The following is a 105,758-nucleotide window of genomic DNA, read 5'->3' on the forward strand; positions in this document are numbered from 1 at the left end:
TGCTCAAAAGACTAGCTGCTAGCTAGCTAAAAAAGATATCAAATGGGTTCTATAGTGAAGCAAGCTACGCATAGCGTCTTTGCCGGAGAAGGAGTTGAATTTAGTTGTTAGTCTAGCAAAGCAGCCCAATACTCACTAAAACTGCCGCAGTTTCCTCTTAAGCTAAGGAGAACGGCAGGCTTTTTTGTTATTTGGTCTGCTACATACAAAATCTGTGCTTAAACGTGATAGCTAGTCCACAAATGGAAAGCAGTAAGAGCAAATATTTACCAGATACATTTGGTAGCAATATCCTTAGAAACCTTACGCCTTTATACCAAAATTAGGCTTTCGAGAATTACATAGTTCAAGTTAAGATATTTAATAAAAAGTTATATTAAAAATTATATTCTATAATACAAATTAAACAAAAAAAGCCTATTTTATGATACGGATAGTCTTTGCACGGGAATACTAAGCCATAGAAACAAGAATGATGAGCATAGTCCACAATGTTAGCACTATTAGATACATTATATGCGTTTCCTGGCTATCGGATTACTGAGCAAATCTATTCAGGCAGTAAAACCCTAGTTTATCGGGGCATTAGAGAACAAGACCAAAAATCAGTCGTTCTCAAATTGATGCGGAATGAATATCCTACCTTCGCGGAAATCGCCCAGTTCCGAAATCAATATATCATCAGCAAAAACCTTAATCTTCCTGGCATAGTCAAAACCTATAGCTTAGAAAACTACCGTAACAGCTATGTCTTAGTTATGGAAGATTTTGGTGGCATTTCCCTCCAAGACTGGCGACTGGAGAACAAGGGGAAGAGGGAAAACTGGCTTTCCCTGAATGAGTTTTTCCCCATTGCGATTAAAATTGCTTCTACCCTTGAAGGACTGCATCGCGATCGCATCATTCACAAAGACATCAAGCCTGCCAACATCCTCATAAACCCTACCACAGATGAAATAAAACTCATCGACTTTAGTATTGCTACTCTCCTGCCAAGAGAAATTCAATTTCTCACCAATCCCAACATCTTAGAAGGCACTCTGGCTTACATTTCCCCAGAACAAACCGGCAGAATGAACCGAGGTATCGACTACCGCACTGATTTTTATTCTCTCGGTGTCACCTTCTTTCAACTCCTCACCGGACAGTTACCCTTCACCACTAAAGATCCGATGGAGTTAGTTTACTCTCACATTGCCAAACAACCGCTAAGAGCAAGTCGAATTAACTCCCATATTCCGCTAATTTTGTCTGACATTATCAGCAAGCTGATGGCAAAAAATGCCGAAGACCGCTATCAGAGTGCTTTGGGATTAAAGTATGACTTGGAGGTGTGCCAAGGTCAGTGGCAAGAAAAAGGAAATATTGTACTCTTTGAACTAGGCGTGAGGGACATCTCAGACCGTTTCGTAATCCCTGAAAAACTCTATGGTCGCCAAAGTGAAGTTGAAATCCTACTCGCTGCTTTTGGGCGCGTGGCAGACGGGGCAACAGAAATGATATTGGTTGCAGGTTTCTCTGGCATTGGCAAAACTGCTGTGGTCAACGAAGTCCACAAACCTATTGTGCGGCAGCGTAGTTACTTCATCAAAGGAAAATTTGACCAGTTTAAACGTGACATTCCCTTGTCAGGATTAGTGCAAGCTTTTCGGGACTTAATCGGACAACTGCTCTCGGAAACTGATACCCAAATTCAACAGTGGAAAGTCAAAATTCTGCGGGAATTGGGTACACAAACTCAGGTGATTATTGATGTTATTCCTGAACTCGAACAGATTGTTGGCAAGCAACCTCCGGTTACAGAACTCTCTGGCAGTGCTGCCCAAAATCGGTTTAATTTACTGTTTCAAAAATTTATCCAAATCTTTACCACGAAAGAACATCCCTTGGTTATATTTCTCGATGACTTGCAATGGGCAGATCTGGCATCTTTGAAATTAATTCAGCTATTAATGTGTGAAAGCACATTGTCTTCTGTTTCAGAAGAGACAGAACAGATGTATGAAATTCAGGGGAGTTTATTGTTAATTGGTTCCTATCGAGATAACGAAGTTTCCAAGGCACATCCGCTTTATTTTACACTCCAGGAGATTGAGCAAGCAGGAGCAATTATTAATACAATCGCTTTAGCACCCTTAAATCAAGGTGATTTGAATCATCTCATTGCTGATACTCTTCATTGCCCTGAAGTAGTTGCAGTTTCTCTCACGCAGATGGTGTTTGCTAAAACCAAAGGCAACCCCTTCTTTTCCGTTCAATTTCTTAAATCTTTATATGATGACGGGCTAATTGTATTAAATTTTGATGTTGGTTATTGGCAGTATGATATTTCAAAAATCAAAGAATTAGTTCTTACAGATGATGTAGTAGAGTTTATCGGACTGCAAATAGAAAAGTTACCAATATATACCCAAAAAGTTCTCAAACTGGCTGCCTGTATTGGTAATCAGTTTGACTTAAAAACTCTAGCGATCGTCAATGAAAAATCTGTAGTAGATACAGCATCAGACTTGTGGCAAGCATTACTTGATGGGCTAGTTTTACCACAGACAGAGAACTATAACATCTTTTCAAAAGATAAAACTAATCAAGAATTCATTGTTCATGGAATAGAATCTACACAATTTTCAAATTCTATACAGCTACCTAAATATAAATTCGTACATGACAGAGTGCAGCAAGCCGCTTATTCTTTGATTCCCGAAGAACAAAAAAAGCCAATTCACTTAAAAATTGGGCTACTGTTATTGAACAATATTCCAGTTGCAGAACAGGAAGAAAAGATTTTTGAGCTTGTCAATCAGTTTAATATCGCAGTGGAATTCATCTCCCCTCAAGCTAAACGAGATGAACTGGCTCAGATGAATCTAATTGCTGGACGTAAAGCTTTAGCATCAATAGCTTATCCCGCTGCTGTGAAGTATTTAACTACTGGTATCCAACTGCTGGCAATTGATAGTTGGGAGACGAAACATCATCTTACCTTGGCTTTATATGAGACTGGGACAGAAGCAGCATACCTAGCTGGCAACTTTGAACAGATGGAGAAATTAGCAGAGGTAGTGTTGCTGCGTAAACCACTGCTAGAAAAAGTAAAAGTTTATGAAGTCAAAATTCAGGCTTATGGGGCGCAGAACCAAGCACTAAACGCTGTAAATACTGCCCTAACCTTTTTGAAACTTTTGGGAGTGGAGTTTCCTGAACATCCAAGTCAGTCTGATATTCAGCTAGCAATGGCAGAATTAACATCAAATCTCAATGGTAGACCTATTGATGACTTAATGAACCTACCAGAGATGACAGAATCCCAGCAGATAGCAGCTATGCGTATCCTATCGGCTGTAACTGCTGTTACCTATTCAGTCACTCCTGAACTGTTTCCGCTGATTGTTATTAAACAAATCAACTTATCACTCAAATATGGTAATGCTTCCTCGTCTGCTTATGCCTATGTTGCTTACGGGGTAATTCTCTGCGGGATAGTGGGAGATATTGAATCTGGCTATCAATTTGGCAAATTAGCTTTGAGCCTTTTAGTTAAATCTAATGTTAAAGAAGTTAAAACTAAGATCATGATGGTATTCTATACATCTATCTGGCATTGGAAGGAGCATAGTAGGGAAATATTAAAACCTTTGCTTGAGGCTTATTCTGTCGGGCTGGAAACTGGAGATTTAGAATATGCAGCCTACTGTCTTAACAATTATTGCTACTCTACATATTTCATCGGTAAAGAATTGACAGAGCTGGAACGGGAGATAGCAACTTACAGCAATGCTATCAGACAAATCAAGCAAGAAACAGTATTTAACTGGAATAGCATATATCAGCAGAGTACTTTAAACTGGCTAGGAAATGTTGTAAATCCCTGTTATTTGATCGGTAAAGCATATAATGAGGAAATAATACAACCGCTTCACCTTCAAACGAAGGATGCTATAGGACTTTTATATTTATATTACAATAAATTGCAATTATGCTACTCATTTCATGAGTTTCCTCAAGCGGTTGAAAATGCTACTTTGGCAGAAAAGTATTTAGATGGTGGTATAGGACAGCTAGTTTTTCCTCTTTTCCATTTTTACGATTCATTGGCTAGACTTGCGGTGTATTCTGAGGCATCTGCTTCTGAGCAAAAGCTTATTCTTGATAAAGTACAAGCCAATCAAGATAAGATGCAAAAATGGGCGCATCATGCCCCGATGAATTATTTACACAAATATTATCTTGTAGAAGCTGAACGGCATCGAATTGGAGATCAATATATTGAAGCAATGGAATCGTATGAACGTGCTATCTCCCTCGCGAAAAAACATGAGTATATCAACGAAGAAGCTCTGGCTAATGAACTTGCGGCTAAATTTTATCTAGAGTGGGACAAAGATAAGATTGCCCAAACTTACCTAACTGATGCCTACTATAGCTACGTTTGCTGGGGAGCGTTAGCCAAGGTTGACGATTTGGCAAAACGCTATCCCCAATTACTGGCTTCCATATTTAAGCAAGAAAAACTGAGTATCCATTCCAGCGAGGAAAGCACTTCTTTCAATAACACATCTATATCATCTTTATCTACCCTGAGTAATCAACAAACTGTTATTGGCTCGAAGACAAGTATTTCTGACTCTCTGGATTTAGCCGCATTCATCAAAGCATCTCAAGCACTCTCTGGGGAAATAGAGCTTGAGCGACTACTTTCTACTTTGATGGAAGTTGTTATGGAAAATGCAGGAGCCTCTAAATGCGCTTTAATTTTGAGCGAAGGTGATAACTTAGCATTAACTGTCACAGCGGTTTGTTCAAGTTCAAATTTTGAGCATACCTACACTGAGTTTCCATCAACTTGCCTTGAGTCAAGCTACGATGTTCCCATTACTTTGATTAACTATGTTAAACGCTCCAAAGAAATCTTGGTTATTGATGATGCAACTGCTGTTTCTTTTATAGCAGGTGATAGCTACATTATTAGTGAAGAACCTAAGAGTTTATTGTCTATACCTCTTCTAAATCAAGGTAAATTGATTGGGATTCTTTACCTAGAAAATCATCTGACGACAGGAGCATTTACACGCGATCGCGTGGAAGTCCTCAAACTCCTCACTACTCAAGCAGCAATATCCCTAGAGAATGCTATCCTCTACAAAAATTTGGCAGAAGCTAAAGAAAGCTTGGAAGAATACAACCATACGCTAGAGGAAAAAGTCCAGGAAAGGACGCAGGAAATCAACGACAAAAATCACTCTTTACAAGAAGCTCTACAAGAATTGCAACGTACCCAAATCCAATTGATTCAAAGTGAAAAGATGTCTTCTTTGGGACAAATGGTGGCGGGAATTGCTCATGAAATAAATAACCCTATTAACTTTATTCATGGCAATATTAATCATGCTAGTGAGTATGTCCAAGACTTGCTGGATTTGCTAGTTCTTTACCAGCAAGAATATTCCCGTCCTTCGCCTTTAGTTGAGGAGAAAGCTGAGGAGATTGATATAAATTTCCTAGCAGAAGACTTGCCAAAGATTCTAGATTCAATGAAAGTGGGGAGTTCACGGATTCGGAATATTGTTTTAGGCTTACGCAACTTTTCTCGCCTAGATGAATCTGAGATGAAGCCTGTAGATATTCATGAGGGAATAGACAACACCTTAATGATTTTGCAGCATCGACTTAAAGAAAAGAGCAATTTTGCAGAAATTGAAGTTATTAAAAAATACGGTAAATTACCGGAAGTTAATTGTTACCCTGGTCAACTAAATCAGGTTTTTATGAATATCCTGAGTAATGCGATTGATGCTTTAGAAGAATCATTCGTCATTGATCATCCATCATTGATAAATGACAAAGAACAAATAAGAAATGACATAGACGCGTCATTAGCATCTCGTAAGGTAGGACAAATTCACATCTTTACTAAACTAACAGATTCTAATACGGCGATAATTCGGATTGCCGATAATGGTTCTGGTATGACAAAAGCAGTGCAGCAGAAAATCTTTGACCCATTTTTTACCACCAAGTCGGTAGGAAGTGGCACGGGGTTGGGGTTGTCGATTAGCTATCAGATTGTTGTGGACAAACACAAGGGTAGTTTAACCTGTGATTCCTCATTAGGAAGAGGGACTGAGTTCGTGATTGAGATCCCAATGCAACAGTCAGATATTTAGACTAGTAATGCTTCTTTGAAAATACAAAGTTGGGTTAAGTAAAGCGAAACCTAACATTTGGAAGTTTGTCAAATTTTGCTCCGCTCTACCCAAGCTACAATTCTAAAAACCCAGTTTTTGTGACAAACTAGGTAATTTCTAAGACTTATCAAAATAACTCTGGCAAGCTACTAGGGTATGGGTGTAGTTGTCATATTAACTAAAGACTCTTGACGCGCACGTCGGCCTGTAATTACCATCTTGACTCCACTGGAAGGCGCAAGGGTAAACCCTCGACGCTGAGGGCGCTCTGGACGCTGATCAACTAGCGCCAAGTGATAGCGTGACAAAACGGTTGCCAATACTAGCTTCATTTCAAATAGAGCCAAAGCCTCGCCAATACAACGACGGGCACCACCGCCAAAAGGCAGGAATTCATAGGGAGAAAATTGACGTTCAACAAAGCGCTCTGGTTGAAACTCCTTTGGCTGGGGATATAAATCCTCTCGCTGATGAGTAAGATAAATACTGGGAAGCAGCACAGTTCCAGGCTCTAAAGGATGTCCCAATAATTCAACGGGTTCTCGCACTACTCTGGGAAACGAAAACATTGTAACGGGGTAAATTCGCAAGGTTTCATTACAGACAGCTGTGAGATATGGCAGTCGGTAAATGCTCATAGGGTCTGGAGAATCACCGAGAGTGTCCAGTTCTTGGAGCAGTTTTTCATAGACTAAAGGCTTTTGGTGAATCCAGTACAATCCCCAAGCCATTGCCGATGCTGTAGTTTCATAACCGGCAAGTATTAAGGTTATTAACTGATCGCGCAACTCCTGAACCGTCATCGGTTGGCCCGCTTCATCCCGACATGATATCAGCAAAGAGAGAATATCGATGCGTTCTGGATCGGGTTGTTGCTGACACTCGGCAATTTCACTGTAGAGAAATTGATTAATTTGCTCTCGATTGCGTAGGAACTTTCCCCAAGGACTCCAAGCTCCTAAATCCTGTTGTAAAAATGAGAAAAAGAATAAGCTAGAAGTGAAAGGTGACTGGAAAAGCTCTAACAGCAACGGCAATAGTTGCCTAAGTTTTTGAATTTTTTCTCCCTCATACAAGCCAAAGATAGCCTGTAAAATGACTTGCTGGGATATATCCTGTGTTAGATTACGTGCTAAAAAGGGCTTATTTAGTGGTAAATGACTAAAGATTTTTTCAGACACATTACAGATTAACTGACCATAGGCTTGCATCCGCTCTCCATGAAAAGAGGGTGTCACCAGTTGTCGTTGGCGTTTGTGGCGATCGCCTTCCAGCATTACCACTGAATAATTTCCCAAAAGCGGCTGCAAAATCCCGTTGAGTTCCCCAACAGCAGCAAACTTCTTTCTATCATTAGTTAAAATTTCCTGGATTGCCTTGGGATGGTTCACAAAAACTACTGTGTCACCAAAACCGATTATTTTACCAGTAAAAATATCGGGATACTGTTGAGCTGCATTTTCCATATAGCTAACAGGGTCAGTAACCCACTGAAGCTTTTGTAGCAAAGAAGGAGTTTTGAGAGGATTAGGTAGTTGCATTTAATGTTTAATTCTGAAAATGTGCTAATTTTGCGCCCTTATTTTTAGAGTAATAAGTGGCCATTGAATTTTGATGTTCAAATGTTCAAATCTCAGAACTACAAGCAGCAAAAAGTATAAGTAAAATGGAACATGTTCCTACTTTGCTTAAAAATTTGCAATTCTTTTAACATTTAATTACCTCTAGCTTTTCAGCAGTCTGATAGCGAGTAGATTGGGCACACCAAGCAAGGTTGGCACTTATCCAGCTATGCAATCCTGATATATATTTTGCGAGTTCAGCATCTTCCTCTTCTCCAAAATTTGGAATAGATGCTTCTAATTTCATCATAGTTAGCATATCTTGATCGTGGATTTCAGCAGCACGCTGGATTGCTTGTACTAAAGGCAAGTTCTGTTGATAATACAGTACCAATACTAAATTATGAACGTCGCCATCTTCCATTTCCCTGAGTGCCGAGAAAATATCGTTACCCCAGCAAAGAACCTTAATTGCCATCAGTTTTAGTTCTTTCACGATGTCGTGTTCTCGGACAAAATCAGGAATTATTAAATGGTCGCAAAATTCAATCAACTCGATAACAGGCTCCACCCCTCCGGCTAACATACGTATCGCCATATAAGTGTCAAGATCAGGTATAACTCCCTGTATACGGTTAGTTGCTTCCTCGACACATCCTTGGAAGTAGCCTTTAAAGCAACGAAGGAAGTGAGAAAACCATTTCGTATTTCCTCTTTCGAGTATTCGATATCTTAAGTTACTTAAGGCATGAGCAAGGGGTACATCTTGATTTGTAAGTTCTTCCCCATTTAATATTTCCAAAAATCTATTATGAAAACCCTTTAGTAGTTCAGGTTGTTTTCCTAAATCTGACAAATCGCATTGGTCATCCCAAATAAATAACCAGCTCAATAAGTCATTTGCAATCTTCAGTTCTTCAAGCTGGCAGGAAGGGTAAGTAGCTGCGGCTAGTAAAAAGAATTTTGCCTTGCAGAAACGCTGATAAGACAATTCATTTGCCAGGAGATTGAAGCGTAGTACCCATTCCAAAGCATACTCTTCCAAAACATCAACATACTTATTAATATGGGATGAAAATGGACAATACAAATCACAGGAAAGTAGTTCCTTCATAGAAATATATTAGTTAGAAGTGACGAACATGAACTACAGGCGAACAAAATCAGTAGACCCATAGAGAGCCTATGAGAATTTTTTTAAAAAACATCCTCTAACACCACATGTTATATAGGGTGTAAATCTATATGAATATTTCTAAACTTAACCAGGATTATTCAATGTTTTTCAAAAAAACATAACTGTAATTATACTGTATCTATCTGGAGTTATATTTAATGTAAAAAAAAGTTACATTTAGTAATACTCATGATAAATACTGTTGACTAACTGAAAAAATTAACTTATAGAATCAACAATATTATTCTAGGCTAGGGCTACTTTTATAAAAAGACAAAGGTAATAATGACTAATTTTAGAGCGATCGCCTTCATGAAAGAGGATGTTCAACTCTTGTGAAAGCACAGATTGGTGGTTAATTTCCATGCTGTAGCGATCGCTCCCATGGTCGCATAGGGCAATTTAGTCTGAAAATGTTGGTGTTATGAGAGTTTTTGGGAACTATAGAATTGTCAGACGATAAAGAAAGTCAGTTAGCCCACCAAGAAAATAGAGGTGACTTAGCTGCGATCGCAGAGCAATAGTGAATAAGTAATAAGGAGTAAAACTAATTTAAATATATGAATTACAAGCCAGATATGAAAATGCTTTCTTTACCAGAAGATAGTTTAATTTTAGTGGTAGATGATACTACTACCAATTTAGAAATTGTCTTTAATATATTAACTAATGTAGGCTTTAAGGTTATTACAGAAAATGATGGCGAAAGGGCACTTCAACAGGTTGAGTCTAGAGTACCTGATTTGATTCTATTAGATGTTATGATGCCGGGAATAGATGGATTTGAAACCTGTAAAAGGCTAAAAGAAAATTCAGTAACTTATGATATTCCCGTAATTTTCATGACGGCTAATTCTGATACTGATAGTAAAGTGAAGGGTCTAAATATCGGAGCAGTTGATTACATTACTAAACCTTTTCATGAAGAAGAGTTATTAGCTAGAATTAAAACCCATCTACAATTACGTAATCTCACAAAAACTTTAGAAAAACGAGTTGCAGAAAGGACAGCAGCTTTGTCTAGGGCATTAAAAGACTTACAAGAATCTCAACTCCAGCTTGTACAGACAGAAAAAATGTCTGCCCTTGGTCAATTAGTAGCAGGAGTTGCTCATGAAATTAATAATCCAGTTGGTTTTATTCATGGCAATCTTGGACACGCTTCAGTATATTTTCAAGACATGGTTAACATTATTAACCTCTATCAGCAGCACTATCCTAATCCGGTTCCAGAAATTCAAGAGGAAATTGCAGCGATAGATTTGAAGTATATGCTTTCCGATCTACCTAATTTGATTTCCTCAATGAAAGAGGGAGTTCAGCGCATTCGCAACATTAGTACCAGTTTAAGAACCTTTTCTCGAGCAGATAGCGATCGCAAAGTTTATTGCAACATTCATGATGGCATCGACAGTACAATCATGATTCTCAAACACCGCTTAAAAGCATCCGAAGATCGACCCGATATTCAAGTAATTAGATATTACGATAAATTGCCAGAGTTAGAATGCTTTATCGGCCAACTAAATCAGGTATTTATGAATTTGTTAGCTAATGCTATTGATGCTTTAGAGGAGTCTAATGTAGGACGCACCTATATTGAAATTGAAGCAAATCCCAATCAAGTTTTCATTCAGACCACTCTTACTGAAGATAAAAATCATATCTTAATTCGGATTAAAGATAATGGCGTAGGAATGTCGGCTGATGTTCAGCAAAAAATCTTTGACTATTTATTCACCACCAAGTCTGTGGGTCAAGGTACAGGATTAGGATTATCAATTGCCCGTCAAATTATTGTCGAAAAACATGGAGGTTCTCTGGAAATAAATTCAGTACTAGGACAAGGTTCAGAGTTTATTATTAAGCTTCCCATTTAATAATTATAGTAAGTCGCGTTTTTAAACATAATAGATAAATTTATGTTCAAAGCAGTAGTAGGTCATAGTAACGATCCAGATTCTCTATCAGCAGTTGAAAAAGTTTTTCAGCAATGTGTTAGTTCTCTTACAGAAGATGTACCACAAGCTGGAATTATTTGGCAATTGACTTTGAAAATTCCCTCCTTTTTAAGGAGGATTAGGAGGGTCAAGCCTTAACCAAAGCGGATTGGTTGATAATGGGGACGGAAGCTAGAAGAGACTTTGCAAAATCAGGAATTTTTGTAACGACAAGGTTTTAAATTTGTGATCACCATTACATTACTATTCATTAGAAACAAAAATAAGCATTAAATTCTCTGAAGAAAGAGATTAAGCAGTTACTTTAGATACATTTTGGGGAACTCTAAAACTGTAGTTCCAAGATTGTGTCCTCAAAATTTATGACCAATGCACTTAACCACTCAATAGCTACACTGAATCTTTCTTTAGAACGTGATATATTTTTACGTACATTAATCAGAGAATTATCTGGCACTTTGCAGGACGTAGTTGGCTTAGAAGAAGCTTCTGGATTTATTAGCGTAGTTGGTGAAAGGATGGGGAGGCAGATTAACCAAGATTATAAATCTGCCTTGGAAGTCTCCAACCTTTCTCGTAAGCAAGTCGCTCATGTCTTGATTGATTTAAAAAAACGAATCCAGGGCGATTTTTATGTCATTCAGCAGGATGATGAAAAAATTGTCTTTGGTAACCGTGTCTGCCCATTTGGCGAAAAAGTACTTAATCGCCCTGCCATGTGCATGATGACTTCAAACGTCTTTGGAACAATCGCAGCTAATAATCTGGGATATGCGAAAGTAGAATTGCAACAGACCATCGCACAGGGCGATCCTGGATGTAGAGTTGTTGTTTACTTAAAACTTACAGAAGATGCAGAAGATGCAGAAGGTCGAGAATACTTTAGGGGACTAGAATCTGTCTAAACCCTTCAGCACTAAACCAACTCCAGGATACAAGTTTGAGTGCAGATATGTAAGTAGGTCTAACCCTGAAATTACAAGCCCCATGACTCCTGAACAATTTATTGAATTTGCCAGAGTTTTACCAGAACCTTTACTCCTGGTCAGTGGAGAGGGTCAGTTGTTAGCTACCAATCAACCAGTAGCAGATATATTGGGGTTACGCCGTCAGGAATTGCCAGGGAGAATGCTCTTTGAACTTGTAACTGAGTCTACCAACGATATTGTAAAGTACCTGCAAGCTTGTTCAAGTAGCAGGGCAATGGTTATTGGCTCTTTGACTTTACGAAAGAATGATGGACAAACGTTAATATGTCGTAGTCAAGGAGCCGTTATTCAACCTTGGTCTCCTGAATCTTCAGCTTTAATTCTCTTACGCTTGGAAAATAGAACTTTAGCCACCAATAATTTCGTTCTCTTGAACGAAAAAATCGATGAGTTAGCAAAAGAAGTTCAGAGACGTAAACAGGCGGAGGAAGCGCTCTGGAAAGCTAATCAAGAGCTAGAAATCCGGGTTGAGGAACGTACAACTGCTTTGCAAGAAACACTAAACGAACTACAACTTACCCAGACTCAGCTTATCCAAGCCGAAAAAATGTCTAGTTTAGGTCAGATGGTCGCTGGTATCGCCCATGAAATTAATAACCCAGTAAGTTTTATTCATGGTAACCTTCACCACGCCCATCAATACACTCAAGATTTACTGAGATTGGTGCAAATTTATCAACAAGTTTCTCCAAATCCACCTCCAAAAATCCAAGAGCAAATAGAAGAAATAGACTTAGATTTTCTGATTGAAGATATAACTAAACTTTTCCAGTCCATGAAAGTGGGAACAGAACGCATTCAGGAAATTGTTAAATCACTACGTAACTTTTCCAGGCTGGATGAAGCAGAACTTAAGCAAGTTAATATCCATGAAGGAATTGATAGTACTTTAATGATTTTGGAGCATCGCCTGCAAGCTAAACATGAATACCCAGAAATCAAAGTCATCAAGCAATATAGTCAACTGCCGAATGTAACTTGCTATCCTGGTCAACTCAACCAAGTGTTTATGAATATTCTTGCTAATGCAATCGATGCACTGGAAGCGGCGGCGAACAATGGTCAGTGGCCAGCAGTCAATTCACAAACTACTGACAATCAAAACCTGACAAAGAATAATCCCCAAATTCAAATTAAAACTGAGGTAATTGATGAAAACTGGATAGCAGTTAGTATTGCTGATAATGGTTTGGGGATAAATGAAGAAGTTCGCTCAAAGCTATTTGATCCGTTTTTCACCACTAAAGTTGTGGGCAAAGGTACTGGACTAGGGCTATATATAAGCTATCAGACTATAGTTGAAAAACATAACGGACAACTTAGCTGTTTTTCTGTTCCAGGAAAAGGTGCAGAATTTGTAATTAAGATACCTGTTATTTCAGGTTCATGAAATTTAATTAATGCTTTGATATTTTTGCTAAAAATAAAGATAACGATCATCTATTGTTAATAGTTTTATTTATACCAATAAACTTAGTAATATTTGGTTCACCCCAGAGTATCCCCCAACCCTCCTTTTTTAAGAGGTTGAGGGAGGATTAAGCCTTAATCCAAGTATATTGAAATATAAATTGTAAATTTTATTTTAAGTTAAAAGATATGACAAACGCCTGTTTGCTAATGAGCAGACAGGCGTGTCTTTGAATACAAAGTTTAGTTGTGATTCGAGTTATTAACTCTTAGCAGTAGAATCAACTGAGAGTTGAGACTGACTAACCGAATCTAACTTTGGTAAAAGCAGTAGATTTTGTGCTTTTACACTACTGTTGATTGTTGCTTGCAAAATTGGGGTATTGGAGATGGAATTGTTAGCCAATGTAAACAGTGGATTTGACAAAATCCCTGCTATGGTAGTGGCAATTAATGTTACCACCAACCCGACCTGCAAAGGTCTTAGCCCAGGTAAATCCCAACGCACTTGTGGATAATTCTTCACGGCGTCGGACATTTCATGGGGTTCTTTGACTACCATCATCTTAACTACGCGAATGTAGTAGTAGATGGAGACGACGCTGGTAACTAAGCCCAGCAAGACTAACCAATAAAGTCCTGCTTGCCAACCAGCCCAGAATAAGTAAATCTTGCCGAAAAACCCAGCCAATGGTGGAATACCACCCAAGGAAAGCAGGGAGATACTCAACGCTAGTGTTAGGAGTGGGTCTTTTTGATATAAGCCAGAGTATTCGGCAATCTGGTCGGTTCCTGTCCGTAGTGAGAACAGAATGATACAGGTAAAGCCGCACAGGTTCATGAATAGGTAAACCAGTAGGTAAAATATCATACTGGCATACCCTGCCTGTGTACTAGCAATCAAACCAATCATCACAAACCCAGCTTGGGCAATGGATGAATAAGCTAGCATCCGTTTCATGCTGGTTTGGGCTAGGGCGACTACGTTACCCAAAATCATGCTGAGAACGGCTAGAGCTGTGAAGACAAACCTCCACTCGTCAGCAACAAGAGGGAAGGCTGTTGTCAGCAAGCGGATGGCTAGGGCAAATCCAGCTGCTTTGGAACCGACAGATAAAAAGGCGATGACTGGGGTGGGAGCGCCTTCGTAAACGTCTGGTGTCCACTGGTGGAAGGGTGCAGCGGAGATTTTAAAGCCAATACCGGCAATCGCAAAAACCAGGGCAATCACTAAACCTAAAGATTGACCAACTTTAGCTGTGGCAATACCATTAGCGATCGCACTAAGTTCGGTTTGTCCTCCCGATAGTCCATACAGCAGGGATACACCGTACAAAAATATTGCTGTACTGGAAGCTCCAATTAACAAGTATTTCAGCGCCGCTTCGTTGGAGCGGGGGTCACGCTTGGTATAACCTGTCAACAAGTAAGAGGAGATACTCAGGGTTTCTAGGGAGATGAAAATCATCACCAACTCACTAGCCCCGGATAAAAACATCCCTCCCAATGTAGCACTCAGCAAAATAGCGATGAATTCGGCTAAAGCAGTGCCGCTCTGCTCAACGTAGCGAATTGACATCAGTATAGTAGCGATCGCAGACAAGGCAATAATCCCGCGAAAGACGATACTCAGGTCATCACCGTTAAAGCTACCGGTAAAACCGATGGGATTAGGAGAGTCCCATTGAAAATATAGGGCGACAATCGAAGCAAATAAACCTGCGATCGCTAGATATCCAATCCAGCGTGCGGATGTACGCCCCAAAATCAAATCAACAATCAAAACCCCCAAGAGGGTGAGAATAACAATCCCCTCTGGCAAAATCGTTCCAGCGTTTAGCTGGGATGCAATATTAGCAAAATCCATGAGATGTATAGGTTTTGGCGATTAGACATTAAGGCTAACTCTGTTCACTCTAGCAAGTTTTCTAATCCCCGGACTAGCTCTTTTAACAAGAGCTTAACAGCTTGGATGCAGATGGCGAACGCACCAATTTTAATGGCTTACCAGCAGCTTTCTCAGTATTTAGGGATTCACCTAAATACTTTCATACTTGTTTTTTACAGCCATTTTTAGGTAATTAGACCATGCGGTAGGGGCAATTCATGAATTGTCCCTACTTAATCGAATATCTTGATTACATAAATAATGATGCCGCAGGTGCGATCACTATCTACAAAAAGCTCATTAATAATTAATAAGGGCACAACATTGCTGTGCCCCTACAATATCCATAACTTCTAACTTTATTAAAAATCGACTGATGGCAGCTTGCCTTGTAGCGACTGAAATTTAGACTGAACACAGTTCGCACAATTGCAACCAACTCGATCAATTATCGGATGAGATGTTTGAATAAAGCTTGGTGTTGCCAGATCGGGAATTTGTTGTGTAGATACTACCGTCATAATTTGGGTAGCATATAAAGATTTCAGGCTGGATGCGTTTGCTGGATTGACTATCAGCAGCATGGATACCAGAAATGCGGGACAGGCAAATAAAATCAGTTTGACTATGTTCATAATTCACACAAAGATAGCTTTGCTGATACAGCATAGCTAATAAATTGCCCAGCTTCAATTTTAATTACCAAGTATTGCTTAACTACGCCCGAATCCTTGACCCCGCAAAACCTTTGACCAAATCACTAATTCGCCCTGTTCACCGCCTGCGGCCAATAACTTACCTTCGGGATGCCAAGCTAGGGAAGAAAATCCTGCTGAGACACCTGTGATAATTTGGGATACTTCCTTAGCTTTGTTCCACAAACATAACCAGCCGTCAGCAGCAGCAGAAGCGAGAAGGAAGCTTTTGGGTGCAAAGGCGATCGCATTAATCACGCCCACATGATTTGTTAATACTCGCGCTTCCCAACCTAAAGTATCATCCTCTAACTTCTCCCACACTACAATCCCTTCAACGCTAGAAGATGCCAATATTGGCGCACCTACTTTGGTCATAGCTTCTGACCATGCCAATTGACGAATTTTACCAGGGAAGCCGCGCATCACCCAAGGATCGGGGTTGTTCCATTCCAAAACGGTGACACTGCGATCCATGTTGCCAGAAGCTAGGAATTTGCCATCGGGCGACCAAGCCATAGCTAAACTGACAGTAGTCATATCTAAGCTGTATGGTTCTTCATCCCAGTTTTGACTGTGCCAAATCTTCACTCCTTTGTAACCACTAATGGCTAAATATTGTCCATCAATGCGCCAATCTATACCCAATACTGAAGAGTTGTCGAAATTCAGCGTCACGACAATTTCACAAGTATCTGCATCCCAGACTTGCACGTAACGCCCCAAACTAAAAGCGAGTTGGTTACTGGTGTAATTCCAAGCTAGCTTGTCAACCCATGCAGGGGAATTTTCCAAGGTGGCGATTAATTCAGTGTCGCGCCAAATTTTTACTTGTCCATCTTGTCCACCAACAGCTAAAAATTTGCCGTCGGGCGAAAAGGCGAGACAGTCTACTGATTTACCGTTAGCAGTTTGTAAGGTTGTGAGTTCGCCATCATTCCACAAAATTACTTCACCAGCGGCGGAAATTGCTGCTAAAGTTTTACCTTGTGGCGACCAAGCGATCGCAGTTACGTAATCAGAAAGTGTCCCCGAATAGTGTTGTTCAAATTCCTTAGATTTGGTTGTGGTGTTCATAGTTATTGGGTACTGGGTACTGGGTACTGGGGACTGGGGACTGGGAACTAAGGACTAAATTCTTCCCAATACCCAATACCCAATCCCCTTTTAAGCTAAACAGGCGAGAAAATCTTGCTTGAGTTGGGCTGCATCAAGGTTGCGGCCAATGAAGACTAGTTCGTTTTTGGGGGTTTCGCTGGGTTTCCAAGGGCGATCGGGTTTGCCATCAAAGATCATGTGTACTCCTTGGAATACAAATCGATTATCTTCTCCTGCAATATTTAAAATACCTTTCATCCGAAAAATATCTGGCCCTTGGGTACGCAGTAACTCCGAAAGCCAAGTGTTTAATTTTTCTCCATCGACAGCACCCGCTTCTACTAAAGCCACAGAATAGACAGTTTCATCATGTACATGAGCATCTTCGCCTAAGAAATCTGGATCTATTTCTAATGCGCGTTCTAAATCAAAGGCTTTTACACCCAACAAAGCATCCATTCCTAGTTCAGAATTTTGGGTACGGTAAATTTTTGCGATCGCATTCATCGCCCGAATCCGTTTTTCTAATTCATCCAACTCTTCTGGCGCTACTAAATCTGTTTTATTAAGTAAAATTACATCGGCAAAAGCAATCTGTTCTTGGGCTTCGTCGGCATCCCAGTGCTGCCAAATATGCTTTGCATCTACGACTGTCACCACTGCATCTAGAGACAGTTGGTTTTGCAAATCTTCATCCACAAAAAATGTCTGAATCACTGGTGCAGGATCGGCTAATCCAGTTGTTTCAATTACTAAATGGTCGAATTTATCGCGTCGCTTCATCAAATTGCCAATGATGCGAATTAAATCGCCGCGTACTGTACAACAGATACAGCCATTGTTCATTTCAAATATTTCTTCATCAGCATCGATAATCAATTGATTATCAATACCCACTTCCCCAAATTCATTGACAATCACAGCAACTTTTTTGCCGTGTTCGTAGGTGAGGATGTGATTGAGTAGAGTCGTTTTACCTGCTCCCAAATAGCCAGTCAGAACAGTAACGGGAACTGAATTGTTGATTACGTCAGCCACCATACTCTAAATTCCTCTTGTCTCACCTTGTGGATAATCATTATCGCCCATGATAAATCTTTTTCTATTTTTGTGCGAACTTACTATTATTTTGGGTTTCAGCAAAATCATCACATAATTTAATCAAGAAAGATTTTATTTTTATGTATCTGTAATATGGCTATTCTTATTTGAATGAGTAGGGGCGCACAGCAGTACGCCCCTACGAGGAACTATTTTCATCTCTGGTTAATTATTTGTTAGAGAACAAAAAATCTTCAACTGCTTCTAAAATAACTGCTGGGTATTCTTCATGCAGCCCCAGAGAACCAGGGATGACAACGCTTTTCACTCCTGGTAAAGCTACTAAAGCGTTCATTTCTTCTCGTGATTTGGGAGGGCTAGATTCTCCAATTACTACCATGAGCGGTACGGTTAAAGACTGCACAAGTTCCAAAAAATCAGATTGTTTGTGTACAGCATCAAGATTACCAGTTACAAAGGCAGCAGATGCAAATCGCGCTCCTGGTTGTTGAGTCGTGTGCCACTTTTTCTCAATGAAACTGGGTGTAATTTTAGCCGCGTCAGTAAAGACATGACGGCGGTACATAAAACTTAAGAAAGATTGAGTAGTGTTGAGCTTGTAGATAGCTTGACCAAGTATAGGCGATCGCACCAAGTCTCTCACAATGCCAGCTATCTGTTGACTTGCCCCCATTGTCGGCAAAGGACCACGCCAAGTAGGAGCTAACAATACAATTTTTGAGAAAGCAGCCTGCCTCACAGCTAATTTTAAAACGTAACTAGCAGCATGACCAGCTGCCACTACAGTAACAGGAGTATTAAAAACAGTTTTAACAAAATCTTCCAGAAATTGCTGATATATTTCTGGTCGATAATTCAAACTAGGGCGAGAAGATTCACCAAATCCAGGCCAGTCTAGGGCTACAACTTGAAAATTGGAAGCTAGTAACTTGGCAAGTTCGCCGACTTCCAAACGTGTCGAAACACTGCTGAAAGATGGTAGCAGCAATAGCGGTGAACCATTACCGAGGGTTTCATAAACAACGCGCAATTGCTGATTTTCCCACTTCCAGAGATATTCTTGAACTACTCCACCAAAGCCAATAGCAGCAGAGGTAGATAATACATTGGTTGACATAAGACTAAATTCTGGTAGTTGTACGCTATTTGTCAGTTGTCCTTTGCAAATGACAAATGACAAATGACTAATAACCAAGTTTAGTTAGGTATGTCTAACTTGCATTCCAATGCTTTTTTTTGCATGGTTTTAAAAATATTGTAAAACCCATTAGCACGGGAAGGTGTCAGACTAACGTTTAAACCTGTTTCTTGAATAAAATCTGGAGTAAGTTGGACAATCTCAGTTGGCGTTAGTCCATCCAATCCTTCAACCAAAAGCCCTACTAATCCTTTGGTTAGCTGAGAATCGGAATCGCCCTGAAACACAACTTTACCGTCATCTAAGGCTGCTGTGATAAAAACTTGAGACACGCAGCCAGGAACTTTATTTTCAGGTAATTTATCTGCTTCTGGGAACTCATTGAGCTTCTGAGCATACCAGATTAGCTGTTCGTAGCGTCGCTTCGGTTCGGAAGCGCGTTGAAAGCGCTGGACAATTTTAGCGAGCGCAGGTGGCAAAGAATCTAGAGTTGAAGACATAACAGAAGCTGCAAATGATCGGTATCACCTTGAGTGTAAATTATCTTTCGAGCGATGCCTACGGCGGGCTGCGCCTACGCGCCTCTGGTTCACCTTGTGATATCAGCCAGCCATATAGCCATTATTGACTATAAATTGTCAAATCCAGATAATTACTGCGATCGCATTCACATCGGTCAGGTTTTTTAATCCGTCTAAATCGCAAAAACTTAATTTTTTTATAAACAAGCTCTAACAGTAACTTCCATAGAGTTCCTGTTGTATCAGTATAGACTTACTGCTATTACGTAAGTATGTGATATGTGTGAAATTTATGTGTTGCTTGATTTGACTTTAATCTAAATTTTCTGGAGCTTGGACTGTTTCTACGCTCCTAACTCCTAATTCTAAGTTCCGTCTCAGTGTGACTCCTGGCGATGCAATGCCTAGGTTGGGCTGTACCTACGCACTTACAAAATTAGCTGCAAGTAGTTTTTAACTAAGCAGCTAGATAATAATCAACAATTAAAAATTAAAAATCAAAAAAAAATTCTGATTTTTAATTTTTAATCTCTCTCGCCTTCGGATTAATTCGTAGTTTGTGCAGCTAGCATCTGCTTCAGCTTTTCTAATTCCGAAGCCCAACGAGGATCTGGACGAATAGCGTCCGAATCGGTGGTTGTAGTGCTGCTTTCACGAGAAGCTCCGCCGCCACCGCCGCCACGACGAGGCTTCTTAGAGCTTTTCTCACGACGGCTACCTTCTCTGTTGGGGCTAGGAGTCGGGGTACTACTAGCAGCAAGACTAACTGGTTTAGGAGCTTGCTCGTCGCCCTCTTCACCCTTTGTCCGAGGTAATGCCTTCTCTAGCTTAATGGGAGTGTCTTTAAACATCTGACCATTATATTTTTCAATGATTTCGTCAGCTTGTTCGTCGTTGTTGACTGTAAGAAAACCGAAACCACGGCATTTGCCAGTTTTGCGGTCTTTAATTAATTTAGTAGTTACAGCATCACCTTCTGCTGCAAAAACGGCTTGCAGATCTTGACGATCTATTTCATCTTTAGGCAAATTACCTATATATAGGCGAACGGACATGAACTATACCTCCAGAGTTAAATGAACATGGCAAGGTGCGAAAACAATCACTTGGCTTTGGCTTTTAAAATAGATGCTATTAACCAAGACTGCCATCAACCAATTTTTTTGCTCGAAACTGTCAACCTATACAACAATACAGTTTTTCGTTGGGATCAAGCTTGTTTAATCCAAAGGCTCACACTATGGTGAGCTAATAACACCTTAATTCTAAGAATTGTAAATTTAATAGCCTAGTGCCTGCTAAAGTACACGCTTTCTTCCATGCTCTTTTTCGCAGAATCAAATACCATTCCTTACATTACCACGGTATTTTCTACGTAGCTAGTTTAGCGCATACATTTCCGACGTTAGTATTACTGCATCGTAACATAAAACACATTTTTTTTATCAAGGGAGCATATTTTGAAACAAAAACCAGCCAGTGGCTGGTTAATTTGCTGCTGTGTTGGGAGGATGAAAGGTATGGAGAGGGGGAAAAAGCATCCGAATTGACAACTAAGCGGTAATGCTGAGTTACGTCGGCTGCTCTTGTTTGTGTAAATAAATGTAACACTTGTAAAGAAAACCTGCAACTTTTGTTTACATTCCAATTTGTCCTTTGTCCTTTGCTAATGACCAATAACCAATGACTAATGACCAATAACTAATGACCAAGAATTAACCAGTAAGAAAAACGTATGCGCCCCAAGCCTGTGCTGCAACTGCTAAAAAAGTAGACCAAATGGGATGAGGGCTATGAATGGTTTTACCACTTTGAGTTTCCAGGGTTTGGATATCGATCCAAGGAGTTGCTCCTCGCCGGAACCAACCTGTGACGATAATTTGCCGACCGATTAGATCCTGATGATTGACTGACTGTCCTAGCCAAGAAATGTGGTGTAATTTCACCAAGCCCGCGCTGGATTGGAAGATTAAATCTTGCGCTAGGGAGTTGCTAGTACCTTGACGGCCTAATAGTTTGCCCACAAGACGCACGCTGATGCTGTCAATGGGTAAGGCAGAAGGGTCAGATAACAGGTTGGGTAAGCTGTCGTCAGTTTGCACCGTGGCCGGTTTAATATCGGGGAAGAAAGAATTAATCCGCATCACTGTACCGATGCTAAAGCCAATCAGAAGGCAGCCTGTGATGAAAGACCAATCTTCATATATCCACTTTAGATTTAAAAACTTGAGTGCGAATGCTAGTTGCCAGGTTAGCCAGACTAAAGCTGCAAACAAAACCCCTAGAGGAATTCCCAACCAGGGAGCGATTTGTAATAAGAAAGACTGACGCTTAACCTTTGATGCTTCGCTTGCAAAATGTAATTCGGTGTCTAGATGCCAGTGACGGGCTATTTGGCAGAGCCGTTCGATGCGATCGCCCATTAAAGGATGGCTATTATTAATCGTAAACCATCGGCGATAAGGATTGGCAGTATCCCACTTCAAAAAGGATTCAAAAGATAGATTACTGGCAATAGTGCCCAAAGATAAACTCTGTTGGTGACTAACTGGTGTTAAGAGATTTAAGCTTTCTAGTTGCCAACTGGTGTGTTCTTGTTTTTCGACATCAGCTGCAATGCCAATGGCAATTTTGAGTAAAGCGCGAATTAGGGCATTGGGATTACCAGTAATTTCAGCGGCGACGCGATCGCTATAATAAAGTCGTAACCGCGACAACCACAATGCAGTTCCAGTCAGCAAACACCAAACTCCATAAATTAAACTAGCCAGAATTGTCACTGGCCAGCGCCAAATTTTCGCTGATATTTTGTCTCCCAACTCCGACACTTGCTGATATAGCTGATGAGTTGGTAGTGTCACCAGCAGCAACAAAGACATCACAGCAAAATCCCAGTGAGCAATATGCCCTAGCTGCGTGGCGTAAATAGTGGCGATTTCATCATCTGCTAGTTGCTCTAATAGCCCTTGACTCACAACAATCCTGGCATTACGTGGTAAACTACCATAGGTCAGGATAATTGGTGCAGCCATTGGTAAAATCCGCAGCTTGGGTAATGGCCAGTGCCGCTGTTGGCAACAACGTTGTAGCACCCGAACGGCTTCGCGGCTATGAGTATTCAATACATCTTTGGGAAATTCTCGCTGACCATACAACTTTGCCATTAGCAGATCCAGCAACCAAGGTGATACTCCGATCAAAATCACCAATACTATTAGCAACAACTTAGTAGGGTCGCGGTATAAAAGCTGCAACGGCTCCAGATAAGGTAGTTTGACTAAAGTCTGGTTGATGAATCCCATTGCTAACTTGAGGATTTCTCGCATTACCCAAAACAAGGCGATGAATGTTCCTGCTGACAATAGCCGCAAAGGAATTAATTTCGGTTTACGTAGTGGTTGCCATGCTCTAGCGCGTTGTGCTTGCCGCCAATAAATAACACCAAACAATTTGGCTTGGGTACGAGTAACTGAACCCATGAAGCCACTTAAGGGTGCAGGTGGAGGTGGTGGCGTTGCTACTGTAGCTTTGAGTCTAGTTAGTGGAACCATCGGCGGGATGTCGTCGCTCTTGGTTTCTATTACTTGATCTTTTGGTTTTTCCTCTAATGTAGGAGTTACCGGGGGAGTAACTGCGGGAGAATCTGGAGTTGAATTTTCAAAGGCAACAAATCCAGTTTCGACATTTTTTGATTCTTGATCGGGTTTTTTACGTTTTGTCAGGTGTTCGAGAGCGCGTGTTGCCCACTCTTGAACTTGCGGATTGTTACTCTCAATGAGATTCTGGGAAATAGCGATCGCTTTGGGAACTTCGCCAGTGCGAGCATAAGCCATCACTAAACCAACCTGGGCTTGTAAACTAGCAGTCCCATTATTTTGGCTGCTAGCAATAGGTTCTAGTTGAGCGATCGCTGTTTGGTAATTTCCCTGCTTGAGGGCAACTAAACCAGCCTCCAAAGACGATTTGGCGTGTGAAGGCATACAAATTCTGGCACTCCAATCTCTTCTAAGTGATCCACGTTTGTGCAAAAGCGCGAACCTCCGATGCCGTGGAAGTCAACCGCGCCTGAGTTTTGCTTGTCAAGTGAACGAGCAAGGAAGAATAAAGGCGTCAGTCGTCAGAATTCAGTTGGATCTTTTGTAAGACTAATTCTGAATTCTAGATTCTGAATTCTGTATTCTTCTTCATTCCTCCACTGGTTGTTGACTAGAAAATACTGGAGCGATGCCTACGGCGGGCTTTGCCAACGCGCTTAATTTTAACTCTGGATGGTCACCCAATAACTGTTGGCAATTCCATTCATTGCGGAATAGCAACACTGGGTTTCCCATACTGTCTTTAACTGTAGTGGTATTGAATATCCTTCCCACTTTTTCTAATGCTTCCCAACCACCCTCAACCCAACGGGCGACACTGTAGGGCAATACCTCTAGTAGGGTTTCTACGCCATACTCATTTAGTAAGCGAAATTGTACCACCTCGAATTGCAACTGACCCACCGCCGCCAAAATTGGATCGCGCTTGGCTTCATCAGTTGAATACATAATTTGCACAGCACCTTCTTCTCGCAATTCCGCAACGCCTTTTTGGAATTGTTTAGACTTCGAGGGGTTGGGATTCCTAAGAGATGCAAACAGTTCCGGCGAAAAATACGGAATCCCCTCATATTCGAGCTTTTGTCCTGTGTAAATTGTATCCCCGATCGCAAAAACACCGGGATTATTCAAACCGATCACATCGCCAGGATAAGCCACATCAATCGATTCTCGTTCTTGGGCAAAGAGTTTTTGCGGACGAGACAGACGGATGAGTTTACCCATACGAGCGTGATTCACCATCATATCTTTTTCAAACTTACCAGTGCAGACCCGGATAAATGCGACGCGATCGCGGTGTTTCGGGTCCATGTTCGCTTGCAATTTGAAGACAAACCCCGAAAATTCTGGGTATGTAGGGGCAACTTCGCCAACACTGCTGTAATGAGAACCGGGTTTAAGGGCATAGTCGAGGAAGTATTTGAGGAATAACTCTACCCCAAAGTTAGTCATGGCACTACCAAAGAACACAGGCGTCATTTTGCCTTCGTGTACCAACTGTAAATCTAGCTCTGGCCCAACTCCTTCTAACAGTTCTAAATCATTTTTCAGTTGGTAGTAGAGGTTTTGCTCTAGCTGTTCTTCTATTCTCGGATCACCTAACTCCACTATCGTATCACGGGCTTCTCGGCTCCCGTGGGCGCTGCGTTCAAACAAGTGTATTTGTTGCTTGTGTCGGTCAAAAACACCTTTAAAGCGATCGCCCATACCAATCGGCCAGTTTACCGCATAGGTTTGCAATCCCAGTTCTTGCTCAATTTCATCCAACAGTTCCAGAGGTTCTCTTCCTGGGCGATCGAGCTTGTTGATAAATGTAAAAATTGGGATACCCCGCAACTTACACACTTCAAACAATTTACGGGTTTGGGGTTCCAAACCTTTTGCCGCATCAATCAGCATCACTGCATTATCGGCGGCGGCAAGTGTCCGATAAGTATCTTCACTGAAATCTTGGTGCCCAGGGGTGTCTAATAAATTTATTTGACAGTTGCGGTATTCAAATTGCAACACTGTCGAGGTAATGGAAATACCCCGTTGTTGTTCCATCGCCATCCAGTCAGAGGTAGCCTTACGCTGTGCCCGTCGGGCCTTAACTGCTCCAGCTTCGTGAATTGCACCTCCGTACAGAAGTAGCTTTTCTGTTAGTGTAGTTTTACCCGCATCAGGGTGAGATATAATCGCAAAGTTGCGGCGAAGTTCAACTGCTTGAATAAGTTCAGACTGAAGTTCAGTAGACATAAGTGTATTTGTTTGTCAGCTAGCTTAATTTTTTTTGACTCTGGCAAGTCTTTTAATCTTAAGACAACGATGCTCGTGATAGGGTCGTAATATAACCAACAATATGACTAAATAGGAGAAAGGAATGTACGACACAGACAAGCGAAAGCTTCTATCTGCCTTGTCGCATGGAGCCATTTTTTTTAGCACGACACTGGTATCTGTAAGTATACCTATTGTCATACTGCTCGTATCTGATGATCTTGTTGTTAAAGAAAACGCTAGAGAATCCATCAATTTCCACTTTAATGTCTGGCTTTATGGAGCGATTCTGGGAGCGCTGTTTTTTCTATTCGGTTGGTTAGTGTTACCTCTATTATTACTGGGGCCACTAGCCGGTATCGGGTATTTGTTACACTGGGGATTAACAATTTGGGCACTCATCGGAGTTTTCAGCAATCCTGATATACCCTTCCGCTATCCCTATATTTTCCGAGTTTTCTAGCACCGATTTATGAGGATTGGGTATTGAGCATTGGTAAATGTCAGATTAAGCTGTTGAGCCTTGAATTTGCACACACCCAATCGCCAGGATTTTCTCAACAGACGGTCTTATCATTTGGAATTTTGTTAGCGAGTCCACGTTCACTTTTAGCGTCTCGTAGAGAGCATCATTTGGAATTTTGAATTGCTTACTATGTTGTTTTTTTTCCAGTCCGTCGGATAGGTGCAACCAAGCTGTAGAATACAAAATTGCCCCACAACTTGATTAAGAGTAGGGCAAAGGACAGTTAAGCACTGTTTGTAGTCTGTCTGACGGCAGGAAAATTTTAGCCTGCTTTTGTGACGCTTTATTTTGTGTCCATTTGCGTTGTTTTTCTTCATAAAATTTTATGTTTCCTACACACCGCCCCCGTCGTCTGCGTACCCATCCTCAACTGCGTCGGATGGTTCGTGAAACTGTTTTAACAACAAGCGATTTAATCTATCCATTATTTGCCGTACCAGGTGAGGGAATCGCTAATGAGGTGAAATCCATGCCCGGAGTTTACCAACTTTCGGTAGATAAAATTGTTGAAGAAGCAAAAGAAGTTTATGACTTAGGAATTCCTTCTATTATTTTATTTGGGATTCCGGCTGATAAAGATGTGGATGCTACTGGCGCTTGGCATGATTGCGGAATTGTCCAAAAAGCGGCGACGGCGGTAAAAGCAGCAGTGCCAGATTTGATTGTAATTGCCGATACTTGTTTGTGTGAATACACCAGCCACGGTCATTGTGGTTATCTACAAGTTGGTGATTTAACAGGACGAGTTCTAAATGACCCAACTCTGGAATTGTTGAAGAAAACAGCGGTTTCTCAAGCAAAAGCTGGTGCCGATATCATCGCGCCTTCTGGGATGATGGATGGGTTTGTGCAAGCAATTCGTCAAGGTTTAGATGAAGCCGGATTTCAAGATACACCGATCTTGTCTTATGCTGCTAAATATGCTTCGGGTTATTATGGCCCATTTCGGGATGCAGCAGACTCGACGCCGCAATTTGGGGACAGAAGAACTTACCAAATGGACCCAGGTAACTCCCGCGAAGCAATTAAAGAAATTGAATTGGATATCGCTGAAGGTGCTGATATGCTGATGGTTAAGCCAGCCTTGGCATATATGGATATTATTTGGCGGGTGAAGGAAGCGAGTAACTTACCAGTTGCAGCCTACAATGTTTCTGGTGAGTATGCGATGGTGAAAGCTGCGGCTCTTAATGGTTGGATTGATGAAGAGCGCGTGGTTATGGAAACTTTAACTGGATTTAAACGGGCTGGTGCAGACTTGATTTTGACTTATCATGCCAAAGATGCGGCACGATGGTTAAAGTAGGCTAGGCATATTGAATACTAATTTAGTGGGAAATCTCACGCAGAGGCGCGAAGACGCAGAGTTGTGTTTTGGTGTTTGGGTGTGAGATTTTTGTATTTTGGGTTTGGCTGGTGCGAAATTCAAAAAAAATTAACTAATCCGCGTTATACTTGTCATACGCGTATTGCAAGGACGAGAAAAGTTATGCTCAGTGTCAGGCTGGACGAAGAAACAGAACGGCAGCTAGCTGATATCTTGGCTCACGAGCAAACGGACAAGAGCGAGTTGATCCGACGCTTGATTGCTGAACGCTGGCTAACCTTACAAGCGGGTAAAACTTTGGTAGAGAGGCGGGGTGGACACCCTGAACATCTGCTACAAGATGCACCAACGGATTTATCAGAACGCTCAAACCGTAAGAAAGCGATCGCCAAATATCTTAATAAGCGCCATCCATGACCTACTATCCGCTTATACTCGCGGATAGCGGGTTTTTGTTTGCGTACTACAGCGCTAGAGATAAGTATCACCAACAAGTGCGTAGCTTCTTTGAGAACTGTACTTCTAGATTAGTGACTACGCCCATTTGTATTACAGAAGTGGTGTGGTTGCTGAACTTAGATTGGCGTACACAAAACGAGTTTCTTCTAGATGTTGCTAAACAACTCTATGAGTGTGAGCAACTATTGCCGCAAGATTTTTCGCGTATTGCTGAGTTGAATACTCAGTACAGAGATTTACCAGGGGATTTTGCAGATTTATCTTTGATCGTCATTTCGGAACGCTTAGATATTGCTGCGATCGCTACTTTGGACAGTGATTTTGATATTTATCGGCGTTATCGAAAAAAACCTTTTGAGCGGGTGTTTTAGGGATGGCGATCGCTACTTCATAATAATTTTTTCAGCGTATACCACTAGCTAAGATTCCTAAAATTTTATTGACATCTTTAAGATAATATTCACTTAAGTCTATCTGGATAGATTGCCGTTCTAATTTTAAAAATTGCCAAATACTTCCAGTCGTGACGGTTCCATCGCACTATACAAATTAAGCATAATGTGAATTATGGTATTTAGTCGTTTCAGACGCTTACTATAACCCTGATTGACTCATATTTATGAACAGTTACGCAGCTTGCGGCAGAAACTTGATGCCAGAGCTAAACTTTTGCAAGAGCTACCCAGTAATAGAGAAACTCAAGCCGCCACCCTCAAAAAAGAAATTGAGAGTCTCATCAATCAATACAACCTTGGCGATTTGAATTTTGTAGGACACGCATCTTGCCTGTCCTACGAAAGGGTTGATTTCTAGGAGTTTCTGAAGCACATTTTTCGTATATTGTCAACGTTATAGTACATAAATAGAGGATTCTCTCGTTTGCCAGAGTGAGAGGCGATCGCTCATCAAGCTCATAAAACCGATAACATCTAAATTAAATAGCTTTGATATAGTTATGGCAATTACTCGCTCTATACTTGGGGCGGTTCGTTTAAACAACCCAATCTCTAACTAGTGCGATCGCTCACCGTATTTGCGACAGCAGCACGATAAAATTCTAAAACTATAATCGTACTAAAAGGTCTAAATGGCAGAAACACTATTCTTCAACGCCTTACGGGAAGCCATTGATGAAGAAATGGCGCGTGACTCCAGCGTATTCGTTCTCGGTGAAGATGTCGGACACTACGGCGGTTCCTATAAAGTTACCAAAGACCTGTACCAAAAATATGGCGAACTCCGCATTCTAGACACCCCCATTGCTGAAAATAGCTTTACTGGGATGGCTGTGGGAGCCGCAATGACTGGGTTACGTCCCATCATTGAAGGCATGAACATGGGCTTTTTACTGCTCGCCTTCAATCAAATATCCAACAACGCTGGGATGCTCCGCTATACTTCTGGCGGTAACTTTAAAATTCCGATGGTAATTCGCGGCCCTGGAGGTGTGGGACGGCAGTTAGGGGCAGAACATTCCCAGCGACTAGAAACTTATTTCCAAGCTGTGCCAGGGTTGAAGATTGTTGCCTGTTCCACACCAAGAAACGCCAAAGGACTACTAAAATCCGCAATCCGCGATGATAACCCGGTATTGTTCTTTGAACACGTTTTACTTTACAACTTGAAAGAAGATTTACCAGAAGAAGAATATTTACTACCCTTAGATAAAGCCGAAGTTGTGCGTCAAGGGAAAGATGTCACAATTATCACTTATTCTCGGATGCGGCATCATGTGCTACAAGCGGTAAAAACACTTGAAAAACAAGGTTACGATCCAGAAGTTATCGACCTTATATCCCTCAAACCATTAGATTTTGATACCATTGGTGCATCAATACGTAAAACCCATAAAGTCATTGTTGTGGAAGAATCCATGCGAACAGCGGGGATTGGAGCAGAAGTCATCGCCTCAATAAACGATCGCTTATTCGATGAATTGGATGCGCCAGTACTACGACTTTCTTCTCAAGATATTCCCACACCCTATAACGGCAATCTGGAACGACTGACAATCATTCAACCAGAGCAAATCGTAGAAGCTGTGGAAAAAATGGTAGCTTTGCGAGTCTAGGGATTGGGAACTGGTGACTGGGGACTGGGTACAAGGCGAATAACCAATGCCGAATGCCCAATCCCCGATCCCCAGTCCCCAATACTTGCTCATAACTCCATAAAAGAGCGCTATTATAGCGTTTGTCAGTTGCGAGTTATGGTATGCAAAGACAGCGATCGCTATTAATTTTGATTTTAGTTCTGATAATCGCCGCTATTACGGTGATTGCCACAATTCCGATACCCCTTGGACTGGACTTGCGCGGAGGTTCACAGCTCACAATTCAGGTGAAACCATCAGCGGATATTCCCAAAATCACCGACCGAGAATTGGAAGGTGTGAAGAAAGTTGTCGAAGGCCGGATTAATGGTCTGGGTGTTTCTGAGCCAGTTATCCAAACAGTCGGTGCAGATAAAATATTGGTGCAACTACCAGGAGTTAATGATCCAGAGCAAGCTGAACGGGTGTTAGGGGGTACGGCGCAGTTAGAATTTCGTACCCAAAAAGCGAATACAGAAACCCAACTGCTTGCTTTCCAAGCATCTAGAGCCGAATTGAAAGCCAAGCAAGAAGAGTTAAGAAAGAGTACCGACAAAGCAGCAATTGTCAAAAATCAAGAAGATTTGCAGAAAAGTAATCAAGCGATCGCAGAATTGTATGAAAGCACCAATCCACCGCTAATTGGCAAATACCTCAAGGATGCATACGGTGAACCCACTCAAGGTAACAACTGGCATGTTGGCATTCGCTTCGACCAAAAGGGTGGTGAACTGTTTGCCGATTTAACGAAAAAGCTCGCTGGTACTGGGCGTAGCATTGGTGTTTTTCTAGACAATGAACTGATCAGCGCTCCTAGCGTGGGTATAGAATTTGCCGCAACTGGTATTACTGGTGGCTCTGCCGTGATTACAGGAAGGTTTACCGCACAAGAAGCCAATGACTTAGGCGTGCAGTTACGCGGTGGTGCATTACCTGTACCAGTAGAAATCGCAGAAAGGCGGACAGTCGGAGCAACCTTGGGTAGAGATAGCATTCAAAGTAGTATTTATGCTGGAGTCGGTGGTTTGACTTTAGTATTAATATTCATGGTGGTTTACTATCGACTACCAGGATTGATTGCCGATGTATCACTAGTGATCTATTCCCTTTTAACTTGGTCAACATTCGCTTTATTGGGCGTCACCCTGACTTTGCCGGGAATTGCTGGTTTCATTCTCAGTATTGGGATGGCAGTTGATGCCAACGTGCTAATTTTTGAACGGACGCGGGAAGAATTACGGGCTGGTAAATCCCTGTATCGTTCAGTAGAATCTGGTTTTTACCGAGCATTTTCTAGTATTTTAGATAGCAACGTCACTACATGGATTGCTTGTGCTGCTCTATTTTGGCTAGGGTCTGGTTTAGTTAAAGGCTTTGCTCTTACCTTAGCTTTGGGGGTGGCTGTGAGTATGTTTACCGCAATTACCTGTAGTCGGACATTGCTGTTTTTGGCAATTTCAATTCCCTCCTTGCGGAAGACAGAACTTTTTTGTCCAAACCTGCCAGCATCGAATAAGGCAGAGGTGACTCCATGAAACTGAGTATTAACAAATCGCGATCGCTTTGGTGGAGTATTTCTGCCGCGATCATCCTCGCTGGTATCATCTCAATGGTGATTTCTTGGCAACAACCCAGTATTCGTTCCCCCTTACGTCCCGGTTTAGATTTTATTGGTGGTACGCGGTTGCAGTTTGTCCGAGATTGCACCAAAGCCGGTAACTGCGACAAACCAATTGATATCAACGCTGTCCGGGAAGTAGCAAAAGCACAGGGATTAGGTGACAGTAGCATCCAACTTGTCTCAGAAAATGGTGTAGAAAATGGTGTATTAATTCGGTCAAAAGATTTGAGTGTCGATCAACGTACCAAGTTACAAAACGCTTTGAGCGAAGAAATCGGCGTTTTTGACCCGCAAAAGAACCAGATTGACTCCGTTGGGCCCACCTTAGGAAAAGAACTGTTTACATCTGGGCTATTAGCTCTGATAGTTTCCTTCATCGGTATTACTATCTACATGAGCTTCCGCTTCCAGTTAGATTATGCTGTATTTGCGATCGTTGCCCTACTCCACGATATCTTGATCACAGTAGGGGCTTTTTCATTTTTGGGTTTGGTGGCGGGCATCGAAGTAGATAGCCTTTTTATTGTCGCCTTACTTACTATCACAGGTTTCTCAGTCAACGATACAGTGGTAATTTACGATCGCATTCGGGAAACCATAAAAATCCATCCCGAACAGCCGATTGCCGAAATTGTCGATGATGCGGTTAACCAAACATTGACAAGATCGATCAACACTACCTTAACCGTATTACTGACATTGTCTGCAATCTTTCTATTTGGCGGAGAAACACTGAAAAACTTTTCCCTCGCTTTGATTATTGGCTTCACAATGGGAGCTTATTCGAGTATTTTCATCGCCAGTACTCTTCTAACTTGGTGGCGAGAGCGGAAAGGGGAATCCCAGGTGTTAGACAACGCTGATTCAATTGATACATCTGCGAGTTCCCAGGATAGTTAAACTTGTGTATATTTCACAATTGGGTGAAAGCATTTTGAATTGCTCACCCATGTTTTGCAATTTTATTCCTCTATGGATCAACCGGAAGAACCATTAACTACTGTCCCAGACTCTGAGAAATCCGATCCATCGTTTGCTCAACAAGTACAAAGGCTACATCAGCTGACAGTATATGGCAGGTGGCTATTTGTGGGCTGTCTATGGCTGACTGTTGCGCCTGTCTCCTTGTGGGGTCTACATACAGAAATTTCTCTGTGGCAACAATATTTTACCTGGGTGGCAGTAAGATTTGGACTCTTCTACCATCCATTGTCTACCTTCGGTCTAGCCTTTTGTATTGGGATGACCGCTGCTGTTTTAGTTTGGCAAAGTCGGAATATTCTACTCGGACTACCACAGCAGGAAAAACAACGTTTAGAAAAACAAGTTTATCGGATACGTCAGCAGGGGCGAACTCATCCTCTGTGGAAGTGGATTTGTGATTAAATCGTTGCATATACATATACACGTACTGCAATTTCTAGCAAAATATGACTTAACTATACAAAGATACTGCCAAAAGTGGATGCCATACATGAACAATCTTCAGATTCAATTTAGCGATCGCAAGTCTGAAATTGACCTTTACCAACTCCAAGAACTGTTAAACGTTTCAGCTTTTTGGGCAAAGGGACGGAGTATTGAGGATTTAGGTATAGCCATTGCCAACAGTGAGCCAGTGATTTCCGTCTGGGATAGCGATCGACTCATTGGCTTTGCGAGAGCAACATCTGATGGCATATATCGCGCCACAATTTGGGATGTTGTCATTCATCCCAAATATCAAAGTAGTGGGTTGGGAAGCAATTTAGTAGAAACCGTTTTGAGTCATCCCCGCATGAGGTGGGTTGAGCGTGTTTACCTGATGACTACTCACGAGCAGGGTTTCTACAAAAAGATTGGTTTTCAACCAAACACCACTACTACGATGGTGTTATATAACCAAGCTAACCGTGCTTTGGTTCCTGCTACAGAAGTTCAGCTTCAGGAATCACTAGGGGGATAGAAATTTGTAGTCTAGTAAGGTGCTGAGGTGGATTATGAGCAATGGTCGAGGGCAGGATTTCTAACTTTCCTCCCATAACTTCCACCAAAGTTTGATTGATTAATAGCCTCATTCCTGGGGAAAGAGGAGCGTTTTTTTGGTCAATTTGGGTCGGCTGATCTTCAGATTTGATCAAATCAATCGGCTCGCTCCAGGGTATGGTATGGGTTGGGAAATCCAGCCAAATGGTTACAAAATTATTTGTAGATAGGCTGCTGCTGGAAATATAGATGCTGCCTTCCTCCATCTGAGTAATGGCAGTGTCTATTAAACTTATCAATATTTGGCGGAGCCAGAGGTGATCTGCCAAAACATAAATTTCTGGATCGGCAGGTAACAATTGCAAGGGAAAGTTGCGATTTGCCGCCAGCATATAAGTTAAATTATGAACCTCCTCCAAAATTTGGGCTAAGGGTCTGGGCTGAATATCTAATTTATTGGTACCATGTTCAGTTCTAGCAACGGTGAGAATTTCATCCATCAGCTTCAGCAGTTTCAGCGTTCGCTCGTGAGCTTGGGCAATAAATTCTCGTTCTTCAGCTGGATCTTCACACAAATCGGACAAAATTAACTGATGCAAGCCAATTAGACCATTCAGGGGCGATCGCAATTCATGGGTAGTCCGCGCTAAAAAACCAGCTTTAAACTGGCTCATCTCCCTTGCCATTTGGTATGCCAGCTGCGTTTGCTGTAGCTGTTGCGATATTGGTGGCATATCTTGTTGAGCTAATGGCGCTACTGGGGATGAGCTAGATGAAACATTTGACGAGCGCACAAATAACCGACCAAAAACCATACCTAGTGCTATTCCTGCTCCTAGATATATCCAGTTGCTCCAATTCATAATCTGGCAATTATTAACTTGTTAATTGATCACAACAGCGCAAACTAAAGTTCCAGATTTCTCTGTTGTTAAAATCAGGGAAACAACATTATAGCTATCTATATCTGGTTATCGCTCGAAATCTCTAACTTGATCGCACCTTGCCGCAAAATCTGCCAATTTATCCCTGTCCATTTAGCAACGGTGGAAGGTACACCCATCCCCAGCGTTTCAGCCTGGTATTCTGTCGTTGCTAGAGTCAAAACTTCGGGAAACTGAGTCTCAATTTCTGCCATCTTTTGCAAAGGTGGCTGACCAGAAAAATTAGCGCTAGTGGTAGCAAGAGGGCCTGTTTGCGCCAAAATAGTTTGAGCGATCGCACTCTTAGGGACTCGGATACCAATTGTTGTCGGATCAATGGGATTCATTACTTTTGGCAGGCGTTGACTCGCTGGCAAAACTAATGTCAGCCCTCCTGGCCAATATTTATCTGCTAGTTCTCGCCAAACTTTATACTCATTCTCACTACCTTTGACATACAGCCACAAATCTTCAGCACTAGCAGCCATCAAAATCAAAGGTTTATCTTGACTGCGTTGCTTTGCCGCAAAAATTAATGCTGCTTTTTCAGGTATGGCTGCAAGTGCAGGCACGGTATCCGTGGGAAAGCTCACTAAAAAGCCAGCGCGTGCGCCATCTATTAGATTTGTAAGGGAAACTTGGGTCATTTTTATGGAGTCGGGTATGGGGCATTTTTCCTATTCCCTATGCGCCATGCCCCATGCCCTATTTCCTAACTTTTATAGGCCAGGGCAAAGCGTTCAATTCCAGCTAAATCAGCGTGAATTTGAATTTTACAATAGCTACCTTGATTTTGCAAAAGTTCTCGCACTGCATCAGCCTGTCCTGCCATCATCTCAACCAGCCACACTCCACCCGATCGCAAATAACTGGGGGAGATTTCTATCAAATGGCGAATGCAATCTAAGCCATCAGCGCCACCATCGAGAGCTAGATGCGGTTCATGGTTAACTACTTCCGGTTGCAAAGTAGGTAAGGTGCTGGTGGGGATGTAAGGAGGGTTCGATACCATACCACTGAACTGACCTTTTAACAATGCCAGTGGCTCCCACCAGGAACCTTGATAAAATCGAATGTGGTCAGCAAGACCCAAATTATCGGCGTTGGCTTGAGCGATCGCCAGAGCTTCTAAACTGTAATCAACTGCATGAATTGTTGCTTTTGGCAAGATATCTGCTAATCCCAGTGCGATCGCTCCACTCCCAGTCCCTAAATCCGCCCAGTGTCGTGACACATCACTAGCAGATGCTTCAGCTAAATCAATTAAACACTCTGTCTCTGGTCTAGGAATCAAAACCGCACTCGACACCGCAATTTTAAACTGACGCCAAGTTGTAACTCCCGCAATATACTGCACTGGTAAGCGGTCATTTAATCGCCTCTGCCACAGTTGGTCTAACTCTTCTAGAGGCAATTGCAGTTGAATTTGCGGCCAGTTTTTAAAAGACTCCAAACGCAGTGCCAAGCGGTCTAACCCAGCAACTTCGAGGAGTAGCCAATCTACCTCCCTTGGTGGGACATCAGTGGCGATCGCTGCTTTAAGAGCTGTATTTCGCCACTGCCAAAGTTGTAAACCAGAAACTATCAGATGTTTCTCCCCCATACCTCAACCTTGGAGCGCATAACCGTTATTTTTTGGGAGCGGGGGCAGCAGGCTTGGCAGCTGGTGATTGATTCGGTGCCAGGGAGCGAATAAAATTGATCGACTCGCGTGATGGATACAGAACAATTTTATTGATACTAGGATCGGTGCTGCTATTGAGAGCTTCCATAACACCGTACAAATCCACCACCTGAATTTCAGTGTTGTCTGCTTCCTTTGGCACGGCTTTTTTGAATTCATCTAACAGAGCTACTGCTTGCTCTTTCTCAAAAAAGAAAGGGATGTACCGCTCGTTGCCTTTGGCAACGGGAATAGTCAGATAGCTATTATCTTTCTTAAATTTGGGTACAAATAAGGGAATACCATTGAATTGCTCCCCTTTTTTACCATTTTGATTCAGCATACTTGTTGCTGAAGCTACCTGTTGTTGCGTCGGTACTAAAGTATAAATTACAGAGTCTGGTTTCTTTTTGCTTTCTTGCACTATTTTATAGTAGTCTGCCAGGGACAAAGGTCTAACCTGTAGGGTGCTTGCCAACTGGGGATTTTCTTTTTTGAGCCGATTGTCAAGGAATTTTTGAGCATCTTGCTTGCTAATAAAAAATCCCACTTGCGAGATTGGCTTAGATGCGTTGTTTCTCGAAAGAACTACGAATTCGCCTTTAGGATTGGTAAGTGTGAATACAGGTACTTCTTGGAGCTTTTTCACTACCTGATCTTGTGGCAGAGCGATCGCCTCTAGATTACCTATTCCAGGGAGATTGCCTATTCCTGAAAGCCCCGTTAAAAATACACTGCCAGCTATACCCAATGTTGCGCCTAAGCGAATAAATGATTTCATGATTGCTCCTCGCATCAATAGTCCAATTAAATTAAACAAATGGTTGGATTTGCACAGCACCAACTAGCTTTAGTTATATAGCAATCTATTTCAGTTGTGAAAAATTCATTGTGCGCGTTGAGGTTGAGTGTTAAGCATCAACGGTCAAAATCCAATATTCCCCAACTACTTAGAGTTGCTATAGTATCGTTTTCACAAATTGGCTGTGCTAACGTTGTGTTTTTCTCGATTTCGCTTCGCTATTCACTGCGAAACGCCGTAGATGCATATTATATGTCTTCTCAATCAGTGAAAAGCCTCTCCATCATCTCTAGCCTTGGAGATGATAAATGCCATTCTATCGGCTTTTTCTCATATCGGTGACGGTATTACTTAATTAATCGTTCCATCTGAGATTGGTTTAACATCTTCTCAAATCTATATAAATCTCAGTGTCAGGAGTAAATTTGCCTGTTAGGTTTTAACAGCTAACACCACAGCAGAACAGCCTAATTGATCTTCTCCCTAAAAATATGCAATTAGACTGCACACACTAGCAAAAGAAACCTCTTTAGTCCAGCTTAACTCTTAACTATATTAATTAAATCGGGATGACAGGATTTGAACCTGCGGCATCCTGCTCCCAAAGCAGGCGCGCTACCAAGCTGCGCTACATCCCGTTATCTTTATCGACTTTTTTGGTTTGATTTTAACTCCCCATCAAAGCGATCGCGCTTTTACACAAGCATTAATTTGATTATATCAGATAACACGGCTTATGCCTAATATCTTTTATCTTCTGCAAAGACGAGCTAGATTACATCCTTACACTGATAAAGGTTTTTCTGCCGACTTAGTTTTACAAGAGATATACTTGCTCCTTCGGTCGGCTAAACCTTGCCAAACCAAATTAAAATAATAGATTTGTACTACTATACCTGATTTTATTGTGCGAATCGGGTTTTATTTGGATTTAGCGCTAGTGAGGATACCAGAACATGCCTTTGATGCCTTCTGGATCAGCCATAAACCCCATAGTGCGGTAGAAATCTACAACATGGGGGTCGGCGAACAGAGTGACATTACTAATTTCTTCACTCCTAAGTTTTTTGAGAACGTATTTCATCAGCGCCTTGCCCAATCCTTGACTTTGAAAGTCTGGGTGAACCACCACATCCCAAATAGTGGCATTAAACGCGTGATCTGAGGTAGCACGGGCAAAACCAATGAGCCGCTTTTGGTTTCCTCTCACCTGCCACATTGAGGCAACGAGAAAACTATGCTCAATAGCTTTTTTAACTTTTCTTAGAGGACGACGCGACCAACCAACTGCATCACAGAGTTCTTCTAGCTCATATAGGTCAATGTCTCGTTCCGTGCTGAAGACGATCCGAGCCTCCTTTGAAGAAGCTTCGCCAATGCTACCGGGGCTGGAGTTGCCCGCAGTTTCAGCTGTATGCTCTTCAAAGGGGTTTGTCCTAGTTGTCGCTACAGATTCAGGAGTACTAAACCAAGTTTTCCAAAAACCCATGCCAACGTGGTTCGGGTAGTATAACTGAATTGGTTTCCACTCTTAGGAGTGTTGATTCACGTTTAACATAGCTACCCCCATTTGCTACCCCTTACACTCAAAGTTTTTCGGTTGTTTTCGGGATTTGCAATGCGAAGAGCCAGTTAAAGCGTGTTTCACACCAATCATTTTCAACTTTAGCATTTTGTTGTAAAGGCTAGGAGAAATTCACCAAAAGGGAAGGATAGAAACAATTGAAAATTCAAAATTCAAAATGGAAAAACCGAATCCTGGCAATTGCTCGTATAGAGCTAAAATGCACGTTAGCTTAGGAGTGTATTGTATACAAAGGATTGGGCATTATTATTCTTCTCTTACTGCTCTGCCCTCTGCCTCGCCAATCCCCATTACCCCTTATCCCCAGAGGGGGCCCCACCATCCCCAACAACCCAGTCCCCAGGTGACGAAAGCAAGCGAGTCTTACCCTTAACAATGGCTTCTGGTTTAAAATCTTCGACACTGGAACTCCTAAAGCGCTTTAACCGAGCGTTTCCCCAGTTTTATGAGCAATTCGTCAGCAGTGAAATTCAACTGCAAAATTTGCGGCTAGCCTACCGTCTCTATAAAACTAGACGTGCTGTGATTGAGCTGAAACCGGAAGGTAGCAAAAGTGCCCTGCATTTTGCTTACCGTAACCAGTCTTTTCTCCTCAGTGATATTTTTGGTGTACTAGCAGCTTATGGGTTGACTATCCACGGTCTGAGTCTATACGGTCAGATCCGTCCACCGATGTTAGTTTTTATCAAACTGTTGGTATCTCGTGGTAGTAAAGCCTTGACCGAGAAAACCGCAGAAAATGTCTGTCGCGCCATTCGCGAGGCTTTAGGAGGTCGGTTTGAGGTAGAAGAGATGCTGGCAGTAGAATTCAATCTTGACACTGGCTTAGAGCAGGTACAAACTGAGTTCTATGTCGATCCAGTCTTTCATCTCCCTGCCCTAGTGATTGAAGCCGATAATCAACCAGGATTATTCTACAAAGTAATGTACGCCATCTGGCAGGAAGACCTTCTGGTAGTCAATGCCAATTTACTGGTTTGGCGCGGACGTACACGGTTAATTCTCTACTTGTTGGGGCCGAATGAAAGTTTAATTCCTGAATATCTCGGTCACAAAATTGCTGAAGGAGTGCGACAGAGGTTGCTGGGTAAATGAAAAAAGTGAGGAGTTATGAGTTATGAGTTAAAAATTAACAACTCTTCATTCCTAACTTCTAACTCTTTGCACTCCGTATTTAGTCGCACCCACCCTTAAGGGTACGATATAAGTATGGCAACTATCGAAATCTTGGGCGTTCCACACGCATACGAGCTAACGGCTCCCACTTCCTGCCCCCATGCTTTAGTATTTATCCACGGTTGGCTTAATAGCCGTGGATATTGGCAACCTGTGATTTCCCGCCTATCAGATGATTTGCAGTGCCTTTCCTATGATTTGCGGGGTTTTGGTGAATCGCAATCCCAGGTGAAAACTGATTTTAGTCGAGCACAAACGTCTCTGAGCCTGACGCCCATCTCCAGTAGTATGGTTAGCTCACCTTTCGATTCTCTTTATACTCCTGCTGCCTATGCTCAGGATTTAGCAGTTCTTCTGAAACAGCTGAATATTACCAGTGCTTGGCTAATTGGTCACTCGTTGGGTGGAACGATAGCTCTTTGGGGAGCAGATCAAATACCTGAGTGCGTTAAGGGAGTTATCTGTATCAACGCTGGCGGTGGTATTTACCTCAAAGAAGCCTTTGAGCAGTTTCGCTCGGCGGGTCAGAAATTTTTGCAAGTCCGTCCGCGCTGGCTTTCTCAAGTGCCTTTGATTGATTTACTGTTTACCAGAGCCAGTGTGGCTCGTCCTTTGGAGCGCTACTGGGCACGTCAGCGGGTAATAGATTTTGTCGTGGCTGACCCAGAAGCGGCTCTGGGAACTCTGTTAGACTCCACAACGCAAGAAGAAATCAATCGTTTACCTGAGCTAGTATCCCAACTGAAGCAGCCAGTTTATTTTTTGGCTGGCGCAGAAGACAAGGTTATGGAACCCAAGTATGTACGCCATTTAGCTAGCTTTCACAGACTGTTCCAATACTGTGGTGACAATGTTCTGGAAATTCCTAATTGCGGACATCTGGCTATGTTGGAACAGCCGGATGCTGTGGCTGATCTCATTCGATCGATAGTCATTAGTCATTAGTCATTAGTCATTAGTCACTAGTCATAAGTCATTAGTCATTAGTCATTAGTCATTGGGTATTGGGCAAAACGCCCTGCTATCTATGTAGAGTAATCATTAGTCAATACTCTTGAGGGTCATTGGTCATTGGTGGTTACAAATGACAAATGACTACTCAATAGGTTGATACAACTTCATCACCTGGGTAAGCGCTAACCTAGACTCAACGCCTAGTGTGAGGGGCGATGTATGACCACGGGATAGATGGTCAGCTGCGGCACAGCCAATCATGGCGGCGTTATCGGTACAGAATTTTAGAGGAGGGAATAGGACACGTAGGTTGTGTTTAATGGCTGCGGCTTGGAGGTTTTTTCTCAAGCCGCTATTAGCTGCTACACCGCCACCAATAGCAATTGTGTCTAGACCATAGTCTAGGGCACAGGCGATCGCTCTTTTGGTCAGCGATCGCGCTACGGTATCCTGAAAGCTAGCTGCTACATCTGCCACTGGCACTTGTCCACCATCTTTTTCTAACTGCTGTACTAAACGTAAGACAGCCGTTTTTAACCCACTAAAGCTTGCATCATAACGATGAAATCCCCCACCGGGTAGAGAAACTTTTCCTTCTGGTAAAGCAAAGGCTTGAGGATTTCCCTGTTGTGCCAACTTGTCAATTACTGGCCCACCGGGATAACCTAGCTTTAACAATCGCGCCACTTTATCAAAGGCTTCACCCGCTGCATCATCACGAGTTTGTCCCAGGGTTTCGTAAATACCACAATCTTTGACATAAATCAAGCTTGTATGTCCGCCTGAAACTAATAAACTAAGAAAAGGGGGATTTAAAGTTGATTCGCTCAAGTAAGTTGCGTAAATGTGACCTTCGAGGTGATGAACTCCCAAAAATGGCTTGTTGTGTACCATTGCCAGAGTTTTGGCAGCAGTTAGCCCCACCAATAGCGCTCCTACAAGTCCAGGGGCACAAGTGGCGGCAATTGCGTCAATTTTTCCCCAGTCTAGTTGGGCTTGCTCAAAGGCTTGTGCGATCGCAACATTTATCGTTTCCAAGTGCTGGCGAGACGCGACTTCTGGCACTACCCCGCCATATTGCTGATGGACTGGAATTTGCGAGGCTACGATACTGCTGCAAACTTTACGATTGTTAACAATTGCGACGGCAGTTTCATCACAGCTGGTTTCTATTGCTAAAACGGTTGTCATTGAGAGTAATCAGTGCTGGGTGCTGAGTCTGGAGTCCTGAGTGATAGAGAAAATCTTGCTTCTTTACTACCCTACAACAACAATTCTTATAGTTGGCACTTCTTCCTGGGCAGTCAACACTCTATTTTGGTTGAGAAGCTTTAACTTTTATTTACTTAAACTTTACTCGGTTCCCACCCAAGAGTATGATGACTTCCTAGTTATGCAAATAAACAACTGTACAAGCCGCTTCGTTTTGTACAAAAAACTTCTTGTTTTGTAATAAAAGGAAACAACTCTATGCGACGATTGTTTGCTTTGATGTTAGCGATCTGTCTTTGGTTCAACTTTGCCCCCCCAGCACAGGCTTTAGGGGCTAATTTGACACCGTGCAAAGACAATCCCGCTTTTCAAGAGCTAGCAGCTAATGCCCGTAACACCACCGCTGATCCCCAATCAGGGAAAAAGCGATTTGAGCGTTATTCTCAAGAACTGTGTGGTCCTGAGGGGTATCCCCACTTGATTGTTGATGGTCGTCTAGATCATGCTGGTGACTTCCTAATCCCTAGCATTCTGTTTCTATATATTGCTGGTTGGATTGGTTGGGTAGGTCGTGCCTATTTGCAAGCAATCAAAAAGGAATCTGACACTGAACTAAAAGAAATCCAAATCGATCTTGGTTTGGCACTACCCATCATCGCGTCAGGCTTTGCTTGGCCAGCAGCAGCAGTCCAAGAATTGCTCTCTGGAAAATTAGCAGCTAAGGATTCAGAAATCCCCGTTTCCCCACGCTAAATCAGCTTAACTAATTCATTCGTTTTGGAGACTAATTATGGCAGACAAAGGCGACCAATCATCTTATTTGATTAAATTCATTTCCACAGCGCCCGTAGCCGCTACGATATGGTTGTTCATCACAGCCGGTATCTTGATTGAATTCAACCGCTTTTTCCCCGACTTACTTTTCCACCCACTGCCATAAGTGTCAAATGGTATTGAGGATCGTTGAATCAATGTCTTGTTTTTTGCCTAATATTGTGTAGTTGATATATTCAGCTTAGTTAGGCAGAATTATCACTAAAATAGACAGCAAAAATAGTTTTTTGAAACTCGTGATACTGTTTACAGATCGCGAGTTTCACAGTTTTAAAACTAGCTAAATTAATTTTTCTAAACTTCCTAGCGAAAATACATCTTTAGCTACAATTATTATTAATATAAAAATGCCACCATTTTAATTTAGAGGCTGAACATAAAATATGGCACAAGCAGTAGATGCATCAAAGAATCTTCCTAGCGATCCTAGAAATCGGGAAGTTGTTTTTCCCGCATTTGGCGATCCACAGCTAGGCAACCTAGAAACCCCAGTTAATTCTTCTCCCTTGATCAAGGGGTTCATTAATAATTTACCTGCCTATCGCCCAGGTCTGGCTCCTGCTAGACGCGGTTTGGAAGTTGGTATGGCTCATGGTTACTTTGTATTTGGCCCCTTTGCCAAATTGGGCCCACTGCGGGACACAGCTAACGCTAACTTAGCTGGGTTACTAGGAGCCATCGGCCTGGTTGTTCTTCTTACCGGCGCCCTATCGCTGTATGCCAATAGCAATCCACCCAAAGCACTTCCTAGTGTTACCGTACCCAAGCCTCCAGCAGATGCTTTTAACTCTAAAGAAAGCTGGAACAACTTCGGCAGTTCTTTCTTGATTGGTGGTATTGGTGGTGCAGTAGTTGCTTACTTTTTGACTAGTAACTTGGCACTAATTCAAGGTCTATTTGGTTAATTACTAGGAGTTACGAGTTAGGAGTTAGGAGTTAGAAGTTTAAATTCATAACTTCTAACTCTTAACTCCTAATTTATTTAAACAAAACCGTTTCAATGTCATTTAAAGCAGTTTCAAAATCGTCATTAACGATTTGAATATCAAATTCATCAGCGGCTTGAATTTCTTCTTTGGCGCGGAGTAGACGACGAGCGATCGCTTCTTCAGAGTCTTGGGCACGAGAGCGGATTCGTTTCTCTAATTCATCAAAGGAAGGCGGTAAAATAAAAATGCTGAGGGCACTGGGGAAGGAAGCACGAATTTGTCTTGCCCCTTCTAGTTCAATTTCCAGCACCACCAACTTGCCAGAATGAATTTGGTTAAGTACAGCTTCACGGGGGGTGCCGTAATAGTTACCAGCAAATTCTGCCCATTCTAAAAATTCAGCTTCAGCAACTAATTGTTCAAACTTACTGCGGCTGATGAAGTAATAACTTTTGCCATCGATTTCCCCTGGACGGGGAGAACGAGTCGTCACGGATACGGAATAATAGAGTTCTGGATGACGTTGTAGGAGCGATCGCATTAAAGTGCCTTTACCGACCCCACTGGGGCCAGTTAAAACAATTAACCTGCCTAAATGTAAACATTCTTCGGTAGTAGAACTACTTTGGATGGGTAAAACTGGCATCATCCCTTCAACCTGTGAATCAATCAATACATATTATTCATTAGTCTTGTGTTTTTGGTCTAGTCCACTAGTGACTAAAGAATTTGTAGCAAGAGTGACAGAAGAACTTATCTAATTCACATGGTACTGCCGATATGGTGCAAGTAGAAGTGGGATTTTTAATCTACTGCTAGTCAATTATCTACAGTTTGATGATCGCGGGAAATTACAAAGCGATTCGCTACCGTTTCCGGCTGAATCGCTGACAGAATTACATGGCTGGAATCGGTGATAATTACAGCCCTAGTCCGACGACCGTAAGTTGCATCAATCAGTTGACCTCTGTCCCGTGCATCGGTAATAATCCGCTTAATCGGGGCAGACTCTGGACTGACAATGGCAACTACTCGGTTGGCAGATACGATGTTACCAAAGCCGATGTTGATTAACTGAATGTCCATAAAAAAAACTGACGCTAAAGGCGGTTTGAGAAGCTTGAAATAAACTTATCCTCATGTTATCGCCAAAAAACGGGAGTTACAACGCTTAAATTCAAGCCAGTCTGCGTTTTTAAATAATGTCTGCTTTTTTTAGCTGTTTATCAGCTATTTTTCCTCAAAATCTTCCCAAAGATATAGGTGAAATTCCACTGATACAAGCTAGTTGGGTGATGTCCATTTATTTTGTTTGAAATAAGTATCTGAATCGGAAATTGATAGAGAGCAAAATAGATTGGAACACTCTCGCTCGAACTGTGCTGGCTCAGTACAATGTCAGTGCAGATCAATTAGTATTCTTGGGTCATAGCGAAGATGTGACGTTTCGGGTTGACATTCGGAATCATCAAAATTTTGCTCTATCTGGAGAATATGATGAGCAAGCGTTATTTGTTCTTCGTGTCCATTATCTGATCGCCCAGTTTCGCGATCGCATCTGGCAACTTTACAGCACGCATTCGTCGTACACTTCCAGCTTGGCAATCGCGTAACCAAGCTTTAACCCCTTGGGCAACAGTACCGTTACTACTATCACGTGGCGGGGATAGTGGCTGCTGTTCTAAATGAGAACCAGCTTGAGAAAACATCATTACTAGTTGCCAACCACTTTTAGTTTTAGTCAACAATAGCCAGTGGAATTGTTGCAATTCTACCGCTTTCTTTCCTATGTAGTGCCGCTCCAAGGTAGTAAAGAAAACTTGCTCAACTCCTGATGCATCACTTTTAGGCGCATCTGCACTATATTCTTCAAGATTAAGGGGCAGAGGAGTAAATTCAGGCCTTCCTGCCACTAGAATATAACTGAAAACATCACTGCTTCTACTGAGACGGCGGGCGCGTTGACTAGCGCGATTGGTATAACTAGGCAAATCTTGCAGTAACTGTATAGTTAATGTTTCTAAATTTTGCTCAGAACACAAAGACCTCGCCCCAGTGTTGATATTTTCCTTTTCTGCGATCGCATAAGGTTTAGGGGTGAGGTTTATTGAGAATGCTGGGTAAGCAAGGCTGTTTGATACTACAACCCAGAAGCCACAAGCTAAAAGCCAACTATAATTTTTCTGACTGAGCGAAGAAGCAAGATTGTTCTCCCCTACACCCTGCACTCTGAGTTTCTCACTGACTCTTAGCTTCATGCCACCGTGGTTAACTCCTCAGAAATCCTCTTCCAGGCTAACTCCGGCTCAGTAGCAGTGGTGATGGGACGCCCAATCACTAGATAATCTGCGCCAGCAATAATTGCTTGGGCTGGGGTGAGCGATCGCTTTTGATCGCCAATATCAGCCCAAGTTGGTCTAACTCCCGGACAAACTAACAAAAAGTCATCTCCACAAGTCTCTCGTAGTTGTGCCACTTCTTGGGGTGAACAAACTGCCCCATCCAATCCCACCTCTTGAGCCAGCAGTGCCATTTCTAGGGCGTATTCTGGTAACTCTAGGGGAATCTTTAAATCAAACGCCAACTGCCTAGCAGAAATGCTTGTTAACAAAGTAATAGCAATTAACTTAGGCGGTTTTACACCTGCTTTTGCAGCCCCTTCCTGTGCCGCTTCTGTTGCAGCTTTGAGAGCGTCTCTACCAGATGCAGCATGAATTGTCAATAAATCCACCTCGTAACTAGCTGCACTACGACAAGCGCCAGCGACTGTGTTAGGGATATCGTGAAACTTTAAATCCAGGAAAATGCGCTTTTGCTTGGACTTTAACACTTGCAGAATTTTCGGGCCAGTGCTGGTAAACAACTCTAAGCCTACCTTCCACCAAACCACTTGTGGAAGTTGATCTACAAGAGCGATCGCACTTTGTTCATCCGACACATCCAAAGGCACTATAATTCGTTGTTCTGCGTTCATTTGCAGTTTCCCATTTCCCATTTAAGGCACTAAACGCACAAACTTATTTTTCCCAACTTGTAAAACCTTACCTTGTAACTCAGCAGAATCGGCAAAAGTAGTATCAACATCGGTAACGCGATCGCCATCTAAGCGCACCCCACCCTCTTGAATTTTTCGCTTTCCTTCCCCTGTACTTTTGCACAAGCCACTGACATTGAGAATATACGCTAACTTAGTAGGGAACTGCTGCACGCCAGAAGAAAGAGAAAATTCTGGAACAGCACCTTCCTTGCCGCCGCTTTGGGCTGCAACTTTTGCCTCTTGGGCTGCGGTTTCGCCGTGGTACTGTTTGACAACTTCCCATGCTAGAAGTGTTTGGCGATCGCGGGGATTTTCTGGCAGTTTGTCCAAAGGTAAATCCGTCAACAGTTCAAAATACTCTGACAGTAAATGATCGGGAACTCCTTGCAACTTTTGATACTTTTGTCCTGGGTGTTCTGACAATCCGATATAATTACCTAAAGACTTAGACATTTTTTGAACGCCATCTATGCCAATCAAAATTGGCAACAGCATCCCAAATTGGGGCTTTTGACCAAAATGGCGCTGCAAATCTCTGCCTACAGCAATGTTAAATTTCTGATCAGTCCCACCTAATTCCACATCTGCCTCAACTGCAACCGAATCAAAACCTTGCATTAACGGGTACAGGAACTCATGGATAAAAATCGGATTCTCTTTTTTATAGCGATCGGCAAATCCTTCCTTCGCCAACATCTGCCCTACCGTCATCGTGGAGAGTAACTCCAAAATTTTCTCTAAGTTTAACCCAGAGAGCCATTCGGAGTTATAGCGCACCTCTAATCTTCCTGGTGTGTCAAAATCCAAGATAGGACGTACTTGATCGAGATAAGTCTGAGCATTTTGCGCTACATCTGCTTCTGTAAGCTGACGACGCACTTCAGATTTACCAGTTGGATCGCCAATACGGGCTGTAAAATCGCCAATAATTAAAACTGCTGTATGACCTGCATCTTGAAAACCTCGCAGTTTCCGTACTGGTATGCTATGACCGAGATGAATATCAGTACCTGTAGGGTCAATCCCAAATTTGACCCTCAAAGGTTGGTTTGTAGTTAGTAAGCGCTTTTCTAGACTTTCGCTGTTAACATCAACTGATTGTGGGAAAACTTCTACTACACCACGACGCAGCCAAGCAAAATCTGGTGTCATACTAAAAGACTCATTATTAGCTATGTTTTGCACACTAGAAGTTAAGTTGGTTATAAACACTTGCAATTTATCCACTTTCTCATCTGCCAAACTACTATAATTGCAAAAAATTAACCGCCTTGCTTCACCCAATCAATTACAGTTAAATTTACAAGTGAGGAAGTGAAATAGCCGTGTCGTCGTCTAGGACTTTTGAAGATAAACAGCCACAGCGTCGGGCTTCATCAGGTTTTGAGTTTTTGAAAGGAGTCGGTCAGGTAACTGGCGGTACTCTCCTATCAATCACCATGCTGGCAAGTTCCATTGTAGCCGGAGGACTGGTTGGTTTAGCCATCAGTTTCCGTAATTTGCCAGATGTGAGACAGCTACGTAACTTCTTTCCCTCAGAAACAACTTACATTTATGACGTTAAGGGCAAACTCTTAACAAGTATTCACGGGGAAGCCAACCGAGAAGTCGTACCCCTAGATAGAATTTCTCCGAATCTAAAACGGGCGGTATTGGCAAGTGAAGATAGCCACTTTTACGATCACCACGGTATTAACCCAGTTGGCGTTGGACGGGCTGTAGTAGTTAATGCTGTAGCTGGTGGAGTCAAAGAGGGTGGCTCTACTGTGACTATGCAATTGGTCAAAAATCTGTTTTTGTCTCGCAAGCGTGCTTTTACCCGCAAGTTAGCAGAGGCTGTGCTAGCAATCCGCTTAGAGCAAATTCTCAATAAAGACCAAATATTAGAAATGTACCTCAATCAAGTTTATTGGGGTCATAACAATTATGGTGTACAAACGGCAGCACGCAGTTATTTTAATAAGTCAGCAGAATATTTAAGCTTGGGTGAGTCGGCAATGATGGCGGGTTTAATCCAAGCACCAGAAGAATTCAGCCCTTTTGTGAGCATGAAACTGGCAAAACAGAAACAAAAAGAAGTTCTGGGACGGATGCTGGAATTGAACTGGATCAGCCAGTCAGACTACGACGATGCCCTCAAGCAAGAAATCAAACTTGGGAGAATCAAATCGTTTCAAGGTAGTGCCCTACCCTATGTAACCAATACTGTAGCGCAGGAGTTGGCTAAGAAGTTTGGGCGTGAGACACTACTCAAAGGCGGGATGCGGGTGCAAACTACAGTTGATGCCAACTTCCAAATGATGGCAGAGGAAACGGTTACGAAGTGGCATAAAACACTTTTAGATCAGGGATTATCTAAGAATCAAATGGCCCTGGTAGCTGTTGATCCCCGCACACATTTTATCAAAGCATTGGTCGGCGGTATAGATCCTAAGACCAGTGAGTTCAATCGTGCAACTCAATCTCAGCGCCAGCCAGGATCTTCTTTTAAACCATTTGTATACTATACTGCTTTTGCTAGTGGTAAGTATGGCCCAGATTCAACAGTGGTAGATGCCCCAGTTAGCTATCGAGATGGTAATGGTTGGTACTTTCCCAGAAATTATGATGGCAGTTTTAGCGGAGCTATGCCAATCCGCAGAGCTTTAGCCCAATCGCGGAACATTCCGGTGATCAAGATTGGTAAGGCTGTGGGGATGAATAGAGTCATAGAAACCTGCCGTACCTTGGGAATTATGAGTCCAATGGAACCTGTGTCTTCCTTGCCACTTGGGGCAATTGGTGTCACCCCTCTGGAAATGGCTAGTGCCTACGCTACCTTTGCTAATTATGGCTGGCAATCTCCACCAACCGTAATTGCCCGTGTTACTGATAGTAGTGGTAACGTCTTGTTAGATAACACGCCGAAACCGCAACTAGTTCTCGATCCTTGGGCATCAGCAGCAATTATCGATGTGATGCGATCGGTAATCTCTGAAGGTACAGGTAAAGGTGCTGCTATAGGCCGCCCAGCCGCAGGAAAGACGGGCACAACATCATCAGAAAAAGATATTTGGTTTGTTGGCACTGTACCACAGTTAACAACTGCTGTCTGGGTAGGGAGAGACGACAACAGACAATTAGCTGACCATGCAACAGGTGGTGTTATGGTCGCTCCTATCTGGAAAGATTTTATGCAAAAGGCATTGAAGAATGTACCAGTAGAAAACTTCAAAGCACCTTCGCAGTTTTCTCGCCCCAAGTCACAATAACTTTGAATTTTGGATTTTGGATTGCCAATTAATCCAAAATCTGTCTTGGAAAGTTCGGAACGCCCGAAGTTGCCACAACATGGGAAACCCGCGCCAGGCACTTCTCTTCGGAAGTCGGCGCTCCGACTTTCCGCAAAATCTCAAATTGACTAGGTTTGTTTTTCTAGCTCGGCTTTCATCCGTTCTAAAGTGAGGTGCATTTGATCAAACATTTGTTGCGGGGTGACACCGAACTGACCTAATTGTGTTTTCAGTTGTTCTACTGTCATTTGTGCCATGAAATCTTCTGATAACTCGAAGCGCTTCATAAAGATGCGATACCGATCCATCATGGTTTCCATTTGCTCAATAAACAGCTTTTTGCCCTCGCGGTCAAATTTGCCGTAGCCGTTGCCAAGCTTGATCAGCGCTTGATAATCCTCAAACAGCTGTTTTGCTTCTTGCTGAACTATTTCAGAATCGAAGAATCCCATATTGCTTATATTAAACTGAGTGCCCAGACCCAGTAGCTTAATAGTTTTACTTCTATTTATTATTTTAGTCTAGGGGAGTAATCTAGTCACGAAGCTTCGGTTTTAGTACGGTTTGTTACCGAAATTTCAACACTTGACTTGAGAACTTTTCCCTTGGCTAAATCGACTTAATAAAGCTGCAATACTCACAGCTTTAGCCATTGATTTAGGATTAGTGTTTTCACCCGGTTGAATTTTCAGCCCAGGAGCGTATTTCAAAGCTAGTGAATCTTGCGGGTTCAGTTTTAATGCTTGACGGATGTAAACCCTAGCCATCCCAATAAATTTCTGTTTTAGATGTACCAAACCTAATAAAGCATAATAGTCGCTGTTATTTGGCTCTAACTTGATGGCATCGCGCAGTTCTTGCACAGCTAAGGGCCAGTTGGCTAGCTTGACGTACTCAATCGCTCGCTGGTAGTGACGTTGAGCGTAGTTTGTCAAAACTGGTTTAACATTAGTTTTTTCGGATAATGTCAATTCAACTGGCTTGACTTCTACTTCAGGGATGATGCGAACAGCTTTTTGCAGCAAGAACAAATCAGGTTTATGCAACTGTAAGTAAACTAAATTCAGTATACTAATTTGTTGTGTTACCTGAGAAAATTTATGTAGTGATTTGTATTGAGCTTCTGCATAGCAAGTGATCGCTTCTTCGTAAAACAATTCTGCTTGAGGTGCAGACATTTCCGTAATTTCCTTAGCTATGGCATTTTGAACAGACAAAGCTTCTTGTTGTAACACTCTTGCATCCGATCGCAGCATGGCTATAGCAATCAAGCGCTTGTGTCGATTTTTGAGTTGTTCGTAAGCTGGATTGATTAAATAGCTAAGTATTGCCGTTGCTAATTCTTGATCTGGATTGCTGCTTTTGGTATGGCGATCGGGATGTAGCAGTTTCGCTAAAGTGTGATAGCGTTTAAAAATCTGGCGATCGTCAGCACTCACAGAAATTCCTAGCACAGCGTAAGGATCACAAAGCTGTTTAAACCATTCTGGCGGTAGGAAGGTCTGTGACATCGTAGTAATCTGATCCGTTAAAAACTTAAAATTAGCATCAAAGCTCAATGCATAGTCATGTGAAACTTACTCAAATTTCTTCAAATATTAAATTGGGGGACTTAGCACCCAAAAGTCCGAAGGGCAAGCCGGGGTAGTTGACTAAAATAAATTTAGATGGACACTAGTCATAGAAATTTGGCAAGCTCGTCAGTCAGGATGTTTATTACAATTACTTTTCTTCTCTACGAGACCCTACAAGGACATTTAGAATTTTGAATGAGTGAGTTTTGAATTGTTTCTGTACCTTTTGGCTGTCTTATTGTCGGAACTATAGTATTGGTATATTTGTTAGAAATATGTTGACTAAGCGCAAAAGTCGAAGTGTTGCCGCTGTTTTAGCTTTTTCTGGCACACTGACAATTTCAGGATTACATAAATTCTATCTGGGACAGCCGTTGTGGGGTGTTTTGTATGTGTTACTTTCCTGGACGCCTATCCCCAAGGTAGCTAGTGCGATTGAGGGAGTTTGGTATTTAGCCCAAGACGAAGAAGCTTTTGATCGTAATTTTAATCTCGGCAAGTCAGCAGCAAGAAACTCACAAAAGGTGATTAATCAGGTAGGAGCGATCGCTGATGCAATGCGGGAATTAGATGCTCTGCGCCAGGATGGACTAATTTCAGAGTATGAATTTGAACAAAAGCGCCGCCAATTGCTAGACCAGATTTCTTGAGGTAAGCAACAATCATGAATAACTGGCTACCTTTAAATTCCAGGCTGCAAAAACTCCGCGCCAAGCTGCTCAACGATCCCTACTATCGCCTACAATCTGGGGAAGAAATTCAGATAGCGGCTCAATTAGGTATCCGCATTGATGCTAATCAAGCGACTGTAGATGATTGGTTACGCTTACCAGGTTTGTCAATTCACCAAGCGCGATCGCTTGTGGAACTTTCACATTCGGGTGTGAAATTTTATTGTATTGAAGATATAGCTGCGGCTTTGAGTATGCCAGCGCCGCGCCTAGAGCCATTAAAGCCTCTGCTGAATTTTATTTACTATGACCACGAATCTTTAGAAAATCCGCCGCATTTAGTTAACCCGAACACAGCAACCGTTGAAAAATTAGCACAAATTCCATTTATAGATTTATCTCTGGCGCAAGCAGTGGTGCAAAATCGGCAATCAGCCGGGCCTTACCGTAACCTGCCTGATTTCCAGCGACGGCTGGAGTTGACTGGTGATGCGATCGCCCAGATGATGTATTATTTGAGGTTTTAAGTTAAAAGTTAGAAGTCTTAAAATAACTCCTAACTCTGGCAATTTTGAATTTTGGATTGGAAGAAAAATCCCAAATCTAAAATCCAAAATTGGTTAAATGAACCCAATGCGATCAAGAGGCCAAAAGCGAAACGTTGCCCGGCCGATAACATTTTTTCTGGGTAAAAAGCCCCAATAGCGAGAGTCATTACTATCGTTGCGATTATCTCCCATAACAAAAAATTCGTCTTCTGGGACTTTGACTGGTTGATATGGCTGATTGGGAGGTTCCGCAATGTAGTCTTCTGCTAACGGTTGACCGTTGAGGTAGACTTTGCCAGAAGCAACACTAATTACCTCACCAGACTTGCCAATAACTCGCTTGATGAACGCTTGGTCTTTGGGATATCCTCGACGTTGTAGTTCTGCGGGTGGCTGAAAAACAATAATATCCCCAGTTATGGGAGGGTGAAAATGGTAGGAGATTTTTTCAACTACCAAGCGATCGCCAGTATGTAAGGTAGGCAACATCGAGTCAGAAGGTATATAGCGGGGTTCGGCGACAAAAGTCCTGATCAGGAATGCCAAACACAATGCGATCGCAATTAAAATCAGATTTTCTTGCCAATTACGCCATACTTTTAACGACGCGCGCTCTTCTTTTGCATCACTTTCGTGAGGAATCATAAAAGTTTCTAGCCAGTTTAAGAAGTGAGACAAATACCTTGATTATTTTGACTCAAAAGGTATATTAATAGGAAATCTGGGTTTAACGTCAACCCATACAGATATTAAATAATACAATTATCCCAGCTACCAAAGATAAGCAAAAGTACTATAGATAAACTATGACCTGTCTAAGATAATATAAGCTTATGAATAGGATTACTAAATATATAATAAAAAATCCTAATTTTAATTGCTGTCATTATAAGGCAAGTTATGAGACAGGTTGCAGTTTTGCTTACTCCTGCTAAAAAAGCTAGTGAGCGACTGGTAGAGCAATATAACCAGTCGGTTTTTTCTTTGAACAGACAATTGGTAGTTGAGTGGCAAAGCTTTCTACCCCATGTCTGACGATATATGCTTCACTTTAACGAAAAAAGGTACAAGGCAGTCTTGCTGAAGGCTGAGTTGCAAGAAAATATATTTTGATATTTTTATTAAGTGATATTACATAATACAAGATGTACTAAGAGTGATTTATATTACATAAATATTCTTTTACCAAGTGTTATGAGTAAAAAATATTACATTTTAATTGAGAATTTAATGCTTCAATAGATAGACGCTATACTATTTCAATGCAATTTTAACAACTTGTCTATATATTATGTGATTAACTTCCGTAATTATACGGTGACAGGTAATATTAAATTGTACTATTAATAAGATATAAATATCCTTAATTATCGAGAAAAACATTAACAGACAGAAAGCTACTAGCAATTTAGGCTCAAGTATCAGCATTCAAAAGAGAACTAAACTGTCAATAAAATTGTTTTTGCTGAATGAGTCAAGAGTATCTAGATTAACGAATAAGTGCCCCTTGGCAATAAGAAACTATATTGAATCAATTTTCGTCTGTCTATTTCATAGAAAGTACAAGGGAACATTCTCTCACTTGAAAATTTAACTTTTTCTTAAAAAGGAAGGAATGGCAGTAGGCAGTAGAATATATCTCATCAATAATAGAACTAATAGTTTACTAGACTTTTTTTGGAAGATACTCCACCCCTTGTAAGTAGTTTTGTATGTTAGTCAAATAACTCAGTAAGTTTTATAAGTTACAACTTTCGTATCAGAAAGTCTGGCTATAAAAACTTCAGTCAGCGAAAAGTGCAAATTGTAAGCGCGACAGCTTAGTTCATCTTATTTGCAAAGCCATAAACCTTGAAAAGATAATGCTGCCTTAGCGGTGAAGTGAAAAACAGCAAATAGTTAAGAACTGCTATTAAGAGGATTTTGGGGTGTGCTTAATTATCTGATTGTGCTGCTTCTTAGAGCTAGTGGTAAGAATGTAGAAGTGCAGACCTTGCCTTTGATGAGTAGGTTGACATTAAACAGTACTAAGTATTGTATAAGCATTCGTCCAAACTTAAAGCATATAGATTTCAGTTAAAACCGTATAGTCTGTCTTCTCAATTGTGGATTTCTGTTAGTCCCAATTTAAATTTTCATAATTACCAGGAAGCAACTGGTATCTAAATATCCAAAAAAATGTGCTATAACGTACCGTCATAACTGTGGTGATGGTTCGATCTTTGAAGGAGCTATGAAGTGGAAAACAATAAGTCGTTTCTGTGGCCAGAAGGAATATTAATTGCGCTACTTGCCTTAGGTGGTGTTTTTAGTCTTGCTTTCATGATGCTTCTAAGGCCAAATGCTTCAGAGGCTCAGAGTAGACAAAGTATAAATGTCAAGGATATCGCTGCAAACGTAGGAACTCAGCAGCGCATTGAAAAATTAAAGGCAGCGATGCTTACAAGTTGGCAACAAGAAGCACAAGCCAAGGGTCTAGCCTACCCTATACCATCAAGGTTTCAAGGGACAATAATTGAGGATGCAAAACTCTCTCAAGGTGAGAAAGTGATTGCTCTCACCTTTGATGATGGCCCTTGGCCTCAAACCACAGAGCAAGTACTAGATATCCTCAAATCAAATAATATCAAAGGAACGTTTTTTGTCGTCGGGCAGAACCTAAAAAATTATCCAGAGATAGGAAGACAAATTGTTGCTCAAGGTCACGTCATTGCCAACCATACTTGGCATCACTGGTATCACTTCTTTAATCAGCAGGCCGCTGCGTTTGAAATTGATCGCACAACAGACCTAATTTATCAAGTTACAGGTGCTAAAACAAATCTCTTCCGACCGCCTGGTGGTAACCTGCACAATGGATTAGCTGCTTATGCTAAAGGCCAAAAGTATACTGTGGTGATGTGGTCAGCTGACTCCACGGACTACAAGTTACCAGCCGTACCAAAGTTGATCAATAACGTGATTAAAGATTCAAAACCTGGTGGAATTGTGCTGATGCATGATGGTGGTGGGAACCGTTCTAGAACTGTGCAAGCATTACCAGAAATTATTAGCAACTTTAGAAAGCAAGGCTATCGCTTTGTTACTATTCCAGAACTTTTAGAAATTCAAGATAAAGACCAAAAGTTGCTTGCTAACAAAAAGTAAATAATTATTAATTATGGGTAATTAGTCAATAGTAATTGGCTAAAAACTAAAATTATATTTTTTGGTTAAAATGCATTATTTGTAATTGGAGTTTAGATTAGTTACTGGTGCGAAACTGCTGAAAAAATCAACTTAAAATTTGATGAATAATCATCTATAAATATTCCCCCTAAAAAAGGGGGAATATTTTTCTCTCTACGTTCTTTTTAAGAAGAAAATTCACGCGACTACTTTGCGTATCCAAAGGGGTTTTCGCAGAGTAGCAGTTTGTGCAGCTTCTCCAAGGGGAGAATAGCTTAAGGGAGAGGATGAGAACGGTTACAGTTACTAATGACTGCTTACTAAACTGAACTCAGTTGTTTTTTCAGGATTAGCTTCTGGACTATCAGCTTCAGAAGGCGGAACTAACTGCCAGAATTTCGGCAAAAATTCTTGCCAGTTTTGCAGAATTTTCTTCGCCTTTGGTGAACCAGTGCGTTCTGCATGAGTTTGGATTAATTTTTGCAATTGCTTTGCACCTACTTCTGTAATCACCCGCTGAATTTTGACAATTTCCGGGTTGACTAACTCACGAAATGAGTCGTCTTCATCCAAGAAGTATGCCAGTCCACCAGTCATTCCAGCTGCAACGTTACGTCCTACTTTACCGAGAACGACAATCACACCGCCAGTCATGTATTCACAGCAGTGATCCCCAGCGCCTTCAATCACTGCTATGCCTTTGGAGTTTCTCACTGCAAAGCGTTCTCCTGCTTGACCGTTGGCAAATAACATGCCTCCAGTCGCACCATAGAGGCAGGTATTGCCGACTATGACATTTTGTGATGCGTTATAGGTAGCATCCGTTGGGGGTTTGATGATGATTTCACCACCATGCATCCCTTTACCTACGTAGTCGTTTGCCTCACCTTCCAGGCTCAAAATTATGCCAGGGAGGTTGAAAGCACCAAAGCTTTGTCCAACACTACCTGTGAAGTTGAGATTAATTTGTCCTTCAAAGCCACTGTCACCGTATTGAGAAGCGATCGCACCCGCTAATCTTGTGCCTACTGTTCTGTCAGTATTGATAATTGGGTAAGTCTTGGTGACACTAGACTGATCCCTAATAGCGGCCAGAATGTCGGGATCGGCAAGGAACTTGTCATCTAAAACCACGCCGTTGCTGTGGACTTCTTCATGCACCAACCAGCTCCGATTGTCTCTGCTATTTGGTAGCTGAAGTAAACAGTCGAGATTTAGCGATCGCGTTTTGGTGAGTTTTGCTTCTGGGCGCAGTTTTAACAAATCTGCACGTCCAATGATTTCTGACAAAGAACGGTAGCCAAGTCGGGCTAATAAACTACGCACTTCTTCGGCAATGAAGTAGAAGAAGTTGACAACTTGTTCGGGTATTCCCGTAAACCGCTTACGGAGTTCTTCTTTCTGAGTAGCAACACCTACAGGACAGGTATTCATGTGGCAAACTCGCGCCATGATACAGCCTTCAGCAATCATGGCGATGGAGCCGAAACCAAATTCTTCACCGCCCATCAATGCACCTATTACCACATCCCAGCCACTCTTGAGTCCGCCATCTACGCGCAAAATCACGCGATCGCGCAAGCTATTTTCCATTAAGACGCGATGCACTTCACTTAAACCGAGTTCCCAAGGTGAACCAGCGTGTTTAATAGAACTAAGTGGCGATGCCCCTGTACCACCATCATGACCAGAAATCTGAATGATATCAGCGTTTGCCTTGGCGACACCAGCTGCGATCGTGCCAATGCCAACTTCTGCAACTAGCTTCACCGACACCTTTGCTTTGGGATTTATTTGGTGCAGATCAAAAATCAGTTGCGCTAGGTCTTCAATGGAATAGATATCGTGGTGCGGTGGTGGTGAAATCAGCGTCACACCTGGTTTGGAGCGCCTTAACATCGCAATGTATTGGCTCACCTTGGGCCCTGGCAGTTGTCCACCTTCCCCAGGCTTTGCACCTTGGGCAATTTTGATTTCAATTTGTTTGGCGTTAACTAGGTACTCTGGCGTCACACCAAAGCGTCCCGATGCAACTTGCTTAATGGCACTATAAGCTCGATCGCCATTTCGCAATCCTTTTAAATGAGGTAGGGTTGGCGAGTGACCAGACTCGTCTACATCATCTAGAACTGTGTAGCGCACTGGATCTTCGCCGCCTTCTCCAGAATTTGATTTACCACCAATGCGGTTCATGGCGATCGCTAAAGTTTCGTGGGCTTCTCTTGACAAAGCGCCTAAAGACATGCCGCCTGTGCAGAAGCGTTTGACAATTTCATATACCGATTCCACTTCTTCGAGAGGAACCGAGGGGCGATCGCCTTGAAAGTCCAGCAAGTCCCGCAAAGCTGTTACTGGTCTGCCTTGGAGGTGCTTTTTGTAAACTTCGTAGTGGTCGTAGTTTTTGCCATCGAGAGCCTTATGCAGCGCCTTAACCATTTCTGGGCTATTCATGTGGTATTCGCCGTTAGGACGGTATTGCACAAACCCCAGGTTTTCTAACTTATTAGTCGTCAGTTCTGGGAAAGCCTTCCTGTGGAAGGAAAGCACTTCATCAGCGAGTTCGGTAACACTCAAACCACCGATGCGGGAAGTCGTACCACGGAATCCCAGGTCGATTAAATCTCCACCGATGCCAATAGCTTCAAAGATTTGGGCTGCTTGATAGCTGGAGAGCAGAGAAATTCCCATTTTGGAGAGAATTTTTAGCAAACCTGACTCTACTGCTTTGCGATAGTTTCCTAAAGCTTCTTTTAGGGTGAGTGTGGGAATTTTTTGCACACCCATTAACTTTTGAGTTTTGGGATCAGACCACCAATCACGCACCGTATCTAAAGCCATATACGGGCAAACTGCGCCAGCACCATAGCCAATCAGACAAGCAAAGTGATGGGTACTCCAGCATTGAGCAGTATTCACAATCAGGGATGTTTTCATTCGCAACCCCTCACAAATCAGATGGTGATGCACTGCACCCACTGCTAATAGGGGAGGAATGTAGGTGTATTCTGTGTTGATACTGTCATTAGCTCGATCGCTTAATATTAAAATCTTTGCACCTGCCCGGACTGATTCAGCGGCTTGTGCTTGTAAAGATTGCACAGCGGCTTTCAATCCTTCTGGGCCACTGGCGATCGCAAATAGGGTTGACAACTCAGCCGTGGCAAATCCTGACAGCTTAATTGCCTCTAATTCACCATCCGTTAACACTGGCGATTCGAGTTTCAATCTCCGAGCATATTCTGGCTTGGGTTCTAATAAGTTACCCCGTTCACCCAGTTCGACTTTCAGAGACATTACTAGCTTTTCCCGCAGGGGATCGATTGCTGGGTTCGTCACCTGAGCAAAACGCTGTTTGAAATAGTCATAAAGTAGGTGGGGCTTTTGTGACAGCACTGCTAAAGGAATATCATCCCCCATACAGAAAGTCGGTTCTGAAGCTGCGATCGCCATTGGATGAATCACCATTTCCACATCTTCTGTGGTGTAGCCAAAGGCAGTTTGACGCTGAAGTAAGGTTTGCTTGTCAATTTTGTCAGTTGTACTATGCCCGTTACCATTCTCAGCAGCCAGATGTCCATTTCCATTTCCATCTGACGACTGACTACTGACAATTTTTTTGAGTTCTTGACGATACTCTTGCAGCCATTCCCCGTAAGGGTGCTGTTTGGCGATGCGCCCCTTTATATCCCAATTCTTCAGCACTTCTTGATTTTCTAAATCCACAGCAATCATTTGCCCTGGGCCGAGTCTACCTTTCTCGACAATATCGGCTTCTGGGAAGTCCACTACACCAGCTTCAGAAGCTACAACAATGTAGTCATCTTTGGTGATTGCGTAACGAGCTGGTCTTAAACCATTACGATCTAGAGTTGCACCAACTTTTTTGCCATCGCTGAATACTAAAAGTGCTGGCCCGTCCCAAGCTTCTTGCAAACCACTGTAATATTCGTAGAAATCAACAATTTCTGGATATTCACGTAAAGAAGGCTGATTTTGGTAAGCCTCTGGAACCATAATCATTAAAGCTTCCAAGGGGGTGCGTCCAGAACAAACCAGCAATTCCACTACGTTATCTAGGGTCGCTGAATCGCTGTTATCAATATGAACAAGTGGCTTGAGTTCATTGATGCGAGTCTCCTGCAAAGAGGCTGCGCCAACGCCCCATACAGGATGATTCAGGCTAGCTTCTCGTGCCATCATCCAGTTGATATTACCCAATAAGGTATTGATTTCACCGTTGTGACCCAAAAGCCGCATCGGTTGAGCTAGGGGCCACTTGGGCATTGTATTAGTACTAAAGCGGCGATGATAGACAGCAAAAGCGCTTTTGTAAGCTGGATTTTTTAAATCGTCATAAAAGTTGCCCAAGACAGCAGAACGCACCATGCCTTTGTAGACAATTGTGCGACTTGACAACGAGCAGATATAAAATTCTTCTGAGATGTTGGTTGCAACTTTACTAATTCGGCGGCGGGTAATGTACAATTGCCGCTCCAATTCATCACCGCTTTTGTCAACAGAGGCTAACAAAACTTGTTCAATCTGGGGTTGATTTTCTTTTGCTTGTATCCCCAGTAAATCAGGTTGCACTGGCACTACTCGCCAACCCAGTACAATCAATTTTTCTTCAGCAGCTACTTGCTCAACAGTCGCCCTAGCTTTTTGTGCTGCTTCTTGGTCTTGTGGTAGAAATATCATCCCCACAGCTATATTATTGGTGGATGGAAATTCCTTCCCCCTTTGGGCAAAGTCTTGTTGGAACAACTCCCAAGGTATTGCTGTCAATACTCCAGCACCATCACCAGAGTCGCGATCAGCGCTACAACCTCCCCGATGTTCTAAGCAGGTTAAAGCAGCTAAGGCTTTTTCGACAATTTCGTGGCTGGTATGATTCTGACGATGAGCAATAAAACCTACACCACAGGCATCTCGTTCCTCTACTAACCACTTTTGCCCCTGATAGGTATCTCTTGAGTTGATATCTGTTGTGATTTTCTGGTCTTGGTTCATCGGTTTATTATTCATACCCTGTTCCTGAAGTATTGAGTTACCAATTTTGCCACTACATTGTGGAAAAAATTTCTAAATTCAGCGATGGAAAAATATATAAGCACCGAAATTTTGGGAAAAAAAATTTTAACTTCGGTTTTACTTTATTAGTTCCCCCGTGTTAAAATAGTTGCGTGTTTTTTATGTGTTTATGCGGTGTTAGACAAGTTACCTCCGCCAAGACATTATTTTTGCCCTGACAGTTTCTTTTTTATATTTTGAAGTTAAGTATTTTCTCAATCCCCTTTTTCCAGATGCACGCTAGCTACTCATAGAGCCTATTTCGGCTCACCTGAAACAAAATTAAAACTAAACGCTGTACTATGTTCTAAAGCCAAACTCATCCTGAGTCAGCAATAAAATCAGCGTATTACAATATATACCCATTTGACAATTCCCAAATATTGTTGTTGTCTGGAATTTTGCCACTTACCAGTTGCTGTATGTATTACTACTAACTAGACATTACTGAGGTAAGAACATTAGCAACGTTAGGTGAGGATTTAATATCTTAATCTAGTTTTGATAACCAAAACTACCGTATATGGTGTGGTTAGAATTAATTGGGAGTTAAAACACTTGATTACAGTGGCTTTAGCGTCTAAATAAATTAGTGTAGGTCTAAAAGAGATAACTAGCCACCATATAGATTACCATATTTATTTAAAAATAAAGTCATGTTTTTTATATTTCCAAATAATTAGTTAGTTTATACCTTGGGTGATAGTTTCCAAAAGTACCTAGTAAATTATGGTAAAAATGCCGAATTGTTGCCAATCAGGGATTAGCGAACGCAAGTTTTTCCGGGCTACTGTGTCACCAATACTTTTGACAGTACTGTGCTTAACTAATACCTCTGCTACCAAAGCCCAGGAGTCCCCGAAAACCACCAAATCAATACCCATAATCTCCCAGTCACCTGCACCTCCTTTAACAGGTGTAGCATTCTCTGGTAATCAAATTTCCCTGAATGGGCGTACTTTAGCAGGAACTTGGTTACAGCGACCTGGAAAATCTGGTCAGGTGACAACCCATCTTAGTGACGGGGCATTCAGGCAATTAATTGGAGTAAATTTCTTAAACAGTAGTAATTCAGCGAAGCAACCAATACAGTGGTTTTCGTCAGTGACAACGCCACTAGTATTAGCCACCAGGCTACTAGGAGCATATCGCTATCTGGATATCACTAATTTTGCTCAAACATCTGGATGGCAAATTCAAGCTAATGGCAACACTTTGGTGATTGCTACCCCAAAAACACAAATCACAAATATTGTTCAGAGCCAGGAACCTCCAGAGGCGAGTGCCCCTTTGCAACAGAATCGGATTCTTGTCAATTTAGATCGTCCAACTCCCTGGCAAGTCGCACAAGGGTCAGCGATCGCAAAACTGCAAACTCCATCTTCCGATCCAGACACACCAACCCCAAAACCCACTACACCACCAAACCGACAGTGGACAGTTACTCTGGATGGAATAGCTGATCCTGTTTTGATAGAACGCTATACCCCTCAGCCACCAGCAGCACCAACATTGCTGCCAAACCTGCTCAAACAATTATCACCCGCTACACCAACACAACCAATACTACCAGCCCCTGAACCACTGATTCAAAAAGTGGAGGTGGTGAAAAACCAAACGGTTATTAGTCTGAGCGTTCCCTTTGGTCTATCGCCTCAAGTTAGTACTGTCGCTAACCCAAATCGCTTGATTATCGATATTCGACCCGATCCTTTAGAAGAGAGGGATATTACTTGGGCCCCAGGATTGCGCTGGCGACAGCATTATGTCAACTTAGGCACAGAACGCTTTCCGGTCGTCTGGTTAGAAGTTAATCCCCGCAAATTTGGGATAATGTTGAAACCTATGTGGGCTAGTCCTGATGGACTTGCGGGTACTGCTCCCTTAATTCAAACAGCACAACGTTACTTAGCAGTAGCTGGAATTAATGGTGGTTATTTTAACCGTAATAACAGATTGCCATTGGGTGCGATTCGTCGTGATAGTCAGTGGTTATCAGGCCCGATTCTTAACCGGGGTGTGATCGCTTGGAATGATTCAGGCCAATTTTACTTCGGTCGTCTCACCTTAGAAGAAACTTTAATCGCAGCAAATGACCAGCGTCTACCAATTCTGTTTCTCAACAGCGGTTATGTCCAGAGCGGCATTGCTCGTTACACTTCAGCTTGGGGATCAACTTACACGCCCCTGACGGATAACGAAATCATCCTAGTGGTACAGAAAGACCAAATTACTAATCAGTTACCAGGCGGCAAAGTTGGTGGGACAGCAGTTCCCATTCCCCAGGATGGCTACCTGCTAACTTTACGCGCTAACGCTGCTAGTGCTGCCTCACAACTACCTATTGGAAGTGCAGTAAGTATTTCCAGCGCCACTACTCCAGTTGATTTTAGTCGTTATCCCTACATTATCGGAGCTGGGCCGCTACTAGTCCAAAATCGTCAAATTGTCCTTGATGCCAAAGGCGAAAAATTCAGCAATGCCTTTATTGCAGAAAAAGCTATTCGTAGCGGCATTTGCACAACGGCAACAGGCACACTGATGATTACTGCGACACATAATCGTGTCGGCGGTTATGGGCCTAATTTGGCAGAACATGCCCAATTGATGCAACTCATGGGCTGTGTGAATGCCCTAAATTTAGATGGCGGTAGTTCTACCAGCCTTTATTTAGGAGGGCAACTACTCGATCGCTCGCCCAGTACCGCTGCTCGTGTTCATAACGGAATCGGTATTTTCCTACAACCACGATAATAGGGGATAGGGAAGTTTCTTAATCATCAAATGCCCATCCTTTTTTTTAAAGTTTAGAACAAGCTATCATTTTGCTTGATGAAGACTTCGTGTAGACATCAGAATTTTAGTAGTGATGCTTTACACCATAAGGTTTGATTTTGCTATGTTTATCAAAGTGCGACAAAATTGCTGATTTTCAAGGTTGCAAGATAGCGCCAGATTTTTTATCAATAGTTAAGAGTACCAACGGTTTGTTATGTCTTCAAATGAGGTAACTATGGCTCGATATCAAGAAACTACACAGACTGAAACTCTACACCTACCTCCAACCATAACTTCCAGGGGCGTTGCTGCAACTGAATTACGTCCTTGGGGTGCTTTTACAGTTTTGGAAGAAGGGCGCGGATACAAAATTAAGCGCATCGAAGTTAAGCCTGGACACCGCCTCAGTCTACAAATGCACCATCACCGCAGTGAACATTGGATTGTCGTCTCTGGTACAGCTAGAGTAGTTTGTGGTGAGAAAGAAGTACTACTGAGCAATAATGAGTCAACATACGTACCCCAATGTACATCTCATCGTTTAGAGAATCCTGGCGTGATCCCCTTGGTATTGATTGAAGTCCAAAATGGCGAATACTTGGGAGAAGATGATATTATTCGCTACCAAGATGACTATGCCCGTACCAAAGATTAAAACCAAGGGAACGCTATTAAAGCTCTAATCCCAAAGCTGAATACATTTTTGTGTAACCCGTCTTTGTAAACGAACTACTACACCCCAGAAGTCCCTACCTAGTTAAGGTGGGGACTGAAGCATGATAGTGTTATAAATGTATTGATAGCGATCGCGCTCATGCCTTCGGTGATTTGGAATTTTGCACAAGCAAGGGTCAACCCATCTGTAAAATGGAAGATGGGGTATTCAATTGCAAAAAACGAGTTCCATGATTCATCTGAGTCAAGCAGCCATAAGTGAAATTGGGCGAATCAAGTCCAAGCAGCCAAATGTCTTGTTTCGATTGGCAGTAAAACCAGGTGGTTGTTCTGGATTCTTTTATGATATGTCCTTCGATGAAGCAATAAAAGTTGGCGACCAGGTTTTCGACTTGGATGAGATTCAAGTGGTCATAGATGCCACAAGCTTAAATTACCTCAACGGTTTGAGGGTGGATTATTCAGAAGACTTAATGGGTGGTGGTTTTCGCTTCCACAATCCCCAGGCGATCGCTACCTGTAGCTGTGGCAATTCCTTCTCCTTGAGTCATTAGTGATTGAGCATTAGTTAAAAAACAGATGTTGAATCACTAAGGAAAAATAACAATTGACATAAAACCGTAAAAAGAGATATAATCAGGATTTGTTAAAACTTAGACCATAAGCAGCTTTACGCGCTGTAACTCATGCCAACAATACAGCAGCTAATACGAAATGAACGCGAACAAGCGCGTCAGAAAACCAAGTCCCCTGCTCTGAAACAATGTCCCCAACGTCGGGGAGTTTGTACCAGAGTATATACGACCACACCAAAAAAGCCTAACTCAGCCCTACGCAAAGTAGCAAGAGTCAGACTTACCTCTGGATTTGAAGTCACAGCTTACATTCCAGGTATTGGTCACAACTTACAAGAACACTCAGTTGTGATGATTCGTGGCGGTCGGGTTAAGGATCTACCAGGCGTGAGATACCACATTATCCGTGGCACCCTTGATACAGCCGGAGTCAAAGACCGCAAGCAAGGTCGTTCCAAGTATGGAACTAAGCGGCCCAAAGAAGCGAAAAAATAGGATTGGGCGATTAATCGCATCCAACACGATTAATCGTCTACCTTAAAAGCGACCAAGGGCAAAAAACGATCGGCGTCTGTGTTCTAACAGCAGTTATGAAAGCTGCTCAAGTCGATCGAAAAAAATCAAGCAAGCTATATCTACACTAAGCGAGCAAGTGTAGAAGTTCTGAGGATAATGCTGTAACCGACAGCGAAATTCTCATCTGGACATTAAGGTTTATAATCTTGTCGCCTTGAGTATTTAGTTGCAGGTACCAAGTCAATAAATTTTAGATTTTAGATTTGCGATAGCGTAGCGTTAGCGAGTTATCGAGCGTCTTTTGGATTGGTCGAACCCACGAGGGGATGAGGCTTATAGATTTTAGACTTGTTCAGATATTTGTAGTCGGAACATGTACCGAAAACTTTTAATCCAAAATCCAAAATCCAAAATTGCCAGTCAATAAATCAGCCTTGCTGCAACGGTCGAAAAAAATTGAGGAAGTCTGAGGGTTGGGTTCTACCGCTTTTAGTTTCCGGTGTCTGATAGCATATAATTTCGTTGCCAATTCCGAATTAAAGGTGAAGTATGTCTCGTCGTGGTGTTATTCAAAGGCGCCCAGTTCCGTCTGACTCCGTATATAACAGTCGCCTTGTGAGCATGATTATCAGGCGGATCATGCGTCATGGCAAGAAATCACTTGCCGCACGCATTGTCTATGATGCATTGAAAACTATTGAGGAACGCACTGGTAGCGCTGCCTTAGAAACCTTTGAAAGAGCAGTGCGAAATGCCACGCCTTTAGTAGAAGTAAAAGCTCGGCGAGTTGGCGGAGCAACTTACCAAGTACCAATGGAAGTGCGTTCAGAACGGGGCACTACCCTAGCACTGCGTTGGTTAGTGCAATACTCCCGATCTAGACCAGGCCGAACAATGGCAAGCAAACTGGCGAATGAGTTAATGGATGCTGCCAACGAAACTGGAAATGCCATTCGCAAACGGGAAGAAACGCACCGGATGGCGGAAGCTAATAAAGCATTTGCACATTATCGTTACTAAGTAAAACAAGCGATATATCGCCCTCCCGAAGCGGTATATCGTAAATTTACAAAAAAAAGGCGGTTTTCCGTAAAAGTATAGAATCTTAACAAAGAGTAATATACAAGATATCATGAGGCGAAAACTATAGGAGGTAGCTGTGGCACGCACGATCCCGCTAGATAAAGTACGCAACATTGGTATTGCGGCGCATATAGATGCGGGCAAAACAACAACAACAGAGAGAATATTATTTTACTCTGGGATAATTCATAAAATTGGCGAGGTTCATGAAGGAACTGCCGTTACAGACTGGATGGAGCAAGAGCGGGAGCGGGGAATTACCATTACTGCTGCTGCTATTAGTACCAGTTGGAAAGATCATCAAATTAACATTATCGATACTCCAGGTCACGTAGACTTCACAATAGAAGTTGAGCGTTCCATGCGCGTGTTGGATGGTGTAATCGCAGTATTTTGTTCTGTGGGTGGCGTGCAACCGCAGTCTGAGACAGTGTGGCGACAAGCAGAACGCTACAAAGTTCCTCGGATAGCCTTTATCAACAAGATGGATCGCACCGGAGCGAACTTTTATAAAGTTCACGAGCAAATCCGCGATCGCCTGCGGGCGAATGCGATCGCCATTCAACTACCAATTGGTAGTGAAAACGACTTCCAAGGTATTGTTGACCTAGTACGGCAACGTGCGTATATTTACGCTAATGACCAAGGAACCGATATCCAGGAAACTGATATCCCAGAAGGACTACAAGCGCAGGTAGAGGAATTCCGCACCAAGTTAATAGAAGCTGCGGCAGAAACCGATGATGCTCTGATGGCTAAGTACTTCGAGGGCGAAGAACTTACAGAACAGGAAGTTCGGACTGCCCTGCGTAAAGGCACAATTGCGGGGACGATTGTACCAGTGCTTTGTGGTTCGGCATTCAAAAACAAAGGCGTACAGTTGATGCTGGATGCCGTTGTCGATTACCTGCCAGCGCCAAGTGAAGTACCACCAATTCAAGGCTTACTGCCGAATGGCGATACTGTTGAGCGGCGGGCTGATGACAACGAACCCCTAGCAGCTCTGGCATTCAAGATAATGGCTGACCCTTATGGTCGCCTGACATTTGTTCGTGTTTATTCTGGTGTCCTGAAGAAGGGCAGCTACGTTCTCAACGCTAGTAAGAATAAAAAAGAACGGATTTCCCGCTTAGTTCTCATGAAAGCAGATGATCGCCAAGATGTCGATGAACTGCGAGCGGGTGATTTGGGAGCAGCCCTGGGATTGAAAGATACCTTGACAGGGGACACGCTCTGTGATGATGGATCGCCAGTAATTCTGGAATCCCTATTCATTCCTGAGCCTGTAATCTCGGTGGCGGTTGAACCCAAAACCAAGAACGACATGGACAAGTTGTCCAAGGCTCTGCAATCTCTCTCAGAAGAAGACCCCACCTTCCGTGTCCGCGTCGATCCCGAAACAAACCAAACCGTGATCGCGGGAATGGGAGAGCTACACCTAGAAATTCTAGTAGACCGGATGTTACGAGAATTCAAGGTGGAAGCGAATGTAGGTGCGCCACAAGTAGCTTACCGAGAAACAATTCGGAAAGCTGTAAACAAAGTTGAGGGCAAATTCATCCGCCAAAGTGGTGGTAAAGGTCAATACGGTCACGTTGTGATCAATTTGGAGCCTGGAGAACCTGGTACTGGCTTTGAGTTCGTTTCCAAAATTGCTGGCGGTTCAGTACCTAAAGAGTACGTTGGCCCCGCAGAACAAGGAATGAAAGAAAGCTGCGAATCCGGTGTTCTCGCTGGATATCCGTTAATTGACGTTAAAGCGACGCTAATTGATGGCTCATACCACGATGTAGACTCTTCAGAAATGGCTTTCAAAATCGCTGGCTCAATGGCGATGAAAGAGGCTGTACTGAAAGCTTCACCCGTCCTCTTAGAGCCTATGATGAAAGTTGAGGTTGAGGTTCCCGAAGACTATATCGGGAACGTCATTGGCGACCTCATCTCCCGCCGGGGGCAGATTGAAAGCCAAAGCACCGAACAGGGACTTGCTAAGGTCGCATCCAAAGTTCCACTGGCGACCATGTTTGGCTACGCCACTGATATCCGGTCAAAGACGCAAGGTCGGGGTATCTTCACGATGGAGTTCAGCCACTACGAAGAGGTGCCTCGCAGCGTAGCTGAAACTATCATTGCAAAAAGCAAAGGGAACGCTTAGTTAAAATAAGGAAATGAGCATTCATGGCACGCGCAAAGTTTGAAAGGAATAAACCCCACATCAATATCGGTACCATTGGCCACGTTGACCACGGTAAAACCACGTTAACAGCAGCCATCACCATGACCTTGGCAGCTATGGGTCAAGCTATAGCTAAGGGCTACGATCAAATCGATAACGCGCCAGAAGAAAAGGCACGGGGTATTACCATCAATACCGCTCACGTTGAGTATGAAACCGAAAATCGGCACTATGCTCACGTAGACTGTCCAGGACACGCTGACTATGTGAAAAACATGATCACCGGCGCTGCCCAGATGGATGGTGGTATCCTCGTAGTAGCTGCGACCGATGGCCCTATGCCCCAAACTCGCGAACACATCCTACTGGCAAAACAGGTAGGCGTTCCTAGTCTGGTTGTCTTCTTGAACAAAGAAGACTTGATGGATGACCCAGAACTCTTGGAACTAGTGGAACTGGAACTTAGAGAATTGCTTTCTAGCTACGATTTCCCTGGCGATGATATCCCAATTATCAAAGGCTCTGGTCTGCAAGCTCTCGAAGCAATGATCAAGAATCCTAAGACCAAAAAAGGTGAAAATCCTTGGGTAGACAAAATCTACGAATTGATGGACGCTGTAGATTCTTTTATCCCCACCCCTGAGCGGGATGTTGATAAGCCCTTCCTGATGGCTGTAGAAGACGTATTCTCAATCACAGGTCGTGGTACTGTCGCCACTGGTCGGATTGAACGGGGTATAGTCAAAGTCGGCGATAACGTTGAACTAGTGGGTATCAGAGATACTCGCGCCACTACCGTAACTGGTATTGAAATGTTCAAGAAGAGTCTTGACCAAGGTATGGCTGGGGACAACGCTGGGGTACTACTTCGGGGTATCCAGAAGGCTGATATTGAACGGGGTATGGTAATCGCCAAACCAGGTTCAATTAAACCTCACATTCAATTTGAAGGTGAAGTGTACGTCCTAACGGAAAAAGAAGGTGGTCGTAAGACTCCATTTTTCTCCGGCTATCGCCCCCAGTTCTACGTACGGACAACCGATGTAACTGGTACTATCAAAGCCTTCACCTCTGATGATGGCAGCGAAGCAGAAATGGTGATGCCAGGCGATCGCATCAAGATGACAGTAGAATTGATCAACGCGATCGCAATTGAACAAGGAATGCGCTTCGCTATCCGCGAAGGTGGTCGCACCATCGGTGCTGGTGTCGTCTCCAAAATTCTGAAGTAGCACCTTTTTGCTCATAATGAAGGAGCAGAGATGGTATTTATTGTGCCTCTCTGCTCCTTTCTCTTCCCTCTATAAATAAGGTAATAGGTTACAGGGGACAGGTAATAGTTTTCTGTAACTTATAACTTGTAACCTTTAACCTGTAACTACTCCCCTAATTACGCAGAACCTGGAAAATTAAAGATGGCAACTCTACAGCAGCAGAAAATTAGAATTCGTTTACAGGCCTTTGACAGACGCTTATTAGATACATCTTGCGAGAAGATTGTAGACACCGCTAACCGCACAAACGCTACAGCTATAGGCCCAATTCCTTTACCAACAAAACGCCGCATCTATTGTGTACTGCGATCGCCTCACGTAGATAAAGATTCACGGGAGCACTTTGAAACCCGTACTCATCGCCGGATTATTGACATTTACCAGCCCTCTTCTAAGACTATAGATGCCCTGATGAAATTGGATCTACCATCGGGTGTAGATATTGAAGTCAAACTTTAATTAGTTATTAGTCATTGGTCATTGGTCATTAGCAAAGGACAAATGACAAATAACGTTAGTATGAATATTTACATAGCCCTGAAGAAATATATCTCAGGGCTTTTATTTAGCTAGGAAACAAATGATAGAATATAGACAAAATACGGGAAAAGCAGAGAAAAATAAATTTTAAAGATTAAGTTTATACCAAGGTAACAATGACATCATCTTCTAAAATTGCAGTTCGTGAACTACCTCTGTTCCCGTTACCCGAAGTAGTTCTGTTTCCTACTAGACCATTACCTCTACACATCTTTGAATTTCGCTACCGAATCATGATGAACACGATTTTGGAGAGCGATCGCAGGTTCGGTGTTTTGATGTTCGATCCAGTTAAGGGTACAATTGCAAACACTGGTTGCTGTGCCGAAATTGTTCATCACCAGCGGCTGCCAGATGATCGGATCAAGATGATGACTTTAGGGCAGCAAAGATTTCGTGTATTGGAGTATGTTCGTGAAAAGCCATATCGTGTTGGCTTAGTTGAGTGGATTGAAGACCAACCACCGACTAAAGATTTGCGACCTTTATCAACTGATGTAGAACAACTACTGCGAGATGTTGTGCGTCTGTCAGCCAAATTAACTGAACAAAATATCGAATTGCCAGAAGATTTACCTGACCTCCCAACAGAGTTATCTTATTGGGTAGCCAGTAACCTTTATGGTGTCGCTCCAGAGCAGCAATTGTTGCTAGAAATGCAAGATACTGCAACTCGTTTAGAGCGAGAAGCAGAAATTTTAACCTCTACTCGAAATCACTTGGCAGCTCGCGCTGTTCTCAAAGACACATTTAATGAAAAGTGAGAATTTATGAGTAGAGACGCGATTAATCGCGTCTGTACAGCAGTTAGTAGTTAGGAAGAAAGAACAAAAAATAAAAGATTGACAACTTATAATTTATAGTCGATAACTAATCACTGATAAGTCTTATCTTCTCAAGCAACAACGCTGATCGGCAAAACATTGTAAGCGCCAAGAATTTTTAAAATCTCTGTGTGGATAGTTAATTCGGCTAAAGCAGATTGCATCTGTGCTTCCTTGGCATCCGCTTCTAAATCCATGAAAAACAAGTATTCGCCTAGTGATCGCTTTGTCGGACGAGATTCAATTCGGCTGAGGTTAATTCCTAATTGAGCAAATATTTGCAAAGGTTTGACCAATGCTCCGGGTGTGTTGGCAGGCATACTAAAAGCCAGCGATGTGTGAGTGGCACGTGTTGTTGATGCCTGGTATCCAGCGTCCGCCTCATCCTGACTTACTACCCAAAAACGAGTAAAGTTTTCTGGATTGTCGTTGATGTTACTGGCAAGTATGGGCAGGTTGTAGAGTTGAGCTGCTCTACTAGAAGCGATCGCTGCTGTTGTTGTATCTTGCTCTAATCGCTGTAGTGCTTCGGTTGTGGAATTGCTGGGAATAATTTGTACAGTCGGCAGAAAACGCTCTAACCATCTCTGGCATTGTGCCAAAGCTTGCGGGTGAGAGTAAACAGTTTTAATTCTATCTAAATTAGACGCGCAGGAAATTAATGTATGGGCAATGGGTAATACCAAAGCCAACTGAATTCGCAAACTGTCCAACTGCCAAAGTGTATCCAGTGTCGTGGTAACACTCCCTTCAATAGAATTTTCCACTGGCACAACAGCCAACTGGGCTTGACTGTTAGCAACAGCATGCAGTGATTGGGAGATGGTGGGATAAGGACTTAACATAGCTTCAACTCCCGTACTTTTGCTCAACCAGTTGATATAAAAAACAGCTGCTTGTTCTGTGTAAGTGCCGGGAGGCCCTAAATGTGCAATCGATAAAGTCATGCCTTTAGCCTTGAGTTGCGAGTTTTATGCGTAAACAGAGATTATGATATTTTAGGTTTGGCAAATATATCCAACATCTACTTTTACTAAACACTGTTATCTCTAAAATTTACGCACTAAATGAATAGACAAAAATATATATCCAGGAAAATAAGTTATGGAAATCAGTCTTCCATCAGATAGATTTCCTGGCAGTTTTTTTGCTCAGTTCCTCTGAAATATTCAAAGGAATTATATTGGTTTCTAATCAAATCATCATGCATAATTGTGATTTTGTGTCAAGATTTAAATCCTAATCTATATTTATTTAACTCAAGATAGTAATGAACGTACCAACTTTTTGCTAATGATGTATAGCTGATAAGCAACAATCATTATTTATGGTCAATAAATTTTGTACTTTTCTAATAATCAGAACTAAGTTGTTAAAAAATATTAAAATTAAGAAACAGATATTTTTATCCGCTCATGGCTACCCGGTTTACTGCCTCCCAATCGGTTGAAATCGCTGTTCCAGAGCAGCCTATCCCCATTCAGCACTACTTACGTCAGCCTCAACGTCTGGTTAAGGCTTTGGTTGACAACAGCCGGATTCAGCAGCTGTCTGAGGAAGTATTTCGCTTGAAAATGCGCCCGCTAACTTTTATGTCACTAAGTATTCAACCTACTGTGGATATGAGAGTCTGGGCAGAATCAAATGGAATCATTTATTTGCGATCGCTAGGCTGTGAAATCCTGGGTTTCGAGTATATTAACCAGCGCTTTACTCTCAATTTAAAAGGTTATTTGTCTCCCAAAGACTTTAGCACTGGCACTCGGCTGCAAGGAAAAGCTGATTTAGAAGTGTTGGTGGATTTCCCACCGCCATTTTCCTTCACTCCTAAGCCTATTTTAGAAGCTACTGGCAATGGTTTGCTTAAAAGCGTACTGTTGTCAGTCAAGCAACGGTTATTAAATCAACTTTTGGCGGATTATCGCTACTGGGTGATATCACAAACCAAAGATAGAGGCCTCGACGGTGATAGTACTGAATTACCAATCCTGAATGCTGAGTAATTATTCAATCACTCAACACTCAGACGTTTGATTTGGCAAGGACGAAAAGACTGACGATGCAAAGGTGAGGGCCCATATTGTTGCAAAGCCAGCAAATGCTGCTGGCTACCATAACCCTTGTTACACTCCAAGTTGTACATAGGGTATTTTAATGCTAGACGCATTACCAGATCGTCACGCCAGACCTTAGCGACAATACTAGCAGAAGCAATAGCAAGCGATCGCTCGTCGCCCTTAATTATTGTTTGTTGTGGCAGTAGCAAGTCTTTGATTAGCTGATTGCCGTCAACCAAGCAGATTGCAGGCTGTACTTTTAACTTCAGCACAGCCCGCTTCATTGCTAACAGCGTCGCTTGCAAAATATTTATCTTGTCAATTTCGGCAGTAGAAGCAAACCCAATTTTCCAATCTATAGCTAGCCCACAAATCTGCTGCGCTAGCTGAGTTCTCCGAGAACTAGACAACTTTTTACTGTCTTTGATTTTAGCTGCCATAAGTATTGGCAAAGCGTGATCTGGTAGAATCACTGCTGCCGCTACCACGGGGCCAAATAGAGCCCCTCGCCCTACTTCATCAACACCTGCAACCAATCCTGGAATTCCTGACAAGGTAGAAAACTCCAGCCAAGTGGATTGTTCTAAAGGCGTTGGCGATGTTTCTACCATAAAGCAAACTAATTATCCTCGATCGCTGAGGAACGACGACGGCGGCGACGGCTGGCAGTGGCGCTGCTATTAGCTTCACTTTCATCTGCGATCTCGTTGGCAGCGGCTTTTGCAGACAAGCGTCCCGAAGGATTCACACTCAGTTCCGATGGTTCAGTTGTCTCTTCAATCAAAGATTTTTGTTCTGGTTCAATAACTTTTGGTGTCGGTATCTTGCTTGTGGTTATTTCAGGTGTTGCTTTTTGGGCAATAGCGGTTATTTCAGGTGTTGCTTTTTGGACAATAGCGGTTATTTCAGGTATTGCTTTTTGGACAATAGTTGATTCTGAGGTTGATTCAGTTGGGATTGTTGGCAATTGACCAGGCTGAATCACATTAATAATCACAGACTTGGTATTTTTAACCTCTTGCTCTAACTTCACCAAGGGAGATATTCCCATCAAGGCAAACATATCCTGTTCCTGAAGGCTCATTTCTACAGTTCTAATCTCCGGCGGTTCTACCACTGGTTTAACTGGTTCTGCCTTGATAACTTTAGTGCGCTCTATTCTTTCACTCCAACCTGGTTTACCAAGGGTGGGTGAGGGGATCTCTGGTGCAACTCCTAGTTCTGGTTCTACTACATCCAGGTCTAAGTCTGGCTCATTGACAAAAGCCAGTGGATTGGGAACAGCCCGAGCTTCATCTTTCCCGTTTAACCCATTGACACCAATTCGACTGCGGCGAGTGCGGGTACGACGTTTATCATTAAGTTCTTGATAACTAGGATGATTGATCAGATTTAAGTTACTCAATTCTGAGTCGCCGTCAAATGCTTCCCCAAATCCATCGTATGTTTCTCGTGGTTCTGGGGTGCGGGCAGATGGCTGACGTGGTTCTCGGTGAGGCAAGGATACAAAACGCTCACGTTCTGGTGTCTCTGCCGGTATTGGTAATCGGTTTTCGATTTCTCCAGGGAGACGCACGGTATGTCCTAAACCGCCACAGGTGGGACAAGTTTCACCAAACAATTCGTAAATATTTTGACCCTGACGTTTGCGGGTCAATTCTACTAAACCTAGTTCGGTGAGTTGGGCAATCTGGGGACGAGCTTTGTCTGCTTTGAGTCCTTTATTAAAGTGTTCGAGAACTTGTAGTTGGTCACGTCGCGATTCCATATCGATAAAATCAACGACGATCACTCCGGCGATATTCCGCAGACGCAACTGGCGAGCAATTTCTGTTGCAGCTTCGCAGTTTGTCCACAAAACTGTTTCTCTAGCTGTTGCCGATCGCGTAAAGGAACCTGAGTTAACATCGATTACGGTTAATGCCTCCGTCGGCTCAATGATGATGTAACCGCCAGAAGGTAGGTCTACCCTCGGTTTCAGGGCTTCTCTAATCGCAGCAGTGATGCGAAAGTACTCTAAAATTGGGGAGCGATCGCGATGATGGTCAATCAACAATCCCTGCGGTGTTTGACCGCCACTCCAATTCTGCAAGTACTGTTTGACGCGCTTCAAACCAGTACTAGAATCTACAACAATCCGATTGACATCCGCGCCGTACATATCTCGCAATACGCGCTGGATAAAGTCATCGTCTCGGTTGAGCAGTGCTGGAGCGCGGGTAGAATGAGCTTCCTGCTGAATGGCTTCCCATTGCTTTTGCAGCAACTCCAAATCTTCCATAATCGCTTCTTCTGGTTTGCCTTCGGCTTCTGTACGCACAAGCAAACCCATTCCCGCCGGTTTGACCAAAATCGCCAGTGCTCGTAAGCGGTTGCGCTCACTTTCACTTTTAATCCGTCGGGATAAATTTACGCCCCGACCATAGGGCATCAATACTACGTAGCGTCCGGGTAAGGTGATATTACCGGTGAGCCTGGGCCCTTTTGTCCCCGTTGGCTCTTTCATTACTTGCACCAAAACTTTCTGCTGTGGTGCTAGTAGTTCTGTAATTGCTGCTGCGGTACGCTTCAGCTTCAATGGCCCTAAGTCGGTGACATGAATAAAACCGTTGCGCTCTGGGTCGCCAATATTGACAAAAGCCGCATCTATCCCAGGTAATACGTTTTCTACTACTCCTAAGTAGATATCACCTATTTGATGATGACCTGTAGCAACAACGAGTTCCTGTATTTGATCTTCAGAAAAAACCGCAGCAATTTGGTGCTGCTCCGCGATGATAATTTGTTTTGGCATTCAATTTCCTCAAAAATTGGCAGCACTTATAGGTTTGAGGTTTGTCGTATCAAGTCCGGTTTATTACTTAATAATTCAAAACTCCCCGCGTCTCCGCGTCAGTCATAATTATCAGTGTTTTTCCGGTTTGATATTATACTTTTGCTGCCCTCGCAACCCTCAAAAGGCGCTACTGGATAATAAAAATCGCAAATCTGAGCTTCTATCTAAGTTAAATAGCTATTGGCGCTCTTAAGAGCATTTCCACGGCTGATTATTCCAGAACTGCTGCATTTCGTCTAAGCAATTAAATCAACCGTCCGTGGTTGATTTGTGATGCAATACCCTCAAATCTTGAGAGTTCTGAGTTGAAAGTTCTAAATCCTGAGTGAGCATTTAAACTCAGGACATTTCATTTGAGAGTAACCTACTGAATTCGTTAAGAAAAAGAAACTATTTCTATTTTCCATTCCCCGGATTTATCTTAGGGTTATACTCAGGAGCGCTAGTTGCTACCCTGTCTTGAGCCGCTCTAGCCTAAGACAAGCCGCACTTTGCGCGTCTTTTGAACGTCTACAAGTCGGCATGACCGACAGTAGTTGCTTTAGCTCTAAAAAAGTAATGCACTAGCTCTTGGGCACTACGTGGATTAGACATTCAGCAGTTGTTTTAAAAGCATGGATTTAGAGAAGCTAACCGAGCCTGCTGTTAGTTACTGATTCACAAGGTAGCTATAGAGAGAGTGTGCATTCTTTAATCTGCTTTTTGTTTGTCTAGGATAAAATCCTAGAAGTTGCACTCTAATATCTTTGCTTTCGCCCCCTGAATACCAGGGTAGTGAACCAGCTAATTCAATGCAGCGCCAGAAAATTTCTCTTCACCCTATTCTAACGCAACCTTGCTAAAAATCAATTCCTATGAGCTGCCATGTCAGGACAACTACTAGCAAGTTGCCTTACAGGGATTATACCCCTAAAATTAGCCGATTGCGGTGGATGTGCAGGAGTTGAAATTCTACACTAGCCACTGCCTCTAGCATAAACAGGATTTGTTCGGGACGCAACAGCAAACCGTCCTGGCGATAGCTACCTAGATAACGGATCACAGATGACATAGATTCTGTAACACAATTGTAGTTTTCTACTAATTCCAGTTCAAATAAGCGATCGCGCAGATTTATTAACTGGCTCTTGCCTGATTTAGTTGTTTGCTCGTACCAAAGTTCCTCTTTTGCTTTGATTGTATCAATCCAGTCTTGCCATTGTATGGGTGTTGTTTCTGCAAGTGCTGCTACAGTAATCAAATACTCTGCGGACTCTAGCAGTTGGGTAGCGGCACTAGCTTTTAAATCTATCTGCTCCACATTATATATAGGTATGTCTGTGGGCATTTCACGAGCCAACTTTTCTCGGAAAGTATCAACTTCCACTGGTAGTGTTAACTCAAAATCTGCAATTTCACCGCTGCTAGTAGCCCCTAGAGCCAAAGCAGTTGCTAGAGAAATCCGTGGCATTGGATGAAATCCACCAGTGAACGCGATTGGTAAGCCTGCTCGCCGCACAACTCGGTCAAAAAGACGGATTAAATCCAAGTGGCTCATCAATGCCATATTACCCTGTTTACCAAACCAAAGTCGCAATCTTTGCGCCTTTGTTGTGTTGGGGATAAATTCGCCAGCGAATTTTGGGATAGCAGGTGATTCTATGACAATGTTATGCCCAAAGTCGGTGCCACAGACGCCACAATGAGAACAACCTTCAAAGGAGCAATCAGGTACAATTGCGGCTTCTAAGGCGCGTTGCAAATCTTCTTGGAGCCACTTTTTGTCAATCCCGGTATCAATATGATCCCAAGGTAGGGGAATATCGAGGGAGTGGGGAGTGCTGAGTGGGCTATTCTCCTCTGCTTTTCTGTCCTTTTGCGCTTCTGCGGGAAACAAATTGTATTCGCCATTTTCTACTTGGCGGTATTTCCAATCTAAATCGGCTTGAGCGATCGCAGACCCCCAAGCACTAAAAGCTTGATCTAAATTTTCATACCAAGAATCCATACCTGCACCCAATTCCCAGGCACGGCGGACTACTTTGCCCAAATTGCGATCGCCTCGTCCCACAAAATCTTCCATTGCCGAAATGCGGACATCAGTAAAATTTACCTTCACTGCCTTGATTCGGCGGAATTCTTGCCGCAACAAGTTTTGTTTACGCTTAAATTCAGCGGTAGAAACTGAGTGCCACTGGAATGGTGTATGGGGCTTGGGCGTAAAGTTAGAAATTGTCAGGTTAAAGTTTAAGGGTTTTCTGCCTTTGCCCCGACATTCTCGCTGTAGCCAGCTTACTGTTTCCGCAATGCCCAAAACATCAACATCCTTCTCACCCGGCAAGCCAACCATAAAATACAACTTTATTTTATCCCAGCCTTGCTCCCAAGCCGTTTTCACCCCCCGCAACAATTCTTCATTCGTCAAACCCTTATTTACAATGTCTCGCATCCGCTGAGTACCAGCTTCTGGAGCAAAAGTCAGTCCACCTTGGCGCGTACCTCCAAGGATATTGGCAATATTCTCATCAAATCTGTCTACCCGTTGGCTTGGTAGAGTCAGAGAAATATTTTCATTTTTTAAGCGATTTTTGATTTCCATCCCCACTGCTGGTAGGGACAAATAATCAGAACAACTCAGAGATAGTAGAGAAAACTCATTATAACCAGTTGCCCGCATACCCTGTTCAATTGCTTCTACAACCTTATCGGGTTCTACATCCCGTGCTGGTCGAGTCAGCATTCCTGGTTGACAGAAGCGGCAACCACGAGTGCAACCACGCCGAATCTCAATGGTTAAGCGGTCATGCACCGTTTCTACATAGGGAACTAGCCCAATGGAATATGCTGGTATGGGAGTTGCAACCCGTCGCAAAATTCGTTTTGGTACATCTGGGCGACAAGGATGAACTGAGCCATCCTCTGCCATGTCGTAAAACTGAGGCACATATACGCCTGGTATCTGTGCCAAATCAAGTAACAGATGTTCCCGACTCAATCCTGCTTGTTTGCCTTCTTCCAACACCAAACCAATTTCTGGCAGCAGTTCTTCTCCATCTCCAAGGGCGAAAAAGTCGAAGAAGTCAGCATAAGGCTCAGGATTCGATGTTGCTGTTTGCCCACCTGCAAAAATCAACGGAAAGGATGACTGGGTATCGGTAAATTCTCCCCTGCCTCCCTGCCTTTCTCGCCACGTCAAGGGAATTCCAGCCAAATCCAACATTTCGAGGATATTAGTTGCACCCAGTTCGTAACTGAGGCTAAAGCCTAAAATGTCGAATTCTGTCAGCGATCGCTTTGACTCTACCGCAAACAATGGCGTATTAGTCTCGCGTAGTTTGGCTGCCAGGTCTTGTCCTGGAAGGTAGGCGCGATCGCACAATTGACGCGGTTGGGCATTCAAGATGTTATAAAGGATGATGTGCCCTAAATTAGATGCACCGACTTCATATACTTCTGGGTAGGTTAAAACCCAATGTATTGCTGTCGTATCCCAAGGTTTGTGTACTGCTAACAGCTCGTTACCCAGGTAACGGGCTGGTTTTAAAATACCTGTCGTTATTAATTTTTCAACTGCAACAACCACTGTGCTATCTTCTAGCTACCTTAATTACAGCTACCAATCCCAACATTAGCATTGAATTAGGTCTTCTAACAGAGTTTATCGTTGCAACTTACAACTCCTTTACATAAAGTCCTCTTATTGCCCGAACTTTTGTGCTTTTACATAAAGTTATGTTTGGGCCAACTCAGCCTCACCGTCTAATATTTCAAATACCCTATCGAGTTGCGTAAGTTCAAAAATAATTCTAATTGTTGGAGCAACAGCACAAAGTCGGCAACTCCGTCCTAAAGTCAGAGCCAGCTTGTGTGTAGATAACAATGCCATCAACCCCGCGCTGTCTAACGATTCTACCGCTGCTAGGTCTACTACCAAGATGGAAATACCATTTTGTGCCAACGCTGTAGTCATATCTCGTTCAAATTCCAAGGCGTTTGCAGCATTCAAACACCCTTGGGGGCGAATAACTGCAATCTTGGGATAGTTAAGCACTGCCTGCATAGTTACATCCTAATTAAGAATTTTGAAGCGTCAAGCTAAGGATTATTTGAACATAAACTCTATTTTGTTGCATCGACCATACGTCTTAGCTCTCTTTGCTGAATCTTTATTGCTTTAGTATGTCTCTTTAAAGATTGTTATAATTCCAGGTTAAAATGTGTTTATATATACTTTTTTTTTATCTCAGTTCAAAAACAATCAACTATAGACGGCCATAGAGCAAACAAATTATCAGTAACTATGCTGAGAAACCTTGCTTAGTCTATAAGTAAAGCTAATTTAGCCAAGTCTTAACGGTAGGTTAAATCTCCCACTTTAGCGTTGCTGATGGCATACAGCAAAGTCATAGCGAATTATCTATCTAACTAATTAAATTGTGATATATATCACTAGTAAGTTAGTATTTGCATCACTCTTTATACTTAGACTGATCTGGGAAGATTAGTATCATATTACAGTTGGGTTATTACTTATGAAAACTCAGTACGCTATTCGTAAATTGGTAGAAAAAGCTCTTGATATTAAAAAACTAACTCCTGAGATAGAAAATGAAATCAACTCAGAACTGACAGAACTTGGTTACATTTCTGATGTTGATTACGAAGCCTTAGAATTATTAATGGCAGAGATGGATGCTGGTCGAATCCAGTTGGTTCCTAGCCTGGGATTTTAAAATAATTCGTAATTCGTAATTCCTAATTCGTAATGAAGATTCTGGTATTCGCTACGGTGATAAGGGCATGGGGAATGAGAAATTGGAAGTGGGGAGATGAGGGAGCAGGGGGAGAATGATAAATGCCCCATGCCCAATGTCCAATGCCCAATCCCTATTGATATGCTTGCCAAAGTTGGTGAATAAACTGATTGAGTTGCTGCTTGGCTGCTGAATCAGGTTCAGTTTTTGGTTCTTTTGCTAAAAGTTGGCTCAAGAAGGTAATTACTTCTGTGTCTAAAGCTGGCCGAAATAAATTGGCAGGCCAAAGCAAGTCAGACGCATCTCGCAAATCGGTAATTAGCGGCGATTCTTGAATAAAAGTGACCATTAATAAAGGACGAACCCAGCACAACTGGCGGGGAACTACAAATTGAATGACTTCTGCATACAGATTCTTGTCGCCATGCTCTAAAGACACAATTTGTCCTGGTTGAAGAAAATCTAGGCTTATGTCCATCATTATGCAGTTTGGGCAGGGGCAAGGATTATTTTGCAACTTCCTTAATCTTAAAAGTGAAAATGCGCTACGTTTAAGAAAGCTTCTGTAAAATTAGGGTAACATTATTAGGGCAGTCATGTCATAGACATGTGCCTTAAAAGTGGCTACGCAAACCTAATACGACCAACCCCTGGCAGCAAAGGGTTTTCCTAGCATAGTATCTGAGCAGAAATACTATAGAATAGGTAAAAGACTGTTGAGCGATCGCAAAACAGAGACTTTGTTGTAGTGAATTAACGAGAAAAGAGCAAAGAGCCGTGTCAGTTGAAACCATTGAAAAGCGTTCCACATCCCGCAAGCTCGCGCCCCAGTATCGCGTTTTGCTCCATAACGATGACTACAACTCGATGGAGCATGTTGTGCAGTCACTAATAGCCACTGTGCCAAGCCTTACTCAACCCCAGGCTATTAGCATCATGATGGAAGCACATACTAACGGGCTAGCTTTAGTCATTACTTGCGCTCAGGAACACGCTGAGTTCTATTGCGAAACATTGAAAAGTCATGGTTTAAGTAGCACGATTGAACCTGATGAATAGTCATTAGTCAAAAGTCAAAATTTAGAGTATTGACTGGTGACTTACTTAGTATGAACAAAAACCTTGTCCGTTTATCAGAACGCCCTGCCCCTATCAGGCTGGGTGCTTTCATTTTGACGTTATTGCTGCTATGGTTGCCCTTCGCTGCACCAATATATTTCCTAGTTCATGATTCAAACTTAGAAAGTATATTGACATTGGTATTGTTATATGCAATATTTATTTTTCTCCTGAGACTATGGGGTAAATATGTCTACCAGCAGCCCCAAATTCTGCGGCATTATGGCTTAAAATTCACGCGGCAAAATGGTGTAGATTTACTGCGTGGCTTGGCTATGGGCATAATTAATATTCTGATACTTTTTGGAGCAGAAAGTTTCTTGGGTTGGTTAGTGTGGCAACAACCAAAAGTTTTTTTACTGAAAGTTATTTTAGAGGGTTTACTTGTTGGCTTAGGTATTGGATTTGCTGAGGAATTGTTATTCCGAGGCTGGTTGCTAGATGAATTACAACGAGATTACAGTCCGCGTGTGGCTCTGTGGACAGATGCAACTGCGTTTGCTACATTGCACTTTATTAAACCCTTGGAGGCAATTATTCATACACTGCCGCAATTTCCAGCTTTAGTACTGCTGGGATTAACGCAAGTATGGGGAAAGCGTTGGCGGAGGGGACGCTTGGGTTTACCAATTGGTCTACATGGTGGTTTAGTTTGGGGCTACTACATTATTAATGTTGGGGAATTAGTGAAATATTCTGGTCAAGTTCCTGATTGGGTAACTGGTGTGAATAATAATCCCCTGCAAGGAGTTATGGGAGTGTTGTTAATGAGTGTACTCGCTTTGTGGATACGAGGGCGAACAGTGAAAAATTCAAGATCATAAAGCCTATGTAGCATTTTGAGGAATACTAAAACTATTTCTGGTAAAACTAAACTGGGCAAAACTCAATAAAGGAAATTGGTAAAAAGCTAAAAAATAATTCACGCCTAATGTGAATTAAAAAAAAAGGCGGGAGAAGTAAGAAGATAAAAGTTACCAGCTTTTCAACTCAGACTTCCCCCATGACTAGCATAGACTTTGGAACACTATTAACGACAATCTTTGTAGTGGTAGATGATTGGTATCAAAAGCAAGTAAAAAATACAACACTCCTAAAGCCAGGGTGAAAGCAAGTATGAGCGATAGTGAAATCATGACACTGTTGCTAGTTATGGATTATCTGCCATTTCCAGGAGAAACGCAGTTTCTGGGTTTTATCCGTGGGAATTACAAAGAATGGTTTCCCAATTTACTTGACCAAAGTCAATTTAATCGTCGGTTACGCAAATTGGATGGAATGTTAGAGAAGTTACGCCGCAGTTGGGTGGAGCAATTGGTTGGGGAAAGTGAAAAATATTTCCTTCTCGACACTAAACCCTTACCAATACTGGGACTCAAACGTGACAAGCGATATAGCGATTTTGCGGGCAATGCTACCCCTGGTTGGTGTGCTGCCAGAGAAATGCGTTATTTCGGCTACAAGCTGGTTATGCTGTCAACCTGGAATGGAATTCCTATTGCTTATGATATCGTGCCTGCTAATACAGATGAGAGAATTGCTGCCGAGAGTGTTTTAGAAATGGTTAGTTGTAGTGATATTTACGCAGACAAAGGATTTATCTCTGCTGATTGGCAGGCTGCGATCGCTCATCGCACAGGTAATCGCATCTGGACACTAAAGCGCGATAACCAGCATCTTCAACATTCTCATAGCTTGAAGCGCTTTATTAGTCGTGTTCGCCAGCGTGTAGAAGGTGTTTTTCACGAAATTCAAAACACTGGTCGTAATCCCGATAGCGCAGCGGTAGCCGGTACTCCGGCGTCACGCTTACTCAACAAAACTATTGATGGCTTTTGTGTACACATTGCTGCCAAAATTGCATCTCACACATTACGTTTATTGCTCCGTCGCCGTTTTGGTATTGATGTTCTCACTTTCCAGTCCCAACCTATTTAATTCACATTAGACGTAATTCGTAATTTATCATGATACTGGCTGTCACATTCAAGTATTAAAACCCTCATTTTCCCAAACCCAGGTGATTTTGTAACGCTTGGCGCATTACTTCTACAGGTACTATTTCCTGCTGCAACCAGATTTTTAATGCTGCTACCCCTTGTTGGACTAGCATTTCTAATCCATCGATTACAATTGCGCCTTGTTTTTCAGCCTGCTGGAGAAATTGCGTTGGTTTAGGAATATATATTAAATCGTAAGCGATCGCACCCGTTGGTAAATTTACGATTTCTTCTACACTCAAAGGCGATTCATCGACTTTGGGATACATACCTATGGGGGTTGTATTTACCAGTAGATTTGCTTGGGGAATGAGCTTTGGTAATTCCTCCCATTGATGAACCTGGAATTTATCAGCTAGGGATGAATTGCTCCAACTATTGCGGAATTCTTGTAATCTCTGCATATTGCGCCCAACAACATGAATTTGGGCAAAACCTAACTGAGTACAACCTGCTACAACTGCTCTGGCTGCACCACCATTGCCTAAAATTACCGCTACTTTCGGACTCCAATCTTGTTTATATGTTGTCTGCAAAGGGGCGATAAATCCTTCTACATCTGTATTTGTGCCTACCCATTTGTGATTTTGGCGGCTAACAGTATTCACGGCTCCGATAGTTTGAGCCAGTGGCGTAATTTCTGAGAGTAAAGGGATGATTGCTTGTTTGTGAGGTATTGTCACACTAAAGCCGACAACCCCAACAGCAGCAAAACCTGCGATCGCCACCTCTAAATTCTGTGGTTCAATCGGAAAAGGTAGATAGATGTAATCTAATTCTAATTGTGCGATCACTGCATTATGCATCACTGGCGACAGTGAATGCTCCACCGGATGTCCAATGACTCCTAGTAGTTTAGTTTTACCTGTAATTTCATTTGTCATTTGTCATTTGTCATAGCTCATCCCCCTTGTCTCCAGTCACCACTCCCCCACCTAGCCTACAATTATGAAAAGCTCCTTAACATTTCTTTAAATCATGCAGGCAACTACAGCCTCCCCTACAACTCCAATTCCTGGCAAATATTGGCAGTGGCGCGGGCATAATGTTTACTACGTGCGTGCGGGAGAGAAACAAACGCAACGTCCGCCCTTGCTTTTGGTACATGGATTTGGTGCTTCCACAGACCACTGGCGCAAGAATATCACAGGATTGTGTCAAGATTTTGAAATATTTGCGATCGATCTTTTGGGATTCGGGCGATCGGCGAAACCAAAATTGCAGTATAGTGGCGACTTGTGGCGCGACCAACTCCATGATTTTATCAGCGAAGTCATTGGTCAAAAAGCAGTATTAGCCGGTAATTCCCTTGGTGGTTATGCTTGCTTGTGTGTTGCAGCCCAACGTCCTAACAGTGCAGCTGGTTTAGTTTTGCTCAATAGTGCCGGGCCTTTTAGCGAAAGCCAGACGACATCGGAACCGGAAGCTTTGCAAAGCGAAATTCAGCCACCCAAACAACCCTCTTCTTTAGAGAAACTCCTGGGTGACTCAGTTAAGTGGATTTTTCAACAACCTTTAGCTCAGTTTGTGTTATTTCAATACGTGCGACAACGTTGGGTAATTCGCCAAACTTTAGAAAAGGTATATCTTGATAAAAGTGCAGTTACAGACCAATTGGTAGAAGAAATTTATCGTCCTGCTTTTGATTCGGGTGCATTGGATGTATTTGTTTCAGTTTTTAGCAGTCCTCAAGGGGAAAAAGTTGATGTACTACTAAAGCAATTAACTTGTTCTCTGTTAATGTTATGGGGAGAGGCTGACCCTTGGATGAATGCTAGAGAACGTTCTCTAAAGTTTCGTCAATATTGTCCTGAATTGACAGAACATTTCTTAACAGCAGGTCATTGTCCCCATGATGAAGTACCCGATGGAGTAAATAAACTTTTACGCGATTGGGTTTTGTCTAAGTAATTGAGCATGAATAATTAAAGGTTTGTAGTAAGCGGCTGAAGCCACTTACTACAGATAAGCTTATTTAAAAACGTAGGATTTAATTTCTTGCTCTATTTGGTCACTAATAATTTCAGTTCCCATACCGATTTTATCGAGGTTAACTCTCACAAAATTTGTTCTGTCTTCTTTTGTAAACTTTTTATCATTATCCGAGTCTTTAAGAATTTTTAGAAAAATTGTATTTTGACCTGGAACAACAACCCAACTGATGATTCTAGTATTATTTGGGGTAATTTGCTGGAGGTTCTTACCTGATAAATCAGAAACATAGCCAATAGTAGCATCTTCGCTGTTAAATTTTTTATCTGTATTTGTATCTTGGTCAATGATTTTATATAACCAAACTCTTGTCGTTGGCTTATCTGCCGCTTTTACCTCCAATAAATCGAAGGAGGTGATAATGGCTTTTTTATTTAATAAAAGATGAGCTTCACTACCTTGCTTTTGATAAAAGATGATATTATACAATTGATTATTTCTTTCATTTTCATAAGAACGTGAAAGATTTAAATCAACTCCTTTATCTTCATGCTGCTCTGCAAGACTAACAGGAATCATCAGATAATCTGATTGTTCTTTAATAATTAAATCACCATAGATAAGATTTGGTTGTGGCTTCGGTTTCTCAGTTGCTTTTGCCTGTTCTGCATTTCTACTAACAGAAGACTTACAGGAAAAAGAAAGGGCAGCTACAATCATAGCTGTAGTAATCTTATTTAAAAAGCGATAATTTTTCATCAAATTCTCCCAGCAGGATATCTTGCTGTCCTATTTTATTCCCTGCTGGAAAATTAGCTAGAGTCCAATACGCTTCAATACAGTTCAGTTAAGCCTAAAAATTATACTGATGTAGGTTGGGTTGAGGAACGTAGACCCAAAGGGGCTTCCCGTACGTAAACCAACATTATCGAGACTTTGTTGGGTTGATCTGTCGCTCAACTTAACAAAGCCCCACCGATAATCCCTGCTGTATCGAGAAAATCATATTACAATAAAATACCAAAAACCTGGTCGAGGTTGACCAGGTTTTATCGAGTTTACAGGCTTCAAATTTTAAACTAATTAACTAGCTGAAAGTTAATAACTAGGGTGGACTGAAAAACTAACAAACTCAGCACTCTTGTGTTTTTCCGCTTTAGGATTTGGCTTTGCCTTCTACATTAGGCTTTTTGCCACTTCTATCACATTTGATATGCTGAAATTTGCTTGGGCTGATGACAAGGGGACACTAAGTCATTGACCCTTTTTGTTTGGTTTTATTTTATTTGGTGTCCTACTATCTAAATTATCACTTAATTTGTGAGTTGCAACTCTTGGTTTACGAAAGTTGACGTTTTGTGAGATTTTGCAATCTAGAGTCAGAAATTTGATCCCCAACCCTCTTTTGAAGAAAGTTATAGGGATCTTGGATAGATTAAGCATAGTAACCAAACTGCATTGTCATCAATCCCACATAATCTGATTATCATCCAGATGGTCAGTGACAATCCGGCCAATGGCATCAATTTCTGCCAATTCGGCTGTAGAAAGCTTGATTTGGGCGGCTAATGCGTTGTCTCGTGCTTGTTCGGGATAACGCCCTCCAGCGATCGCATTTGTTTGAGGTTGAGCAATTAACCAGGCTAAAGCTAACTGAGCAAGGGTACAATTATGTAGAAGGGCTATAGGACGCAGTTTTTCTAGCGCTTGTTGGGCACGTTCAAAGTTTTCGCCTTGAAACAGTTTATTTTTAGCACGGTTATCTGTTGGGTCAAATTTATGACCGAGAGCAAATCTTCCTGTTAACAACCCCTGCGCTAAAGGCGAATAAGCAAGGATAGAAATATTGTTTTCGATACAATAGGGCAATGCATCTTGTTCTACCTGTCTCCAGAATAAAGAATAGGGTGGTTGTAAACTATCAATACGTCCATAACTTGCTGCTTCTGCTAACTGGACACCAGAAAAATTGGAAACACCGATCGCTCGAATTTTACCTTGCTCTTTGAGCAGGTTAAGAGCTTTCATAGTTTCTTCGATAGGTACTATTTCACTATTGAAAGCACCGGAGGGCCAATGTATTTGGTAAAGATCGATGTAATCAGTTTTCAGGTTAGTTAAGGAGCGATCGCAAGCTTCAATCACTTGTTCATACTTGAGATGGTTAGCGAAAACTTTCGTGGCATATTCCACATGATCGCGTACATCAGATAAAGCTTCAGCGACAATTTGCTCCGAATGTCCTTCACCATATACTTCAGCAGTGTCAATTGTCGTAATCCCAGCTTCATAAGCGGCTCGAATGGTTTTAATCGAGTCAGCATCCTCAATTCCCACCCACATTCTTTTACCAGCTTGCCAAGTTCCCATGAGGATGGGTGTGATTTTGACTTCACTTGTACCTAGGATTCGCTTTTCCATAACTGCTTCCTAATTCATTACCTTGGACAGGTTCATACTTTATCAGTCTTAGCTTCAAATTAAATCAGATTTACAGTAGATGCCGATGGAATTGACTACAACTTTTCATGCTCTCAAAGAATGGGCAGTTGCCATAAATGCCTTGGAAAGTGGCAAAACAATTATGTTGCTCCGCAAAGGCGGTATCCATGAACGAAATGGACATTTCCAAGTTGCCCACAAGCAAATTCTGCTTTACCCTACTTATGAACATCAACAAGCTTTCATGCTGAAAGCTGAATATGCCAATAGTGTCTATCCAGTAACATCAGGCTGGCATCCTGAAACAGTTCGCATTGGCAGTTGGGCTGAAATTACAGATATTTTGCCCTGTAGTGACGAGTCTATTGTCAACAGTTTACTTCCCTTCCATATTTGGAACGAGCATTTTATTAGCGATCGCCTCAAATGGAAAGCACGTCAGCCCCTTTATATTCTCCTTCTGCGGACATATAAACTACCGCAAGAGCAAGAAATTCCCTATTACGCTAAATACGCTGGCTGCAAGTCATGGATTGATTTAGATCGAGCAATTCACTTGCAAACAGCACAACCAGTTTTATCTAACTTTGCATACACCCAACTAGTAGAGACAATTCGCCAAATTGTCAGCGATAAGTTGTATGCTCCATCCTTCTAATAACCCAACTTGTTGCCCAAATCCTCGACTTCTTTAAAAAGTCGGGGATTTAAATTTAGCTTGTAGATAAATACGAAATTGTTTCTCGTTATCAAACGGATGATTATAAACAACCAACATCAAAATAGATTTGATATTGTTTGCTCATAGTGTTTAATCAACGGAACTTTATAACTAACTTCTAGAATCTCCGCTTATATATGTAAGCAGAAAAACAAATAGTCCGATTGCGAACCTCAGCCAAAATAGTAGTTATTGTTACACACGATCGCAAAAAACGCGGATAACATGAGAAAAATCTCACCCGATAAACAAGGTGAGGTAAAGCTGTTTATCTCTATGTCCTATTAACAGCTGTCTTCCAGGCTATGAGTTGTTAAGCAATTATCTTGCAGTGGATAGAACTTAATTACATTTTGTCTAAAGTATTAGGCAAAAAATTATCCCCAAGGGTGATAATTAGCTTGACAAAAGCCTGCTATTATGCATTATTAGCTGAAACAAAGGAGTTTGCAATGCATCGACAAATGTGCTGGTTATCTAAGTCTGGTGGCGACGGAGAGAAAATTTTGTATTTGCAGTCAGAACCCAATCAACCCTGGCGTCCCTACACAGCTTTTGGACATTTTGCAGTCCCAGATTATCAAATACCAGGTGGTTCTAAAGGTTGGGCAACTTATCAAAAACTTTTGAAAGCAGGTTGGACACTAGTACCTAGCGCACGGGCAAACGAGTTTGGTGGCAGCAGCTACGCAGAGTCAACAATCCAAAATCAATAGTTATTTGTCATTGATTATTCTTAGCGTTCCTGCGTCTCCCTCACAAACCTCTGGGGGAACCTTCACCGCGAGGATCGGCAGCTCCTTCTAAAGTTCCATCAGATGTAATAGCGATCGCGTTACCATTACCCCAAGGCGCAGTTTCCTTAATTTTGTGTCCCCGACGGCGTAAGTCTTGTACAGTTAGAGCATCCAAGCCCCAGGATTCAACGCGCAACTCATCTGGAAGCCATTGATGATGTATGCGTGGAACAGAAACAGCCGCACCAACATCCATGTTGTATTCCAGCACATTCAGGATCACTTGTAAAACCTGGGTGATGATGGTGCTACCACCAGGCGCACCTGCTGCCATCCGAAAATGACCATTTTCTGTGACTATTGTGGGAGTCATACTGGATAGAGGAGTTTTACGGGGCGCAATGCTGTTGGCATCATTACCAACTAAACCAAAGGCATTAGGCACTCCTGGCGCAGCTGCAAAATCATCCATCTCATTGTTGAGGATAATTCCAGTTCCCGGTGTCACCACACCAGCACCAAAACTGAGATTAATCGTGAAAGTCAGACTCACGGCGTTGCGTTCTTCATCCACAACAGTGAGATGACTGGTTTCAGGAGATTCATGCTGAGGACAAGGGGATGAGGGAAGACGCAGACATTTTGAATTCAAATCTACTGGCTTGACTTCGGTGGAGGGTCGAGCCATTTGCATATTGATTTCTTGACGGCGTTTTTTAGCGTAAGCTGGACTGAGCAGTTCTTGTACAGGGACTTTGACAAAATCAGGATCGCCTAAATATTTTGAGCGATCGCTATAAGCAATCTTCATTGCTTCTACCATTAAATGTATCGCGTCTGGATGATGCCATCCTAAAGATTTTAAATCGGTGTCACCAATAATATTTAAAATCTGCAATAGGTGAACGCCTCCTGATGATGGTGGTGGCATTGAGCAAATTTTAGCTTTGCGAAAATTTCCACAAACGGGAGTGCGCCAGATTGGTTTGTAGGCTTTGAGGTCTTCTAGAGTAATTAAACCACCATTTTTTACCATATCAGAAGCGATCGCATTGGCAATACTTCCGGTGTAAAAACTTTGGGGATTTTGGGCAATTGCTGCTAAAGTACGTGCCAAATCACGCTGCACTAGCTTTTCCCCTGGTTTATAAAATTCGCCGTTGTGAGTGAAAATTTCCCGCACTGCTGGATTGTTGAGAAGTGCTTGCTTGCTGGACTGGTTTGTTTGCAGAGAACGCCAAGTCGCCACATCGCCAATAACAAAGCCATCTTTAGCGAGTGCGATCGCAGGTTTCATCACCTCTTGCCAAGAAAGTTTACCATAGCGATGATGCACTTCATAAAGTCCCGCGACTGTTCCTGGTGTCGCCACTGCCAAATAACCATTAATACTTGCATTTGGACGCACCTTTCCTTCTGCGTCAAGATACATATTTCTTGTCGCTTTCAGGGGTGCGCGTTCGCGGAAATCTAACGCTTTGATGTCGCCAGTTTTCTCAGAGTGCATCAGCAAAAATCCACCGCCACCAATTCCCGCCGAAAAAGGCTCAACTACAGAAATTGCAAAGGTTGTGGCTACGGCTGCATCCACTGCATTACCACCTTTGCGTAACATCAAAATTCCCGCCTCACTCGCTAGGGGATGGGCTGAAACCACCATTCCTTTTTTGCTGTGGAGGGGTAAAGTTAAGGCGGCTGAGGCGACTTGGCTGTAAAGTAAGAAGCTGAAAGAAAAGATTGCGTAGGCGTAGCCCACCGCAACTCTCTTAGGTTTGACAACAGTAAGCATTCTTATACCATTTTGTTTAATATTTTTTAGCCTACCGTTAAGGTGTACATTTAATACACATTTTTAGAAAAAGGAATAGCTGAAATCAAGGAAAATGAAGACAGCAAAGGATATATTAACAGAGGTTGGAGTTATTCACTATGTAATTAATTAGTCTCTTTCTGAAAGCAGCTAATCAAACTATCTAGCAAAATGAATTCAGGAGGTAGAAGGCAGAAATAACCCACGCTTAAAAATATGGGATTGAAGCAAGGATGCTTTGGTTCTGGCGCTGCACGTCTCAATACAATTATTTTTTTTAGTAGGTTTTATACCCAGAACTAAAGTTTTGATTCATACTTATTTCCTCCTGCCTTCTGCTTTCTATTAATACTGTTTCACTTTAATAATGATACAAATACGTTGGTAGGGGTGTACATTTGTACGCCCCTATAGCCAATTCATCTGTTGTAAAGATTTTTGTCAATGGTATTACGGGCTGGTGATGGCTTTTGGTTGCAAAGATACAGATTGTCCATTAACTGATAATGCCGTAGCTTCTAAAATCTGTCCGTAACGATTGCGAGTGCCAAATCCTTTGGCTTGAATTGTGTTTCCGATGTTCGCCATACTGGCTAGCTGTTCGCCTACATGGGGCGGGAATTTGACAATTGTGCCATTAGAGATAATAACGCCGTTAATTTCTCCTCGATGTCCCACCAACCAATTCTGAGCAGTTCCTTCCGCAGATAAGGTACTGTAGTTGCTCAAGTTGGGGGGTTGGGGTGCGGTTGTGGGAGGTTGTTCGACTAAAGTCTGTCCAGTTTGAGAATTGGTGATTTTTTTGGCTCTCACTTCCTGTCCGAAGCGAGTGGAAAAGCCAGAATCCCCAAAAATGCTCACTTTCGTGTCTGGGGTAATCATCCCCACTAAACTGTCCCCCATCTGGGGAGGAAATTTCACCTGTAACCCGTTATTGAGTAATAGTCCATCCACCTTACCTTCAGGGTTGAGAAGATACTGTTTTACCTCTCCAGTGAAAGTGGTTCCGGCTGTGGGGGGTAATGCTGGTGGGGGTGCAGGGGGAATCTCTAGACGATTAGCATTGGGTAAATTGGCGCTTGGGAGATTAACTTCTAGCGATCGCCCACTTGGTGTAGCATTACTAGCAAAAGTATTGTATGTCCAAAAACCGAAAAGTGCGATCGCTGCGCCGATGCCGCCACTAGTTAAAATTAACTTTAACCTGCGTTGGCGATCGCGCTCTCGGATTTGCTTGGCTTGAATCTGTTGTATAGCTTGTTGAATCACGTCTGGCGGAATTTGTACTTCCGCTCCAGCTTGCATAATCTCTTCTAAAGAATAATCCTGATTTTCTTGGGCATACAACTGAGCCGCCAAGGCAAAAACATCGGGAGCAATTTCTTGCGGAATACGAACTTTGGAGTTATTCATCTGTTTTAACTGAATTTAATCGCTAACTATAACTGTAAGAGTGCAAAACTCGTGCCATAGATACAAGACACTCACTAGTCAGTAAGGCAGCATGAAAAATGAGCAACTGGAATTTGGCATAGTTTTTGCACTTCTAGAAGTTCTAACTTTTATTCCATGCAACCTATTGTGTTACCTCAACGTTGGACACTGCGGCGACAGCTAACAATCCTCAGCATCCTTTTTTTAGGTTTAAGTGGAGCTGCTTTGTGGTTAGTGGTACAACTATTTCAAAGTCTGGAAGGTGCTGTTGTTGCCAGAAATCAGAGAGAATTAGCTTTTGCCAACACCAGACTAATTAAGCTGTTTTGGGAATCAAATCCTGGGCAAGCACCAAAGCCAAGTGAGCAGTCAAGCAAACCGTTGGCGGAACTTTCAAACGATGCGCTAACTGCTTTTCCAAGGGTAGAAGGGGGATTTTATCTACTTCAACAAGACCAGCTTTTAGGCTATGCCTATCCTACCCACGGAGGCCCTGTCCCCAAAAAAGATATTCCTCCTGCTGAACGAGACACAATTTTGCAATTGACTCGGAGAGCCACAAGCCAAGGTTTACCCCAAGAATTAGTACTGCATCCCGGTCTTGATATCTTGGTACTGCGTGCCGATCCCCTACCTCTGTGGGGAGCCGTGTGGACGATGAAACGTATGCCTCATCTAGAAGATAGCAATCAAAACGTTTTAAGTGTTTTCGTAGTTTTAGGAATTTTAGTCGTGGGAGTTTGGACTTTTTATATTGCCTTACAACTTCAGTGGGGAGTGCAGCGACTCCAGCAAAGTATTAAAGCAATGGAAGAGGATAAAGCTTCGCTAATTCCTCCGCTACCCGCAGAAATGGGACTGTTGGGAACTGCAATTAATAGTATGCAATACCGCCGCCAAGAGTTAGAGCAGCGCTTGCACCGAGTTGAGCGCTTGGCTTCTCTGGGACAACTGGTAGCAGGGGTAGCTCATGAAGTCCGCAATCCCCTAGCTAGTATGCGCCTCAACTTGCAATATACAGAACGGCAATTAAAAAAGCAGGGAATTACAACTTTATCGATCGCTAGCTTACTAGAACAAGTAGACCGTTTAGAGATGCTGGTGCGACGGCTATTGTATTTTGACCAAAATCAGCAGGAAGAAATGGTAATTACTTCCCTAGAAGCGATCGCTTTTGAATCAGTTTCTCTATTACGTCTCAAAGCCGAAGAACAGGGAGTAACGCTTTTTTATCGCTCTGCTGCTGAACCCTTGCCCCAAGTACCACTACGCCACCGAGAGTTAGGACAGGTGATGGTTAACTTAATCTTAAATGCTATCCAAGCCAGTCCACCGGAAAGTGAAGTTGAGGTTGGTGTAAGTCAAGAGCAAGACTACTTAGTGACTTGGGTAAAAGATACTGGCGCAGGTTTAGCACCAGAAGAACGCGATCGCATTTTCGATCCTTTTTATTCCACAAAACCTCAAGGAACAGGTTTAGGTTTAGCAATTAGCCACGAGATTGTCACCCGACACGGAGGGCATATTGATTTCAAATCTCAACCGGGTTGCACCGTTTTTAGCGTTTACTTACCGAAGAATCACAACGATGGCTAAGATTTTGATTATTGATGATGAAAAAGCTTTGCGTCAAGCAATGGCGCAGATTTTAAAAGATGAAGGCCACGACGTAGTAGAGGCGGGAGACGGAGAACAAGGACTGAAGATAATTCAACAAGATACCACATCTCGTCCTGACTTGGTATTTCTAGATTTGAAAATGCCCAAAACTCAGGGTAGTGCTGTTTTAAAAGCTTTAGGTAGTAAGACTCTATTTGAACTGCCAGTCATTGTGATGACAGCTTATGGTACAAGTCGTACAGCCATTGAAGCTATGCAATTGGGAGCCTATGATTACTTAACTAAACCCTTCGATCTCGAAGATTTAGTCAACTTGGCGCAAAAAGCTTTAGCTCATTCTCAAGCATCAGCCGAGCAAATTGGTGAAGCAAATATCCAAACTCTCGGACAGCCAGAAGAACTGTTGGGGCGATCGCCTAAAATGGCAGAAGTTTTTAAACTCATTGGTAGACTTGCCCAAGGAAACACCACAGTTTTGATTGTCGGCGAATCAGGTACGGGCAAAGAGTTAGTCGCCTCCACACTACATAATGCTAGCCCTCGCAGTCGCGGCCCTTTGGTAAAAGTTAACTGTGCAGCCCTTCCAGAACATTTATTAGAAGCAGAATTATTTGGTCATGAAAAAGGAGCCTTCACTGGAGCGAATCACTTGCGAATTGGTCGTTTTGAACAAGCCAATGGCGGTACAATTTTTCTGGATGAAGTCGGAGAATTGAGCCAGATAATTCAAGGGAAATTGTTGCGAGTATTACAAGATAAATCCTTCGAGCGTTTGGGTAGTAACCAAACCAAAACTGTAGATGTCCGCATTTTAGCTGCTACCAATCGGAATTTAGAGCAATTAGTTCGCCTCAATCAGTTTCGAGAAGACCTATACTATCGCTTTAATGTAGTCCGAATTGAATTACCACCTTTGCGCGATCGCCCCGAAGATTTAGAACAACTTACCCAACATTTTCTAAGTTCTATTGCCCTAAGAAACGGAATTAAAAATTTAGCAATCACCTCAACCGCCCTAGAAAAACTGAAAGATTACGCTTGGCCAGGAAATGTGCGAGAACTGCAAAATACTTTAGAGAGAGCAGCAGTTTTTTCTGGAGGAAGAACCATTCTTCCAGAGCATCTCATTTTTAATCAAGAACATCAGATGAATCTGAACTTAGAACAAGCGATCGCTCAGTTAGAAATAAACTTTATCCGCCATGCTTTAGCACTTTATCCCCAACAACCCCACAAAGCATTAGGAATTTCAGTCGAAAGCTTTGAACAAAAAAAGAAACAATGGAATTTATAGCACTTAACGATTTTTCCTACTCTCTGTGTCCTCTGCGCCTCTGCGGTTCGTATCATGAATTCCTTAAACTCAGCATCTACACTAGAAACACACCTAGAAACTCAAACCGTTATTTACCCAACCTTACAGTACTTAGTTCGCTTCTTACCGTGGGATGGAAAACGAGTATTCGATCATCTTCGAGAAGAATGTAAACACAATCCATTTATAGTAGAAAATTCTGATTTCCATAACAGCGAAGTACTTTTAGACGATATTAAACCTAATTGGTACAATCCCATCGCCCAGGAATTAAGCCTAAGTGAGCATCTTCTCGGACAAATATCAGCTTTATCAATCCCATCAAGACAACGTAAAACCTTAACCTATCTAACTCAGTGGTTATTAAACTCCGGTTATTTAGAAGAAACTCCAGAAGTTTGGGCAGATGGTAGTATCTGGAGTGCAAAAGAATTAGAAGCTGTTGTGCCTATTCTCCAAAGTTTAGATCCACCTGGAATTGGTACACGCTCCCTACAAGAATGTCTATTAATACAACTCAAAAACCAGCCTGAAAGCCTAGCTTTTCTACTAGTTAAAAATTATTTAGAAGAAATAGCAAATTGTATTGGTAATACTTCAGAGTCAAAGCAAAATTGTCAAGTACTATTGCAAAAAGTTGAGCCTTTTAGCCTGAACGTTGAGCCTTTGAACCTGAACGTTGCGCCTTTGAGCCTCGAAGTTGCGGCTTTGAACCTGAACGTTGAGCCTTTTAGCCTGAACGTTGAGCCTTTTAGCCTGAACGTTGAGCCTTTGAACCTGAACATTGCGCCTTTGAGCCTCGAAGTTGCACCTTTGAGCTTGAACCTTGCGGCTTTGAGCCTGAAATTTTAAGTTTGATTGTTGACGAATGACTAATGACTAAGGCAATACGCTTGGGTTAAGGAAAGAGACGCGATAAATCGCCGTCTCTACAATAATCAGTCCTTTGTGGAGACGGCGATTTATCGCGTCTTTGCAATTAGCGGCGTGTTATCAAAAAACCTTATCCGAACCGTATTGGAAGGAGAGAGTTTTTTCGCCGGTTTTTTGAGTATTTTTTTATTTGGAAGTCCCTAAATCCAAAAATAAGCCAGGATGAGAGTCACGACAGTTAACGGTAGACCAAAACGCAGATGTTCCCAGAATGACAATTGATAACCAAGTTTTGCAACAGCCTCAGCAACAATTAAATTAGCAACTGAACCTAACAAAGTTAGATTACCTGCTAAGGTAGATCCTGCTGCTAATAGTAACCAGGTTTTGGTGTCTGGATGGGGAATTAAATGTTGTAGTAACAATACTGCTGGAACATTAGAAACTAAATTTGAAAGCAGAGCAGTAATTCCTAATATGTTCAGGGGATTATAAACTAAACCGCTAAATAAATTCAATATTCCTAATTTTTCTACTCCAGCGGTAACAACAAATAGCCCAGAAAACATCACCAGTAAATCCCAATCCACTTTATTTAAAACTCGTTGCGGTTTGATTCGCCTAGTAATGAACAGTAAACCAGCAGCTACGAGTGTTGCTTGGGCTGGAGGTATCCCAATTAAAAATGCAATTAATAGTCCTCCTGTTATCAATAGGCTTTTAGTAAGCAACGGTTTAAATATGCGGTAACGCACGGGGGTTACACTCGGACAAGATTTAGTAGAACGAACATCAGGATAAAGCCACCACAATAACCCAATTTGGATTAACAAACTTACTAATGCGATGGGAGTCAATGCTTTCGCAAAATCGAGATAGCTGATACCAGAGAAGGAACCAATCAAAATATTTTGCGGATTACCACTTAAGGTAGCTACTGAACCCAGATTAGTTGCTCCCGCCAAGGCAAGTAAGTAAGGAATCGGATTCAGGTTCAAAGTTTGGGTTAAACCGAGAACCAAAGGAGTCAAAATTAGAGCGATGGTATCGTTTAGAAAAAAAGCGGAGAGAATTCCACTGCCGAAAGTTAAAACAATTAGCAAACCCAAAGGGCTACGAGTAAAGTGTGTAACTGTATCAAGGGTTAGCTGGAAAAAACCAGCGTAAGCTAAGTTTGTGCTGATTACCATCATGCCAAACAGGAAAATCAGCGTTTTATAGTCTATCGCTTGCCATGCTTCTTTGAGGTCTAATACCCCGAATGCCATCAGCAAAGATGCACCAACTAAAGCAATACTGGCTCGGTTCATCCGCAAACCAGGGAGATATCCTAAACCCAAACCGATATAAGTCAGCCCAATGATGATGTATCTGAAAACAATCATGATTTCGCTAGATGCTTTTGATTAAGTAGTCATTGGTTATTGGTCATTAGTCATTGGTCATTGGATTTTAGTGCATACCTCGCCTCTTGTGGGTGGAAAAACTTTGTCTTTCATGGGACTAATTCAAGCCATGTTAAAGAGAGGACGTGTTTATTTTGGACTAATGACTAATAACTAATGACTAATGACTAATAATTAATGACTCCCCGAAGCGGTTTGAGGTGATGCCTTTCTATTAACTCCTGTTTTTGTTTCAGGTACACAGAACCAAAAAACTGCTAAAGCCACAACTGCGATCGCTGCTAAAATCAAAAAACCAACATTGTAACCAGCACTTTTAACTACAAACCCAGCCAACACGTTGCTCAAACCCGCACCAACACCAATAGCAGTGTTGAGCATCCCTTGGGTAACATTAAAGCGTCCCGTGCCTTTAGTCAAATCAGCTACCATCAACACCGAAAGCACACCAAAAATCCCACCTGCAATACCATCCAGAATTTGCACAGAAACGAGAAAATAGGGATTGTCCGAAAGTGTATACAGCACTCCTCGAATCGGTAAGACGGCAAAGCCAAGCAAAAATATGGGTTTTCGGGCTGTATGTGCGAAACGCCCAGCCAAGTTAGATACTGGAATCATGACTAACTGAGCCACAATAATACAAGCAGACATATAAACTGTGTCACTTGTCCCTTTACCCTGTGCCAATTCTTGACCAACTAGCGGTAACATAGCAGCATTGGCAAAGTGAAACAGAACTACTGCGATAGTAAAGAATAAGATTTTGCGATCGCTTAATAATTGCAATATGCCTTCATAGGGCTGCTGAGGTTTTTCATTATCCTCCTCTTGGCCTTCTTCGCCCTCTTCACCATCTCCACGCGCTAATTCGTGGTCAATCTCTCTTTCACGAATCATTCTCACTGAAATAATACTGCCCACAGCCATAGCTGCAACCAGGAAAAATATTGCCTTGCGTGCAATAAAGTAACCTACTAAACCAGCGAGAGTTGCAGCTAGCAGATTACCTGTGTGGTTAAATGTTTCATTACGACCTACCCGCCTATCTAATCTCTCATGTCCTACGAGTCCCAGAGTAATAGCAGTAATCGCAGGTGGGAAAATTGCAGCAGCAATCCCAATCATAATCTGAGAACCGATGACAACAGGCAAATTTGGGAACAACCCCATAGCAATACAGCCGATAGAAACAAACACAGCCGCCAGTACAATCAACATCCGTTTTTGACGTAGCCTGTCAACCAATGCACCAGCCGGTGTTTGAGCAATAACTGTGGCAATTGCCGAAGCTGACATCGCCATGCCAATCTGGGCTGGGTTCCAATTTGCTGAAGCTTTCAGGTAAATGCTCAAATATGGCCCAACACCATCGCGCACATCTGCGAGAAACACATTCAAGTAATAAAGTGATCGCAAACTCTTATTACTCGGTTTTCGCTGTTTTTGCATAAGTCTTTAGTGATATTTTGTCAGCTATGGAGGGGTCAAAATACTCTTATGCAAAAATCGTGCCAAATCAATTGCATCCGGCTGCATCTTGTGAAAAAACCCTCTTTATGCTATAGACAACTTACGCAAGTAATAGCCGAAACCCTGATTTTCAGTTAGGGGCAGTAAAGTCCTTTAATGGGAAATAGTAAAGATTTTTAGATTTTGATTGCACTTTTTTGTGTGGATATCAGTGCGATCGCAAAAAGAAACCCCCTCTGCTTTTGCCATAGTAAAGTGATTACAACGCAGAGGGGTTTCATTTATTTTTATATTTTTGTGGAGGCCGGTTTTAAGGATAATTCTGGCAACAAACTAGTTTACTTGATTTAAAACCCGCCAAAACCTATGTTGTATTGATGTGGACTTGTGTACTCAGTTGGGCCTATTTCCAATCGGGAATTTCGGCATCTTCTCCACCAATCCCGATTCCAGTGTTAAATACTTGTGCATCAGTAAGATTAAGATCGTTCATTGATGCTTGATACACATTAGAATCGTGAATCGTAGCGCGAGTAAAATTTACTCCGTTGAGATTAACTTGCTTCAAATTCACATTGGTTACATAAGCAGATGTTAGGTTAGCACCTGCCAAGTTTGCACCAGTTAAGTCAGCACCTTCGAGGTTAGCTCCTACAAGGTTGGCTCCTTGGAGCTTCGAGCCTCTCAAGTCAGCACCAATTAAATGAGCGCCACTGAGGTTAGCTCCTGATAGTTCGCACTTAACACATTCCCCAGTTGAAAGCAGCTTTTGTAAATCCTGTGGATTCTCGGCTCTAACCGAGCTAGCGAAAAATAGGGGTGTTGCTAAGGCCATGGCCGCTAATAGCTGGAGTTTCATAATTTTCCCCCTTAATATATCGAGTTGCGTCCGTTCTGTCCCTCACACTTCTATTATCTCACTAAACTTCGTAAGGTCAATCTATCTTATGACAATCTATCTTCTGACAGGTTAGTTGTGATCTGAAACAGAGATATTAAGTGATGTCGCAAATGCCATTAATTCGGATTTTTGGCGCTCTTACCCAATAATTCCTCAAAAACTGCCAGTGTTAAATCACTATTAAATCTTTTAAAAGTAAAAGCTAACGCTACTCGCTATAGCTGGTTTGATAAGTATTTATACTTTATGAATTGATTAAGTAGTCATTAGTCATTGCTGTATACCCCATCCCTTGCGATGCCCTGAATTTGCTTTTACGGTGGGTGAAAAAACTTTGTCTTTCATCGGATTAATTCAAACCACGTTCCAGAGTGGGCGTGGTTTCTCTTGGACTAATGACTAATAATTAATGACTAATGACTCCGTTCTGCGGTTTGATGTTTTAGCTTAAGTCCTCAGAAATTCTCGCATATACTGATTAACCAATTCCGGCTGTTCTTGCTGCACCCAATGGCCACAATTAGGAATGTACTTGATTTGAAAATCCCTGACATAGGCTGCGGTGCCGTAGGTTAGTTCTTTGCCAAGTGCAGTGTCATTTTCTCCCCAAATCATCAGTGTTGGCACTTCCAGAACGCCCCAATTTGGATTTAACATTCTCTGCTGAAAAATATTGCGGTAATAGTTCAACATTGCTGTCAGGGCCCCGCGTTTTGCAGCAGCATCTTTGTACGCGTCAATATCGGCTTGTGTGAAAGCACTCTTGTTAATTGCTGTACCTTTAAAAATTGTTTCAATCGCTTGGTAGTCTGAAGATTGTAAGAATAATTCTGGCATCCAGGGGAGTTGAAAGAGGAAGATATAGTAACTACGCTGTAACTGTTGGGGAGTGCGTAAGCCTTGAGCAAATTTGGCAGGATGAGGCAGATTAAGGATAATTAATCGCTCTACCATTTCGGGATGAGTGTATGCAAAAGCCCAAGCGATCGCACCACCCCAATCATGTCCAACTAATACACACTGTTGGTATCCTAATCCCTTAATTACTCCTTCAACATCTTTGATAAATTCATCCATTACATAAGCTAGTTGCTCATTTGGTTTATCACTGTCGTTGTAGCCCCGTAAGTCAATGGCAACTACTTTCAAATCTTGGGCAAATTCTGGTATTTGATGCCGCCAAGAATACCAAAATTCAGGAAAACCATGCAACATCAGCATTAAGGGGCCTTCACCTTGGGTGACGTAGTGTAGCTTCACCCCATTAGTAGTTATATATTCGTGTTTACAAGAAGTTTCTATTAGAGACATAATTAATCCCAATTCAGCATTATAAAACACTAAATAATAATACTTTACTTAATAAGTGTAATATGATTTTTAGGAACCTCACATCTATTAAAAGACATTACTACAATAGTGATTTATTACAAAATAATTAGACAATTTGCCCTGAGATAGATGTGAATCGTGGGTAAATTTTGGTAAAAGGTAGATATAATTATTCTCCAACTACCATGACACAACAGTTGACAAACCATGCTTCATTGTGGGTTGAGCGACTGGGACGATTTGGCTATGTTTCCAAGGGAGTAGTTTACGGTATAGTTGGACTACTGGCAGCACAGGCGGCTTTTGGCAGGGGTGGTAAAACAACTGATACCCAAGGCGCTCTCCAAACAATTGTCAACCAGCCATTTGGAAAATTTTTGCTGGCTTTAGTTGCAATCGGCTTGATTGGATACGTAATCTGGCGTTTTGTACAGGCAATTAAAGACCCAGAAAATAAAGGTAACGATGCCAAAGGTTTGGCAGTGCGAATTGGTTACGCAGTTAATGGCTTGATCTATGCAAGTTTAGCCTTAAGTGCTGTGCAAATCGTTATGGGTACAGGTAGCAGTAAAAATAGTAGTGATTCTACTGAAGATTGGACAGCACGTTTGCTTTCTCAACCCTTTGGTCAATGGTTAGTTGGAACTTTGGGGGCGTTTGTAATTGCTCTAGGCTTCTATCAGTTTTATAAAGCTTTTAGTGGAAAATTTCGTAAAGAACTCAATTTAACTGAGTTAAGTAACATAGAAGCCCGATGGATAATGAGAATTTCCAGATTTGGTTTAGCGGCACGGGGTATAGTATTTTGTATTATCGGTTGGTTTTTAATTGAAGCAGCAAGACAGTCAAACGCCGCCACCGCAGAAGGTTTGGATGAAGTATTACAGACGTTAGCGCAACAGCCTAACGGAGCATGGCTTTTGGGTATTGTGGCACTAGGTTTAGTTGCCTATGGAATTTACACAATAATACAAGCACGGTATCGTCGGGTAGTCAATGTTTAGATGGTGTAGTACCGAGAATTTCAATTTATAGAAATGGCAGTAATAGAAACCCGTGGTATCTGGCTGACCACTACTGATAGTAAAGTTCTCAGGTCAAAGAAACGCATTGCTGAGGCGATGGATTTCTTGGCCGAGACAGGATTTAATGTGGTGTTTCCCGTTGTTTGGAACAAAGCAGTAACTTTGTATCCCAGTCAAACAATGCGGCAGACTTTTGGAGTCGAAATTGACCCGATGTTTGTAGACCGCAACCCTTTAGAAGAAGTGGTGACTGAAGCGCGGCGAGTTGGGTTGAAAGTTATTCCTTGGTTTGAATACGGTTTTGCCAGTTCCTACAATTTAAATGGTGGTGTACTTTTACAGAAAAAACCGGAATGGGCTGCGCGTGATTGTAACGGCAACTTACTGAAGAAAAACGGCTTTGAGTGGTTAAATGCCCTCGATACCCAAGTGCAGGAATTTTTATTGAACTTGGTGCTGGAAGTTGCGAATAATTACGATGTGGATGGTATCCAAGGTGACGATCGCTTGCCAGCGTTCCCCTGTGAAGGTGGCTATGATGAGGGAACTGTCACCCGCTATCGCCAGGAATTCGATCGCAATCCACCACAGAACCCCAAGGATAGGCGATGGTTACAGTGGCGTGCAGATATTCTGACTGAGTTTTTGGCGCGTCTCTACCGGGAGGTAAAAGGAGTGAATCCTAATTTGCTAGTAGCGATCGCACCTAATATCTATGATTGGGCATTCCAGGAATATCTGCAAGATTCACCCGCATGGCTAAAGCGAGGAATAGTTGATATGATTCAGCCGCAGATTTATCGCCGTGACTTTAGGAGTTACGCTGCGATCGCTGATAAACTAGTAAACCAGCAGTTTACAGATGTGACGCTGCCCAAGTTAGCGCCGGGAATATTGATGAAGCTTGGCAGTTATTCTATTAGTCCAGAATATCTGGTGCAGGCAATTGAATACAATCGCCAACTTGGCATTCAAGGAGAGGTATTATTTTTTTACGAAGGTTTGCGCGAAAATAACAATACCCTAGCTAAAGTTTTACGAAATGGGCCTTATGCTAAGTCTGCATCATTTCCCACTCTGTCAGATTTGAGTGCGGGTGGTGTGATTAACAAGAGTACATCTTCAATTTGGCAACAGTTGTTCAAAAAGATTTTTTAAGGAAAAATGGGCGTGGAATCTCAATTATCGGTGGGACAGATAATTAAAACTTTAAAAGAAGATTTACCAACACTTTTTGAAAAAGATATTTTATATCACATTTATACACAGGATATCTATTTTAAAGACCCGGTAAATACATTTAAATACAAATTTAACTATCGAATTATATTTTGGACATTGCGATTTCATGCTCGGCTATTTTTTACCCAAATTTACTTTGATGTACATGAAGTATCTCAGTCAGCCGAAGATACGATTTTAGCAAAGTGGACGGTGCGGGGGGTGTTGCGCGTCCCCTGGAAAGCAGGTTTGCTTTTTAATGGCTATTCAACTTATAAACTCAACCAAGATAATTTGATATACGAGCATATCGACACATGGGATCGAAAGCCAGGGGAAATTTTACGGCAGTTTTGGCAAAGGGGAGGAGAGAGCTAATTAGCTATTGGAAAAATGACCCTTACTTTTAACTCAGATATTTACAGCCAATTGCTGTCTCAACATCAACCTCGGATTATTAAGACAGAAGAGGAAAACGAAAAGTTTTTAGAAACTGTTGAAAAACTGCTTTCTCGTTCTAATCTGACTCCTGAAGAAGATGATTTGTTGGAATTATTGGTAAAACTGATTGAGGATTTTGAAGATACAGCACTTGCGTCTATTATGAGGTACACTAGATTAAAATATAAATAGTTTTAAATGAAGTCTTACTCTGTCGATCTTCGAGAAAAAATAGTTGCAGCACATCTTGAGAAAAACATCTCAATCAGGAAAGTGGCTAACATCTTTTCCGTCTCAAAGAGTTTAGTACAAAAGCTTGTAAAACAACAAAGACTTGAAGGAAATTTACAATCCAAGCCGCGAGGAAAGCCACAATTTAGTCATTTAACAAATGCTGACATAGAGCCCGTGAGAATTAGTTGAATCATATCCAGATGCAACATTGATAGAGTTGTGTGAATTATTTGCAGACAAGACTGGCAATTGGGTAGGTCAAAGTGCAATGTGTCGTGCGTTACAGAAATTAGGATTAAATCGGAAAAAAAAACGAAGCGGAGTACCCAAGCAGGGACAGAAAGAGTCCTGAATTTAAGATTAGATTATTGGGAAAAGGTCAAACATATAGAGCCAGAAAATTTAGTATTTCTGGATGAAACTGGTGTCCTACTTGGGTTAATGAGGACTCATGCCCGTTCACAAATGGGAACAAGAGCTTACTCTCTTAACCCTTTTTATAGAGGCTCAAAAGTTACAGTAATTGGAGCAATTAGTATTAAAAAAGTAGTTGCATTAATGACAATGAATGGTTCAATGGATGGCATTGCATTTGAATTATTTATTGAGAAATTTTTAGTGCCACATTTATGGTCAGGAGCAGTGGTAGTAATGGATAATTTATCCGCACATAAACTAGATTCAATTGTGCCAATGATTGAAGCTG

General features: G+C 42.2%; 93 protein-coding genes and 1 tRNA gene. 51 read left to right on the forward strand and 43 right to left on the reverse strand.

The window, feature by feature from the left end:
- Positions 1 to 491 precede the first annotated feature (491 nt).
- Positions 492 to 6,164, forward strand: coding sequence for an ATP-binding sensor histidine kinase (locus tag HWQ44_RS26160; RefSeq protein ID WP_292724747.1), 5,673 nt, complete (start codon positions 492 to 494; stop codon positions 6,162 to 6,164).
- Between the two features lie 170 nt (positions 6,165 to 6,334).
- Here HWQ44_RS26160 and HWQ44_RS26165 read toward each other — a convergent pair whose 3' ends face one another.
- Entirely contained in the window at positions 6,335 to 7,726 is a 1,392-nt protein-coding gene (locus HWQ44_RS26165; RefSeq protein WP_292724749.1) for a cytochrome P450, read from the reverse strand.
- Positions 7,727 to 7,892: 166 nt separating this feature from the next.
- Positions 7,893 to 8,861, reverse strand: a complete 969-nt coding sequence (locus HWQ44_RS26170) for a terpene synthase (protein WP_292724751.1) — start codon at positions 8,859 to 8,861, stop codon at positions 7,893 to 7,895.
- Between the two features lie 623 nt (positions 8,862 to 9,484).
- On the opposite strand from HWQ44_RS26170, the gene HWQ44_RS26175 reads away from it, so the two are divergent.
- From HWQ44_RS26175 to HWQ44_RS26190, 4 genes are all read left to right on the forward strand, one after another.
- On the forward strand, positions 9,485 to 10,804 hold the full coding sequence (locus tag HWQ44_RS26175) for a response regulator (RefSeq protein ID WP_292724753.1): 1,320 nt from the start codon (positions 9,485 to 9,487) through the stop codon (positions 10,802 to 10,804).
- 42 nt (positions 10,805 to 10,846) lie between these two features.
- On the forward strand, positions 10,847 to 11,023 hold the full coding sequence (locus HWQ44_RS26180; RefSeq protein WP_292724755.1) for a hypothetical protein: 177 nt from the start codon (positions 10,847 to 10,849) through the stop codon (positions 11,021 to 11,023).
- Positions 11,024 to 11,247: 224 nt separating this feature from the next.
- Positions 11,248 to 11,790, forward strand: coding sequence for a methanogen output domain 1-containing protein (locus HWQ44_RS26185; protein ID WP_292724757.1), 543 nt, complete (start codon positions 11,248 to 11,250; stop codon positions 11,788 to 11,790).
- 82 nt (positions 11,791 to 11,872) lie between these two features.
- Positions 11,873 to 13,264 carry an ATP-binding protein gene (locus tag HWQ44_RS26190; RefSeq protein ID WP_292724759.1) on the forward strand — a complete coding sequence of 464 codons (1,392 nt, stop codon included), beginning with the start codon at positions 11,873 to 11,875 and terminating at the stop codon, positions 13,262 to 13,264.
- Positions 13,265 to 13,546: 282 nt separating this feature from the next.
- On the opposite strand, the gene HWQ44_RS26195 is transcribed toward HWQ44_RS26190, so the two are convergent.
- From HWQ44_RS26195 to prfC, 9 genes are all read right to left on the reverse strand, one after another.
- Positions 13,547 to 15,151: an NAD(P)H-quinone oxidoreductase subunit N gene (locus HWQ44_RS26195; protein ID WP_292724761.1), complete on the reverse strand. Its 1,605-nt coding sequence runs from the start codon at positions 15,149 to 15,151 to the stop codon at positions 13,547 to 13,549.
- A gap of 383 nt (positions 15,152 to 15,534) precedes the next feature.
- A complete protein-coding gene (locus HWQ44_RS26200; RefSeq protein WP_292724763.1) occupies positions 15,535 to 15,807 on the reverse strand; it encodes a hypothetical protein in 273 nt (90 codons plus the stop codon).
- A 78-nt stretch (positions 15,808 to 15,885) separates the two neighbouring features.
- Positions 15,886 to 16,944: a hypothetical protein gene (locus HWQ44_RS26205; protein WP_292724765.1), complete on the reverse strand. Its 1,059-nt coding sequence runs from the start codon at positions 16,942 to 16,944 to the stop codon at positions 15,886 to 15,888.
- A 90-nt stretch (positions 16,945 to 17,034) separates the two neighbouring features.
- Positions 17,035 to 18,006 carry a GTP-binding protein gene (locus HWQ44_RS26210; protein WP_292724766.1) on the reverse strand — a complete coding sequence of 324 codons (972 nt, stop codon included), beginning with the start codon at positions 18,004 to 18,006 and terminating at the stop codon, positions 17,035 to 17,037.
- A gap of 229 nt (positions 18,007 to 18,235) precedes the next feature.
- On the reverse strand, positions 18,236 to 19,144 hold the full coding sequence (locus HWQ44_RS26215) for an alpha/beta hydrolase (RefSeq protein WP_292724768.1): 909 nt from the start codon (positions 19,142 to 19,144) through the stop codon (positions 18,236 to 18,238).
- Positions 19,145 to 19,224: 80 nt separating this feature from the next.
- On the reverse strand, positions 19,225 to 19,665 hold the full coding sequence (locus HWQ44_RS26220) for a SufE family protein (RefSeq protein WP_292724769.1): 441 nt from the start codon (positions 19,663 to 19,665) through the stop codon (positions 19,225 to 19,227).
- A 566-nt stretch (positions 19,666 to 20,231) separates the two neighbouring features.
- Complete coding sequence (locus HWQ44_RS26225; protein WP_292724771.1) at positions 20,232 to 20,741, reverse strand: RNA-binding protein; 510 nt, start codon at positions 20,739 to 20,741, stop codon at positions 20,232 to 20,234.
- Between the two features lie 660 nt (positions 20,742 to 21,401).
- Complete coding sequence (locus HWQ44_RS26230) at positions 21,402 to 23,666, reverse strand: M48 family metalloprotease (RefSeq protein WP_292724772.1); 2,265 nt, start codon at positions 23,664 to 23,666, stop codon at positions 21,402 to 21,404.
- Positions 23,667 to 23,870: 204 nt separating this feature from the next.
- Positions 23,871 to 25,520 carry a peptide chain release factor 3 gene (gene prfC / locus HWQ44_RS26235; RefSeq protein WP_292724774.1) on the reverse strand — a complete coding sequence of 550 codons (1,650 nt, stop codon included), beginning with the start codon at positions 25,518 to 25,520 and terminating at the stop codon, positions 23,871 to 23,873.
- A gap of 124 nt (positions 25,521 to 25,644) precedes the next feature.
- On the opposite strand from prfC, the gene HWQ44_RS26240 reads away from it, so the two are divergent.
- The 5 genes from HWQ44_RS26240 to HWQ44_RS26260 all read left to right on the forward strand — a co-directional run bounded on the left by HWQ44_RS26240 (position 25,645) and on the right by HWQ44_RS26260 (position 28,666).
- A complete protein-coding gene (locus HWQ44_RS26240) occupies positions 25,645 to 26,004 on the forward strand; it encodes a DUF4870 domain-containing protein (protein WP_292724776.1) in 360 nt (119 codons plus the stop codon).
- A gap of 388 nt (positions 26,005 to 26,392) precedes the next feature.
- On the forward strand, positions 26,393 to 27,373 hold the full coding sequence (gene hemB / locus HWQ44_RS26245; protein WP_292706913.1) for a porphobilinogen synthase: 981 nt from the start codon (positions 26,393 to 26,395) through the stop codon (positions 27,371 to 27,373).
- Between the two features lie 183 nt (positions 27,374 to 27,556).
- Complete coding sequence (locus tag HWQ44_RS26250) at positions 27,557 to 27,811, forward strand: hypothetical protein (protein WP_292724777.1); 255 nt, start codon at positions 27,557 to 27,559, stop codon at positions 27,809 to 27,811.
- Positions 27,808 to 28,224, forward strand: a complete 417-nt coding sequence (locus HWQ44_RS26255) for a type II toxin-antitoxin system VapC family toxin (RefSeq protein WP_292724779.1) — start codon at positions 27,808 to 27,810, stop codon at positions 28,222 to 28,224. Before HWQ44_RS26250 ends, HWQ44_RS26255 begins: the two co-directional genes overlap by 4 nt.
- A gap of 235 nt (positions 28,225 to 28,459) precedes the next feature.
- Positions 28,460 to 28,666 (forward strand): hypothetical protein, encoded by a 207-nt coding sequence (locus HWQ44_RS26260; protein WP_292724780.1) that lies wholly within the window; start codon positions 28,460 to 28,462, stop codon positions 28,664 to 28,666.
- A 36-nt stretch (positions 28,667 to 28,702) separates the two neighbouring features.
- Here HWQ44_RS26260 and HWQ44_RS26265 read toward each other — a convergent pair whose 3' ends face one another.
- A complete protein-coding gene (locus HWQ44_RS26265; RefSeq protein WP_292724782.1) occupies positions 28,703 to 28,852 on the reverse strand; it encodes a hypothetical protein in 150 nt (49 codons plus the stop codon).
- Positions 28,853 to 28,940: 88 nt separating this feature from the next.
- Between HWQ44_RS26265 and HWQ44_RS26270 the strand changes: the two genes are divergently transcribed.
- From HWQ44_RS26270 to HWQ44_RS26290, 5 genes are all read left to right on the forward strand, one after another.
- Complete coding sequence (locus HWQ44_RS26270) at positions 28,941 to 29,924, forward strand: alpha-ketoacid dehydrogenase subunit beta (protein ID WP_292724784.1); 984 nt, start codon at positions 28,941 to 28,943, stop codon at positions 29,922 to 29,924.
- 143 nt (positions 29,925 to 30,067) lie between these two features.
- A complete protein-coding gene (gene secD / locus HWQ44_RS26275) occupies positions 30,068 to 31,480 on the forward strand; it encodes a protein translocase subunit SecD (protein WP_292724898.1) in 1,413 nt (470 codons plus the stop codon).
- Positions 31,477 to 32,466 carry a protein translocase subunit SecF gene (secF, locus tag HWQ44_RS26280; RefSeq protein ID WP_292724786.1) on the forward strand — a complete coding sequence of 330 codons (990 nt, stop codon included), beginning with the start codon at positions 31,477 to 31,479 and terminating at the stop codon, positions 32,464 to 32,466. Before secD ends, secF begins: the two co-directional genes overlap by 4 nt.
- A 72-nt stretch (positions 32,467 to 32,538) precedes the next feature.
- Positions 32,539 to 32,952 (forward strand): hypothetical protein, encoded by a 414-nt coding sequence (locus HWQ44_RS26285; RefSeq protein WP_292724788.1) that lies wholly within the window; start codon positions 32,539 to 32,541, stop codon positions 32,950 to 32,952.
- A gap of 88 nt (positions 32,953 to 33,040) precedes the next feature.
- A complete protein-coding gene (locus HWQ44_RS26290) occupies positions 33,041 to 33,511 on the forward strand; it encodes a GNAT family N-acetyltransferase (RefSeq protein WP_292724790.1) in 471 nt (156 codons plus the stop codon).
- On the opposite strand, the gene HWQ44_RS26295 is transcribed toward HWQ44_RS26290, so the two are convergent.
- From HWQ44_RS26295 to HWQ44_RS26320, 6 genes are all read right to left on the reverse strand, one after another.
- Positions 33,474 to 34,394, reverse strand: a complete 921-nt coding sequence (locus HWQ44_RS26295; protein WP_292724792.1) for a HAMP domain-containing sensor histidine kinase — start codon at positions 34,392 to 34,394, stop codon at positions 33,474 to 33,476. The two genes, HWQ44_RS26290 and HWQ44_RS26295, sit on opposite strands and share 38 nt — an antisense overlap.
- 98 nt (positions 34,395 to 34,492) lie before the next feature.
- Positions 34,493 to 35,101 (reverse strand): L-threonylcarbamoyladenylate synthase, encoded by a 609-nt coding sequence (locus HWQ44_RS26300; protein WP_292724794.1) that lies wholly within the window; start codon positions 35,099 to 35,101, stop codon positions 34,493 to 34,495.
- Positions 35,102 to 35,166: 65 nt separating this feature from the next.
- Positions 35,167 to 36,057, reverse strand: coding sequence for a peptide chain release factor N(5)-glutamine methyltransferase (prmC, locus tag HWQ44_RS26305; RefSeq protein ID WP_292724796.1), 891 nt, complete (start codon positions 36,055 to 36,057; stop codon positions 35,167 to 35,169).
- Between the two features lie 25 nt (positions 36,058 to 36,082).
- Entirely contained in the window at positions 36,083 to 36,898 is an 816-nt protein-coding gene (locus HWQ44_RS26310; RefSeq protein ID WP_292724798.1) for a Tic22 family protein, read from the reverse strand.
- A 585-nt stretch (positions 36,899 to 37,483) separates the two neighbouring features.
- Positions 37,484 to 37,557, reverse strand: a tRNA-Pro gene (locus HWQ44_RS26315).
- Positions 37,558 to 37,856: 299 nt separating this feature from the next.
- Positions 37,857 to 38,408: a GNAT family N-acetyltransferase gene (locus HWQ44_RS26320; RefSeq protein ID WP_292724800.1), complete on the reverse strand. Its 552-nt coding sequence runs from the start codon at positions 38,406 to 38,408 to the stop codon at positions 37,857 to 37,859.
- A 471-nt stretch (positions 38,409 to 38,879) separates the two neighbouring features.
- Here HWQ44_RS26320 and HWQ44_RS26325 point away from each other — a divergent pair, with 471 nt between their 5' ends.
- Positions 38,880 to 39,599, forward strand: a complete 720-nt coding sequence (locus tag HWQ44_RS26325; RefSeq protein WP_012410214.1) for a hypothetical protein — start codon at positions 38,880 to 38,882, stop codon at positions 39,597 to 39,599.
- A 114-nt stretch (positions 39,600 to 39,713) separates the two neighbouring features.
- Positions 39,714 to 40,625, forward strand: coding sequence for an alpha/beta hydrolase (locus HWQ44_RS26330; RefSeq protein WP_292724802.1), 912 nt, complete (start codon positions 39,714 to 39,716; stop codon positions 40,623 to 40,625).
- Between the two features lie 150 nt (positions 40,626 to 40,775).
- Here the strand turns inward: HWQ44_RS26330 and tsaD are convergent, their stop codons facing one another.
- Complete coding sequence (gene tsaD / locus HWQ44_RS26335; RefSeq protein WP_292724804.1) at positions 40,776 to 41,825, reverse strand: tRNA (adenosine(37)-N6)-threonylcarbamoyltransferase complex transferase subunit TsaD; 1,050 nt, start codon at positions 41,823 to 41,825, stop codon at positions 40,776 to 40,778.
- A 279-nt stretch (positions 41,826 to 42,104) separates the two neighbouring features.
- Here tsaD and HWQ44_RS26340 point away from each other — a divergent pair, with 279 nt between their 5' ends.
- From HWQ44_RS26340 to HWQ44_RS26350, 3 genes are all read left to right on the forward strand, one after another.
- Complete coding sequence (locus HWQ44_RS26340; RefSeq protein ID WP_292724806.1) at positions 42,105 to 42,599, forward strand: Photosystem I reaction center subunit III; 495 nt, start codon at positions 42,105 to 42,107, stop codon at positions 42,597 to 42,599.
- A gap of 37 nt (positions 42,600 to 42,636) precedes the next feature.
- Entirely contained in the window at positions 42,637 to 42,786 is a 150-nt protein-coding gene (psaJ, locus tag HWQ44_RS26345; protein ID WP_069070099.1) for a photosystem I reaction center subunit IX, read from the forward strand.
- Between the two features lie 277 nt (positions 42,787 to 43,063).
- Positions 43,064 to 43,585 (forward strand): photosystem I reaction center protein subunit XI, encoded by a 522-nt coding sequence (locus HWQ44_RS26350; RefSeq protein WP_292724809.1) that lies wholly within the window; start codon positions 43,064 to 43,066, stop codon positions 43,583 to 43,585.
- A gap of 73 nt (positions 43,586 to 43,658) precedes the next feature.
- Here the strand turns inward: HWQ44_RS26350 and gmk are convergent, their stop codons facing one another.
- From gmk to tyrS, 5 genes are all read right to left on the reverse strand, one after another.
- Positions 43,659 to 44,258, reverse strand: coding sequence for a guanylate kinase (gene gmk, locus HWQ44_RS26355; protein WP_292724900.1), 600 nt, complete (start codon positions 44,256 to 44,258; stop codon positions 43,659 to 43,661).
- A gap of 170 nt (positions 44,259 to 44,428) precedes the next feature.
- Positions 44,429 to 44,695, reverse strand: coding sequence for an extracellular matrix/biofilm regulator RemA (remA, locus tag HWQ44_RS26360; RefSeq protein ID WP_073639751.1), 267 nt, complete (start codon positions 44,693 to 44,695; stop codon positions 44,429 to 44,431).
- 422 nt (positions 44,696 to 45,117) lie between these two features.
- Positions 45,118 to 45,867 carry a hypothetical protein gene (locus HWQ44_RS26365; RefSeq protein WP_292724816.1) on the reverse strand — a complete coding sequence of 250 codons (750 nt, stop codon included), beginning with the start codon at positions 45,865 to 45,867 and terminating at the stop codon, positions 45,118 to 45,120.
- The gene (pyrF, locus tag HWQ44_RS26370; RefSeq protein WP_292724817.1) at positions 45,864 to 46,583 is read right to left on the reverse strand and encodes an orotidine-5'-phosphate decarboxylase; all 720 of its coding nucleotides are present in this window, start codon (positions 46,581 to 46,583) and stop codon (positions 45,864 to 45,866) included. The genes HWQ44_RS26365 and pyrF overlap by 4 nt, the downstream gene beginning before the upstream one ends.
- Before the next feature lie 21 nt (positions 46,584 to 46,604).
- A complete protein-coding gene (gene tyrS / locus HWQ44_RS26375) occupies positions 46,605 to 47,798 on the reverse strand; it encodes a tyrosine--tRNA ligase (RefSeq protein WP_292724819.1) in 1,194 nt (397 codons plus the stop codon).
- Between the two features lie 173 nt (positions 47,799 to 47,971).
- Here tyrS and HWQ44_RS26380 point away from each other — a divergent pair, with 173 nt between their 5' ends.
- Positions 47,972 to 49,897: a transglycosylase domain-containing protein gene (locus HWQ44_RS26380; protein ID WP_292724821.1), complete on the forward strand. Its 1,926-nt coding sequence runs from the start codon at positions 47,972 to 47,974 to the stop codon at positions 49,895 to 49,897.
- A gap of 149 nt (positions 49,898 to 50,046) precedes the next feature.
- On the opposite strand, the gene HWQ44_RS26385 is transcribed toward HWQ44_RS26380, so the two are convergent.
- Both HWQ44_RS26385 and HWQ44_RS26390 read right to left on the reverse strand, forming a co-directional pair.
- A complete protein-coding gene (locus tag HWQ44_RS26385) occupies positions 50,047 to 50,370 on the reverse strand; it encodes a DUF1825 family protein (protein ID WP_179067573.1) in 324 nt (107 codons plus the stop codon).
- Between the two features lie 126 nt (positions 50,371 to 50,496).
- Positions 50,497 to 51,429 carry a DnaJ domain-containing protein gene (locus HWQ44_RS26390; RefSeq protein ID WP_292724824.1) on the reverse strand — a complete coding sequence of 311 codons (933 nt, stop codon included), beginning with the start codon at positions 51,427 to 51,429 and terminating at the stop codon, positions 50,497 to 50,499.
- A 338-nt stretch (positions 51,430 to 51,767) separates the two neighbouring features.
- On the opposite strand from HWQ44_RS26390, the gene HWQ44_RS26395 reads away from it, so the two are divergent.
- A complete protein-coding gene (locus HWQ44_RS26395; protein WP_292724826.1) occupies positions 51,768 to 52,142 on the forward strand; it encodes an NINE protein in 375 nt (124 codons plus the stop codon).
- Positions 52,143 to 52,156: 14 nt separating this feature from the next.
- Positions 52,157 to 52,690, forward strand: coding sequence for a ComEA family DNA-binding protein (locus HWQ44_RS26400; protein WP_292724828.1), 534 nt, complete (start codon positions 52,157 to 52,159; stop codon positions 52,688 to 52,690).
- Positions 52,691 to 52,783: 93 nt separating this feature from the next.
- On the opposite strand, the gene lepB is transcribed toward HWQ44_RS26400, so the two are convergent.
- Positions 52,784 to 53,356, reverse strand: coding sequence for a signal peptidase I (gene lepB, locus HWQ44_RS26405; protein WP_292724830.1), 573 nt, complete (start codon positions 53,354 to 53,356; stop codon positions 52,784 to 52,786).
- Between the two features lie 255 nt (positions 53,357 to 53,611).
- On the opposite strand from lepB, the gene HWQ44_RS26410 reads away from it, so the two are divergent.
- Positions 53,612 to 53,746 (forward strand): hypothetical protein, encoded by a 135-nt coding sequence (locus HWQ44_RS26410; RefSeq protein ID WP_292724832.1) that lies wholly within the window; start codon positions 53,612 to 53,614, stop codon positions 53,744 to 53,746.
- A gap of 1,203 nt (positions 53,747 to 54,949) precedes the next feature.
- Positions 54,950 to 55,858: a polysaccharide deacetylase family protein gene (locus HWQ44_RS26415; RefSeq protein ID WP_292724834.1), complete on the forward strand. Its 909-nt coding sequence runs from the start codon at positions 54,950 to 54,952 to the stop codon at positions 55,856 to 55,858.
- Between the two features lie 327 nt (positions 55,859 to 56,185).
- On the opposite strand, the gene gltB is transcribed toward HWQ44_RS26415, so the two are convergent.
- Positions 56,186 to 60,904 carry a glutamate synthase large subunit gene (gltB, locus tag HWQ44_RS26420; RefSeq protein ID WP_292724836.1) on the reverse strand — a complete coding sequence of 1,573 codons (4,719 nt, stop codon included), beginning with the start codon at positions 60,902 to 60,904 and terminating at the stop codon, positions 56,186 to 56,188.
- A gap of 783 nt (positions 60,905 to 61,687) precedes the next feature.
- Here gltB and HWQ44_RS26425 point away from each other — a divergent pair.
- The 9 genes from HWQ44_RS26425 to HWQ44_RS26465 all read left to right on the forward strand — a co-directional run bounded on the left by HWQ44_RS26425 (position 61,688) and on the right by HWQ44_RS26465 (position 71,330).
- On the forward strand, positions 61,688 to 63,703 hold the full coding sequence (locus HWQ44_RS26425; RefSeq protein ID WP_292724837.1) for a phosphodiester glycosidase family protein: 2,016 nt from the start codon (positions 61,688 to 61,690) through the stop codon (positions 63,701 to 63,703).
- Positions 63,704 to 63,962: 259 nt separating this feature from the next.
- Entirely contained in the window at positions 63,963 to 64,382 is a 420-nt protein-coding gene (locus HWQ44_RS26430) for a cupin domain-containing protein (protein WP_099099760.1), read from the forward strand.
- Positions 64,383 to 64,632: 250 nt separating this feature from the next.
- Complete coding sequence (locus HWQ44_RS26435; protein ID WP_292724840.1) at positions 64,633 to 64,956, forward strand: iron-sulfur cluster assembly accessory protein; 324 nt, start codon at positions 64,633 to 64,635, stop codon at positions 64,954 to 64,956.
- A 132-nt stretch (positions 64,957 to 65,088) separates the two neighbouring features.
- Complete coding sequence (rpsL, locus tag HWQ44_RS26440; RefSeq protein WP_012410236.1) at positions 65,089 to 65,472, forward strand: 30S ribosomal protein S12; 384 nt, start codon at positions 65,089 to 65,091, stop codon at positions 65,470 to 65,472.
- A 570-nt stretch (positions 65,473 to 66,042) separates the two neighbouring features.
- The gene (rpsG, locus tag HWQ44_RS26445; protein ID WP_229465239.1) at positions 66,043 to 66,513 is read left to right on the forward strand and encodes a 30S ribosomal protein S7; all 471 of its coding nucleotides are present in this window, start codon (positions 66,043 to 66,045) and stop codon (positions 66,511 to 66,513) included.
- Between the two features lie 139 nt (positions 66,514 to 66,652).
- Complete coding sequence (gene fusA, locus HWQ44_RS26450) at positions 66,653 to 68,731, forward strand: elongation factor G (RefSeq protein ID WP_292724844.1); 2,079 nt, start codon at positions 66,653 to 66,655, stop codon at positions 68,729 to 68,731.
- Between the two features lie 23 nt (positions 68,732 to 68,754).
- Complete coding sequence (tuf, locus tag HWQ44_RS26455) at positions 68,755 to 69,984, forward strand: elongation factor Tu (protein WP_292724845.1); 1,230 nt, start codon at positions 68,755 to 68,757, stop codon at positions 69,982 to 69,984.
- Positions 69,985 to 70,167: 183 nt separating this feature from the next.
- Complete coding sequence (gene rpsJ, locus HWQ44_RS26460) at positions 70,168 to 70,485, forward strand: 30S ribosomal protein S10 (RefSeq protein ID WP_008232935.1); 318 nt, start codon at positions 70,168 to 70,170, stop codon at positions 70,483 to 70,485.
- A gap of 197 nt (positions 70,486 to 70,682) precedes the next feature.
- The gene (locus HWQ44_RS26465; protein WP_292724847.1) at positions 70,683 to 71,330 is read left to right on the forward strand and encodes an LON peptidase substrate-binding domain-containing protein; all 648 of its coding nucleotides are present in this window, start codon (positions 70,683 to 70,685) and stop codon (positions 71,328 to 71,330) included.
- Positions 71,331 to 71,461: 131 nt separating this feature from the next.
- Here HWQ44_RS26465 and pheA read toward each other — a convergent pair whose 3' ends face one another.
- Entirely contained in the window at positions 71,462 to 72,337 is an 876-nt protein-coding gene (gene pheA / locus HWQ44_RS26470) for a prephenate dehydratase (protein WP_292724849.1), read from the reverse strand.
- A gap of 468 nt (positions 72,338 to 72,805) precedes the next feature.
- On the opposite strand from pheA, the gene HWQ44_RS26475 reads away from it, so the two are divergent.
- Complete coding sequence (locus HWQ44_RS26475) at positions 72,806 to 73,393, forward strand: DUF1997 domain-containing protein (protein ID WP_292724851.1); 588 nt, start codon at positions 72,806 to 72,808, stop codon at positions 73,391 to 73,393.
- A gap of 8 nt (positions 73,394 to 73,401) precedes the next feature.
- Here the strand turns inward: HWQ44_RS26475 and HWQ44_RS26480 are convergent, their stop codons facing one another.
- The 4 genes from HWQ44_RS26480 to HWQ44_RS26495 form a co-directional block, all read right to left on the reverse strand.
- Complete coding sequence (locus HWQ44_RS26480) at positions 73,402 to 74,058, reverse strand: ribonuclease HII (RefSeq protein WP_292724853.1); 657 nt, start codon at positions 74,056 to 74,058, stop codon at positions 73,402 to 73,404.
- 8 nt (positions 74,059 to 74,066) lie between these two features.
- Positions 74,067 to 76,241 (reverse strand): Rne/Rng family ribonuclease, encoded by a 2,175-nt coding sequence (locus HWQ44_RS26485; RefSeq protein WP_292724854.1) that lies wholly within the window; start codon positions 76,239 to 76,241, stop codon positions 74,067 to 74,069.
- Between the two features lie 943 nt (positions 76,242 to 77,184).
- Positions 77,185 to 79,845, reverse strand: coding sequence for a TIGR03960 family B12-binding radical SAM protein (locus HWQ44_RS26490; RefSeq protein WP_292724856.1), 2,661 nt, complete (start codon positions 79,843 to 79,845; stop codon positions 77,185 to 77,187).
- Positions 79,846 to 79,992: 147 nt separating this feature from the next.
- Positions 79,993 to 80,322, reverse strand: coding sequence for an STAS domain-containing protein (locus HWQ44_RS26495; RefSeq protein ID WP_292724858.1), 330 nt, complete (start codon positions 80,320 to 80,322; stop codon positions 79,993 to 79,995).
- A gap of 472 nt (positions 80,323 to 80,794) precedes the next feature.
- On the opposite strand from HWQ44_RS26495, the gene HWQ44_RS26500 reads away from it, so the two are divergent.
- Positions 80,795 to 80,995 carry a hypothetical protein gene (locus tag HWQ44_RS26500; protein WP_292724859.1) on the forward strand — a complete coding sequence of 67 codons (201 nt, stop codon included), beginning with the start codon at positions 80,795 to 80,797 and terminating at the stop codon, positions 80,993 to 80,995.
- Between the two features lie 154 nt (positions 80,996 to 81,149).
- Here HWQ44_RS26500 and HWQ44_RS26505 read toward each other — a convergent pair whose 3' ends face one another.
- Positions 81,150 to 81,494, reverse strand: a complete 345-nt coding sequence (locus HWQ44_RS26505) for a hypothetical protein (protein WP_292724902.1) — start codon at positions 81,492 to 81,494, stop codon at positions 81,150 to 81,152.
- 299 nt (positions 81,495 to 81,793) lie between these two features.
- Between HWQ44_RS26505 and clpS the strand changes: the two genes are divergently transcribed.
- The 3 genes from clpS (at position 81,794) to HWQ44_RS26520 (ending at position 84,073) form a co-directional block, all read left to right on the forward strand.
- Positions 81,794 to 82,075, forward strand: coding sequence for an ATP-dependent Clp protease adapter ClpS (clpS, locus tag HWQ44_RS26510; RefSeq protein ID WP_292724861.1), 282 nt, complete (start codon positions 81,794 to 81,796; stop codon positions 82,073 to 82,075).
- Between the two features lie 50 nt (positions 82,076 to 82,125).
- Positions 82,126 to 82,959, forward strand: a complete 834-nt coding sequence (locus HWQ44_RS26515; RefSeq protein ID WP_292724863.1) for a type II CAAX endopeptidase family protein — start codon at positions 82,126 to 82,128, stop codon at positions 82,957 to 82,959.
- 292 nt (positions 82,960 to 83,251) lie between these two features.
- On the forward strand, positions 83,252 to 84,073 hold the full coding sequence (locus HWQ44_RS26520; protein WP_292724865.1) for an IS982 family transposase: 822 nt from the start codon (positions 83,252 to 83,254) through the stop codon (positions 84,071 to 84,073).
- 64 nt (positions 84,074 to 84,137) lie between these two features.
- Here the strand turns inward: HWQ44_RS26520 and HWQ44_RS26525 are convergent, their stop codons facing one another.
- Positions 84,138 to 85,019, reverse strand: coding sequence for a shikimate dehydrogenase (locus HWQ44_RS26525; protein WP_292724867.1), 882 nt, complete (start codon positions 85,017 to 85,019; stop codon positions 84,138 to 84,140).
- 94 nt (positions 85,020 to 85,113) lie between these two features.
- Between HWQ44_RS26525 and HWQ44_RS26530 the strand changes: the two genes are divergently transcribed.
- Positions 85,114 to 86,046 (forward strand): alpha/beta fold hydrolase, encoded by a 933-nt coding sequence (locus HWQ44_RS26530; protein ID WP_292724868.1) that lies wholly within the window; start codon positions 85,114 to 85,116, stop codon positions 86,044 to 86,046.
- Positions 86,047 to 86,106: 60 nt separating this feature from the next.
- On the opposite strand, the gene HWQ44_RS26535 is transcribed toward HWQ44_RS26530, so the two are convergent.
- Positions 86,107 to 86,826 carry a hypothetical protein gene (locus HWQ44_RS26535; protein WP_292724869.1) on the reverse strand — a complete coding sequence of 240 codons (720 nt, stop codon included), beginning with the start codon at positions 86,824 to 86,826 and terminating at the stop codon, positions 86,107 to 86,109.
- A 705-nt stretch (positions 86,827 to 87,531) separates the two neighbouring features.
- A complete protein-coding gene (locus HWQ44_RS26540) occupies positions 87,532 to 88,488 on the reverse strand; it encodes an aldo/keto reductase (protein ID WP_292724871.1) in 957 nt (318 codons plus the stop codon).
- A gap of 79 nt (positions 88,489 to 88,567) precedes the next feature.
- Between HWQ44_RS26540 and HWQ44_RS26545 the strand changes: the two genes are divergently transcribed.
- Together HWQ44_RS26545 and HWQ44_RS26550 are read left to right on the forward strand one after the other, a co-directional pair.
- Complete coding sequence (locus HWQ44_RS26545) at positions 88,568 to 89,167, forward strand: DUF1802 family protein (RefSeq protein WP_292724873.1); 600 nt, start codon at positions 88,568 to 88,570, stop codon at positions 89,165 to 89,167.
- A gap of 515 nt (positions 89,168 to 89,682) precedes the next feature.
- Positions 89,683 to 89,946, forward strand: coding sequence for a hypothetical protein (locus HWQ44_RS26550; RefSeq protein ID WP_292724875.1), 264 nt, complete (start codon positions 89,683 to 89,685; stop codon positions 89,944 to 89,946).
- Positions 89,947 to 89,986: 40 nt separating this feature from the next.
- Here HWQ44_RS26550 and ggt read toward each other — a convergent pair whose 3' ends face one another.
- Both ggt and HWQ44_RS26560 read right to left on the reverse strand, forming a co-directional pair.
- Positions 89,987 to 91,756 (reverse strand): gamma-glutamyltransferase, encoded by a 1,770-nt coding sequence (ggt, locus tag HWQ44_RS26555; protein WP_292724877.1) that lies wholly within the window; start codon positions 91,754 to 91,756, stop codon positions 89,987 to 89,989.
- 471 nt (positions 91,757 to 92,227) lie between these two features.
- Positions 92,228 to 93,190: a hypothetical protein gene (locus HWQ44_RS26560; RefSeq protein ID WP_292724879.1), complete on the reverse strand. Its 963-nt coding sequence runs from the start codon at positions 93,188 to 93,190 to the stop codon at positions 92,228 to 92,230.
- 156 nt (positions 93,191 to 93,346) lie between these two features.
- Here HWQ44_RS26560 and HWQ44_RS26565 point away from each other — a divergent pair, with 156 nt between their 5' ends.
- Genes HWQ44_RS26565 through HWQ44_RS26575 form a run of 3 tightly spaced genes read left to right on the forward strand, consistent with a single transcriptional unit; the run spans position 93,347 to position 96,998 of the window.
- On the forward strand, positions 93,347 to 94,807 hold the full coding sequence (locus HWQ44_RS26565) for an ATP-binding protein (RefSeq protein WP_292724880.1): 1,461 nt from the start codon (positions 93,347 to 93,349) through the stop codon (positions 94,805 to 94,807).
- Positions 94,800 to 96,125 (forward strand): sigma-54 dependent transcriptional regulator, encoded by a 1,326-nt coding sequence (locus tag HWQ44_RS26570; RefSeq protein WP_292724882.1) that lies wholly within the window; start codon positions 94,800 to 94,802, stop codon positions 96,123 to 96,125. The genes HWQ44_RS26565 and HWQ44_RS26570 overlap by 8 nt, the downstream gene beginning before the upstream one ends.
- 54 nt (positions 96,126 to 96,179) lie before the next feature.
- A complete protein-coding gene (locus tag HWQ44_RS26575) occupies positions 96,180 to 96,998 on the forward strand; it encodes a hypothetical protein (protein WP_292724884.1) in 819 nt (272 codons plus the stop codon).
- Between the two features lie 221 nt (positions 96,999 to 97,219).
- Here HWQ44_RS26575 and HWQ44_RS26580 read toward each other — a convergent pair whose 3' ends face one another.
- The 4 genes from HWQ44_RS26580 to HWQ44_RS26595 form a co-directional block, all read right to left on the reverse strand.
- Positions 97,220 to 98,404, reverse strand: coding sequence for an anion transporter (locus HWQ44_RS26580; RefSeq protein ID WP_292724886.1), 1,185 nt, complete (start codon positions 98,402 to 98,404; stop codon positions 97,220 to 97,222).
- Between the two features lie 195 nt (positions 98,405 to 98,599).
- Positions 98,600 to 99,877, reverse strand: a complete 1,278-nt coding sequence (locus HWQ44_RS26585) for an MFS transporter (protein WP_292724887.1) — start codon at positions 99,875 to 99,877, stop codon at positions 98,600 to 98,602.
- Positions 99,878 to 100,301: 424 nt separating this feature from the next.
- On the reverse strand, positions 100,302 to 100,757 hold the full coding sequence (locus HWQ44_RS26590) for a pentapeptide repeat-containing protein (RefSeq protein WP_292724889.1): 456 nt from the start codon (positions 100,755 to 100,757) through the stop codon (positions 100,302 to 100,304).
- A gap of 489 nt (positions 100,758 to 101,246) precedes the next feature.
- A complete protein-coding gene (locus HWQ44_RS26595; protein WP_292724891.1) occupies positions 101,247 to 102,110 on the reverse strand; it encodes an alpha/beta hydrolase in 864 nt (287 codons plus the stop codon).
- A 206-nt stretch (positions 102,111 to 102,316) separates the two neighbouring features.
- On the opposite strand from HWQ44_RS26595, the gene HWQ44_RS26600 reads away from it, so the two are divergent.
- The 6 genes from HWQ44_RS26600 to HWQ44_RS26620 form a co-directional block, all read left to right on the forward strand.
- Positions 102,317 to 103,135 carry a DUF1206 domain-containing protein gene (locus HWQ44_RS26600; RefSeq protein WP_292724892.1) on the forward strand — a complete coding sequence of 273 codons (819 nt, stop codon included), beginning with the start codon at positions 102,317 to 102,319 and terminating at the stop codon, positions 103,133 to 103,135.
- Between the two features lie 33 nt (positions 103,136 to 103,168).
- Positions 103,169 to 104,314: a family 10 glycosylhydrolase gene (locus tag HWQ44_RS26605; protein WP_292724894.1), complete on the forward strand. Its 1,146-nt coding sequence runs from the start codon at positions 103,169 to 103,171 to the stop codon at positions 104,312 to 104,314.
- A gap of 12 nt (positions 104,315 to 104,326) precedes the next feature.
- Positions 104,327 to 104,755, forward strand: a complete 429-nt coding sequence (locus HWQ44_RS26610; RefSeq protein WP_292724896.1) for a DUF2358 domain-containing protein — start codon at positions 104,327 to 104,329, stop codon at positions 104,753 to 104,755.
- Between the two features lie 15 nt (positions 104,756 to 104,770).
- Positions 104,771 to 105,010 (forward strand): transcriptional regulator, encoded by a 240-nt coding sequence (locus HWQ44_RS26615; protein WP_292724897.1) that lies wholly within the window; start codon positions 104,771 to 104,773, stop codon positions 105,008 to 105,010.
- Positions 105,011 to 105,016: 6 nt separating this feature from the next.
- A complete protein-coding gene (locus HWQ44_RS33670) occupies positions 105,017 to 105,241 on the forward strand; it encodes an IS630 transposase-related protein (protein WP_366931403.1) in 225 nt (74 codons plus the stop codon).
- A gap of 252 nt (positions 105,242 to 105,493) precedes the next feature.
- Positions 105,494 to 105,758: transposase (locus HWQ44_RS26620; RefSeq protein WP_292724903.1), on the forward strand; the 265-nt coding region annotated here is incomplete at its 3' end.

Origin of the sequence: Nostoc sp. JL34 (genome assembly GCF_017114945.1) — a bacterium.
Classification (GTDB): Bacteria; Cyanobacteriota; Cyanobacteriia; order Cyanobacteriales; family Nostocaceae; genus Nostoc.

Coding starts and splice junctions, on each gene's coding strand:
- HWQ44_RS26160 (WP_292724747.1), top strand. CDS start 492: ATGTTAGCACTATTAGATACATTATATGCGTTTCCTGGCTATCGGATT.
- HWQ44_RS26165 (WP_292724749.1), bottom strand. CDS start 7,726: ATGCAACTACCTAATCCTCTCAAAACTCCTTCTTTGCTACAAAAGCTT.
- HWQ44_RS26170 (WP_292724751.1), bottom strand. CDS start 8,861: ATGAAGGAACTACTTTCCTGTGATTTGTATTGTCCATTTTCATCCCAT.
- HWQ44_RS26175 (WP_292724753.1), top strand. CDS start 9,485: ATGAATTACAAGCCAGATATGAAAATGCTTTCTTTACCAGAAGATAGT.
- HWQ44_RS26180 (WP_292724755.1), top strand. CDS start 10,847: ATGTTCAAAGCAGTAGTAGGTCATAGTAACGATCCAGATTCTCTATCA.
- HWQ44_RS26185 (WP_292724757.1), top strand. CDS start 11,248: ATGACCAATGCACTTAACCACTCAATAGCTACACTGAATCTTTCTTTA.
- HWQ44_RS26190 (WP_292724759.1), top strand. CDS start 11,873: ATGACTCCTGAACAATTTATTGAATTTGCCAGAGTTTTACCAGAACCT.
- HWQ44_RS26195 (WP_292724761.1), bottom strand. CDS start 15,151: ATGGATTTTGCTAATATTGCATCCCAGCTAAACGCTGGAACGATTTTG.
- HWQ44_RS26200 (WP_292724763.1), bottom strand. CDS start 15,807: ATGAACATAGTCAAACTGATTTTATTTGCCTGTCCCGCATTTCTGGTA.
- HWQ44_RS26205 (WP_292724765.1), bottom strand. CDS start 16,944: ATGAACACCACAACCAAATCTAAGGAATTTGAACAACACTATTCGGGG.
- HWQ44_RS26210 (WP_292724766.1), bottom strand. CDS start 18,006: ATGGTGGCTGACGTAATCAACAATTCAGTTCCCGTTACTGTTCTGACT.
- HWQ44_RS26215 (WP_292724768.1), bottom strand. CDS start 19,144: ATGTCAACCAATGTATTATCTACCTCTGCTGCTATTGGCTTTGGTGGA.
- HWQ44_RS26220 (WP_292724769.1), bottom strand. CDS start 19,665: ATGTCTTCAACTCTAGATTCTTTGCCACCTGCGCTCGCTAAAATTGTC.
- HWQ44_RS26225 (WP_292724771.1), bottom strand. CDS start 20,741: ATGTCCGTTCGCCTATATATAGGTAATTTGCCTAAAGATGAAATAGAT.
- HWQ44_RS26230 (WP_292724772.1), bottom strand. CDS start 23,666: ATGCCTTCACACGCCAAATCGTCTTTGGAGGCTGGTTTAGTTGCCCTC.
- prfC (WP_292724774.1), bottom strand. CDS start 25,520: ATGTCTACTGAACTTCAGTCTGAACTTATTCAAGCAGTTGAACTTCGC.
- HWQ44_RS26240 (WP_292724776.1), top strand. CDS start 25,645: ATGTACGACACAGACAAGCGAAAGCTTCTATCTGCCTTGTCGCATGGA.
- hemB (WP_292706913.1), top strand. CDS start 26,393: ATGTTTCCTACACACCGCCCCCGTCGTCTGCGTACCCATCCTCAACTG.
- HWQ44_RS26250 (WP_292724777.1), top strand. CDS start 27,557: ATGCTCAGTGTCAGGCTGGACGAAGAAACAGAACGGCAGCTAGCTGAT.
- HWQ44_RS26255 (WP_292724779.1), top strand. CDS start 27,808: ATGACCTACTATCCGCTTATACTCGCGGATAGCGGGTTTTTGTTTGCG.
- HWQ44_RS26270 (WP_292724784.1), top strand. CDS start 28,941: ATGGCAGAAACACTATTCTTCAACGCCTTACGGGAAGCCATTGATGAA.
- secD (WP_292724898.1), top strand. CDS start 30,068: ATGCAAAGACAGCGATCGCTATTAATTTTGATTTTAGTTCTGATAATC.
- secF (WP_292724786.1), top strand. CDS start 31,477: ATGAAACTGAGTATTAACAAATCGCGATCGCTTTGGTGGAGTATTTCT.
- HWQ44_RS26285 (WP_292724788.1), top strand. CDS start 32,539: ATGGATCAACCGGAAGAACCATTAACTACTGTCCCAGACTCTGAGAAA.
- HWQ44_RS26290 (WP_292724790.1), top strand. CDS start 33,041: ATGAACAATCTTCAGATTCAATTTAGCGATCGCAAGTCTGAAATTGAC.
- HWQ44_RS26295 (WP_292724792.1), bottom strand. CDS start 34,394: ATGAATTGGAGCAACTGGATATATCTAGGAGCAGGAATAGCACTAGGT.
- HWQ44_RS26300 (WP_292724794.1), bottom strand. CDS start 35,101: ATGACCCAAGTTTCCCTTACAAATCTAATAGATGGCGCACGCGCTGGC.
- prmC (WP_292724796.1), bottom strand. CDS start 36,057: ATGGGGGAGAAACATCTGATAGTTTCTGGTTTACAACTTTGGCAGTGG.
- HWQ44_RS26310 (WP_292724798.1), bottom strand. CDS start 36,898: ATGAAATCATTTATTCGCTTAGGCGCAACATTGGGTATAGCTGGCAGT.
- HWQ44_RS26320 (WP_292724800.1), bottom strand. CDS start 38,408: ATGGGTTTTTGGAAAACTTGGTTTAGTACTCCTGAATCTGTAGCGACA.
- HWQ44_RS26325 (WP_012410214.1), top strand. CDS start 38,880: ATGGCTTCTGGTTTAAAATCTTCGACACTGGAACTCCTAAAGCGCTTT.
- HWQ44_RS26330 (WP_292724802.1), top strand. CDS start 39,714: ATGGCAACTATCGAAATCTTGGGCGTTCCACACGCATACGAGCTAACG.
- tsaD (WP_292724804.1), bottom strand. CDS start 41,825: ATGACAACCGTTTTAGCAATAGAAACCAGCTGTGATGAAACTGCCGTC.
- HWQ44_RS26340 (WP_292724806.1), top strand. CDS start 42,105: ATGCGACGATTGTTTGCTTTGATGTTAGCGATCTGTCTTTGGTTCAAC.
- psaJ (WP_069070099.1), top strand. CDS start 42,637: ATGGCAGACAAAGGCGACCAATCATCTTATTTGATTAAATTCATTTCC.
- HWQ44_RS26350 (WP_292724809.1), top strand. CDS start 43,064: ATGGCACAAGCAGTAGATGCATCAAAGAATCTTCCTAGCGATCCTAGA.
- gmk (WP_292724900.1), bottom strand. CDS start 44,258: ATGATGCCAGTTTTACCCATCCAAAGTAGTTCTACTACCGAAGAATGT.
- remA (WP_073639751.1), bottom strand. CDS start 44,695: ATGGACATTCAGTTAATCAACATCGGCTTTGGTAACATCGTATCTGCC.
- HWQ44_RS26365 (WP_292724816.1), bottom strand. CDS start 45,867: ATGAAGCTAAGAGTCAGTGAGAAACTCAGAGTGCAGGGTGTAGGGGAG.
- pyrF (WP_292724817.1), bottom strand. CDS start 46,583: ATGAACGCAGAACAACGAATTATAGTGCCTTTGGATGTGTCGGATGAA.
- tyrS (WP_292724819.1), bottom strand. CDS start 47,798: ATGACACCAGATTTTGCTTGGCTGCGTCGTGGTGTAGTAGAAGTTTTC.
- HWQ44_RS26385 (WP_179067573.1), bottom strand. CDS start 50,370: ATGGGATTCTTCGATTCTGAAATAGTTCAGCAAGAAGCAAAACAGCTG.
- HWQ44_RS26390 (WP_292724824.1), bottom strand. CDS start 51,429: ATGTCACAGACCTTCCTACCGCCAGAATGGTTTAAACAGCTTTGTGAT.
- HWQ44_RS26395 (WP_292724826.1), top strand. CDS start 51,768: ATGTTGACTAAGCGCAAAAGTCGAAGTGTTGCCGCTGTTTTAGCTTTT.
- HWQ44_RS26400 (WP_292724828.1), top strand. CDS start 52,157: ATGAATAACTGGCTACCTTTAAATTCCAGGCTGCAAAAACTCCGCGCC.
- lepB (WP_292724830.1), bottom strand. CDS start 53,356: ATGATTCCTCACGAAAGTGATGCAAAAGAAGAGCGCGCGTCGTTAAAA.
- HWQ44_RS26410 (WP_292724832.1), top strand. CDS start 53,612: ATGAGACAGGTTGCAGTTTTGCTTACTCCTGCTAAAAAAGCTAGTGAG.
- gltB (WP_292724836.1), bottom strand. CDS start 60,904: ATGAATAATAAACCGATGAACCAAGACCAGAAAATCACAACAGATATC.
- HWQ44_RS26425 (WP_292724837.1), top strand. CDS start 61,688: ATGCCGAATTGTTGCCAATCAGGGATTAGCGAACGCAAGTTTTTCCGG.
- HWQ44_RS26430 (WP_099099760.1), top strand. CDS start 63,963: ATGGCTCGATATCAAGAAACTACACAGACTGAAACTCTACACCTACCT.
- HWQ44_RS26435 (WP_292724840.1), top strand. CDS start 64,633: ATGATTCATCTGAGTCAAGCAGCCATAAGTGAAATTGGGCGAATCAAG.
- rpsL (WP_012410236.1), top strand. CDS start 65,089: ATGCCAACAATACAGCAGCTAATACGAAATGAACGCGAACAAGCGCGT.
- rpsG (WP_229465239.1), top strand. CDS start 66,043: ATGTCTCGTCGTGGTGTTATTCAAAGGCGCCCAGTTCCGTCTGACTCC.
- tuf (WP_292724845.1), top strand. CDS start 68,755: ATGGCACGCGCAAAGTTTGAAAGGAATAAACCCCACATCAATATCGGT.
- rpsJ (WP_008232935.1), top strand. CDS start 70,168: ATGGCAACTCTACAGCAGCAGAAAATTAGAATTCGTTTACAGGCCTTT.
- HWQ44_RS26465 (WP_292724847.1), top strand. CDS start 70,683: ATGACATCATCTTCTAAAATTGCAGTTCGTGAACTACCTCTGTTCCCG.
- pheA (WP_292724849.1), bottom strand. CDS start 72,337: ATGACTTTATCGATTGCACATTTAGGGCCTCCCGGCACTTACACAGAA.
- HWQ44_RS26475 (WP_292724851.1), top strand. CDS start 72,806: ATGGCTACCCGGTTTACTGCCTCCCAATCGGTTGAAATCGCTGTTCCA.
- HWQ44_RS26480 (WP_292724853.1), bottom strand. CDS start 74,058: ATGGTAGAAACATCGCCAACGCCTTTAGAACAATCCACTTGGCTGGAG.
- HWQ44_RS26485 (WP_292724854.1), bottom strand. CDS start 76,241: ATGCCAAAACAAATTATCATCGCGGAGCAGCACCAAATTGCTGCGGTT.
- HWQ44_RS26495 (WP_292724858.1), bottom strand. CDS start 80,322: ATGCAGGCAGTGCTTAACTATCCCAAGATTGCAGTTATTCGCCCCCAA.
- HWQ44_RS26500 (WP_292724859.1), top strand. CDS start 80,795: ATGAAAACTCAGTACGCTATTCGTAAATTGGTAGAAAAAGCTCTTGAT.
- HWQ44_RS26505 (WP_292724902.1), bottom strand. CDS start 81,494: ATGGACATAAGCCTAGATTTTCTTCAACCAGGACAAATTGTGTCTTTA.
- HWQ44_RS26515 (WP_292724863.1), top strand. CDS start 82,126: ATGAACAAAAACCTTGTCCGTTTATCAGAACGCCCTGCCCCTATCAGG.
- HWQ44_RS26520 (WP_292724865.1), top strand. CDS start 83,252: ATGAGCGATAGTGAAATCATGACACTGTTGCTAGTTATGGATTATCTG.
- HWQ44_RS26525 (WP_292724867.1), bottom strand. CDS start 85,019: ATGACAAATGAAATTACAGGTAAAACTAAACTACTAGGAGTCATTGGA.
- HWQ44_RS26530 (WP_292724868.1), top strand. CDS start 85,114: ATGCAGGCAACTACAGCCTCCCCTACAACTCCAATTCCTGGCAAATAT.
- HWQ44_RS26535 (WP_292724869.1), bottom strand. CDS start 86,826: ATGAAAAATTATCGCTTTTTAAATAAGATTACTACAGCTATGATTGTA.
- HWQ44_RS26540 (WP_292724871.1), bottom strand. CDS start 88,488: ATGGAAAAGCGAATCCTAGGTACAAGTGAAGTCAAAATCACACCCATC.
- HWQ44_RS26545 (WP_292724873.1), top strand. CDS start 88,568: ATGCCGATGGAATTGACTACAACTTTTCATGCTCTCAAAGAATGGGCA.
- HWQ44_RS26550 (WP_292724875.1), top strand. CDS start 89,683: ATGCATCGACAAATGTGCTGGTTATCTAAGTCTGGTGGCGACGGAGAG.
- ggt (WP_292724877.1), bottom strand. CDS start 91,756: ATGCTTACTGTTGTCAAACCTAAGAGAGTTGCGGTGGGCTACGCCTAC.
- HWQ44_RS26560 (WP_292724879.1), bottom strand. CDS start 93,190: ATGAATAACTCCAAAGTTCGTATTCCGCAAGAAATTGCTCCCGATGTT.
- HWQ44_RS26565 (WP_292724880.1), top strand. CDS start 93,347: ATGCAACCTATTGTGTTACCTCAACGTTGGACACTGCGGCGACAGCTA.
- HWQ44_RS26570 (WP_292724882.1), top strand. CDS start 94,800: ATGGCTAAGATTTTGATTATTGATGATGAAAAAGCTTTGCGTCAAGCA.
- HWQ44_RS26575 (WP_292724884.1), top strand. CDS start 96,180: ATGAATTCCTTAAACTCAGCATCTACACTAGAAACACACCTAGAAACT.
- HWQ44_RS26580 (WP_292724886.1), bottom strand. CDS start 98,404: ATGATTGTTTTCAGATACATCATCATTGGGCTGACTTATATCGGTTTG.
- HWQ44_RS26585 (WP_292724887.1), bottom strand. CDS start 99,877: ATGCAAAAACAGCGAAAACCGAGTAATAAGAGTTTGCGATCACTTTAT.
- HWQ44_RS26590 (WP_292724889.1), bottom strand. CDS start 100,757: ATGAAACTCCAGCTATTAGCGGCCATGGCCTTAGCAACACCCCTATTT.
- HWQ44_RS26595 (WP_292724891.1), bottom strand. CDS start 102,110: ATGTCTCTAATAGAAACTTCTTGTAAACACGAATATATAACTACTAAT.
- HWQ44_RS26600 (WP_292724892.1), top strand. CDS start 102,317: ATGACACAACAGTTGACAAACCATGCTTCATTGTGGGTTGAGCGACTG.
- HWQ44_RS26605 (WP_292724894.1), top strand. CDS start 103,169: ATGGCAGTAATAGAAACCCGTGGTATCTGGCTGACCACTACTGATAGT.
- HWQ44_RS26615 (WP_292724897.1), top strand. CDS start 104,771: ATGACCCTTACTTTTAACTCAGATATTTACAGCCAATTGCTGTCTCAA.
- HWQ44_RS33670 (WP_366931403.1), top strand. CDS start 105,017: ATGAAGTCTTACTCTGTCGATCTTCGAGAAAAAATAGTTGCAGCACAT.